This is a genomic window from Chitinophaga tropicalis, from assembly GCF_009758205.1.
GTDB lineage: Bacteria > Bacteroidota > Bacteroidia > Chitinophagales > Chitinophagaceae > Chitinophaga > Chitinophaga tropicalis.
The window spans coordinates 112,477-227,819 of sequence record NZ_WRXN01000013.1; the positions used below are offsets into that span (position 1 = coordinate 112,477).

A 115,343-nucleotide genomic window follows, 5' to 3' on the forward strand; every position below is an offset into this window, starting at 1 on the left:
TACCTGGGGCGCAAAGATGACCAGGTGAAGATCCGTGGTTACCGTATAGAGCTGGGAGAGATATCTGTGGCGCTGGAAAGCCATGATATGATCCGCGCTGCGGTAACGGTGGTAAGGACCAATCCTGCGGGCGACAAAGAGCTGATGGCATATTTTACCGGCGATCCCGGCGTAGAGGTGAGCGAGCTGCGCTCCTGGTTGGGTCGTTGTCTTCCGTCCTATATGCTTCCGCATCATTACATACGTCTGCATGCCATTCCGCTGACATCAAACGGTAAGGTGGACCGTAAACAACTGCCGGTTCCCGAAGAGCTTGCGCTCGCTGCCAGCACATCCTATGTGGCGCCGCGGAATGAAAAGGAACGTTGCCTGGTGGCAATGTATGAGGAAGTCCTCAAAAAACAGCCCATTGGTATAAAAGATGATTTCTTTGCATTGGGCGGAGATTCCATTAAATCCATACAGGTAGTATCCCGTTTAAGACAGAGAGGCTATGCCCTTACTATCGGGGATATTCTTCAATACCCGGTTGTGGAAGATCTTGTTGGTCATATGAGTGTGATCAGCAGAACTATTTCCCAGGCAACCGTAGAAGGTATAATTCCTTTGAGTCCTATTCAGAAACACTTCTTTGAAACGAGGACTACAGACAGGCATCACTACAATCAATCAGTATTGCTGTACAGCCGTACCCCGGTTTCAGAAGATGGTTTGCGTGCTGCCCTTGACAAGATCATGGCGCATCATGATGCGCTGAGGATGGTGTTCCGGGAAACCCCGGAGGGACTGGTGCAGGAGAACAAGGGACTGGAAGCAGGATGCACGCTGGAAGTGATAAATGCTACGGATAAGGAAAGCTTTAATGCACATTGTGACAGGATACAGTCCGGGATTGACCTTGCAACAGGTCCGTTGTTCAAGGCTGTATTGTTCCATGGTGCTGATGGCGACCGTATCCTGCTGGTAGCTCATCACCTGGTAATAGACGGTGTATCCTGGCGTATTATCTTTGAAGACCTTTCCAGCCTTTATCAGCAGTATATTTCCGGAACTCCTTTAACGCTGCCTGCAAAGACGGATTCTTTTGCTTACTGGCAGGAACAGCAGCTGGCTTATGCCGGTAGTGATGCTTTACAACAGGAAGAGCCTTACTGGAATTCCATTGCCTCTACCCCGGTACAATCGTTGCCTCTGGATAACCCGGATGGCAGCAATTTACTGAAGGATGTGGGAGCTGCTTCTTTCATGCTGGATGAAGCCACAACAGAAAAACTGCTGACCGGTTGTTACAAGGCTTATCGTACAGATGTGAACGATATCCTGCTGACAGCAATGGGGCTGGCACTGGAAGAGACATTTGGCCTGAAACAGGCTGTGATCAGCCTGGAAGGACATGGCCGTGAAGATATAGGTTCAGATACTGATGTGACCCGTACCGTTGGCTGGTTCGCTTCCCTGTACCCTGTTGTATTGAATATGCAATACAAGGATGATATGATCCGGCAGCTGATAGCTGTAAAAGAAAACCTGCACCGTTTGCCCAACAAGGGTATCGGCTATGGTATACTGCATTACCTGGCAGGTCGTGATTACAAAATCGCGCCGGAGATCATATTCAACTACCTGGGCGATTTTGGTTCCGGCGTAAAAACGGATGAAGGAGATGCGTTGTTCGCATTTTCCAGTGAGTTCCGTGGAAAGGAATACTCCGGCAACATCCGCCGCCACTGCATATTGAATATTTCCGGGATGATAGCGGATGGCCGTTTCCGTTTGCGGACAGAATACAGCACCGGGCAATATACCGCTTCTACGATCAATCAGCTGCTGACTGTTTACCAGCGTCACCTGGAGCAGTTGGTAGAGCGCCTGTCCCGTGAAGAAGAAGTTCACCTGACACCGGTGGACCTTACCTACAGATCACTGAACGTGGAGCAGGTGCTGGAGCTGGATACCAGGTACAGGATAGAAGATGTTTATCCTTTAAGCCCACTGCAGGAAGGGCTTTATTACCACTGGTCAGCCTCTCCTGACTCCCCCGTCTATTTTGAGGAGATGAGCTATCAGCTGAAAGGGAGCCTGGACCTGGCCCTGCTGGAAGAAAGCTACAACCGGCTTGTTGCCCGTCACGCAATATTAAGAACGTTCTTTACCCCGGATTACGGAGAAGAACTGCTGCAGGTAGTAAGACGCGAAGTACCGTCCACTTTCCGGGTGCTGGATATAACAGGGGATGATTCATTTTCAATTGAAGCTTACAAACAGCAGAACCGTTCAGCGGGCTTTGACCTTCACAAAGGGCCTATGATCCGTTTAGCGATACTGCATAATGCAGATACATATGAGTTCATCTGGAGCCATCATCACATATTAATGGATGGCTGGTGCAGGAGTATCCTGGTCAAGGAATTCTTCCAGATCTATCACGCTTTGCAGGCCGGCAGAACGCCGGAGCTGAACAAAGTGTATGCTTATTCAGATTACATAAAATGGCTGAATGGCATAGACAAGGCTAAAACGCTGGATTACTGGACAAAATACCTGCAGGGGTATGATACAGTGAGCAGTCTGCCACAGGAGAATAGCCCGGTGGCTGCCGGTTACAGGGCAGGCCAGAATATCTTTATACTGGATGGTGATATACGCCGCTCTATCCGGACTTTATGTGCGGAGATGGGCATTACAGAAAATACGTTTATCCAGGCGGTATGGGGCATATTGCTGAGCAAGTATAATAATACGGACGATGTGGTATTCGGAACGGTGGTATCAGCCCGTCCTCCTGAGCTGGAAGGCGTGGAAGAAATGATCGGCCTTTTCAGTAATGCGATACCGGTGCGTATCCCTGTAGAGGAAAATGTTCCGGTCAGGGAGTTGCTGAAAGATGTGCAGCAACGCTCTATAGAAGGTATTGATCATCATTATATGCAGCTGGCGGAGATCCAGTCACTGACAGCGCCTGGCAGGAACCTGTTTGATCATATACTGCTGTTTGAGAATTACCCTGTCCAGGAAATGGTAAAACAGAGCGTAGAGAGTACAGAAGAGAACAATAGTTTCTCGTTGCTGTCTACCAGCGGATTTGAGCGCTCCAGCTATGATTTTATGTTCACAGTAATGCCTGCTGAACGTTTCCTGGTTAAGTTCAGCTATAATGCCAACCTTTACAGCGAGGCTCAGGTAACTGCTTTATACGGACATCTTGTGCGTATTATAGAGAACATCCTGAAGGATCAGTCCGTGACAGTAGGGGAAACAGATTGCCTGACCCCGCAGGAAAGACATCAGCTGCTTACCAGCTTCAATGCCTCTGCCGTTGAATATCCTCAGCATAATACATTATTGGGCCTGTTTGAAGACCAGGTAAAGAAAACACCGGATAACACCGCGGTGTTTTTTGAGGGCGCGAGTCTTACCTACCGTAAGCTGGATGAAAAGGCAAACCAGTTAGCCAACTACCTGTTACAGGAATACCAGTTGCAGAAAGATGAGCTGGTAGCCATCATGCTGGACAGGTCAGAGAAAATGTTAATTGCCATACTGGGAACATTAAAAGCGGGAGCTGCTTATGTGCCGATCGATCCCGGTTATCCTGAAACAAGAAAGGAATTCATCCTGAAGGATACAGGCGCCAAAGCGCTGATCACACAGACAGATTACGTATTTGACCTGGATTATTACGAAGGCGCTGTGTTTGCGATAGACATTCAGCTGGACAGCATCGAAGCGCCGGCAGTGACTACCGGCGTGGTCGTACAACCCGGGGACCTGGCTTATGTGATCTATACATCCGGTTCTACCGGTAATCCTAAAGGCGTGATGATTGAACATCGTGCCATTGTAAATACTATTTATGCTCAGCAAACATTATTCAATGTACAGCAACATGAGAGAGGGTTACAGTTTGCCTCCCTGTCGTTCGACGCGTCTGTATGGGAAATATTCCTGATGCTGTCTTCCGGTGGCGCACTGTATATCGTCAGTGAAGAGGCTAAGAAAACGCCGCAGCTGCTGGAGCAATATATAGCAGAAAATGAGATCGATATTGCCACGCTTCCCCCTGCTTATGTAAAAGTACTGAGCATGGAAGGGATCAGCCGTATCAGGCAGTTGATCACTGCCGGAGAGGCGGCTATCGCAGATCAGGCAGTTGCCTTTACAAAGTATGGTACCTATTATAACGCGTACGGGCCTACTGAGTCCAGCATCTGCGCTACCATATTCCGGCTGAACGGAAAAGAAATGGATGCTGAGAAGGGCATTCCCGTTGGAATACCTATCCCCAATACGCAGATCTATATCGTCAATAATCATGGTAACCTATTACCTGCAGGAGTGGCAGGAGAGATCTGTATTGCAGGCGCCGGGCTTGCACGCGGATACCTGAATAACCGGGAATTAACGGCATTGAAGTTTGTACCCAATCCTTTCCGGGAAGACGAGCGGATGTACCGTACAGGCGATCTTGGAAAATGGCTGCCCGATGGTAATATAGCGTTCATTGGTCGCAAGGATAACCAGGTTAAAATACGTGGTTACAGGATAGAGCCCGGTGAGATTGAGAGCGCTCTTCAGGCCTTCAACGGCATTAGTGCAGTAGCTGTTGTGCCTTATACCAATGCAGCAGGAGAAAAGGAACTGGTTGCTTACCTGTCAGGCAATGATACGCTCAGTGCAGCAGATATCAGGGCTTACCTGGAGCAACAGCTGCCTTCCTATATGATCCCTGCTCATTATGTATTGCTGGAAGCGCTGCCCTTGAACACCAGCGGTAAAATAGACCGTAAGAACCTGCCTGCACCGGAAGGTCTGGGCATGTTGTCAGGTGTAGCATACGTACCGCCGGTAACGGAAACAGAACAACGGCTGGTTGCTATCTGGCAGGAAGTACTGGGTAAGGAGAGAATAGGTATAAAGGATGATTTCTTTGACCTGGGAGGGCATAGTCTGAAGGCTACCCGCCTGGCCAGCCAGATACATAAGGAGTTTGATGTAAAGATCACTTTAAAAGACCTGTTTGCATCCACTATACTGGAAGAACAGGCGGCATTCATAGAAAAAGAACGGAAGACCTCTTTCACAGAAATACCCGCCGCACCTGTACAGCCACATTATCCGCTGTCAGCATCCCAGCGCAGGTTATGGATATTGAGCCAGTTTGAAGAAGCCAGTGTGGCGTATAATATGTCCGGTGCGTATATGTTTGAAGGCGAGCTGCACCTGGAATCGCTGGAGCATGCCTTTAACATGTTACTGATACGTCATGAAGGCTTACGTACAATTTTCAGGGAGGATAGTATTGCCGGTGTAAGGCAATTCATCCTGTTGCCCGAAGAAACTGACGCCCGGCTGGTGTACCAGGACCTGAGAGGAGAGCAGGAGCAGGATAAAAAGCTGAGGCAGCTGATATTCCAGGTAACGGGTCGTCCCTTTAACCTGGCTGCCGGGCCGCTTTTACGTGCAGGAGTGTATCGTGTGGCGGATGACAAATGGATCTTCGCCTATGGTATGCACCATATCATCAGTGATGGCTGGTCATTGAATGTGCTGATCAATGAGCTGCTGGCGCTTTACCATGCGCATACTGCCGGAGCGCTTGATCCTTTAGCCCCGCTGCGTATCCAGTACAAAGACTACGCTGTATGGCAGCAGGAGCAGCTTTCAGGCGCATCACTGGAAGAGCACCGCCAATACTGGCTGCAACAGTTTGCAGGCGAGCTGCCTGTACTGGAGCTGTTCCCCGATAACCCCCGTCCTGCGGTTAAGACCTATAACGGAGGCGTCGTGCATAAAGCGCTGAGCAAAGAGCTGACCGGCGGCCTCAGGGCGCTGGTACAGGAGGAAGGCGCTACTCTTTTCATGGGACTGCTTGCAGCAGTGAAGGCATTGCTGTACCGCTATACCGGCCAGGAAGATATCATTGTAGGTAGTCCTGTTGCCGGCAGGGAACATATTGACCTGGAAGACCAGATCGGGTTTTATGTCAACACACTGGCATTAAGAACGCGTTTCCAGGGTACGGACAGTTACCGGGAGCTGCTGTCGCAGATCCGGGATGTTACGTTGGGCGCCTATGAGCACCAGGTATATCCTTTTGACGACCTGGTGGATGAACTGGGGCTTCAACGTAATATGAGCCGCAGCGCGCTGTTTGACGTAATGGTAATATTGCAGAATAATACCCGTCGTACAGTGGCTGGTCAGCGCTCAGACAGCCTGCGGATCAGTACTTATAAAGAGAACGAACTGCCTGTAAGTAAATTTGACCTGGCCTTTGACTTTGTAGAGTCAGGAGAAGAGATACAGGCCCGCATCAGCTATAACAGCGATATCTATTCAAGAAATACAATTGCCAGGCTGGCCGGGCACCTGGAAGGACTGATCAGGAGCCTGGTGAAACAGCCTGCTGCGCCTATCCACCAGCTGGATTACCTCAGCGAAGTGGAAAGACAGCAGTTGCTGGTAACATTCAACAGAACGGGCGCCAGTTACCCGGGAAATAAAACCTTGACTGACCTGTTTGAAGACCAGGTGGAAAGAACTCCCCATCTGCCGGCAGTTGTATATGACGGTATAACGCTCACCTACAGCGAGCTGAATGAAAAAGCCAATCAGCTGGCAGCGTACCTGAGAGACCATTATAGGGTAATGCCTGACAACCTGGTGGCCATAAAGCTGGATCGCAGCGAATGGCTCATCATTGCCATACTGGGAGTATTAAAGTCCGGTGCCGCTTACCTGCCTGTCGATCCTGCCTATCCGCAGGAGCGTATTGACTACATATTGCAGGACAGTAACTGTTGTTTACTGATCGATGAAGGAGAGCTGGCGAAGTTCAGGAGAGAGGAGGAACAGTACAGTACAGCTAATTTATCTCCTGCCGGCACAACTGGCAACCTGGCTTATGTGATCTATACATCCGGATCTACCGGTCGTCCAAAAGGTGTCATGATAGAACATGGCACTATCGTCAATACCATTCTCTCACAACGTGAAATTTTTGATATCCGCAAAGGAGAAAGAGGGCTTCAGTTTGCTTCTGCATCGTTCGACGCTTCCGTTTCCGAGATATTTATCATCATCACGGCGGGCGGAACGTTGTACATCATAAGTGATGAAGCTAAAAAAGCCCCGCTGCTGCTGGAAAAGTGCATTATTGAAAATGAGATTGATATTGCAACCATTCCACCTGCATATCTTAAACTGCTGAAAACAGAGAGGATACGGGGGCTCAGGAAGCTCATTACTGCCGGAGAACAGGCCGTATATGAGCAGGTAGCTGATTTCACTGAAAATGGCATCTGTTTCAACGCCTACGGGCCAACCGAATCCAGCATATGTGCCACCATATTCCGTATTGATAAAGGAGAGGCGCCGGATGCGCACAATATTCCCATTGGAACGCCTATTGCCAATACCAGCATTTACATTTTAGACAGTCATTCCAACCTGGTACCGATAGGTGCTGTGGGAGAACTGTGTATTGGTGGTGCCGGACTGGCCCGTGCATACCTGAACAAGCCGGAACTGACGGCAGAAAAATTTGTGCCTGATCCTTTCCGTGCAGGTGCGCGCATTTACAAAACGGGCGACCTGGCAAGATGGCTTCCTGACGGAAATATAGAATTCGTTGGCAGGAAAGATGAGCAGGTGAAGATCAGGGGTTTCAGGATCGAGACCGGGGAGATCGGGAATGTGCTGCAGCAGCATCCTGAAGTAGAAGCCGCTGTTGTAACCGTAAGGGTTAATGCAGACGGGGAGAAGGAACTGATTGCCTACCTGGTGGGCAGGCAATCACTGAATGCTTTGGATATGCGCTCACATCTGAGCCGCACACTTCCGGTATACATGCTGCCCGACCATTATCTGCAGCTGGAGGAACTGCCATTGAATGCCAGTGGTAAAGTAGATAAGAAACGGCTACCTTCTCCTGAAGGACTGGAGCTTTCTACCGGTGTTGAGTATGTGGCGCCCAGGAATGAAATAGAAGAGAAGCTGGTGCAGATCTGGCAGGAGCTGCTGGGCAGGGAGAAGATAGGCATTATTGACAATTTCTTTGAAGTGGGAGGTACTTCCATGAAGATCGTGAAGCTGTCAAAGCTGGCAAGTGTTGCACTGGACCGGGAGATAAGCGTAGCCCTGCTGTTCCAGTATGCCAATATCAGGGACCTGGCAGATTACCTGACCCAGAAGCCTGTCAGCTATGTTGAGGTGGATTTTGACCGCGACGAAGTAATCGGAGATCTTGACAAATTTAAATTTAACTAAATGACAACCGCGAAAGAATACAATGGTCTTGAGATTGCGATCATAGGCATATCGGGACAATTTCCTGCAAGCGCAAATCACAGGGAGTATTGGCAGAACCTGGCAGACGGCCGGGAACTGGTCAGACAATACACGGATGATGAGCTGAGAAGGACCGGCATGAAGGAAGAGGTACTGAGCAATGAACGGTATATCAAATCTTTTGGGGTACTTGAGAATAAAGATTGCTTTGATCCTTCGTTTTTCGGATATACAGCGGAAGAGGCCGCGCTGATGGACCCCCAGATAAGGGTATTTCATGAGCAGTGCTGGAATGCGCTGGAAGATGCCGGTTATACCTCACAGATAGATAAAAGGAAGATCGGTTTGTTTGCCGGGGCCTCAGGTAATGATACATGGAAGATATATGCTCACAGCAAGGCCGGAACGTCTGCTGTAGACCCTTTCTTCCTGAACATGATCACTGCCCAGAGCTTTATCAGCACGCTTGTGTCCTATAAGCTGAACCTGAGAGGCCCTTCATTCTATGTAGATACCGCCTGTTCAACCTCCCTGGCAGCAGTACACCTGGCCTGCAGGAGTCTCCTTACCAGGGAGTGCACCATCGCATTGGCAGGTGGCGTATGTGTAACCTCCAGGAAGGGCAAAGGATATTTTTATAAGGAAGGTATGATCTTTTCTGCCGATGGCCATTGCCGTACGTTTGATGCTGCGTCCAGCGGCACAATAGCTGGAGAAGGCGCCGGTGTGGTAGTGCTGAAGCGTTTAAGCGAAGCGATCAAAGACAGGGACCATATTTACGCTGTTATCCGGTCTACCTCTTCCAATAACGATGGGAACCATAAAGTAGGTTATACCGCGCCGGGCGTAAAAGGGCAGACGGAATGTATCATTGCCGCACATAAGCTGGCAGGTATTGATCCCCGTACTATCAGCTACGTTGAAGCGCATGGCACGGCTACGAAACTGGGTGACCAGATAGAGATAAGAGCGCTTAATGAGGCATTTGGTACAGGCGGTGGTAATAAGTTCTGCGCCATTGGCTCTGTAAAAACGAACCTGGGCCACCTGGATACGGCGGCCGGAGTGGCAGGCCTGATCAAAACGGCCCTCAGCCTGAAGCATAAAAAGATACCCGCCAGTCTTCACTTTACAGCGCCTAACCCGGAGATAGATTTTGACGGAGGGCCTTTTTATGTGAACGATCGTCTGCAGGAATGGAAACGGAATGATGCTGCTCCGCTCCGCGCCGGTATCAGCTCTTTCGGAATAGGCGGTACCAATGTACATGCCGTGCTGGAAGAAGCGCCGGCGCCGCAGGCCACAGATCCGGAACGCACCTATAAACTGCTGACCGTATCAGCGAAAACAGAAGGATCGCTGGGCCGTTACCTGGATAGCCTGCAGGACTTCCTGCTGAAGGAGCCGGGAACCAACCTGGGAGATCTGTCCTATACCTTACAGGCCGGGCGGAAACATTTCACGTGGCGGCAATCACTGGTATACCGCGACCGTGAAGACCTGTTAAGCCAGCTGGAGGACAGCCGTAACAAAGGCCTGTTTGTACGCAGCCAGGAACGTAACGGAGGGCTGGTATTTCTGTTCCCCGGCCAGGGCTCCCAGTACCGCGAAATGGGCAGGGACCTGTATGCCGGAGAGCCGGTGTTCCGCCAGGAAATGGACCGCGGTTTTTCGATCATAGAGAAGCTGACGGGAGAAGATTTCCGAGAAGTATTGTTCCCCTCATCACCGGAAGATACCCGTATCAATGATACACGTTATACCCAGGCGCTGATCTTCCTGGTTTCTTATTCGTTGTCCCGCGTATTGCAGGGCATGGGAATCAAACCCCGTTATATGCTTGGTCACAGCATAGGAGAATATGTAGCCGCCTGTATGAGCGGCGTGTTCAGCTTTGAAGATGGTTTACGGCTGGTGCTGAAAAGGGGAGCGCTGATGGGCAGTGTTGAAAAAGGCACCATGGTGAGCGTGGGCATGAGTGCCGGGCAGGCCTCATTGTACCTGGAGACAGGTATTTCACTGGCAGCAGTGAATGGTCCCGAGCAGGTAGTTTTTTCCGGCGAGCCATCACAGATGGCCTCATTGATGGATAAACTCTCTGCCGCAGATATACCCCATGTGAAGCTTCATACCTCCCATGCCTTTCATTCATCGATGCAGGACCCCATCCTGGAAGCGTTCCGTTCAGAGCTGGAACAGGTAACGTTCAATAAGCCTGAGCTTCCGTTCGTGTCTAACCTGACAGGAGGCCTGATCAGTGCGGAGCAGGCCTGCAGTGCTGATTACTGGGTACGTCACCTGCGTGAGACAGTGCAGTTCAGCCAGGGAGTGACTACGTTGCTTCAGCAGGGCAAAGGCCTGGTATTCCTTGAAGTGGGAGCCGGGGCTTCATTGTCCAAACTGGTTAAACAGCATTTACCCGGCGTAACGGATGTACCGGTAGTGAACCTTGTGCGTGGAGTGAAGGAGGGTGCCGATGATGTACGTTACCTGAACAATGGTCTTGGCCAGCTGTGGAGCGCGGGAGTAAGTTTAGACTGGGATGCTTTTTACGGAGAGGAGCGTCGTAACCGCATTTCGTTGCCTGGCTACAGTTTTGAACCGGTGAAGTTCCCTACAGAGGTAGATCCTTTTGAAAGTGGATTCCTGGCAGGCCTGACCCCGGCAAAAACTATTAACCGGGAACTGAAGGACTGGGTATATTATCCTTCCTGGAAACGTGCGGTGCTTCCATCGCCAGATGCGGCTACCGGCAGAAAGGTATACCTGCTGTTCTCTTTCAGCAGTGAGTTTTCCGGCAGCATAAAGGCCAGGCTGCTGGCACAGGGAAATGAAGTAGTGGAGGTATATGCCGGCAGTACTTTTGAAAAGCTTTCAGATACACAATACACCATTGATCCAGCTGATACCGGCAACTTTAACCGTTTGCTGAATGAAACGGAGAGTGATGGTATTGTCATCACAGATATTATTTATGCCTGGGCAGCAGCTGCAGACCCTTCGAAGCTGGAGCTGCAGGAAGGTAACAGGGATCTGGACCTGGTTTATTTCAATATCGTGAGGCTTGTACAGTCACTGTTACAACAGAACACTCTCAAAGGAAAGCATCTGTATATCCTAACTAACTCCCTGCATAAGGTGCTGGGAAATGAAGAAATAGCTTATGTGCAATCCCTCGCATTGGGACTGGTAAATGCACTGCCGCAGGAATACTCAGCTTCCTGTTCTAATATCGATATAGATCTGAAAGAGGATATGGAGCAGGTAACAAATCTTCTTGTCGGAGAGCTGAAGAATAGTGAGAGTAAAGACCGTATTGTGGCGATTCGTCATGGACAGCGCTGGATACAGGATTTCCAGAAACATGCCAGCCCTATACCTGAAACAAAAAGCAGCATCCGGAGCGGAGGCGTTTACCTGGTAACCGGTGGACTTGGCAATGTAGGTTTTGTACTGGCCAGACACCTGGCAGAGCAGCACAATGCAAAGCTGATCATCACCGGCAGAAAGGTGATCAGGGAAGAAGAGAGCTTCCTTCCCGGCAATGACAACGAAGCGTTTAACAGGCTTAATTACCTGAAAGGAGTAAGCCCGGGTGTGAGATATTATAGTGTGGATGTAGCGGATGAAGAAAATTTCAGTCGCGCTGTAAAGGACGGGGAAATAGCCCTGGGCCGGATAGACGGCGTCATTCACACCGCGGGGATCATCGATGACCGCTACTTTGAGCTGATCGAAGATATGACCGCTGAGAAGGTACTGACACTGTTCGGGCCTAAGGTACAGGGTATCCGCAATATCTATCACCTGTTCAGGCACCGCAGCCCGGATTTTGTATGGATCACTTCCAGCCTTGCAACCGTATTAGGTGGTCTTGGTTTTGGCGCTTATTCCGCAGCCAACCTGTTCATGGACCACTTCGTGTATGCCATATCAGGAGAATTGCCGGGCTGGAAATGTATTGATCTGGCGGGGATGGTGTTCACCAACGAAGCAAAGGAAAAGGAAGCCCATGCGCTGAACCCGTCGGAAATAGCGAGATTGTTTGAATGGAGCCTGACAGTGAAAGGCGTTCCTGTTATCCTGGAGAACAAGGCTGATCTGGCAGCAAGGATAGAGGAAGTGTATAATAAGAAGAAAGCATCCTACCTGGATGACGATACAGCAACAGCGCCAGCTGTAGTGAACAAGCTGCATCGTCCGGAACTGTCCACGATTTATGAAGAAGCCGAAACTGAAACAGAGATGAAGCTGAAAGTACTTTTTGAGCAATTCTTCGGCATTGAAAGCATAGGAGTGGAAGATAACTTCTTTGAGCTTGGCGGTGATTCGTTAAAAGGAATGATGCTGCTGAAGCGGATCAAAAAGGAATTCGACATCAGCCTGACGCTGAAAGATTTCTTCCATTGTCCCACTATCAGAGGCGCGGCGGCGAAGATCGATGAGATCGTCTGGTTTAATACCGATGTGGAAATGGAGAATGCGATCACCATTTAGTATACCATCTAACGGCTTTTTTAAAAAGTAAACTTAGGATTGATGGAAAATTTATTAAGGAGATTAAAGGAGAACAATATTTCCGTATCGCTGGATAAAAGTGACCTGAAAGTAAAGTTCAATGGCGCCGGTCTGTCTGACACATTGATCAGGGAGCTGAAGGATAATAAAGTACAGATCCTTGAATACCTGACAAAGCTCAGCAAGGATAAAAATACTGCCAGTATAGTTGTTGCCCCGGAAAGCGAGCATTATCCCCTGTCTTCCTCTCAAAAGAGGTTATGGGTGCTGAGCCAGCTGGAGGAAGGAAATATTGCTTACAATATGCCCGGTGTATATGTATTTGAAGGGAAGCTGGACCAGGCTGCATTGAACAGGGCCTTTAATACGCTGATAGCACGCCATGAAAGCCTGCGCACTGTGTTCAGGGAAGATAAGCATGGCAATGTGCGCCAGTTTATAAACCCTGTGCAGAAAAGCCCTTTCAGTATATCTTTCCAAGATCTGCGGCAGGAGAAAGAGCAGGGAACCAGGGTAGAAATCCTGGTGCGTGAAGAAGCGGTACGGCCATTTAATCTGTACGCCGGGCCTTTACTTCGCGCAGGCTTGCTGCAGGTGGCAGATGACAGGTGGATCTTCACTTATACCATGCATCATATTATCAGCGATGGCTGGTCTATGAATATCCTTATCAGGGAAGTATTACAGTTTTACAATGCTTATGTAAATAACGGGAAAAACCCATTGTCTCCCCTGCCTATCCATTACAAAGATTACGCGGTATGGCAACAGGAGCAGCTGAGCGGAGCGCAGCTGCAGCATCACAGGAACTACTGGCTGCAGCAGTTTGAAGGAGAGCTGCCGGTGCTGGAGTTAAGAACAGACAAACCCAGGCCATCAATAAAAACATATAGCGGTGGCGCTGTCAGTAAAATAATCAGCAGGCACACAACTGCCGCGCTGAAATTGCTGGTACAGGAGCAGGGCGCTACCTTGTTCATGGGATTGCTGGCGGGTGTGAATACCCTGCTGCACCGTTACACCGGGCAGGAAGACTTTATCATAGGAAGTCCTATTGCCGGTCGTGAACATATGGACCTGGATGACCAGATCGGGTTCTATCTGAATACGCTGGCATTAAGAGCGAGATTCAAAGGACAGGATAGTTACAGGGACCTGTTGAAACATATTAAGCAGGTAACATTGGGCGCTTACGAGCACCAGGTGTACCCTCTGGATGAGCTGATCGATGAAATGGATTTCAGGAGGGACAGAAGCCGCAACCCCCTGTTTGACGTGGTAATGGTGCTACAGAATAATGAAAGCGCCTACCTGAAAAAGAAGCAGCAGCTTGCCGGCCTGCAGATAAGCGAATATAACGGGGGCGGACACCAGATCAGCAAATTCGATCTCTCTTTTTATTTTGTTGAAGCAGGAGATGAGATCCATGCCAGGCTGGAATATAACACAGATCTGTATGCGAAGGAAACCGTGCTGCGGCTTGCAAACCACCTGGAACAACTACTGGCAGCCATAGCCGATCAACCTGCCGCTCCACTATGTACACTGGATTACCTGTCAGCTGCAGAAAAGGAACAACTGTTGGTTGAATTTAATGCTACCGGCTCTGAATACCCCAGGGAGAAAACCATTGTGGAGCTGTTTGAAGAGCAGGCAGCGCTTACTCCTGATAATATTGCGGTAGCATTTGAAGACACTACACTTACCTACCGTGAACTGAATGAACAGGCTAACCGCCTGGGGGACTACCTGTGCAGCAATTACTGGATCAGGCCGGACGACCTGGTAGGGATAAAGCTTGAACGGTCAGAGAAGATGATCATCGCTATACTGGCTATACTGAAATCCGGCGGGGCTTATGTGCCTGTTGACCCGGATTATCCGCAGGACCGTATAGACTTTATGCTGTTAGACAGCGGATGCAAGGTAGTGATAGACCCGGAAGAGTGGGCTAAGTTTGAGATGCATGCAGATGAGTGCCCGGTTGTTAATCCCACTCCCGTTAACCTGCCCGGGGATCTTGCTTATGTTATTTATACATCCGGTACCACCGGCAAGCCTAAGGGGACGTTGATAGAGCATAACAACGTAGTGCGTCTGCTCAGGACAGAGAAACAGTTGTACGATTTTAAGTCAACCGATGTATGGACAATGTTCCATTCCTACTGTTTTGATTTCTCTGTGTGGGAAATGTACGGCGCACTGCTGTATGGTGGTAAAATAGTGGTAGTACCTGCTATCACAGCCCGGGATCCGGATGCCTTTATAGACCTGTTATGCCGGGAAGGTGTGACAGTACTGAACCAGACACCTTCTGCATTTGATAACCTGGTGCGCCATGAGCTGGCAAGACCGGCTGCTGCATTGAACCTGCGTTATGTAATATTCGGGGGAGAGGCGCTTAATCCCGGTAACCTGAAGGGTTGGAGAAAAAGATACCCCGGTACCTGCCTTGTTAACATGTATGGTATCACGGAAACTACAGTGCATGTTACGTATAAGGAGATCACGGAGAAAGAGATAGAGAACGGCGCCAGCAATATAGGCGTGCCTATTCCCACACTGCGTTGCTATGTACTGGACCAGCATCAGCAACTCATGCCGGTAGGCGCCTGTGGAGAATTGTATGTAGGCGGTGAAGGTGTGGCAAGAGGTTATTTAAATCGTGAAGAGCTGACAGCCAGACGGTTTATTCCAAGTCCGTTCAATGCCGGTGAACGTTTGTACCGTTCCGGCGATAAAGTGAAGCTGCTGGAGAACGGGGAGATGGAATATCTTGGTCGTATAGATGACCAGGTGAAGATCCGTGGTTATCGTATAGAGCTGGGAGAGATAGAAAATGCACTCCGCCGTTATGAAAAGATAGACGATGTGGTGGTACTGGCCAGGAAGGACCAGCAGGGTGAAAGTAACTTAGTGGCTTACGTGGTGGGTAAAGTACCGCTGAATGCCACGGAGCTGAGAAGCTCCCTCGCCCGGCATTTACCTGCCTATATGTTACCAGCTCATTTTGTGCAGCTGGGGCGGCTGCCACTTACATCAAACGGAAAAGTAGACAAGAAGAACCTGCCAGCCCCGGAGGGAGCAATGCTGGCTGCCAATACTACCTATGTGGCGCCGCGGGATGAAAAAGAAAGTTGCCTGGTGGCGGTCTATGAGGACGTGCTGAGAAGAGAGGAGATTGGTGTAAAAGATGATTTTTTTGCACTGGGGGGAGACTCTATCAAATCCATACAGGTAGTATCCCGTTTAAGACAACGCAATTATACGCTGACCATCAGGGATATTTTACTGCATCCTGTTATAGAAGACCTGGCGGGCCATATGACCGTGAGCAACAGGACCATTTCACAGGATACGGCAACAGGTATCATACCATTAAGCCCTATACAAAGGTATTTCTTTGAGCACTATTCCACGGAGAACCATCACTACAATCAATCCGTACTGCTTTACAGCCGTACGCCCGTTTCCGAAGAAGGATTGCGGGCTGCCCTTGACAAGATCATGGCGCATCATGATGCGCTGAGAATGGTATACCGCGAAACGCCGGGAAGCTGGGTACAGGAAAATAAAGGACTGGAACTGAGCTGCACGCTGGAGGTGATAAGCGCCTACGATAAGGAAGGCTACGCCGCCCACTGTGACCGGATCCAGTCTGGTATAGACCTGGCAACCGGCCCGCTGTTCAAAGCTGCGCTGTTTCACGGTGCTGATGGGGACCGCATCCTGCTGGTGGCTCATCACCTGGTTATAGACGGTGTTTCCTGGCGTATTATTTTCGAGGACCTTTCCAGTCTTTACCAGCAATATATTTCCGGTAGCCCGCTAACGCTTCCGGCAAAAACAGATTCTTTTGCCTACTGGCAGGAACAGCAGCAGGCTTATGCCAGCAGCAAAACCCTGCAGCAGGAAGAACCTTACTGGGCATCCATTGCCTCCCTTCCTGTACAACCACTGCCTCTGGACAACCCGGAAGGAGATAACCTGATGAAGCATGCAATTGCCGCTTCGCTTACACTGGATGAAAGTACCACGGCGAAACTGCTGACAGGCTGTTATAAGGCTTACCGCACGGATGTGAACGATATCCTGCTTACAGCATTGGGACTGGCGCTGGAAGAAGTGTTTGGCCTGAGCCAGGTGGTGATCAACCTGGAAGGACATGGCCGTGAAGAAATAGGATCTGATACGGACGTGACCCGTACCATTGGCTGGTTTACCTCCCTGTATCCTGTTGCGCTGGACATGCAGCACAATGATGATATGATCCGTCAGCTGATCTCTGTAAAGGAAGGCCTGCACCGTTTGCCCAATAAAGGCATTGGTTATGGTATTCTGCGCTACCTGGCAGACCGTGATTATCATATAGATCCTGAGATCACATTCAACTACCTGGGCGATTTTGGCTCGGGAGTAAAAACGGATGAAGGGGATGCGCTGTTCGCATTTTCCGGTGAATTCCGCGGAAATGAATTTGCAGACAGTATTTCCCGTACCGCTGTACTGGATATTACAAGCAGGGTGGTGGATGGCCGTATGAGCCTGTCAATAGGATACAGTACCCAACAATACAATACATCCACTATCAATAAGCTGCTGACTAGCTATCAGCAACACCTGGAACAGCTGGTAGTACGTTTGTCCCGTGAAGAGGGCGTGCACCTGACACCCGTGGACCTCACGTACAAGTCGCTCAGCATAGAACAGGTGCTTGAACTGGATGCCAGGTACAGGATCGAAGATATTTATCCCATGAGCCCCCTGCAGGAGGGACTTTATTATCACTGGCTCACATCTCCCGATTCATCGGTTTACTTTGAAGAGATGAGTTACCAGCTGAAAGGGAACCTGGACCTGTCCCTGCTGGAAGAGAGCTATCACCGTCTGGTATCCCGCCATGCGGTATTAAGGACGTTCTTTACCCAGGATTATGGGGAAGAACTGCTGCAGGTGGTAAGACGTGAAGTGCCCTCCACTTTCCATGTACAGGATATTACGGAGGATGATTCCTTCTCTGTGGAAGCATATAAACAGCAGAACCGTTCAGCAGGTTTTGACCTTCACAAGGGGCCTATGATCCGGTTAACGGTGCTGCGTAAGGGAGATACCTATGATTTTATATGGAGCCATCATCACATATTAATGGATGGCTGGTGCAGCAGTATCCTGATCAGGGAATTTTTTGAGATCTACTATGCACTACTGGCAGGCAGGGAGCCCGTGCTGAACAAGGTGCATGCATATGCGGATTACATAAAGTGGCTGAGTGGAATAGACAGGGATGATACGCTGGCTTACTGGTCATCATACCTGCAGGGATATGATACAGTGAGTAGCCTGCCGCAGGAGAGTGGTGCTGCAGCTGCTGGTTATAAGGGGGCTGAACATATATTCCTGCTGGAAGGGGATGTACGTCATTCCATCCGGTCTTTGTGCGCAGAGCTGGGTATTACTGAAAACACGTTTATCCAGACGGTATGGGGAATACTGCTGAGCAAGTATAACAATACAGACGATGTAGTATTTGGCGCTGTCGTGTCAGGCCGCCCTCCGGAGCTGGAGGGCATTGAGGACATGATCGGTCTTTTCATCAATGCAATACCGGTACGCGTCCGTGCAGGCAAAGATGTTCCTGTCAGAGAGCTGCTGAAAGAAGTACAGCAAAGCTCCATAGAGGGTATGGACCATCACTATGCGCAGCTGGCGGAGATTCAGTCTGTAACTGAGCTGGGCAGGAACCTGTTTGACCACATACTGGTGTTTGAGAACTATCCTGTCCAGGAAGTGGTGAAGGAGAGTGTGGAAAGCAGTGGTAATGATGGTAAGCTGTCTATGTTATCTGCCGACAGCTTTGAGCAGTCCAACTATGACTTTACATTCATGGTGGTGCCCGGCGATGATATCACTGTTAAATTCAGCTATAACGGCAACAGGTATACGGAATCGCAGATAGCAGCATTGCAGGGACACTTTGTCCGCATTATAGAACAGGTACTGGATAACCCCCTTGTGCCTGTAAAGGGAATAGATTACCTGGCCGCAGCAGAGAAGGATCAGTTGCTGTTTGCCTTTAATAATACTACACATGATTACCCTTCAGATAAAACCCTGGTAGCCTTATTTGAAGAGCAGGTGGCACGTACGCCTAAGCAGGTGGCATTGGTGTTTAACGGTACTTCCTTTACTTACCGTGAACTGAATGAACGGGCTAACCAGCTGGGCGCTTACCTGCGTGAGCAGTACAATATCCGTCCGGATGATCTTGTAGGTGTGCAGTTACAGCGTAGCGAGCAGATGATCATCGCCCTGCTGGGCGTACTGAAATCAGGTGGTGCGTATGTACCTGTTGATCCCGGTCATCCGCAGGAGCGTATTGATTATATGCTGCAGGACAGTGGTTGTAAAACACTGCTGGATGCTGCTGCTATGGAGCGCTTTACGGCAGTAGCAGATAACTATGGCCGTGAGGACCTGCCTTTGGTGAATCAACCCACAGACCTGGTGTATGTGATCTATACTTCCGGCTCTACCGGTCGGCCTAAAGGCTGTATGCTGGAACATCGTGGTGTGATCAACCGTATAGAATGGATGTGGTCTCACTATGGCTTCCGTTCAGATGATATTATCCTGCAGAAAACGACGTTCACTTTTGACGTATCAGTCTGGGAGCTGTGGATGCCCTTATGCTGGGGCACCCGCATGGTGCTCTGTGAACAGGATGATATAGGTTCACCGGACCGTATCGTAGCACTGATCAACCGCGAGAGTGTTACCTGCCTTCACTTCGTACCAAGCATGTTACAGGCGTTCCTATCCTCCGTGGAAGACCGTTCAGATCTGGCAGAACAGTTGCAAAGCCTTCGCCGTGTAATTACGAGTGGAGAAGCCTTGCCGGTGGAGACGGTGAACAGTTGGTATGACAGGGTGGATGTACCCATCCATAACCTTTACGGCCCTACGGAAGCGTCAGTGGATGTGACCTACTACGGCACAGCCCGTGGAGATCGTCGTATCCCTATTGGCCGTCCTATCTGGAACACGTCTATGTATGTGCTGGGCAGTGATGATCAGCTGGTTCCTGTGGGCGTAGCAGGGGAGATCTGTATAGGAGGCACTGGTCTGGCGCGGGGTTACCTGAACAAACCGGAGCTGACAGCGGAGAAGTTTGTAGCAGATCCGTTCAGGGCCGGGGAGAGGATCTACCGTACGGGTGATCTTGGTCGCTGGTTGCCTGATGGAAATATAGAATACCTGGGCCGTAAAGATGACCAGGTGAAGATCCGCGGTTACCGTATAGAGCTGGGAGAAATAGAGTCTGCATTACAAGTCCATGAGTCAGTAACAGCGGCTGCTGTTATAGCCAGGGCAACAGACGGCAGTGAGAAAGAGCTGGTAGCATATGTGGTTGGAGGTGAAGCCCTGCAGGCATCGGTGCTGCGGGCTTACCTGGGCAAGACCTTACCTGCTTACATGGTACCGGGTTATTATGTACAGCTGGAAGCGCTGCCGTTGTCCCCCAACGGGAAACTGGACCGCAAACGGCTTCCATCGCCGGAAGGTATGGGGTTGTCCAGCGGCCGTGAATATGTAGCTCCGCGGAACGAGATAGAAGAACGGCTGGTGCAGATCTGGCGGGAACTATTAGGGAAGGAAAGAATAGGGGTAAGAGACAACTTCTTTGAAGTGGGAGGTAACTCTATCAGGATCATCAGGCTGGCAAAGCTGGTCAGCAAGGCCCTGGACAGGGAGATAACAGTCACATTGCTCTTCCAGTACGCCAACATAGAAGACCTTGTAAGTTACATTACGCAGGATGCTGCCGCTTATGAAGAAGATGAGTTTGACAGTGATGGCCTGGCTGATGACCTTGACAAATTCAACCTTGCCTGAACCGGTAAAAAACAAAAAACATGTATCATGAAAAACAGCAATAATGAATTTATGTCTGTAGAAAGGATCTCCAGTCCTTCGAAAGCAGTATTTAACAAGCAATACGGATTTGCATCCAGACCGGTACTCATAACAGGTATGACAGACAACTGGAATGCAATGACGCGGTGGACAACAGAATTTTTTGAGAGCCGTATGGGACAATATGAAGCGCTGGCGTCAAGATCGCGTGACAGGAAAGACAAGAAACAGATGAAGGTCCGCGAATACTTCAGCTATATGAGGAACAGTACAGATAATGACCCTTACTATCTTTCAAACTGCCAGTTCCACCTGAAAACGGATATGACGGCAGACTATACTGTTCCCGATTACTTCATCAGCTGCCTGCAGCTGATGGAAGATAAGCTTCCCCTGCAATTCAGACTGTCCTGGATGTTCATAGGAGCTGCCAATACCTATTCGGCCCTTCACCTGGATATATTCAATACCAGTGCATGGAATGCCGTGATCACAGGGAGGAAGCTATGGTTGTTCTATCCGTCTGAACAGGCCAGGTACCTGTATAATGGCAATGTTAATCCATTCAGCCCTGACCTGGAAAAATACCCCGAGTTCAGCAAAGCAAAACCCCTGGTATGTGTACAGCATCCCGGTGAGGTTGTTTTCACACCCAGTGGGTGGTGGCACGCGGTGCTGAACGAAGAAGGCGGTATCTCGATCACGGAGAATTTCATCAATGAGACCAACTATGATATAGTCAGGGCAACACTGGCGCACTACCAGAAAACCGAAGAAGCCAGGATCGTTGATGAATGTATGACCCGTTACCTGGTAGAAGAAAACAATGCCTCATTGCTGATATAGCCAACTCCCGAAGCATTAACCCAAAGTGGATCATTCTTTCAAATAAACCCATAGATAATAATGGAAGAGTTATTAAGGACCCTGAAGCGGAATAATATTGCTGTTTCCCTGGATAAAAGCGACCTGAAAGTGAAGTTCAATGGTACAGCGCTTCCTGCAGACCTGGTCAGACAATTGAAAGACAATAAAGCCTCACTGATCAAATACCTGTCCGGATTAAATAAAGAAGCTGCCACCGGTCATATCGGGAAGGCTGCAACTGCGGATCATTACCCATTATCTTCTTCACAGCGTAGGGTGTGGATGGTGAGTCAGCTGGAAGATGGCAACAGGGCCTATAATATGCCGGGTGTATTCCTTTTCGAGGGCAACTTTGATCTGTCTGCATTTTCCCGTGCGCTGGATGCGCTGATTGCCCGCCATGAAAGCCTGCGTACAGTATTCCGGGAAGTGGAGGATGAGGCCAGGCAGTTTATCCTTCTGCCGCATGAGGCGGGGTTCAGGGTAGATTACCGGGACCTCCGGGAAGAAGGGGACAGGGACAGCAAGGCAAAGGAACTGATACAGGCTGCGCTGGTAGCCCCTTTTAACCTGTCCACCGGACCTTTGCTGAGAGTGGGTCTATACCGGATAGCAGATGACAGGCATGTGTTTGTATACGTAATGCACCATATTATCAGTGATGGATGGTCCCTGAATATCATGATCAGGGAGCTGTTCTCACTCTATAACGCTTATACCGGCAATGCAGGAGAAGAGTTATTACCGCTGCGTATTCAATATAAGGATTATGCAGTCTGGCAGCAGGAACAGCTGAGTGACGAAAAGCTGTCAGCCCATCAATCGTATTGGCTTAAACAATTTGAAGGCACGCTGCCGGTCATAGATTTTCCGACCGACTATGAACGTCCGGCAATGAAGACCTATAACGGGCGGTTACAAAGCTGGTATATTGCGCCTGCATTGAGCAAAGGCATAAAAGCACTTAGCCAGGAACAGGGAGGGACCTTGTTTATGGGGTTGCTGGCGGCCATCAATGTGCTGATGTACCGTTATACAGGCCAGGAAGACCAGATCATAGGTACTCCTGTTGCGGGCAGGGAACATGCTGACCTGGAAGACCAGATCGGTTTTTACCTGAATACACTGGCGCTGAGAGCAAAGTTCAGCGGCAGTCATACCTTCCGTGAACTGCTGGAAAATGTCCGGCAGGTTACGCTGGCAGCATATGAGCACCAGGTATACCCGTTTGATAAACTGGTAGATGAGCTGCACCTTAAAAGAGACCTGAGCAGGGGGGTATTGTTCGATGTGATGATCCTGCTGCAGAATACCCAACAGGCAGAGGCGATAGGCAGAGAAGCTGAGCAGACGCTCGGCGATATCCGGATAAAAGGATATGGAGGTGGAGAGTCTGTAGTGAGTAAGTATGATCTTACTTTTTATTTTACCGAAGTACAGGACACAATAAGGCTGGATATAGAATACAATAACGATCTCTTCAATGCTGCTACCATTGAGCGGCTGGAGGCATATTTTGAGCAGCTGCTGGCAGCTGCAACAGCAGCTCCGGAGAGGACCATCGATGAGCTGGTTTTCATGAACACAGGTTCACAGCTTATAGAAGGCGGGCATGATACTATAACAGAGTTTGCCTGCACTCACCATCAGGAACGTTTATGGTTTATTGATCAGTTTGAGAAGAACTACCTGTACCAGGGCAGTCCTGTATATCATAACCTGCCATTGATAGTGCGGTTCAATGAAAAGCCGGATATCGGGCTGCTCAATGACAGTATCAGGAAATGTATTGACAGGTATGCTATCCTGCGTACGACGGTTGTGAACAGGAACAGTGTGCCTTTCCAGGTAACCGGCCCCGGTACCTTTGATGGACTGAAGGTGCAGCACGTGGCTGGCAGCGCCCGGGACAGGGCTTGTGTGATCAGGCATTGCCTGACAGCAATAGAACAGCCCATGGAGATTGACAGCGAATCGCTGGTGCGTTTTAACCTGCTGGAGTTTGAAGATGGTGGTTGGGTATTTGTAATAACAGCTCATCATCTCATAGCAGACCGGCAGTCGCTACGCCTGCTCTTCAATGAGATCACGGCTCATTACTGTGGTACTCCCGTTACGAATGAGGGACAACTACAATACGCTGATCTTGCGGTATGGCAGAAAGGCCTGCCGGCAGATGCACTGGCTCCCTTGTCTGTTTACTGGAAAAAGAAGCTGAAAGACGCTCCTGTGTTATACCTTGATACAGATAACGAGCGCGAGCATATACATATTTACAGTGCAGCGGAACAACAAAAGATCTTAACACCCGAGTTGTCAGCCCGGGTCCATGCTTTTTGCAATGACCGTAATATAACTCCCTTTACCTTTCTGCTGACGGCCTTCAATACATTGTTATACCGCTATACAGGCAGTGATGAGATAGTGATCGGAACACTTTACCCCAACAGGGACAATGAAGCAGTAAAGGCTGTTATAGGCCCTGTTGCCAACCTGCTTACCCTGAAAAGCGAGGTGAAACCTGGCGTTAGCTTCAGAGAGCTCCTGCAGCAGGTTGCATCGGATTATCAGCGCGCTGTGGAATGCGCAGCCGTTCCGTTTGAAAAAGTGGTGCTGGATGTTAACCCCGGCAAGGATATGAGCCGCACAGCGCTTTTCGACATAATGATACATTATGAAAAGGAAGAGCATGCATTTGACATAGTAGAGCTGAACTACGGGTTAGGCAAATATGACTTTAACCTGCTGATAAAGGATGGCAGCCACCTGGAATTTTTCCTCACTTACAATGAAAGATATTTTGGCAGTGCGCGTATAGAGCGACTGCTGGAGCATTACACAGGTATTATCGAAGCAGCGCTGAATGGATATGAAAGCGCTGTAAGCGGTTTTCCTTACCTGGCGCCGGCGGAAACAGCGCAGCTGCTGCATGGTTTTAATGAAACAGGTACAGCTTATCCACGGGAGAAAACCATTGTACACCTGTTTGAAGAGCAGGTAGCGCTTACTCCAGACAACATTGCGGTAGTATTTGAAGACACTACACTTACCTACCGCGAGCTGAATGAACAGGCTAACCGCCTGGGTAAATACCTGCGTACCGTTTATGGCATCAGGCCGGATGACCTGGTAGGGATAAAGCTGGACCGGTCAGAAAAGATGATCATCGCTATACTGGGTATACTGAAATCCGGCGGGGCTTATGTGCCTGTTGAACCGGATTACCCGCAGGACCGTATAGACTTTATGCTGTCAGACAGCGGATGCAGGGTATTGATAGACCCGGTGGAATGGGCAAAGTTTGAGGCGCAGGCAGATAAATATGCCGCTGTGAATCCGCCGGTGGTAAACCTGCCTGGTGATCTTGCCTATGTCATTTATACCTCAGGTACTACAGGTAAACCTAAGGGCACATTGATAGAACATAACAATGTTGTTCGCCTCTTTAAGACAGAGAAACAGCTGTATGATTTTAAACCCACCGATGTATGGACCGTGTTCCATTCCTACTGTTTTGATTTCTCTGTATGGGAGATGTATGGCGCGCTGCTTTATGGCGGTAAAGTAGTGGTAGTACCTGCTATCACAGCCAAAGATCCGGATGCTTTTATAGACCTGTTATGCCGGGAAGGCGTGACAGTACTTAACCAGACACCTTCTGCATTTGATAACCTGGTGCGCCACGAGTTGGCAAGACCTTCTGCCGCATTGAAGCTGCGTTATGTGATATTCGGAGGGGAGGCACTTAATCCCGGGAACCTGAAAGAATGGAGAAAGAGATATCCCGGTACCTGTCTTGTTAACATGTATGGTATCACGGAAACGACCGTGCATGTCACGTTTAAAGAAATTACAGAAAAAGAAATAGAGAGAGGCAGCAGTAATATAGGAATGCCTATACCCACACTGCGTTGCTATGTACTGGACCAACACCAGCAATTGCTGCCGGTGGGCACCTCCGGCGAATTGTATGTAGGCGGTGAAGGGGTATCAAGAGGTTACCTGAACCGGGAGGAGCTGACAGCCAGACGGTTTATTGAAAGCCCGTTTAATCGCGGTGAGCGTTTGTACCGTTCTGGCGACAAAGTGAAGCTGCTGGAGAACGGGGAGATGGAATATATTGGCCGTATAGACAACCAGGTAAAGATCCGTGGTTATCGTATAGAGCTGGGAGAGGTAGAGAATGTACTTCGCCGTTATGAAAAGATAGATGATGTGGTAGTGCTTGCCAGGAAGGATGATCGTGGAGAAACTTCACTGGTAGCTTATGTGGTGAGCAGGGAGCAGCTGAATGTTACAGCGCTTCGTCTGGCCCTGGCACAATATTTACCTGCCTATATGCTGCCTGGTTATTTTGTACAGCTGGAGCGGCTGCCACTTACTTCAAACGGAAAAATAGACAAGAAGAACCTTCCAGATCCGGCGGGCATGGACCTGTCAGCAGGCACTACTTACGTAGCGCCAAGGAACGCAACTGAAGCGAAGCTGGCTGCCATCTGGCAGGAGGTGCTGGATAGGGAGAGCGTAAGCATAACGGATAATTTCTTCGAATTGGGAGGACATAGTCTGAAGGCTACCCGTCTGACCAACCTGATACATAAGGAATTTGATATCAGGATAGCGTTGAGGGACATATTTACCAAGCCGGTACTGGAAGAACAGGCGCTCCTGGTGGCTAATGCAGGCAAAAGCGCATTTACGGCCATATCTCCGGCGCCCGTGCAGCCGCATTATCCATTATCTTCTTCACAGCGCAGGATATGGATGCTATGCCAGCTGGAAGGCAGCAGCACAGCATATAACATGCCTGGGGCCTTTGTGTTTGAGGGGGCGCTTGACCGTACAGCGCTTAGTTATGCGCTCAGTACGCTGGTAGCCCGCCATGAAAGTCTGCGTACTGTATTCAGGGAAACTGAAGCAGGGGAGATCAGGCAATTTATACTGCAGCCGGAAATGGCTGGTATCAGCCTGGCCTACAATGATCTCAGGGATGCAGCAGATACTGAAAGGCAGGCAGAAAGACAGGTGCAGAAGATGCTGGCGGCTCCCTTTGACCTGGCGCAAGGCCCATTGCTGAGGGCTGGTTTGTACAGGGTAGCCGGCAACAAATGGTTTTTCGGTTACGTGATGCACCATATCATCAGCGACGGATGGTCAATGAATATATTGATGAATGAGCTGTTGCAATGTTATAATGCTGCCTGCAAAGAGCAGGAAGCAGCCTTACCCCATCTGAACATCCAATATAAAGACTATGCCGTATGGCAGCAGGAACAGCTTGCAGGAGACATCCTTAACGGGCACAGGGCCTGGTGGCTGGAACAGTTCAAAGGAGAGCTGCCGGTGCTGGAATTACCGGCAGACAGGCCCCGCCCTGTAATAAAGACATATCATGGCGGTACTGTGCATAAAGAGATAGGTAAAGAACCTACCCGGCAGCTCAGGCGTATTGTGCAGGAAGAAAGCAGCACCCTGTTCATGGGAATACTGGCAGCCGTTAATGTATTGTTGCACAGGTATTCAGGTCAGGATGACATTATTATTGGTAGTCCTATAGCCGGCAGAACACATGATGATCTCAAAGACCAGATCGGTTTTTATGTAAATACGTTAGCACTCAGGACCCGGTTCAGCAAAGAAGACAGTTATCTTGGATTGCTGTCGGCCGTTAAACAGGCAACCCTGGGAGCATATGAGCACCAGGTATATCCTTTTGATGAACTTGTAGACGAACTTCGTCTTCAACGTGATACCAGTCGCAGTCCGCTGTTTGACGTCATGGTAATGCTGCAGAATAATGAAGCCGGAAACAGTGGCGCAGAGCAGGGTATGGAGCATGTTATTGTCAGGCAATATGGAAATACGGAAGAGATAGTCAGCAAATTTGACCTGACCTTCAATTTCGTGGAAGCCGGCGATACCCTGCAGATAGACATAGAGTACAACCGTGATATTTATGAAGCAGACACGGTAGCGCGCATGGCAAATCACCTGGAGCAGTTGTTTACCGCTGTTACAGCCAATCCACATCAGCCGGTAAGTCAGCTGAACTACCTGGACCACGCAGAGCAGGAACAGCTTTTAATTACATTCAACCAGGCGGCATCTGTTTATCCTGCTGACAAAACGGTGATAGACCTGTTTGAAGAGCAGGTTTATAAAACGCCCGATGACACGGCGGTTATATTCGGCGAAACATCCCTTAGCTACAGGAAGCTGAATGAACAGGCTAACCGGCTGGCCAGCTATCTAAGATCTGTATACCGGCTGGAGCCCAACGATCTTGTTGCTATAAAGCAGGACCGTAGTGAATGGATGATCATATCCATACTGGGAGTGTTGAAGTCAGGTGCCGCTTATGTGCCCGTAGATCCTGCATATCCTGCAGACCGTATTGAGTACCTGCTCTCCGATAGTGGCTGTAAAGTGCTGATAGATGAGGCAGAGCTCAACCGCTTCAGGGCAGAGGCAGACGGGTATTCTCCCAGGGATATGAAAATGATACAGCACGCAGACCACCTGGCATATGTGATCTATACATCCGGCTCTACCGGGTTGCCCAAGGGATGTACTGTTACATGCAGCAACCTGTCCGGTTATATCCAGTGGGCCAACAGCTATTATTTCAACGAAACCGGACCGGCCAGTTTCGGGCTATATACATCTCTTTCCTTTGACCTTACGGTAACGAGTATCTTCTGTCCGCTTACACAGGGAGGCAGGCTATTCGTTTACAGGCAGGATGAGGAGCTGCCTTCCATACTGGAGCACAGCTTTAGCCCGGAGAGCGGTATAAACTGTATCAAGCTCACGCCTTCCCATATTCATATACTGAAGCAGCTGGACATCCACGCAACGTCTGTTCAATGCGCCATAGTAGGTGGAGAAGATGTAACTCCTGAACAGGTGAACATCCTGAAATCCATCAGCCAGGGCATCAGGATATATAACGAATACGGGCCAACGGAAGCCACTGTTGGCTGTATAGTGAAAGAGCTGGAACCCGATACCCGTATCCTGATCGGTAAACCAATTTCCGGTACCGGCATATATATCCTGGATGATGAACTGGCGCTTTGCCCGGTGGGTATTCCCGGTGAGATATTTATCCGTGGTACGGGCGTAGCAAAAGGCTACCTGAACAAACCGGAGCTGACCAGGCAGAAGTTCTTACCGGACCCTTTCGCAGGGAAGAGCGCTATGTATAGAACGGGCGACCTGGCAAGATGGCTGCCCGACGGAGATATTGAGTTCTTTGGCCGGAAGGACGACCAGGTAAAGATCCGCGGTCACCGGATAGAATTGGGTGAGATAGAAAGTGCGCTGCAGGATTACCCTGGTATCAATGCCGCCGCTGTTATTGCAAGGGCTGGTAAAGACGGGCAGAAAGAGCTGGTAGCATATATAACAGGAGTGCACACACTGAGCACATCAGAAATACGCGCTTTCCTGGTACGGTCGCTGCCGGTATACATGCTGCCTGACCATTATGTGCAGCTGGAAACACTGCCGTTGACACAGAATGGTAAAGTGGACCGGAAAAGGTTGCCTGATCCCGGAGATGCAAGACTTACCACCGGCCAGGCATATGAGGCCCCACGGAATGAAAAGGAAGCATGCCTGGTAGCTGTATGGCAGGAAGTGCTGGGAGATATGCCGATAGGGATCAATGATAACTTTTTTGACCTCGGTGGTAATTCCATGAAGCTGATGAAAATGGTAGGGCTGTTAAACAAGACATTGGGTTGCAGGATATCTGTGGTGTCAGCATTCCGGTTTCCCAGTATTGCGGCCCTGGCAGCGTACCTGGGGGCGGCAGAACAGCAGGATATGCAGGCCGGGGCAGAAGAAGACCAGCGCTCTGTAGATATCATGGAAGAGACTTTTTCCCTGTTAAACGAGTAACAAGATGACGAATAATCAGAAATATACCGGATTAGAGATAGCAATAGTCGGGATGGCATGCCGCTTTCCCGGCGCCCGTAACTGGCGGGAATTCTGGGATAACCTGTCCGCCGGTGAAGAATCCATCCGCTTCCTGTCTGAAGAAGAGCTGGCAGCACTTGGCGTGGACAGGAGCACCTTTGAAGACGGGCGGTTTGTGAACGCTGTTGCCCGGCTGCAGGACAAGGATGTATTTGATCATTCTTTCTTTGGCTACAGACCGGACGATGCCAGTATCATGAATCCCGTACACAGGATCTTTCATGAATGTGTGTGGGAGGCGCTGGAAGATGCAGGATATGATCCGCAGCAGCAAAAAGGAGGAATTGGCTTATATGTTGGTGCAGGAGATGATTCCAACTGGAAGCTCTATGCGGGTATCCGGAACAGGGACCGCAAGCTGGACGAGATCACTTTCAATAACCTGGTCAGCAAGGACTTTCTTGCCTCCCTGCTGGCATATAAACTGAACCTGAAAGGCCCTGTTTTTTCTGTTAATACAACCTGTTCAACGTCGCTGGTAGCTGTCAGCCTGGCCTGTAAAAGCCTTCTGCTGGGAGAGGCAAAGATGGCGCTGGCAGGCGGAATTACGATCAGGACCAGCAAGGAGCGCGGGTACTTCTATAAAGAAGGAATGATCCTCTCCCGCGATGGCCACTGTAAAGCTTTTGACAAAGAGGCCAGTGGTACGGTTTCCGGTGAAGGCGCCGGTGTAGTGGTACTGAAAAGACTGGCGGATGCTATTGCTGACCGGGACCATATTTACTGTGTGATCAAAGGCAGCGCCATCAATAACGATGGCAGCAGGAAGGTGGGATTTACCGCCTCCAGCGTGGAAGGACAGGCGGAATGTATTGCCAGGGCGCATAAGTTTGCCAGGGTAGAGCCGCATACCATCAGCTACGTTGAAGCGCATGGAACAGGTACCCTGCTGGGAGATCCCATAGAAATAGAGGCTTTGAATATCGCCTTCGGTAAAGACAAGACATCACCTATTGCCATCGGCTCTGTAAAAACAAACATAGGCCACCTGGATACGGCGGCCGGCGTGGCAGGCCTGATCAAAACGGCCCTCAGCCTGAAACATAAAAAGATACCTGCCAGTCTTCACTTTACAGCGCCTAACCCGGAGATAGATTTTGACGGAGGCCCTTTTTATGTGAACGACCATCTGCAGGAATGGAAACGGAATGATGCTGCACCACTCCGCGCCGGTATCAGCTCTTTCGGAATAGGCGGTACCAATGTACATGCCGTGCTGGAAGAAGCGCCGGCGCCGCAGGCCACAGATCCGGAACGCACCTATAAACTGCTGACCGTATCAGCGAAAACAGAAGGATCGCTGGGCCGTTACCTGGATAGCCTGCAGGACTTCCTGCTGAAGGAGCCGGGAACCAACCTGGGAGATCTGTCCTATACCTTACAGGCCGGGCGGAAACATTTCACGTGGCGGCAATCACTGGTGTACCGCGACCGTGAAGACCTGTTAAGCCAGCTGCAGGACAGCCGTAACAAAGGCCTGTTTGTACGCAGCCAGGAACGTAACGGAGGGCTGGTATTCCTGTTCCCCGGCCAGGGCTCCCAGTACCGTGAAATGGGCAGGGACCTGTATGCCGGAGAGCCGGTGTTCCGCCAGGAAATGGACCGCGGTTTTTCGATCATAGAGAAGCTGACGGGAGAAGATTTCCGAGAAGTATTGTTCCCCTCATCACCGGAAGATACCCGTATCAATGATACGCGTTATACCCAGGCGCTGATCTTCCTGGTTTCCTATTCGCTGTCCCGCGTATTGCAGGGCATGGGAATCAAACCCCGTTATATGCTTGGTCACAGCATAGGAGAATATGTAGCCGCCTGTATGAGCGGCGTGTTCAGCTTTGAAGATGGTTTACGGCTGGTACTGAAGAGAGGAGCGCTGATGGGCAGTGTTGAGAAAGGAATCATGGTAAGCGTGGGCATGAGTGCCGGGCAGGCCACATCGTACCTGGAGACAGGTATTTCACTGGCAGCAGTGAATGGCCCTGAGCAGGTAGTTTTTTCCGGCGAGCCATCACAGATGGCCTCATTGATGGATAAACTCTCTGCCGCAGATATACCCCATGTGAAGCTTCATACCTCCCATGCCTTTCATTCATCGATGCAGGACCCCATCCTGGAAGCGTTCCGTTCAGAGCTGGAACAGGTAACGTTCAATAAGCCTGAGCTTCCGTTCGTGTCTAACCTGACAGGAGGCCTGATCAGTGCGGAGCAGGCCTGCAGTGCTGATTACTGGGTACGTCACCTGCGTGAGACAGTGCAGTTCAGCCAGGGAGTGACTACGTTACTTCAGCAGGGCAAAGGCCTGGTATTCCTTGAAGTGGGAGCCGGGGCTTCATTGTCCAAACTGGTTAAACAGCATTTACCCGGCGTAACGGATGTACCGGTAGTGAACCTTGTGCGTGGAGTGAAGGAGGGTGCCGATGATGTACGTTACCTGAACAATGGTCTTGGCCAGCTGTGGAGCGCGGGAGTAAGTTTAGACTGGGATGCTTTTTACGGAGAGGAGCGTCGTAACCGCATTTCGTTGCCTGGCTACAGTTTTGAACCGGTGAAGTTCCCTACAGAGGTAGATCCTTTCGAAAGTGGATTCTTTTCGGCTGACGCAGTGGCAGTCACACTACAGGAAGAAGATACGCAGCGTGAATATGTGTTTGTCAAACAGGAACGGAATGGCCTTTCAACTGTTTACACAGCTCCTGCAACAGAAACAGAAGAAACGCTGACGGCACTGTTCGAAGATTTTTTTGGAATGGAAGGAATAGGAGTGGAGGACAATTTCTTTGAACTGGGAGGAGATTCATTGAAGGGAATGCTGTTATTGAGGAGAATAAAAAAGGAATGTGAGATCAACCTGGCGGTGAAAGACTTTTTTGACAGGCAGACCATACGCCAGATCGCACTTTATATAGATGACATCAAATTGTTGCTGGAAGAGAAAAGCAATGCTTCAAACAAATCGTTTATTATATGAACATCATACATCTGATCAGGGATTTTAAGGATAGCGGTATTGACATTTCCTTATATGGAGAAGATCTGAAGATAAGCGTTGAGGGTGATATGCCGGCGGAAGATGTGCTGCAAAAGCTCAGGGCCAGCAAGGCTGCCATTATTGATTTTTTGAAGAAGGTGCAGTCCGGCACCAGCACTGATATCCCTGTAACCCCAAAGCAGGAATCCTATCCTTTATCTTCTTCTCAGCGCAGGTTGTGGATACTGAGCCAGTTTGAGGAAAGCAGTATGGCTTACAATATGCCAGGCGTTTACATATTTGAGGGTGAGCTGAATGTGGCTGCGTTATCACATGGTTTTGAAAAGCTGGTTGCCCGCCATGAGAGCCTGCGTACGGTATTCAGGCAGGATGAAGAAGGAGAGCTGCGTCAGCTGATCCTCCATCCGGGAGAAACCGGATTTGAAGTATTATCTGCAGACCTCCGGCAGGAGGAAGACCGCGATGGAATTGTCCGCCGGTGTGTGCAGGCAGAGATCACCACACCGTTTGATCTGTCTGATGGCCCGCTGCTGCGTGCCGCCTTATACCAGGTAGCAGATAACAAATGGGTATTTACCTATACCATGCATCATATTATCAGCGATGGCTGGTCCATGCGGATACTGATGAAAGAGCTTTTACTTTATTATAACGCATATGTTAAGGGCGAAGAGGTGGCTATTGCGCCTTTGCGTATCCACTATAAAGACTATACAATATGGCAGCAGCAACAGCTGAGCGGCCAACAGCTGCAATACCACAGGAATTACTGGTTAGAGCAGTTCAAAGGGGAATTGCCCATACTGGCATTACCGGGGGACAGGCCCCGTCCGGCTGTTAAAACGCATAATGGCGGGTTGGTGCATGTTTCTGTGGACAGAAATGTAGCGCGGAACTTCAAAGGGATGGTACGCGAACAGGGGGGCAGCCTGTTCATGGGACTGCTGGCAGCTGTGAACACTTTACTGTACCGTTATACCGGCCAGGAAGATATTATTATAGGTAGTCCTGTTGCAGGGCGCGAGCATACAGACCTTGAAGACCAGATCGGTTTCTATGTAAACACACTGGCGCTCAGGGCACAGTTTAAAGGAAATAAGAGTTTCCGGGATCTGCTGGACCATATCAGGGAGGTGACATTAGGTGCGTATGAACACCAGGTATATCCTTTTGATGACCTGGTAGACCAGCTGAACCTGCAGCGTGATATGAGCCGTAATGCGCTGTTCGATGTAATGGTTGCATTACAGAACACGAAGATCAGCAGTCGCGATGAACAACGCTCCCTGGCCGGAATAAATGTAGCCGGGTACCAGAGTAGCGGAGAAGTGATCAGCAAGTTTGATCTGACCTTCAATTTTGCAGAGCAGGGAGAGTCCCTGCTGCTTGACATTGAGTACAACAGTGATATCTATGAAAAATCTACGATGGAGCGGCTGGGCACACACCTGGGGCAATTGCTGGCAGCTATAGCTGCAGCGCCGTCCATCCCGCTGAACCGGCTGGATTATGTGAGTGCAGCGGAGAAGGAACAGTTACTGTTTGCCTTTAATGATACTACACATGATTACCCTTCTGATAAAACGCTGGTAGCCTTATTTGAAGAACAGGTGGCACGTACGCCAGAGCAGGTGGCATTGGTGTTTAACGGTACTTCCTTTACTTACCGTGAACTGAATGAACGGGCCAACCAGTTAGGCGCTTACCTGCGTGAGCAGTATCATATCCGTCCTGATGATCTTGTGGGTGTTCAGTTACAGCGTAGCGAGCAGATGATCATTGCCCTGCTGGGCGTACTGAAATCAGGCGGCGCGTATGTGCCTGTTGATCCCGGTCATCCGCAGGAGCGTATTGATTATATGCTGCAGGACAGTGGTTGTAAAACACTGCTGGATGCAGGCGCTATGGAGCGCTTTACGGCAGTAGCAGATAACTATAGCCGTGAGGACCTGCCTTTGGTGAATCAACCCACAGACCTGGTGTATGTGATCTATACTTCCGGCTCTACCGGTCGTCCTAAAGGCTGTATGCTGGAACATCGTGGTGTGATCAACCGTATAGAATGGATGTGGTCTCACTATGGTTTCCGTTCAGATGATATCATCCTGCAGAAAACGACGTTCACTTTTGACGTATCAGTCTGGGAGCTGTGGATGCCCTTATGCTGGGGCACCCGCATGGTGCTCTGTGAACAGGATGATATAGGTTCACCGGACCGTATCGTAGCACTGATCAACCGCGAGGGTGTTACCTGCCTTCACTTTGTACCAAGCATGTTACAGGCGTTCCTATCCTCCGTGGAAGACCGTTCAGATCTGGCAGAACAGTTGCAAAGCCTCCGCCGTGTTATTACGAGTGGAGAGGCCTTACCGGTGGAAACGGTGAACAGCTGGTATGACAGGGTGGATGTACCCATCCATAACCTTTACGGCCCTACGGAAGCATCTGTGGATGTAACCTACTATGCCACCAAGCGTGGAGATCGTCGTATCCCTATTGGCCGTCCTATCTGGAACACGTCTATGTATGTGCTGGGCAGTGATGATCAGCTGGTTCCTGTGGGCGTAGCAGGGGAGATCTGTATAGGAGGCACTGGTCTGGCGCGGGGTTACCTGAACAAACCGGAGCTGACAGCGGAGAAGTTTGTAGCAGATCCGTTCAGGGCCGGGGAGAGGATCTACCGTACAGGAGATCTTGGTCGCTGGCTGGCAGATGGGAATATAGAATACCTGGGCCGTAAAGATGACCAGGTGAAGATCCGTGGTTACCGCATAGAGCTGGGAGAGATAGAGTCTGCATTACAGGGCCATGAGTCAGTAACAGCAGCAGCAGTTATAGCCAGGGTTGTTGGCAGTGGAGAGAAAGAGCTGGTAGCATATGTAGTAGGAGGTGAAGCCCTGCAGGCATCGGTGTTGCGGGCTTACCTGGGCAAGACCTTACCTGCTTACATGGTGCCGGGTTATTATGTACAGCTGGAAGCGCTGCCTTTATCACCCAACGGGAAGCTGGACCGCAAGCGGTTACCATCGCCGGAAGGTATGGGATTGCCTGGCGGACATGAATATGTAGCTCCCCGGAGTGCAACTGAAAAACAACTGGCAGAGATCTGGGAATCTATACTGGGTAAACAACAGATCGGCATAAAAGATAATTTCTTTGAGCTGGGTGGTCATAGCTTGAAAGCTACGCGGCTGGCCAGCCAGGTATATAAAACATTTGAAGCAAAGATCAGCTTAAAGGACCTCTTTGCTGTTCCGGTGCTGGAAGAGCAGGCGGCTTTTATACAGCGTGCTAAAAAGACAGCATTTGTGGAGATCAGCACTGTACCTGTACAGGAGCATTATCCGCTGTCATCTTCCCAGTACAGGTTATGGGTGTTATGCAGGATGGAAGAGGCTAACATCTCTTATAACATGAGCGGAAGTTATTTTTTTGAAGGTCAGCTGGACTTTGAAGCACTGGCAGCCGCCTTCAATACCATGATTGCCCGCCATGAAGTGCTCCGCACTGTTTTCAGGGAGCTGGAGAATGGGGAAGTACGTCAGTATGTGCTGCCTGTAGAGGAGTCCGGCTTCAGTATCAAATACCTGGACCTGCGGGAGGAAGCAGACAATGAAGCAGTGATCCGCAGACTGGTAAAAGAGGATATGACCACTGCCTTTGATCTTGCAAACGGACCATTGCTGCGGGTTGGGCTGTATCAGCCTGCTGATAACAAGTGGGTATTTTCTCACGTAATCCATCATATTATCAGTGATGCATGGTCTATGGATATACTGGTGGGCGAACTGTTGTTGTTCTATCATATGCACAGGAACAGGAGAGAGAACCCGCTGTCTCCCCTGCGCATTCAATACAAGGATTACGCATCCTGGCAGCAGGAGCAGGTGAATGGTAATACATTGGATGATCAGAAGGCTTACTGGCTGAAGCAATTTGAGGGAGAGCTGCCGGTGCTGCAGCTGCCTGCTGACAAGATACGTCCTGCATTGAAAACGTATAATGCCGGTAGTATAAAGAGACGTATCAATACAAAACTTACCGGTGAACTGAAGTCTCTTTGCCAGGAAACAGGCAGTACGCTCTTTATGGGACTGCTGGCCACTATCAATACCCTGTTATACCGTTATACCGGGCAGGATGATATTATTGTTGGCAGTCCTGTGGCCGGCAGGGCGCATGCAAACCTGGAAGACCAGATAGGCTTTTATGTAAATACGCTGGCATTGAGGACCCGTTTTGAGGGTACTGGTACTTACCGGCAGTTGCTTGAGAATGTAAAGCAGGTAACGCTGGATGCCTATGATAACCAGCTGTATCCCTTCGATAAGCTGGTCGATGCCCTCAACCTGAAGAGGGATATCAGCCGCAGTCCCTTATTTGACGTAATGCTTGTACTGAAACAACCGAATAATATTGAGGAAAGCGCCAGCCAGGACGACATGAGAATAGGGGCTTATGAAGGAGAAGAGCATTTAACAGTAAAAGTAGATCTCACCTTTGATGTATTTGATACAGGGAATGAACTGTATATCCGTGTCGGATACAACAATGACATATATGCCAGGAACAGCATGGAACGCCTGGCAGACCACCTGGAACAGCTGTTAGCCGTTGCCGCAGCCAGCCCGGATATGCCGTTAAACAGGCTGGATTACCTGAGCCCGGCAGAGAAGGAACAGCTGCTGCTGACATTTAATAACACTGTGTATGATCGTCCTGCAGATAAAACGTTGATGACATTGTTTGAAGAGCAGGTAGTACGTACCCCTGACCAGGTTGCATTGATGTTTAATGGTAATTCTTTCACCTACAGGGAACTAAATGAAAGGGCCAACCAGCTGGGGCGTTACCTGCGTCAGCAGTATCGTGTAGGTCCCAATGACCTGGTAGGCGTCAGAATGCGCCGTAGTGAGCAAATGATCATCTCCCTGCTGGGTGTGCTGAAATCAGGGGCTGCTTATTTGCCGGTTGATCCGGATTATCCGCAGGAGCGGATCGACTATATGCTGGAAGACAGTAACTGTAAGATGCTGCTGGATGCAGCCAGCTTAAAACATTTTTCGACAGTAGCAGATAACTATAGCCGTGAAAACCTGGCAATGGTGAATCAACCTGCTGACCTGGTGTATGTGATCTATACCTCCGGTTCTACCGGTTCTCCTAAAGGAGTGATGATTGAGAACGGAAACCTGGTGAATTACCTTATTGCGATCAATGATGTTTATCGTTTAAAAGGAGATGAGCGTATCCTGCAGACCTCTAATTTTTCATTTGATGCTTCCGTTGAACAGATATTCCTTTCTCTTGTATCTGGTGCTACGCTATATGTGATCACCGCAGATCTGCTGATAGACGACGTTGCATTGAATGCCTTCATACAGGAGAATGCTATTACACATCTGCATGCGGTACCGGCCATATTGGATAAGATAGCTGTTGAGTATAGCGCTTCTCTCAGAAGAATTATTTCTGCGGGGGAGGATTGTCCTTCTTCATTGCTAAACAGATGGCATTCCCGTGTTAACTTCTACAATAAATATGGCCCTACAGAAGCTACAATTTCTTCCGTCATTTTCCAGGCAGACAGGCAGATGCCCATGCTTTCAAAAGTGCCGATAGGACGCCCGGTGAGTAACAAAATATACATTGTTGATGAATTGGGCGCGTTGGTGCCTGCAGGTGTAACCGGAGAACTTTGCATAAGCGGAGCAGGTGTTGCGCGAGGGTACCTGAACAAGCCGGAGCTGACAGCAGAAAAGTTCGTTTTGAACCCTTATAAAGCAGGGGAGAGAATATACCGTACCGGCGATCTTGCCCGTTGGCTGGCAGATGGCAGTATAGAATATCTTGGTCGCAAAGATGACCAGGTGAAGACCCGCGGTTATCGTATAGAACTGGGCGAAATCAAGAACGCGTTGATGGCCTGTAATGGGGTGAGATCTGCTGTAGTTGCTGCCAAAACAAATGCTTACGGAGAGAAGGAGCTGATCGCGTACCTGGTGGGTAGTGGCGGACTGAATGTTGCAGGTATCAGGTCGCAACTTAGCAAGACCTTGCCGGTATTCATGGTACCTGCGTATTATGTACAACTGGAATCACTGCCGTTATCGCCGAACGGGAAGCTGGATATGAAGAAGCTGCCTGTCAGGGAAGGATTGGCAATGACCACAGATACGACGTATGAGGCGCCCCGTAACGAAACGGAGCACGTTCTTGTGAAGATATGGGAAGAGGTGCTGGGCCGGGAAGGAATTGGTATCAGGGATAATGTCTTTGAGCTGGGAGGTAACTCTATTAACCTGATCAGGCTGAATATGGGAATAAATAAGGCTTTTGGAAGAAACGAGCCGCTGAAGACCATGTTCCATCTTCCTACTGTTGCGGAAATGGCTGAATATCTGGAATCAGGCGCTACCACTGAAACAACATCCATAGTAAACGTCAATACAATCCCTGCTCTGGCAGCGGATTCACCTGCCGGAATATCATATAATATGGCTGGTTATTTCTCAGGGTGGTCTTCACTGGAAGATCCGATGGTATTGTATGTAGAGTACCCGGAGATAAACATAGATGCTCTCAGGCTGGCTGTGAACCGGCTGGTGCAACGGCATGAAATATTAAGGACTGTTTTTGTTGCGGATAATGACAGCATTTTCATGCAGGTATTGTCTGCAGCAGAATGGCAGGTAGATGTGAGCGAGCATCCTGTGAAAATGACGGCGGAGATGTGTGCAGAATTCATTGCAGAAGAACACCGGAGGGAGTTTGACCTGTATAAAGGGCCGTTACTTTTCGTAAATGTTTTGAGACTGGAGAAAGGCATGTCACTTGTGGTACTGAATATGCATCATGCCATTTCAGATGGTTTTTCCTCAGGAATACTGAAGCAGGAACTTATGCAGCTGTATGCAGGAGCAACCGGTAGGAACGAAGCTGATATATTGCCATTGCCGTTCCAGTACCGCGATTTTGCAAGGTGGCAGCAAAGCTTTGTGCAGTCCGCAGAAGGGGAAAAACATAAGCAATACTGGCAGCAAAGACTGAATGAATGTCTACCTGAAGTAAGATTTTCTGCCAGGGAAAAGATCGTGCATACAAAACAGAATGGCATTTGCAGCAACCTGTTAATTGAAGGCTTCCTGCTGGAAGACCTGGATGCGTTCGCGAAGGAGAACAAAGTTACGCGCACCGTTTTTCTGCTGGGAGTATTGAACATAGTATTGAACAGATTGACGAACCAGGCTGATATTACTATCCTGACACGCCTTTCCGGGCGGCATCACAAGTACTATGGAGATATGGATGTAACAGGGTTGATCGGCTTCTTTGTAAATACCCTGCTTATCAGGAGCAGGATTGACAGTAATACTCCTGTACCGGCATATTTCCGCGAGCTGCAGGAAGATTTCCTGGATGACCTGGGCTTTAGCGCCTATCCGTTCGGAAAGCTGATCAACGAGCTTCCCGGTATATCGCCGGCTGCTTTCCTGGGTTCAACAGTTGTATATAACTACCATAACTATGACTATCTCCGGGACGTAACATACAGAGAAGAGCCGGGGTTGGCGGAGAACCATCATAGGCCAACTATACAGACAGCACTGGTGCTACACGTAAAGGAATTCGGGAACTGTCTGCTGCTGGAATTCATAGGTAGTGAAAATGTATTCAGTGAAAACGATCTCCTGCATATCACCTCGCTTTACCACTCACTACTGGAGCAGGTGCTGTATGAAAGAAGATCATTGTATAACGTCAGTAAAGAAAATTTACCATGCGCAGAATATTAAAGATTGTGTTACCCCTGATCGGGAAAATGGGATTCTTCAGGTACACGCTGCTGGGAATTCTTTCAGGGCTGTTCAGCTTCCTGTTCATCAACCTGGTCACCAAAGTGGTAGGCCTTATCATTGCCGGCAATTTTACCGGCATCAGCAGGGAATACATCGTCATCTTTGCATCCGTGATATTATTGTTTATATGGATCAGGAGAACTTTATCGCTCGCCATTATCAACCTTGCCCAGACGCTCTTCTGGCAACTACGGTTGCAGATACTGTCGTATGTGCTGAAAGCAGGATACCAGCAACTGTCAGGGAGGAAGGAGCGTATATATTCAGCGATATTCAATGATGTATATATCCTGACAGATGCTTCAATGAGCATCATCAGCTTTGCCACTTCGCTCATACTGGCGCTGGCCAGCCTTGGATATCTTGCCTCCATTTCCTTTACGCTGTTCCTTATTACTTTAGGGGTAGCGCTGCTGGGAGTGACAGTGTACCATATCGGTACTAAAAAGAATAACCGCAGCCTGCAGAAAACGAGGGTACTTGAAAATAAGTTTGTGGCAAAGGCAAATGCTTTACTGGACGGTTTTAAGGAGATATACATTGAACCCCGGAAGGGAAAGGACATTTATGAAAACAGTATCGATCCTATTGCAAAGGAGGCATACCGGAGCAATACACTCGCCTTTACGGGTTTTCTCAACAACCAGATCACAGGACAGGTGCTTTTCTATATCCTTATTTCTTCTGTCCTGCTTTTTTTCAGCATCACGCTTAACATTAAACCCAAAGATACTGTCAGCTTCGTATTTACCCTTCTTTACCTCTTAGGCGCTATTGAGACCATTATGGTAATACTACCGGGACTTATGAGGGCAAGAGTAGCTGCCAATCACCTGGTGGATCTGAAGAATGAGCTGGAAGAGGCCGGCTTCAGCAATCCTCTCCCCGAAAAATATATCAACCGGGAGGAATTCGAAAGTATATCTGTCAGGGGACTGGAATTCAGGTATGATGATAACGAAAGCGCTTTTGGTGTAGGACCGGTGAACTTCGACATCAGGCAAGGAGAGGTGGCCTTTATATATGGAGGTAACGGAAGCGGCAAAACCACCTTTGTCTACATGACGCTTGGGCTATGGCTGCCGTCAGCCGGTGAGATCAGGTTGAACGGCGTACGTGTCAGCCATGATAATTATCCTGCATACCGGGCTGCGTTCGCTGTTGTTTACAGTAATTTTTACCTGTTTGAAGAGTTGCTTGGACTGGAGACATTCAACCGGGAAAAATGGAACTATTATATCCGGCTATTTGAACTTGAAGGAAAGGTAACACTGGAAGGGACAAAGTTTTCCACTACAGAGCTTTCTACCGGTCAACGGAAGCGCCTGGCGCTTATTGCTGCGCTCATGGAAGAAAAACCAGTACTGGTCATTGATGAATGGGCTGCTGACCAGGACCCCTATTTCAGACGGAAGTTCTATACAGAGATCATACCCCTGCTGAAGAAAGAAGGCATTGCCATTATTGCCATAACCCATGATGACAGATACTATAACTGCGCCGATAAGCTATACAGGATGGACTATGGTAAGCTTGTCAGGGAATCGGTTCCTGATCCTATGGCGTCAATGCTCAACTGATATGTAACATAAAAAAGTAATCATATGAAAAGGCCTCAATTATTTCTTCTGCATTTTGCGGGAGGGAACTGCTATTCCTTTCAGTTCCTTACCTCCCGTCTGAAAGACTTTGATGTTGTACCCCTTGAGCTGCCTGGTCGCGGACGCAGGTTGAAAGAGAATCTGCTGAAAGAATTTGACCAGGCTGCCGGAGATATTTTCAACCAGGTTATGGAAAAGCTCACCTCAGATAACTTCCTTATATATGGTCATAGTATGGGGGCCTACCTGGCATTGCGGATCACCAATATGCTGGCGGAAAAAGAAAAGTTTCCCATCTGCCTCTTTGTTAGCGGGAACGCAGGCCCGGATGTGAGAGAAAATAAGAACAGGTATCTGCTGGCGCACGACGATTTTATTGCGGAGCTGAAAAAACTGGGCGGGGTGCCACCGGAATTTACTGAGAACAAAGAGCTGTTTGATTTTTTTGAACCTATCCTGAGAGCTGATTTTGAGATCGCGGAACGGAACAATATGAAAGATGAGCAGCCGGTGAGTGTTCCGTTGTATGCCATGATGGGCAGTGAAGAGCTGCATGTTGACAAAATAGCCAACTGGGCAAGGTTCACCCTGCTGGAATTTGATTATGAAGTGTTGCCCGGGGATCATTTTTTCATTTATGATCATCCTGAAAAACTGGCTGGTATTATAAAACAGAATTATAAAAGGATGGTGATGGTGCCGCAACTATAAAGAGCTTAAAAAAAACTGAGATGAAAAAGATAAAAGCGGATTTTCTGTTCCCACTCATCGCATTGGCTATCCTGATCTTTGCATTGTCGACCCAGATATTCAATGTACCGCCATTGGGCAAACTGCTGAATCCATTTACCGGTGTTATTCAGAACGATAAAGAGACAGCGCTTTCGGCAGCCCGCATAACAATTGATGATGCTGGCCTGTCAGATACGGTACAGGTATTCTTTGATGACAGGAAGGTACCGCATATTTATGCCAGGAATACGGAAGACCTCTATTTTGCCCAGGGCTATGTAAGTGCCAGCCTGCGTCTCTGGCAGATGGACTTCCTGAGTTATGTATCTGCCGGTAGATTATCAGAGATACTTACGGGAAGCCGTTTTCTGGATTATGACCGCAATCAGCGGCGTATAGGGATACCCGAAGCGGCCCGCAGGTCCCTGGCCATGATAGAACAGGACTCCATAACAAACCAGGCGCTTACTGCCTACACAAAGGGAGTGAATGCTTATATCAGTCGCTTGGGGTACGGAGACTTCCCATTAGAATATAAGCTTCTGAACTATAGTCCTGAGCCATGGACCAAACTTAAAAGCGTGCTGTTGCTAAAACAGCTGGGCAACACGCTGGCGGGATATGAAGAGGATATGATCATGTCGGAACTGGTCCTTGTTCTGGGAGAGGAAACTTTTAATAACCTCTATCCCGATTTTCAGCCTCATATGACGCCTGTAATGAACAGGGCTGGGCAGGAACTAAGTGCAGCTTTTGGCCCTGTAAAAAAGCCCGCATATCTCGATTATTCCTTCCTGAATGCCAGTACCACTATCGCTCAGAATCAGTATAACCCTCACCTGGGAAGCAATAGCTGGGCCGTATCCGGGAAGAGGACGAAATCGGGGTTTCCTATTCTTGCCAGCGATCCGCATCTGAACCTTTCTTTTCCCTGTGTATGGCTGGAGATGCAGTTATCCTCCCCGGGGATGAATGTATATGGAGTAACAATTCCGGGTACGCCTGCCATCATTATTGGTTTTAACGAACATATTGCCTGGGGAATTACCAACGGGGCTGACGATGTTAAGGACTGGTATAAGCTGCGGGTAACGGAAGACTACAGGCAATATGAGCTTGACGGCAAATGGATACCGTTGTCTTACAGGGTAGAGAAGATTGGAAGGCGCGGCGGAAAGCCGTTTTATGATACAATTTATAACACTGTTCAGGGACCGGTGGTAACTACCGCCGGTTTCTCAGAGAAGCGGCCGGAACTGATGAACTATGCGTTAAGATGGACCTTGCATAATCCATCCAACGAATTTCGTTCTTTCCTGGACCTGAACCGTGCAACGAACTATAAAGAATATGCTGCAGCTATAAGGTATTATGCCTGCCCGGTGATGAACTTCACATTTGCCTGCAAGGACAACACTATTGCGGTGAACCACCAGGGCAACCTGCCGTTGAAGGCGCCGGGGCAGGGAAGGTTCATACAGGATGGTACCAACAGTACGCAGGTTTATACAGGATTGATACCAGCAGACAGCCTGCCTCACGAGCTGAACCCTGCTGATGGCTATGTGATATCAGCCAACCAGCATCCTACGGGCGCAGGATACCGGTATTACTACAACGGTTACTATGCTGAAACAAGAGCCAACAGGATAAAGGAACTTCTTGACAAAGAGACCAGCCTTGATATCCCGAAAATGGAAAAGATACAGCTGGATAATACAAACTCATTTGCCGTGGAGGCGCTGCCTGTATTTCTTAATAATATTGACAGCAGGCGGTTGAGCAAGCCGGTTCTGCAGGCGCTGACTGCTTTAAGCGCCTGGAAAGGGAACTACGATGCAAAAGAAAAAAGTGCCAGGTTGTTTGAGCTATGGTTGAAGAATATAAAGGAATATACCTGGGACGAGCTGAAGAATTATCCGTTTCCCCTGAAGCAGCCGGCTGACTATACCTTACTCTCACTGATCCGGAATGATCCATTCAACAGGTTTTTTGACCGGGTGGGAACTTCTGAAAAGGAACATGCGGCTGATATTATCACAACAGCATTTGAAGCGGCTTTCTTCACATATGAAGATGAGAAAAAGAATGGCAGTGTAGAATGGAGCCAGGAGAATAAAGTAAATATTATGCACATGATGGAGATCTCTGCATTCAGTATAATGAACCTGCCATCTGCCGGGCATCCGCAGGCTATCAATGCTACTTCCCGCAGCTGGGGCCCTTCCTGGCGTATGATCGTTGAACTGGGAGACAGGCCAAGGGCTTATGGAGTTTATCCCGGTGGACAGTCAGGGAATGCCGGCAGCAGGTACTATGATAGTTTCGTGACCACCTGGAACCAGGGTAAATATTATCCCCTGCAGTTCTTCCTGTCTGCCGCAGAAGCAGAAAAACATACGTACACCAGATGGGTGATGAACCAGGTATCTGCAAGGAAAATCACTTTATAAAACAACTGATCATGAAAGCAAAAAAAACAGATAACGCAAAGGCAGCAGCTATTGTAGTTGTACTGACAATTCTTACAGGGATGATAAACTATCTGCCATGGTGGAGCTTCGTTGTACCGGTGCTGATTTTCGGGATAACAGCCACTTCACTGCAATGGAAGATCTCCGGGTTTCCTATTGGTTTTTTGTCTGGGTTCATAGTATGGTTCAGCATCAACCTTTATCTGCATATGATCAGCAATGGCCTTGTTTTTAACAGGATGGGCCGGCTTTTTTCGATACCCGGCATATTGGTGATACTCGTTTCGGGCATTATAGCTGGTCTGCTGAACGGGGTGGCCTTGTATACAGGTGTACGCGTCATAAAAATTAACATTATTAAATAAAAATAATTGCCATGAAGAGCGAAAAGTTATATCTTAAGCCTAATGTAATTATCGAGCCTTTAATCGAAAGATGGTATGCCTGGACGCATCTGGTTTCTCCGGCTACAGCAGCCATGAATATAGCAGGCCGTCATCTGAAGATCATGAATTCCTATATACAGGCCCCGCAGATACATGCGGCCGCCGTATTGAATCCGAAGATGCTGGGTGGCCCGTTCATGGATTATGGTGGCAAACGGGTAGATGAGGTCAGAAAGCTCAGGAGTAAAACACTGGAAAGACAGGCGAAGTCAATAGAACTGGCGGATGCCATTAAAGAGCTCGATAGAATGTTGAAAACCCATGCAAAAGGATACTCGTTGGAAACACTGTATGAAAAAGTGCCGGAGATACTGAAGGGATATGTTGAGTTAACCTATGACCTCAATAACCATCCATCCTTCAGGATTTTTGAATCTCTGCTGTATAAGAGCGAATTCTATAACAAGTCATCACAGAGCATCGCATTATGGATAACAGATAATGACGAACGCCCTTTTTGTCTGAGCACGCCCAGGCTGGACGAACCGCATGTACTGCATCTTGATATTCCATTTGATCATCCCGGTATTGATACGCTGAGCAAAATGAAAAGAGAAGCGGGATCTGTGGATGAAATAGCAGAGATACTTGGTGTAAAGGAAGAAGACAGGGCACTCTTTAATACCTTCTTTACTACTCAGAAATACCCGGTTTACAGGAAGTATAAGGGCGACTTTGTAAGAATGCGTTATTTCGGGCATGCCTGTATCCTCATCGAGACTAAAGATGTAAGCATTCTTGTAGACCCGCTCATCAGCTACTATGGGTATGAGTCCAGTGTAGCACATTTTTCTGATGTAGACCTTCCGGATGTGATAGATTATGTGCTCATCACCCATAACCACCAGGACCATATCCTGTTTGAAACATTGCTGCCACTAAGGCACAAGATAAAGAACATCATTGTGCCGAGAACCACTACGGGGGCATTGCAGGACCCTAATCTCAAACTGGTCTTCAATCAGCTTGGCTTCCGTAATGTTACGGAGATCGATGTAATGGAGGAAGTAAAATTTGATAACTGTACCATCACGGGCGTACCATTCACAGGTGAACATAGTGATCTTAATATACAGGCGAAAACCTGTTACCACATTGCTATCGATAAATTTACATTCCTTTTTGTGGCAGATTCCAGGATTGTAGAGGCAAAGCTTTATGAACATGTACATAACAGCATTGGCGATGTGGATGTGATCTTCCTTGGAATGGAATGTGATGGTGCTCCACTGTCATGGCTGTACGGTCCGTTGCTCACAGAAGAGCTCCCAAGGGATAAGGACCAGTCCAGGAGACTATCAGGATCAAATTATGAAAAAGGAATGCACCTTGTCAATATTTTTAACCCGAAGGAGACCTACGTTTATGCCATGGGACAGGAGCCCTGGCTTGAATTTATCAGCACCGTAAGGTATACAGATGAATCTAACCCCATCATTCAGTCAAACAGGCTTGTACAGGAATGTACAGAGCGCGGTATCATAGCAGAAAGACTGTTTGGTGAAAAGGAGCTGTTATACGGATATAGTGAAGTGCTGGCGGAAGTGGCTTCCTAGGCCATCAAATAAAATAAATATTATAGTTAGCAATTTAAATTGTATGAAGAAACCCGTAAATGTAATCTCAATGAGAGCGTTGGCTATTATGTACAGCCTGATATTTGTGTTGTGCTTTCAGCAGGTGGTAAATGCCCAGGAAACAGCCTCTGGCAACAGGATCAGCGGCATGGTAACGGATGGTGCAGGGAAACCTATGGAGTTCGCAACTGTTGTGCTTTTCAAGGCGGCGGATTCTGTACTTGTTAAAACGGCACTGACGGAGCCGAATGGAAAGTTTCAATTCAGTGTGGCTGAGGATGGCGAGTATTATGTGCTGACAACTTTTGTGGGATACACGAAGGTGAAGAGCAAGGTATTCCATGTGGAGGGAACTACTCCTGATATAGACCTGGGCCGCCTGGAGCTGCGGGCTACTTCAAAAAATCTGAAGGAAATAAACGTGGTAGCTGCCAGACCTTTATTTGAGCGTAAGATAGATAAGCTGGTGATGAACGTTTCAAACAGCAGTATTGCTACGGGATCTACCGCATTGGAGGTCTTGCAGCGGGCGCCCGGTGTAGCAGTAGACCAGAACGATAATATTTCAATGAAAGGTAAGCAGGGAGTGCTGATCATGCTGGATGGCAAACCTACCTATATGAGCAGTACTGATGTGGCTAACCTGCTCCGCAATATGCAGAGTACCCAGATAGAATCCATTGAGCTGATCACGAATCCTTCAGCCCGTTATGATGCATCCGGCAATTCGGGGATCATCAATATTAAAACTATTAAAAGCCAGAAGGATGGTACGAACGGCACTATCTCCCTGGGGGCCAACTACTGGCAGCGCTGGAGAGAATACGGGAGTATCAGCCTGAACCATCGCAGTGGAAGGTTCAATATATTCGGTAACTATGATTATGGCGGAGGGAAAAGGAATAATCATATTGAGATCAACCGCCTGGCCAAAGGCAATCCCAATACATATTTTTCCCAGAACACCAACATAGTGCCCAGTTTCAGCAATAATAACATGAAAGCCGGTATTGACTTCGCCATTAATGACCGCAATACCCTGGGTGTGATGGTAACGGGATATTTTAACGCTGCGAAAGAAGATGGCAATGTAGAAACACTCATCGGGGCAAAAAACGGCTCTTATGACTCAAGCCTGGTGGCAAAGAACAAGTCGAAAGACCATTTCAACAACCTTACCTACAATATTAACTATAAATCCGTGCTGGACAGCAACGGTCAGGAGCTGTCTGTAGACCTGGATTATTCCCGTATGGATGGAAAAGAGATAGCTAACTACAATAACTGGTATTATTATGCAAATGGTGATCCTATCCGTTCGCCGGTATTGAACCGGAATACCACACCTACAAATGTTGACATAAAGGTGTTTAAAGTTGACTACACATTACCTCTGGCAAATAAGCTGAAGTTGGAGGCTGGTGTTAAAGGCAGCTGGGTCAGAACGGATAATAATTTGCTGGCAGAACGGCAGTCGGGTGGCGAATGGGTGAACAGGGAGGAGCTGAGCAATCATTTTATTTATGATGAGAACGTGATGGCAGGGTACCTGAATTTCTACAAAGAGTTTAAGTCCACATCTGTTCAGGCAGGGCTGAGGGCAGAGAATACCAGTTCCAGGGGAAATTCTGTAACAGCAAATTCCATTGTAGAACGCAACTATCTCAATTTCTTTCCGAGTGTGTTTGTTACACAGGACCTGGGAAAAGATCATACCCTGGGTATATCATACAGTCGTCGTATAGACCGGCCGGACTATGGCTCACTCAATCCTTTTGTGTATTACCTGGACCAGTACACTTATCAGAAAGGTAATCCATACCTGAAACCTCAATATGCCAATAGTGTTGAGCTAAGTTATACGTTTCAGAAGAAATATAGCCTGACGCTTAACTACAACAAACTGACAGATGTAATATCAGAGGCAATACTGCCGGATTCTGCATCCAAGGGCTTCTACCAGGTTTTTGAGAACCTTGCAAAGCAGTATTATTACGGAGCCAGCATCAGCGTGCCGGTAAAACCATTCAAATGGTGGGATATGTATAATAACCTTGACGTTTTTAACCTGCAGTTCAAGTCTCCCAACCTGGCCGGTCAGGCGGTAAATACGAACAAGACTACGATGATGTTTAAATCAAACAACAGTTTTTCATTGTATAAAGGTTTGAATGGCGAGGTCAGTTTCAGCTATCGTTCTGCCGCCAACTACGGTGTTATAAAGATAGAAGAGCAGCATTATGTGGATGTTGGCCTCAGCAAATCTTTACTTAACAATAAACTTAATATCAAGTTTGCCATCAGCGATCTGTTCAATACTTACGAAACTCATTTAAGCAGCGCATATACGGGTTTCAATTACAGGCTTTACCAGAAGATGGATAGCCGGAGAGCTAAGCTGACAATAACCTATAAGTTTGGAAGCAAGGATGTTAAGGCCCAGAGAAGACGGTCAACCGGAACGGAAAATGAAGTACAGAGATTGAAAAACTAAAATATTTCTAACAATCATTTCATACAATGTAATAAAATGAATACTACAGAAATAAATGTTCACCAGGTGCTTATTGAAAACCTGGAAACTGTCAGGAATGAATATCTCCGGTTGGAAGATAAACGGGAGCGTGAGGCATTGTTATTGCGGACGCTGAAAAATGCTACCGGCGATATGAATGAAATGGTAGGCAGCAATCTCCTGAATATTATCACCCATTATACAACTGCAAATAACCTGAACCTGGACCAGCTGGTTCACTTTCTGAGTGCAATTATGGATAACCCGGTTGATAATATTGTGCAGTTGCGGGAGTTGCAGGATGATTTTGACAGTAAGTTCAATACTTCTACCAGCATGGTAATGTATCAGTATGAACTCCCTGAGAAAGTGTCGGCGGAAAGACATAAAAATGCCACCCGATATGTACCCAGCCCGGTGGAAGCTGTGCATATCGCAATGAAGGCATTGCCGGAATATAACGTCCGTTACGAGGATTTTGTCTTCGTCGATATAGGCTCCGGAATGGGGCGGAACCTGCTGCTGGCGTCTCATTATCCGTTCAGGAAGATCATGGGGGTTGAAATATCATCACATCTTCACAACATTGCTGAACAAAATATTGCCCGGTATAAAATGCCGGAACAACAATGTGATCAGTTTGAGTTGCAATGCGTGAATGCGCTGGATTTCTCTTTCCCGGAAAATGATATGGTACTATACTTTTATGAGCCTTTCAGTACCGTAATAGCTGATAGTTTTTTCCGGAAGCTGGAGCATTTCCTGGAAAACAGGAAGCATAAAGTGGTACTGATCTTCCTGCCAATTGTTTATGCAGTTGTGAAACAATCATCCGTATTCTCGTTCAGAAGTAATCTTGCTACACCTGAAATGGCGGGTACCAGTAAAGGTTATTTTACCTACAGCGTTTATACAAACTTCTGAATAACTCTATCTAATCATATCGAAACAAATACTTTAATCTTAAAAAAATAAAAAAATGAACATAGAAAACTTACAGGTCAGAAAGGATGTTATTGATGGACATCCTGTATATATCGTTGACAATTGCCTTGACGGAGCGCATATAGATGCTTATTACAAAGAGTCAATGAAGGTGAGTTTCAGGAAAGGTGAGACTGATTTTAAAGGAGACCAGTTTCCTGTATTCAGTTATGATTTTGACCCTATCAGTTTTTCATCAAAGTATTCAATTGGCAAGACAGCTGATATGCTGCTGGCAAAGTTATTCCCGGAATCTGACTGTACCTTGTTCCGTTCCTACATTAATATGATCCATTATGGTGATATGGAATACCCTCACAGGGACTGCGAGATAGGAAAAGGGAATATTACTTTCCTTTATTATGTCAACAATAACTGGGATTATACCTGGGGGGGAGAGACTAAATTCTATGAAGATGGAGAGCCCCGGATGGCAATTCTTCCCAAACCCGGAAGGTGCGTTATTTTCCTGGGAGAAGTAGAGCATTCTGCAGGAGTACCAACGCGGATCTGTTCTTCATCAAGGCTGACGCTGGCATTAAAATATGCAGTGGATAAAAAGAATGATCCGTGTTTGATCCTTTAGGGACTCAAACCTGGCAAATCAAAGTGATAAAATAAACCTTAAGAGGGTGTTTTTCAATATAGAAAGGCACCCTCTTTTTTTGTAGTGAAATTATCCTGATGGAGCGGGGAAAATATTTTTACGGATATAAGATGTTGCAGGAACAGGTGTTTGTAGTTTAAGTGATAATTTAGTTATATATTAAAATGATTGATTGTTATTGTAATAGGTTGTGAGGCCAACTGTTCTTCAGAATTTCTTCAGAATTGTCCCCCATGTTTGTACTGGCTTTAAACACATAGTATGACTACAAGGATCTTTAGCAACAGGCTTTCAATTATCGGGTTGATATTCGTAATTATAGTAATAATTTCAGGATTTACGCGCATAGCTCTCCTGGCAGGCACTCCGTCTTCCGGTGTTGCACTCGGTCAGGTTACGGGATCGTTTCTTATCGGGCTTCTTTACGATCTTTCGGTTGGTATTTTTATTATCATCCCTTTTGTTTTACACTTATGGCTTCAGAATGATCTTATTTATAAGAGGAAGATATTTCCTTTTGTTTGCCTGTTCTTTGTGGTAGCATTAGGGGGATTGTTATTTACAAGTATTATCCCAAAGGATTTCAGCCCGGAATTATACCGGGCAGTCATTTATTATATAGGTTTCCGCTTCCTGGTTTACCTGTTCCTTTTCTCACGGACACCCGCTTTTCGTTTAAAATGGCGGACAGGGGTATTGTATATAGGAATGACGATTGTCACTTTCCTGTTGTTGTTTAACGCTGTTGCTGAGTGGTTCTTCTGGCAGGAGTTCTCTACGCGTTACAATTTCATAGCGGTAGATTACCTGGTGTATACTACTGAAGTGATCGGCAACATTACTGAATCCTATCCGCTGATGCCTATCCTGACAGGCCTGTTCATTCTTGCGGTGTTGCTGGTAGTAGTATTAAGGCGGTTGATCCGTAACAGCGCGGTTTTACCGTTGTCTTTTGCAAAGCGGTCTGTAATTTCAGTGGGTATGCTGCTATTGCCGTTGCTGGTTTATTTTACTGTCCCGGAGAAATGGCGGCATTTTAGCCGGAATGAATATGCAAATTCATTAGCAGGTAATGGCCTTTTTGAGTTTGCAAATGCGTTTACACAGAATGAGCTGGATTTTTACAGTTTTTATACTATACTACCGGATGATGAAGCATTCCGGATAGTTCACAATCAACTGCAAACTCCCAATAGCCGGTTTGTTAAGAACGATCTTTATTCCATTGAAAGAGATATCAGTTATAATGAACCGGAAAGAAAGCTGAATGTAGTACTGATCAGTGTAGAAAGCTTCAGTGCTGATTTTATGCAGGCTTTTGGCAGCACAAAGAATATTACTCCTTACCTGGATTCTCTTGCCGCCCACAGTCTGCTTTTTACCAATTTATACGCCTCCGGTACCCGGACTGTCAGAGGACTGGAAGCATTATCACTCTCCATTCCGCCTACCCCCGGGCAGAGCATTGTAAAAAGGCCGGATAATGGTCATCTGTTTTCGCTGGGCAGCGTGTTACGTAGTCATGGGTATACTACCCAGTACCTTTATGGTGGGTATAGTTACTTTGATAACATGAAAACATTCTTTAGCGGAAATGGCTATACGGTAATCGACAGGTCTGCTATACCGGCAGCACAGGTGCATTACCAGAACATCTGGGGAGTGGCTGATGAAGATCTGTTTACACTGGCGCTCCGGGTACTTGATTCCAATAGCTTGTTCCGGAAACCTTTTTTTGCTCATATCATGACGGTAAGCAATCACCGTCCGTTCACTTATCCGGAGGGGAGAATTGATATCTCACCTGAAAAGCAGATAAGGGAAGGAGCGGTGAAATACACAGATTATGCCATTAACAGGTTTTTAAAAGAGGCTAGCGCCAGGAGATGGTTTGATAGTACTGTGTTTGTGATCGTGGCAGATCATTGTGCCGGCAGTGCTGGCAGTGTGGAATTGCCGGTTACCGGGTATCATATTCCAATGCTGATCTTTGCTCCCAAAATATTACAGCCGCAACAGGTAAATACGTTAACCGCGCAAATTGATATTGCTCCCACTATACTTGGTCTTTTAAAACTCCGGTACCGGTCTAAATTCTTTGGGTATGATGTGCTGAATATGCCGGCAGACAGGCAGCGTGCATTCATCAGCACTTACCAGGGGCTTGGTTATCTGCGGAACGGAAAGTTAGTTATTCAGTCGCCCGTTAAAAACATAAAAGAATACCAGCCTGACTTTATTACCGGTAATGCGAAGCAGATCACGTTGAATGATTCCCTGGCACGTGAAGCTATTGCAGACTATCAATGTACCAGCTGGCTGTTGAGGCATGGACGGCAATCTGAATAGAACAACAGGTTACTCACTTAAGCAGTATTTTCCTCATTTAAAATTAACATACCGCTAAACTTCCCATAACATTCGCTTTAGACATTTGCACACTGAATCGCCAACGTAAATCCATATCGATTATGCACACTTGTCTAAAGCGAATGTTCTTAAGCTCGCTGCTTTTCCTTATTTCATTGTACTCAGTAGCCCAGACCAACCTTGCAGGTATATCCGGTAAGGTGAGTAGTAGCAATGGAGAGCCCTTGCCAGGCGCAAGGATACTGGTAAGGAATGAATCTACCGGTTTCCAGACCAGGGCTGTCTCTAATGAGAAGGGAGAGTTCCTGTTAAAGGAATTACCATTAGGTACTCCTTATTCTGTTACTGTTGAATCTATGGGAATGGTTACCCGGAAACAGACTGGCTATGCACTTAACCAGGGAGACCTGTTACAGGTGTCTTTTCAGATGGCTGAGAAGATGACAGACCTCCAGGCAGTTGTTGTAACTTCCGGTTCTGTAAAGAACAAAGTAGAAAATATCGGCGCTGTAACAGCTGTAACAGCCAGGGATATAGCGAAGCTGCCGGTTAACGGACGTAACTTCACTTCGCTGATGGACCTTTCTCCTCTAAGCAGTGGAACGAACTTATCAGGACAACTGGCATCTGCTACCAACTTTACAATTGATGGTATGGCTGCAAGAGGTACTATTTCCGGCGGACAACCAACCGGCGCATATTCCATCACTATGGAAGCCGTACGTGAGTTCCAGGTAGTAACCAACCAGTATGACGTTACTTACGGCAATGCCGGTGGCGGTACTGTTAGCACTGTAACTAAATCAGGTACCAACACACTGACAGGCAGCGCCTTTACTTTCATCCGCACCAACTGGCTGTCCAGTAAATATGGCCTTAACGGACAAAAACGTAATCAGCCATTCTCTACTTATCAGTATGGATTCTCACTCGGCGGACCTATCATCAAAGATAAAGCGCATTTCTTCTTTGCATGGGACCACCAGGATGACTCACGTCCGTTATATATAGCCAATATACAATCGCCCGCAGACGAGAAGAGGTACAATGTTACCCAGGCTACGCTGGATCAATACCTGACTATCGCAAGAAGCAAATATGGTGTGGCCGGCTCTCCTCAATTCGGACAGTTCGATAAGAAGAAGAACACACATGCCTTATTCGGAAGGATTGACTGGCAGCTGAATTCCAGGAACCTGTTCACTATCAGGGATAATTTTATCTATGATATGGATAACCAGTCTGACGGAGATAACACTGCTATCAATATTTATGAAGTATACAGCAGCAGGAAGAGCATCAACAACAGCCTGATAGCCTCACTGCGTACTTCTATCAACTCAAATGTGACAAACGAACTGAAGCTGCAGCACTACTGGGAGTATAATAAATTGTTTGCCAACTCCCAGCTGCCTGCAGCTAATATACCCAGGGCCATTGTACAGAATATCCAGTCTGTAGCGAGCGACAGCTCAACAGTAACTACTGCTATACAGCTGGGCGGACAGCGCTATGGCGGTGATTACTTCAATAATAACCTGGTACAGTTAATAGATAACCTCTACTGGAATACTGGTAAGTCACACTTTACTTTTGGTGGTGGTGTTACCTTTACTCACCAGAATTCCATCTATGGTAGCGAAACCAACGGTCGTTTCTACTTTACCGGGATGGACAACTTCAACAACCTTACTCCTTACCGTTACGCAAGAGACATCTATCTGACTGACGATCATAATATCAAATTCAATATCCTGGTGCCTAATGTATATGCTCAGATGCAGACAACGTTATTCCCCGGATTTGATATCACCGCCGGTGTGCGCGTAGATTACACGGCATACCTGAACAAAGCTAATTTCAACCAGACTGTTAACAGTACCCTGGGATTAAATACCTCTAATAAGCTCAGGACTTTACAGGTACAGCCCCGTTTTCAGGCTACCTGGGACCTCGGGCAGAACAAACGTGATATTATCCGTGTAGGAGCCGGTATTCTGGGATCTGCTCTGAACCCTTATTCTATGATCAATAATATGCTGTTTGACGGATCGCATATAGTAGGAGTGGACCTGACAGGCAGCCTGGTGCCAACGCCCAATTTCCCTGGCTACAGGGCTGATCCGGCTACAGCTCCGGGTATGGACCTTCTCAGAAATGAAGCTATTCCCAAACTGGCTACTATCAACATGAATGGTAAAGATGCAAAAGTGCCTACTGTTTATAAGATGAATGCTTCCTATTCCCACTTCTTTACAGAGGCGTTCCGGATGAGTATTAACGGGTACCTGACCTATGGCCGTAATAACTATACTTATATAGATCGTAACATGGTAGATCAGCCATACTTTACCATTGCAGCGGAAGCTAACCGTGGCGTGTATGTACCCGCATCAACCATTAATGCAGCCAATGGTGCGGCCGACTGGACAAAGAGCCGTAAAACCACAGAGGTTGGCCGTGTACTGGAACTGCAGAGCATCGGAAAGGTGAACCAGATGGCTTTTGTGATAGATGGAGCCTATCGTTATTACAAGGATGGAGAGATCGCGTTCTCTTATACCTGGAACCAGTCTAAGGATAATACTTCCTATAATGGCAACGTTGCCAACACTGCAACGCTGGTACAATATGTAAAGGATGATCCGCGTAACCTGGGTAAGATGACCTATTCAGATAACCAGTTCCGGAATAAAGTGGTTGTATATGGTACAGCCCCTACTTTCTGGGGAATAAGCGCAGGCGTACGTTTCTCCGGTATCGGCGGTACACGCTACACCCTGTATGTAAACGGGAATATGAACGGGGACTTTGTAGCTACCAACGACCTGGCATATGTATATGATCCTAAGGACAGCAATACGCCTCAATATCTGAAAGATGGTATCAACGCTATTCTCAGTAACCCGAATGTGGAGGAAAGTACAAAGACTTATATCAGAAACAGTTTCGGAAAGATGGCAGAGCGTAATGGAGGGGTAAATCCATTCTACGGTGTATTTGACCTGAGATTGACCAAGAAGATAAAAACGTTTAAAAAACAATATGTGGAAATCTCTGCAGATATGTTCAATGTAGCTAATTTCTTCAATAAATCATGGGGTGTTAACCATAACGTAGGGGCAACCAGCTTGTATACTATCAAGAGCTTTGACCCGGCTACAAATACATTTAAATACGCTGTCAACACTAATGCAGGAGTATCTTCCCTGAGCGGAAACCCTTACCAGGTGCAGATAGGAGTGAGGTACGGTTTCTGATTGCCGGTTGCAGGTCATGAAAAAGGCGCAATTAAATTGTGCCTTTTTTTATGAATTTATTCATTCTCCACGATTTCTTTCTATGTCAGATATCGTCAGCACTCGGAATAATCTGATGAAAAAGTACCATTAACTGCATATAATTTATCTATCCTGATCTCTGTCTGATCATCCAGCTTCAGCCATTGTTTGCCTTCGCGTTCAAAAACGCTTTCAATGAATCCGTTGGCACGGGTAACGCCATTGTCGTCATACAGAATGGCAGCTTTCTGCTTTTTCTGAAAGAGGTCCATGACCAGGGGATAAAAAGACCCGCCGGTTGGAATAGTTTCTCTGGTATCCATAATGTTGAATATTGAGTGATTATGCAAATGTACAATGATCGTGGGTTTTCCTTTTATTTTTTAGGGAGGACAGAGTAATTGGTTGTTATTGAGGTAGATATTACCAGATATAAAATATCTTTTTTTATCAGAACAAAGAAAATTTTTTTTTGAGTATTTAGGATAAATTGCCAGCAGATTATAACCCTCAAATTAACCCGGATTCAAATGGACCCAACTGTAAATTGCATTGTAGCACTATAAGAACCCCAGGAAGAGCAAAAGACACAAGGACAGAAACCATCAGTTTTAATGTTGAGTGTGCAATTTCCTGATTCACCTGATATTATTCGAAGAGGTATTCCTTAATGTTGCGGCCTGTAGTTATGCCACATAAACCTGCTTTTGTTTTATAACCTGTAATGATTGTTTAATGAGAAACAGAAACCCTCAAAATAATATTCGCTATTGGAAGGCCGGCTAAGTGTATAGCCTGTGTATTCTTCTGAATGCTCATCTTTTTACCGGTAAACGCAAAATGAGCCGATGCAAGTGGCCATCAGCAGAGGAGCGTTTTGTGCCTGCGCATCCATGCTGCGCTTTTCCCCGCATGGCGTTCAATACTGGTATAATAACGTGAAACTTTTACCAATTTTTCCCCAATTCAAATTGTTAATCAAATGAAACACTCTAATGTAGACGTAATCCGCGCATGGAAAGATGCAGAATACAGAAATCAGTTATCTGCAGAACAACTGGCTACCCTGCCTGCTAACCCTATCGAATCAGCTGATATCGATGGTTCCCTGCTGAAAGGTGGTATTGCCCGCGAAATTGAAGCACCAGCAGTTTCTGGTGGCTGGGTTTGCACCATCAGCGGAGAGTGCAATGGTGGCTCCTGCTGCAATCCGTTTACTTCCCGCTAAGAAGGAAGAGTATTCCTGATATTCAATGAGCCGGCAGGAATTCTGCCGGCTCATTCCCCAACAATAACCACCATCAGCTAATTTATGTCCAACGCTACGCTCATACGTCCGGCCCTGCTGTTACGCGCACTGAGGCAGGACGAAAGACAGGAACTGCTAAACACGCATGCTGTACTGCGTGATAAATTGAATGGGACAGCGCTATCTTCCCCTGCTTTTTTTGATGCAGTTATAGAAACTGATATACCATTACCCAAATGGCTCTGTGACCTGGCAGACTGGTATGAAGAAGAACCTCAGTCAGCCCCCCGGTTCTCTGCCCGTTTCATTACAGATGTACCCCTGGCAGCATTTTTTGATGTAGCAGAACCCATTATCAGCCGCACTACTGTCAGCTTTCGCCAATGGCTGGAAACGTATAGTGCTGAAGTACCCCAATTCCCATTTAATATAGATGAACTGGAACAGCAACTGCTGTTTGACATGGCCTTTTCCATATTCGACATGCTTGACCGCACAATGGTGCTGGAACTGAATGTAGCCAGGCTTAGCAGTGAACTGACTGGAGATACCTCTGAAGACCGTTTTAACAGCTTTATCCATCTGCTTTCTGACCCCGTTAAACGTATTGCGCTTCTCGAAGAATACCCCGTACTTTTCAGGAGCATCTATGAATTTTCCGGCAGATGGCTGGACAATAGTATGCTTTTTGTACAACGCCTGACCGGCGACTGGCAAAAGCTTAAAGAACATTTCAATATCACTTCAGACGGTGGTATACGGAAGTTGCATATCAATGCGGGAGACCGTCACAATAACGGCAAAACCGTTATCCTCATTACTTTCAATACCGGCGAAAAGATTGTTTATAAACCCCGGGGCCTTGACCTTGATCTGTATTTTCAGCAGATATTACAATGGTTCAATGACAAAGGCGTACAACCTGCTCATAAACTGCTGAACATATTAAACAGGCAGGACTATGGATGGATGGAATTTGTAACATACCAGCAATGCTCCTCTCCTGGAGAAATAGAACGCTTTTACAGCCGCATAGGCAGCCTGCTGGCCATTCTCTATGCCATTAATGCAACTGATTTTCATTATGAGAATATTATAGCGGCCGGAGAATACCCGGTGCTGATAGACCTGGAAAGCCTGTTCCATAACAACGGCGCCGCGGAAATAAAAGATATTGACAGCTTCCTGGTTGCCAGGATGAAGCAGTCTGTACTGCAGATACATATCCTTCCTTTCAAACTATATATGGATGAAGGTGTGGTGGATATCAGCGGTGTCTCTGATGTGGAAGGAACAGACCATCCTAAAATGATACCTATATGGGAAGGGAAGGCTACAGATGAAATGAAGCTGACCAGGATGAGGGGTAAGTTCACAGAAAGTAAGAATAGCCCCCGTCTACAGGAGAAGAAAGTGAACGTGCTGGATTATGCGCAATACATTGATGCTGCTTTTAAGTCATGCTATGATCTCATCATGCATAACAAAGAGGCTATGCTTAACCATCCTTCCCTGTTAGGAGGACTTTCCCGGCAGGTACAGGTACGTATACTTGTACGGGCCACAGCTGCATATACACAGCTTATCCGTGCAGGTTTCCATCCGGATTACCTGCGGGACGCCCTGAAGCGCGACCAGCTCTTTGAGATGCTGTGGACCAGTGAGCCTTCAGGCGGCGTGTACCTGAATATAGTTCCATCTGAGATCGCATCTTTAAACAGGATGGATGTACCTTTCTTTGTAACTACACCTGACTCGCTTGACATATATCCCGGCAGTCTTTCTGAAGGGAAACCCTTTTTCAGCCAGACAGGGTACGAACAGGTAAGACAGAAGATCGCAGACTTCTCAGAAGCAGATCGTGAGCTGCAATGCTGGTACATTAAAGCAGCACTTTCATCTTCTACTTCTGCTCATGGTGGTGGTGGCGTTGATAAGTACATATCTGACCGGTACCTTTTAACAGGAGAGAGGTCAGTTACGCAGGAAGAACTGGTAGACGCAGCAAAAAGTATTGCCAGCCGTATTGCTACGCTGGCCATACGTTATAATGATCATGCACAGTGGGTAAGCCTTATTCAGCTGGATGATGATAACTGTGATGTAAAACCCCTGATGATAGATATTTACAGTGGTATCTCAGGTGTAGTGCTTTTTCTCGGGGCGCTTACACATACCACTGAAGATAAAAGCTGCAATGACCTTTTCAATCAGAGTCTGAATAAACTTCTGCAAATGACCCGCATCTTCATGGACAGGAAGTATACCCACAAAATGGGTGCTTTCGACGGGTGGGGCGGTGTATTGTACACGCTTCAGCTGCTGGAAGGCTGGTCTGACAGGGAAGATATCAGATCTATGAAAGAAGAGATCAGGGATTATATCATTGCCAATCATCATCACATTACAGAACATGACATCCTGGGAGGAACGGCAGGGTTGATACTTTGCCTCATGAAAGTGTACGATGATACCGGTGATGAAGAACTTTTACAAACGATGACCTCCCTGTCCGGAAAACTACTTGAAGCGGCGGTAAAGATGGAAGAAGGAATAGGCTGGCAGAACACCATCACCGGTAATATACTTGGAGGACTGGGCCATGGTGGAGGCGGCATTGCTATCGCCCTGATGGAAATGTATGCGCTGACAGGAAAGGAGGAGTATCAGCTGGGAGCAGAACAGGCGCTTGCATATGAAAGAAGCCTGTTTATTCCGCAAAGCGGTAACTGGATGGATAAAAGGGCTTTCCGCAGCCAGGAGCTGGAAGACCAGATAGCTCATGAAATGATTGCCTGGTGCCACGGGGCTACTGGTATAGGACTTAGCAGATTGAAGATCTATCGTCATATGCCGGCCGAAGTCATAAAGAATGAGACAATGACAGCTATTTCAACTGTACTGGAACGCGGAATGGGAAAGAACCAGTCTGTCTGTCACGGAGATTTCGGCAATATGGAGCTGCTGATGATGGCTGCACATGAAATGAATATCAGCACACTGCAGGAACAGGTAAACCGTATCGCTGCATCGCTGGTAGAATATATACGTGAAAATGGAAGTATTTGCGGAGTGGCGCTGGGAGTAGAGAACCCCGGTTTCATGCTGGGATTGTCAGGGATAGGTTACCAGTTGTTAAGGCTGGCGTATCCGGATGTTTATCCCTCCGTAGCGTTGCTGGACTGATCTTTTAATTTGTTGAATATGGATAGCGTGATTCGCATACAGCATCTTCATTTCAGTTATCAGCAAAAAGATGTGCTGAGAGATCTGAACATCACTGTTCCGGAGGGTGCTATCTATGGCTTCCTTGGGAAGAATGGCGCCGGTAAAACAACCACTATCAAGATCCTGCTGGGACTTATCAGAGTACAAAGCGGGAAGGTGTTTGTATTTGACCGGGATATGAATGATGAGAGAAGCCGTATGGAGATATTGCGTAGAACCGGCAGCTTTGTAGAGTCGCACGCTTTATATCCCAATATGAAAGCAAGGGAATATCTTAAAGTAAAACAGGTATTGCTTGGTTTGCCGGAAAGGAACATTGATGAGACGCTTGAAATGGTAGAGCTGCGTCCGGGAAAGCTGCGGATACGCGAGTTTTCCCTGGGTATGAAACAACGTCTCTGCCTGGCATATGCACTGCTCAACAAACCCTCCCTGTTGGTGCTGGACGAACCTGCCAATGGATTGGACCCTGCCGGTATTATTGCAATGCGTGAGCTGCTGATGAGGCTGAACCGGGAGTATGGCATTACTATTTTTGTTTCCAGTCACCTGCTGACAGAGATAGAAAAAACAGTAACCCACCTGGGGGTGATCAGTAATAACAGGATCGTGTTCCAGGGTACTACAGAGGAATTGCAGCAGAATGCAGGCGGGATATTGAGAGTGGGTACAGGAGATATTCCACGGGCCATGCTGTTGCTGGAGAAGGCCGGTTACCGGCCCCTGCTAACATCAGATAATAAATTACAGCTGGCTATTGCCTCCATGCAGGACATTCATGAGGTTAATAAACTGCTGGTAGATAATAATGTGCCGGTATTTTATCTCAATGCAGAAGAGCAGTTGGAACAATTCTTTATGCAGCTGACCAATAACTAAATCATGAAGAGTGTTTTATTAAGAAGTCTTTATGCAGAACATCTGAGGGTAAAGTCGACCGTGGCTTTCAAAATAGCCTTGCTGGCGCCTGTTATGCAGGTGGCCATGAACTTCCTTATTTATATGTTCAATTATACCTATTTCGTTGAAAAGAATGACCGCCAGATATGGAGCACTTTTACTGCCAGCACCTGGGGGTTCTGGTGTACGCTGACATTGCCTATGCTGATAGCTATACAGACGGCGCTGGTGAACGGGCTGGAACACAACAACAACGGCTGGCGTAACCTTTTTGCACTACCGGTACCCAGGAGCAGTATTTATGCTGCCAAACTTATTTACGCCTGTCTGCTCATTTTCCTGAGCCAGCTGCTGTTATGCGGGGCAGAAGTAGTGGCTGGTTATACTTTGTCGGTGATCCGTCCGCAGCTGGGCTTTCAGCACCAGGCTATTCCCCTGGTATTATTACTGACGCCGCTGGCAGCCATGTGCGGCTCTATGCTGATCATAGTAGTGCATAACCTGGTAAGCAGTTTCTCAGCCAATTTCTTTGTAAGCACAGGCGCTGCCGTGGTATTTACTTTATTTAATCTTATCCTGGTGAACAAGGATGAGCTGGCGGTTTATTATCCGTGGACATATCCGCAGCTGGCGGCCAGGTTCGTGATATATCCAGCAGAGAGCGGAACCCTTATACGTGCTGTAGTGGCCATGAACATCAGTCTTATAGGGGCATGGCTACTGGGTATACTGGGTATTATGAAGCTGTCAGCACAAAAGCAGATCGCATAAAAAATATGTATGAACCTCTTTTTCCCCTTTTATAAGCAGTATGATGTCATGGATTGTGGTCCGACCTGTCTCCGCATGATTGCGAAGCATTATGGAAAAGACTATTCTCCGGCATACCTGCGTGAGATCTCCTATATCACAAAACAAGGGGTCAGTTTCCGGAATATCAGCCTGGCGGCAGAGAGGATAGGTTTCCGTACTATGATAGGAGGAACAACAGTAGAGAAACTGGCAGATCAGACACCATTACCGTGTATACTGCACTGGGATCAGGACCACTTTGTTGTACTATACAAGATCAGCCGGCAGAAAGATAAATTCTACATTGCAGACCCGGCCAGGGGAAGAGTAAGCATATCTGCGTCTGACTTCAGGGCCAGGTGGGCGCAGGGGCAGGATGGTAAAGGATTTTTGCTGATGCTGTCACCTTCCTCTTCTTTCTATGAACAGACTGAAGCCATGAAAGGAGGTAAGGGCTGGCTGTTCCTGTACCGGTATATCAAACCTTATTCAAAGCTGCTGGTGCAGCTGCTGGTCACTTTCATTGCTGCCACCCTGATCTCCCTGGTACTGCCATTCCTGACGCAAAGCCTGGTAGATAATGGTATACAGCACCGCAATATTAACTTCGTATATCTTGTACTTATTTCCCAGCTGGTGCTCTTTGCCGGGAATATGGCTATAGATGTGATACGCAGCTGGATACTGATTCATATCAATGCCCGGGTCAATATATCTATACTTTCTGACTTCCTCATCAAGCTGATGAAACTGCCCGTACGTCTTTTTGATTCCAAACATACGGGAGACATTATACAGCGTGTCAATGATCACCGCAGAATAGAGTCTTTTCTTACCGGTACCACACTTAATTCAATGTTCTCCCTATTGAATATTCTTGTGTTTTCCATTGTGCTGGGCGTCTATAGCGGAAAGATCTTCCTGACCTTTTTCCTCGGTTCTGTTTCTGCTATTGGCTGGATACTGTTGTTCATGCGTAAACGTAAAAGCATTGATTATACGAAGTTCCGTTATATGTCAGACAACCAGGACAGCCTGTATGAGATGATCACAGGTATGCAGGAGATACGCCTGAATAATAATGAAGTATACCGCCGCTGGAAATGGGAGCAGATACAGGGAAAGCTGTTTGCTGTTAACCTTAAAGGCCTTTCGCTGGAACAATGGCAGCAGGTAGGCACTGCCTTCTGTAACCAGCTGAAAAATATCCTGATATCTTACTTCTCTGCTACAGAGGTGCTTTCAGGCAATATCAGCCTGGGTATGATGCTGAGTATTTCCTATATAGTAGGGCAGATGAACAGCCCTGTTGATCAGCTGCTGGCTATGGTCAGGTCTGCCCAGGATGCGAAGATCAGCCTGGACCGCCTGCGTGAGATCCACGAGCAGGAAAATGAAGATGAAGGCAAAGAAGCCACAGGGTCTTCATACATCATACGGCCTCAGTTCACCGGTAATGGAAGCGCGCATTCACATGAAGGCGGCATAGTACTGGAGAATGTATCTTTTCAATATGAAGGTCCCGAATCGCCTTATGTTCTGAAAGATATTAACCTCACTATTCCTTATGGGAAAACTACTGCCATTGTGGGTACCAGCGGCAGTGGTAAGACCACGCTGATGAAGATGCTGCTTAAATTCTATGCACCGGCCAGCGGTATTATCAGGATAGAAGGCGAGGAACTGGATAAGATACCTGCATATGACTGGCGCAGCCGTTGCGGAGTAGTTATGCAGGACGGATTTATTTTCTCTGACACTATTGCCCGCAACATAGCAATGAATGATGAGTATATCAATGCAGGAGAACTGGACTATGCGGTGGAAATTGCCAATATACAGGACCTGATACGGCGGGCGCCCAAAGGGTTTGATATGAAGATAGGCAATACAGGCGCAGGACTGAGCGCGGGTCAGAAGCAACGGATACTGATTGCCAGAGCCGTTTACAAGAACCCTGCCTACCTGTTCTTTGACGAAGCTACCAGTGCACTGGATGCAAGGAATGAAAAGAAGATCATAGAGAACCTCAGACATTTTTTCAAAGGTAGAACAGTGCTGGTCATTGCTCACAGGTTAAGTACCGTGAAGGAGGCAGACCAGATCGTTGTACTGGAGAACGGATGTATCGTTGAAACCGGCGATCATCAGACCCTTACAGAAAAGAAAGGAAAATATTTTGAGCTGGTGAAGAACCAGCTGGAACTTGGAAATTAGTTATTTATGCCGGTACAGACTTATGACCTGGAGACAGAAGGTATACAGGAGATCATGAATCATCCTCCCGGCTGGATAGTGCGTTGGGGAGCTACCGTTATTACGCTGGTTCTCTTTGCATTCCTGTTGGGTGCCTGGTTTATCCGTTATCCTGATATTGTCAGCGCAAAGGTGGTGATCTCTTATTCCAATCCGCCGGTAAAGATAGTAAGCCGTAATAACGGTATTATTTCTTCTATCCTGGCTGCCGACGGTAGCAGGGTAGAGGCGGGACAACCTTTACTTGTATTACAGAGCAATGCTGCTTTTAAGGATCTGCAGCAGGTAATGGACGGGGTCGGGAAAATAGATACCGCAAGAGACCTTGCCAGGAGTATAAGCAATATCAATTTTCCCCGTAAGGTACAGCTGGGAGACCTGCAGGCAGAATATTCCACCTTGCTGAAAGCAGTGGCAGACTACCAGTTCTTTATTGATAACCGCTTTTATGTACGGAAGATAGAACACCTGAAAAAACAGATCAGTCAATATGGGGACCTGAACTTTTCCCTCGATGAACAGGCAGCTCTGCAAAACCAGAAATATAATGCAGGTATTGCCAACTTTACGATAGACTCAATGTTGTTTGAAAGTAAGACCATTGCTGCGGTAGAATTTAACAATTCCCGGCAGCGTATACTGGACCAGCGTATAGAAGGAAAGAACACACGTTCTGTAATGATACAGAATACACTGCAGCAGGAAGAATACCGGAAGAATATCACCGATATCCTGCAGCAACAGTTACAGGACGATAATACATTACAGCTGCGTATAAAAGAGAGCATCAGGCGCTTGCAGGGGCAATATGATACCTGGAAAGAGAATTACCTCATTAAAAGCCCCATAAGCGGTAAAGCGGAGTTTTTCCAGGTATGGAATGAATTCCAGTATATCAACTCAGGGCAGGGCATTATGATGATCACTCCTTCTTCTGTACAATACATCGCCAAAGGATATGTTCCGCTGGTGGGAGCAGGCAAGATAATGAAAGGACAGAAGGTACTGATCAAACTGTACGCATTTCCATTTGAGGAATTTGGCATGATAGAAAGTCATGTGGATAATATCTCTTCAGTGGCGATGGACAGTTTGTTTGCAGTGAATATGAAATTACCTTCCCCACTCATTACAGGTGCGAACAGGCGAATACCGGAACAGCCCCAGATGCTCGGAGTGGGAGAGATCCTTACGGAAGATAAAAGCCTGTTGCAAAGACTGTTTGAGAACATCTATAAGAAATGGAAAGAATGATAACCATTATTGCTTTAGCTCCTGCAGGAACTGCGTAGGCGTTTTCCCGAATTCCTTTTTAAATGCTTTGGTAAAATAGGATTGCGTTTGTATGCCTATCCGCAGTATCACTTCAGACAATGGTACGTCTTCATGTGACATAATATGAGCGGCCTTCTTCAGCCGGATGGTGCGTACAAAATCGCCCGTTGACTGTCCTGTCAGCTGTTTGATTTTCTGGTACAGGTTTGTTTTACTCATCCCCATTTCACTGCACAATACGCTGATATCAAAATCAGGGTCCATCAGATTTTCCTCTATCCGGTTAAGCAGGTTATCCATAAACTCTTTATCCTTCGTGGAGTTAACCAGTTCTTTTGCTTCGTAGTAATAATCTTTTAAAAACCGCTCCCTTGATTTTCTTCGTTGTTCCAGTGTATTCTTTATAGTGATAAGAAGCAACTCTATGCTCAGCGGTTTACCGAAGTAAAAATCTGCACCTGATGCGGCGCCTTCTATGTTGGAAGATAATGCTGTTTTTGCGGTGAGCATCATGAAGGGAATATGGCTGGTTTCCAGGTTCTCTTTTGCCAGCTTGCAGAAGGCAATGCCATCCATTACAGGCATCATCACGTCACTGATAATGATATCCGGCATTTCAGCTTTTGCTTTCTCGAATCCCATTTGTCCGTCAGAGGCTTCAATGATGCGGTATTCCGGTAACAGGGCTCCTTTCAGGAACTCCCTCAGTTCACTGTTATCGTCTACCACCAGGATGGTAGCTGCTTCTGCAGATGCTTCTTTTTCCGGTGCGGTAGCGGGTGTTGTTAATGTATAACGCTGATTGGATACTAGGCTTTCCAGTTGTTTCACTGTCTTTGAAGGATCGCCCATCCATCTTTCCTGCTCCGTGTAGTCTGACTTTTGAAAGGGCAGGGAGATAATGATCTCTGTGCCTTTGTTACGTTCACTGTATACGCGGATACTGCCTTTATGCAGAAATGTGAGGCTTTTCACAAAGGCCAGTCCTATACCTGAGCCAAGGTGGTTCTCATTCACCCTGAAATAGCGCTCAAATAGGTGTTCTATAGATTCTTTTGAAATGCCTATACCATTATCTGTGACCCTGATATGGAGGTATTCATTTGTTTTATAGTCGTTTTGTAAAACCAGTTCATGCGGATAGGAAGGTTTAACGTCCTGGATAGAACTGCGCATCTCCAGGGTTATCTGTCCTCCGGAGGGAGTGTATTTAAACGCATTGCTCAACAGGTTATAAATGATCTTCTCCAGTACCTGGTTATCAAACCAGGCCTCTGCCGGCGGATCGACCGTATTTACCGTGAACCTTATCTGCTTTTCTGCCGCCCATTCACGGAACTCTTCTGATATTTCTTCCAGGAACAGCGAAGGATTGGCCGGCATTACTTTCAACTGCAATACGCCGGATTCTGCTTTCCTGAAATCCATTACTTCATTCACCAGGTCCAGCAGCCTGTAGGCATTTTTCTGCATCAGTCTGTAGTAGTGCAGTTGCGCACTGTCTTTTACTTCTTTGATCATCTTTTCCAGCGGACCCAGTATTAAAGTAAGCGGGGTGCGGAATTCATGTGAGATATTAGTGAAGAACTGCAGTTTCAGCTGGTGCACTTCTTCCCGTTTCTTTTCACTGATCTTTTTCAGCTCAGCTGCCCTTCTGAATGCCAGTATGCGGTATACTGCAAATATGATAGCTGCTGATAGTAGTAACAGGAACCACCAGCTTCTCCAGAAAGGAGGATATATAACAACTGTGATAGCTGTTCCTTTCTCATTCCATACACCATCACTGTTTGAGGCTTTTACCCTGAATACATAGGTGCCGGGGTTCAGGTTGGTATAAGCCGCTTTCCGTTCATTACCTACATAGTTCCAGTCTTTATCCCATCCTTCCAGTTTATAGGCATACTGGTTATTTTCAGGAGCGGTATAATCCAGTGCAGCGAAGCTGAAAGAGAAAGAGGACTGTTTGTAGTTAAATGCTATTTTATCTGTCAGGCTGATCTCCTGTTGTAACGGTGAGCCTTTCACACCGGGCAGCATGCGCTGGTTTGATACCTGGAGGTCGGTGACATAAACCGGGGGCAGGAATGAATTGGTCTTTATTTCCCCGGGATAGAAGGCATTGAAACCATTAACGCCCCCGAAGTACATCTGGCCGTTGCGGGTTTTTATATATGCGTTGGCCTCAAATTCAAGTCCCTGTAATCCATCGCCTGTATTATAGGTCTTATATTGATGAGTGTCCGGGTGAAAGCGTACAATGCCATTGGCTGTAGATATCCAGAAATTGCCAGCGGTATCTTCCGTTATCCCTTTAATGAAAGCGGATGCCAGGCCGGCTTCTGAGGTGTAAAGGGAAAAGCTTTTACTGGTCTCATTGAAGAGGTAAAGTCCTGATTGTCCCACCCACAAACGTCCTTTGCTGTCAGTAAACAGTATACGGAGGTCGGGCTTTTTCTCGCCCCCGGTAAAGAAGTGAGTGATCTGTTCAGAATAAGGGTCATAGCAGTTCAGGCCACCATCATCCGTTCCTATCCAGATTCGTCCTTTACTGTCTTCTGTCATAGAAATGGCGTTCTTCCCGGAGAGGTTGCTGGGGAAACGCCTGAATTGCCTGGTAGTGCGGTCGTAAATGTTGACGCCTCCGTAATAAGTGGCTATCCAGAGATTGCCCCGGCTGTCTTCCATTACTTTCTGCACATAGTTGGAACTGATGCTGTGCGGATCGGCAGGATTGTTCAGAAAGCGGGTGAAGCCTTCATCTGCCGGGTTATAGAGATTTAATCCCCCGCCCCAGGTGCCTACCCAGATGTTGCCCTGCCGGTCTTCCGTAATACAGAGCACCTCGTTGGAGCCCAGCGTTCTTTTATTGAAGGGATTGTACTGGTAATGACGGAAACTTTGCCTGGCAGGGTCGAATAGGTTTAGTCCCCCACCATCTGTTCCTATCCATATCCCCCCATGACGATCTTCACAAAAAGCTTTCACATCATTGTAACTCAGGCTGTTCTGTTTTAACTGCTGTTGGTACAGCCAGAATTTTTCAGCTCCGGGTACATATATATTAATACCACCACGGTGGGTGCCTATCCATAAAATACCCTGTTTATCTTCAAAAAGGGCGGAAACAGTTCTTTGGGACAGGCTTCTTTGGTTCTCCGGTTCATTCTGATAATGGAAGAAGGTTCCCTTTTCAGGGTTGAAGAGGTCCAGTCCCCCGTTCACGCCGCCGGTCCACAGGTTACCCCTGCTATCCGGCAGGACGGCCCTGACCTGGTTAGTGGAAAGGCTGGAGGGTTCTTTTTCCTGGTGCTCATACCTGATATAGCTGTTGTTTGCCGGGTCGAACAGGAATAGTCCCCTGTCCTCGGTTCCCAGCCAGAGATTTCCATGACCATCATCTTTAATGGTCCTGATTTCCTGCTGACTTTCGCCTGGAGCTGGGGCAATGGTGCGAAAGTTCTTATTATCTCTGTCAAACAGGGCCAGTCCGTTTTCAGTAGCTACCCAGAAGCGGCCCTTGATATCCTCATGGAGGTAGTTCACCCGGTTGTCGGGAAGGCCCTGCCGGTTATTGAAACGGGTAAATGTGCCGGTTGCCCGGTCAAAGAGGTTTAATCCGCCTCCATAAGTGCTGACCCAGCATCGTCCCTGCCGGTCTTCATAGATGCAGGTCACCTGGTTATGGCTCAGGCTTGTGCTGCTGGATGGCTGATGGGGAAAGCGGGTAAAGTTGTTTTTGCCGGCGTTGAACCGGTTCAATCCGTTTTGGGTACCTATCCACAGGGTATGTTGCCTGTCTTCATAGACATATTTAATATAGTTGTCGCTGATGCTGTTACTGTCTGCTGCGTTGTAACGGTAAACAACCATCTGGTAGCCGTCGTATTTATTCAGTCCGTCCCGGGTGCCAAACCACATGAAACCCCTGCTGTCCTGGAAGATAGTTTCCACTGTACTGTTAGACAATCCCTGTTCATTGGTCAGATGCCTGAAGTGTAATACCGGCGCCTGGGAAAAAAGGCGTGCGCTGAAAAGGAATTGCAGAGATAAAAGGAAATACCATTTTAACATGACATCACATTGTTCGTAAAAGCGTAAAAAGGCCCGGGACAAGGCGTGGAATACAAGCACTGTGGCAAAATTAGATCAATAGAACAAAAAAAATGAACAATCGGATAACAACCTGAAGCCAGGCTATTTTACATTGCGGGCCTAAAATACGACCTAAAACAAAATATGCCACGATGAAAATTAGAAAACGGTTGCTCCACGTTGTACTGTGTTTTATCCTTACAATGTTCGCTGGGTTATCTGCGTTTGCCCAGCAGCAGGTAAAGGGAACACTGAAGTCTTCCTCCGGCGAGCCGGTTCCCGGCGCCACCATAACAGTGAAACGGGCAGGTAATGTAGCTATTGCTGATACAGCAGGTAACTTTACGATCAAGGCGCAGGCAGGGGATACCCTGGTTGTTTCCTTTATTGGTTTTGAAAGGCAGCAGATCCGGGTCCCTGCCTCACAGTTCGTTAATATAATATTAAAGGAGACCGTCTCCACCCTGAATGATGTGGTGGTGATCGGTTACGGTACCCGTGCCCAGAAAGACCTGACAGGGTCGGTAGCTACGGTGACCGCCAAAGATTTCCAGCAGGGGGCGGTTACTACGCCCGATCAGCTGGTGACCGGTAAAGTGGCCGGGGTGGTCATTACCTCCAACGGGGGCGCTCCCGGGGCCGGTGGCACCATCAGGATCAGGGGAGGTACCTCCCTGAATGCCAGTAATAATCCGCTGATAGTGGTGGATGGGGTGCCGCTTACCAGTGAAGGTGTTTCCGGTGTGTCCAACCCTCTCAGCCTGGTGAACCCGAGCGATATTGAGTCTTTCAACATCCTCAAGGATGCTTCTGCTACCGCTATCTATGGTAACCGTGCCTCCAACGGGGTGATCATCATTACCACAAAGAGCGGTTCCGCAGGTAAACTGAAGGTCACCTTCAACTCAGTGCTTTCCCAATCTGTCAGGAGAAATGAAATAGATGTCCTGGATGGGGTGCAGTATCGCCGTTTGATCGCTGAAAAAGGGAATGACGAGGAAAAGTCACTGGTAGGTACCGCAAATACAGACTGGCAGGACCAGATCTTCCAGAAAGCTTTTGGGGGAGACTATAACCTTGGGCTTTCCGGAGGTATAAAGAAACTGCCTTACCGTCTCTCAATGGGTTATACCTACCAGGACGGTATCCTGAAAACCAGTAATATAAAAAGGACTTCCGGGGCACTGAATCTGACGCCGGCCTTCTTTAATAATACCTTGAAGGTGAACATCAACCTGAAGGGAGTGTACCAGAAAACAAGGTTTGCCAATGAAGGGGCCATCGGCGCTGCTATCGGGTTTGATCCTACCCAGCCGGTTTATTCCAGCAATAAGTATGGCAACTTCTTTGAATGGCTGAACCCGGCCACAGGTATTCCTATTGAGCTGGCCACCAAGAACCCTCTTGGACAGCTGATGCTTAATTCCAGTCTCAGTGATGTGTACAGGAGCATAGGCAGCATCAAGGTAGATTATAAACTGCCGTTCTTCCCTGCGCTGACCGCTACCGCTAATGCCGGTTATGATATCTCCAAAACGGAAGGTAATGGCTTTGTACCTGCCTACGCTGCGCTTTCTTATCAGAGAGGCGGTTCCAGGACGCAATATTCCCAGAGAAGAAAGGATAAGTTGCTGGACCTTTACCTGACCTATGCAAAGAACTTGGACGCTATCAGGAGTAAGCTGGATGTAACTGCCGGTTATTCCTACCAGGATTTCTTCAGAGGCAGCCCTGCCTACCCGGTAAGGAATGCGAATGGGGATATCATCAATACCCCGGTAGCCGATTCCAGCCGCAATACACTGATCTCTTTCTTTGCCCGCGCTAACTATACGTTGATGGACAGGTACCTGCTGACAGCTTCCTTCCGACGTGACGGTTCTTCCCGTTTTGCCGCCAGCAACCACTGGGGTAATTTCTCCTCCCTGGCATTGGCCTGGAGAATAAAGGAAGAAGGTTTCCTCAAAGATGTCAATGTACTTTCCGATCTTAAACTGCGTGTAGGGTATGGCGTAACAGGTAACCAGGATATAGGTCTTGCCTATCCCTTCCTGCCCATTTATACACAGGGGGCCAGCAACGTACAATACCCGTTTGCCAACGGCTCTTATCTGACTTACCGTGCAGAGGCATATGATCCCAATATCAAGTGGGAACAGACGGCAGCCTGGAATGCCGGTCTTGATTATGGTTTTGTGAACAACAGGATCAGCGGTACACTGGATTTCTATTATAAGAAAACCAAAGACCTCCTGGCAGATATTCCTACTGCCGCCGGCGCTAACTTAAGCAACCATGTGCTGACCAATGTAGGCAATATAGAAAGCAAAGGGGGGGAACTGGCCATTAACGCTGTGATCATTGAGAAGAAAGATTTTAACTGGAAGACAGGGTTCAATATCAGCTATAACCAGAACAAGATCCTGAAGCTGTCCAATGTATCTGATTCAAGCTCTGAAGGTATACTGACCGGCGCTATTGCAGGCGGTACTGGCAATACTATCCAGATCAATACCGTTGGATATGCGCCCCAGACATTTTATGTATACAGGCAGGTATATGGTCCTGATGGCAGGCCCGTTGAAGGAGTATATGAGAAACCTGTGAGCGGTAGCAATATGTTCTACAGGTACAAATCTCCCAATCCAAAGCTGACAATGGGTTTCACTTCACAGATGAACTACCGTAACTGGGACCTTTCTTTTGTGCTGCGCAGTAATATAGGCAACTATGTATATAATAATATCAGGTCAGCCGGAGGCGCTTATAACAGCATCAGGACATCAATGGGATATATAGGAAATGTAAATGCTGATTACCTGAATACAGGGTTCAGCAACAGCCAGTATTCTTCTGATTACTATGTGGAGAACGCTTCTTTCCTTCGGATGGACAACCTTTCACTGGGATATAACTTTGGTAAGATACTTCGCAATTCTGCTACGCTACGTTTGAATGCCATTGTGCAGAATGTTTTCGTGATCACCAAATACAGTGGTCTCGACCCGGAGATCTTCAGTGGTATTGATAACAATCCATATCCCAAACCACGTATCTATTCCCTGGGTATCAACCTTGCTTACTAACTGATCAAAAAGAAGGACCATGACAATTAAATCTCTATCTATAATATCTGCCTGTGTTGCCCTTGCTATGGCAACCGGCTCCTGCACCAAAGACCTGAACCGTCTGCCTTATGTGCAGGAAACCTCTGAGACCGTGTATAAAGATCCGGTGAAGATAAAAGGCGTGCTTGCCAAGTTGTACGGAAGCCTTTGCCTCAGCGGACAGCATTATGAAGATAACAGCCTGTCAGATATAATAACAGATAATACAGGCACTAACGTATTTCTGCGTAACTACTGGGCTTTGCAGGAGCTTACTACTGATGAAGCTGTGATTGGCTGGAACGATGGTGACCTGCTCAGTTTCCATAACCTGAACTTTACGCCGGATGGCAAATATGTAAAGGTGATGTATGATCGTATCTTCTTTGGTGTGGCTGCCTGTAATGAATTTCTGCGTCAGACCACGGACAATAAAATGAGCGGTTTTTCTGCTGATATACAGGCCAGCATACAGGAATACCGCTATGAGGCCCGCTTCCTGCGTGCATTCTATTACTGGATAGCTATAGATATGTATGGTAAAGTGCCTTTTGTAACGGAGAAAGATCCTGTTGGTGCTTTTCAGCCTGAGCAGATATCCCGTGCAGACCTGTTCACTTACCTTGAAACAGAGCTGAAAGAGCTGGAAACCCTGTTGCCTGAACCACGTACAGGCGAGTATGGCAGGGCAGACAGAGGGGCGGCATGGATACTACTGGCTAAACTGTATCTTAACGCTAAGATATATACCGGTACAGATAAGAATACAGAGACCATTACTTACTGCAATAAGCTGATCAGCTCTGCTGCTTATACACTGGAGGCAGACTATTCCCGTTTGTTTAAAACAGATAACAACCTCACTACAGAGATCATCTTCCCTATTATGGCAGATGGTGTAACGTCCCAGTCTTATGGTAATACTACCTACATCCTGCTGGGCTCTTTAGGAGGGACCATGAACCCGGCAGATTACGGTGTTTCCACCACCTGGGGCGGTATGAGAACTACCAGAAATGTGGTGAACAGGTTCCCGGATCCCTTTGGTACTGCAGACAAGCGCGCTATATTCTATACCAGCGGTCAGAACCTGGATATCAGCGATCTGTCCAGCTTTAATGATGGTTATGCGGTGCCTAAATTTAAGAATATCAGCTCTACCGGCCAGCCCGGATCTGATCCTACCAAAAGGTTCACCGATACTGACTTTCCTATGTTCCGCTTTGCAGATGTTTACCTGATGTATGCAGAGGCAGTAGTGAGGGGAGGAGCAGGCGGCTCTGTTGCAGAAGCGGTGAATTATGTGAACCTGTTACGCCGTCGTGCATATGGTAATAACAGCGGAGATATCAGTGCCGGTCAGCTGACGCTGGATTTCTTACTGGATGAGAGAGGAAGGGAATTATACTGGGAAGCCACCAGGAGAACAGACCTGGTACGTTTCGGTAAGCTGACCAGCGGTAGTTACCTGTGGCCTTTCAAGGGTGGTGTTGCGGCAGGTACTGCTGTACAGGAGAAGTATAATGTATTCCCGATACCTAACACAGACAGGATTGCCAATCCTAACCTTGTTCAAAACGATGGCTATTAAAAAAGATCATATGAAACGCATCATAAATTATTTTCTGTTCATACTGTTATTTGCTTCCTGTAAAAAGGATGAGACAAGAGTGGTATACAGCCTGCCTGCAGGCACACCTTCTTTCAGCAGCAGCATTAGCTCAATTGTACTGGATAGTACGCATAAAGAAGATGTGGCTGTGTCATTTGCCTGGTCTTCCCTGAGCTACAGTATCAATGCTGCGGTGACCTACTCGCTCGAGTTTGACACAGCCAATGCCATGTCAAATCCAGTAGCCTTCATCATGAATGCAGATACCACTAAGTCATATACTGTGGCACAGCTGAATGCTATTGCTTTACAGGCAGGCCTTGAAGGGGCTAAGGCTGGTAAGCTGAATGTACGTATGAAAGCAGAAGTCCGCATGAATGGCACTTCTACCAATCCATCCACTATTCCTGCTACCTATTCAGCAGTGCTTCCTGTCACCATCACAGCTTATGCTCCTGCCACTGTTTCCCGTTTATGGGTGCCAGGTGAATACCAGGGCTGGAATGCAGCTACAGCGCCTACACTGGCTGACGTAGCAGGCAAAGGCGCTTATGAAGGATATATCTATTTTCCCAATAATGCCAGCGGCAACTATACTTTCAAGATCACCACCGCGCCTAACTGGAATGATCCTTCATGGGGATATGAAAGCGCTACCAAAATGGTGAAAGGCGGAGGAAATCTTTATACACCAGGAGAAGGGTACTTCCTGGTGAGGGCTAATACTACATCGCGCGACTGGAGCACAACGCCCACCACCTGGTCCATAGTGGGCGATGCGGTGACTGACTGGGATACAGATGTACCGATGACCTACGATACTGAATCCGGTACATGGGTGATCAGTTCTGTCAACATCAAAGCCAGCGGCGGTTTCAAATTCAGGGCCAATAGCGCCTGGACAATCAACTATGGTCCTGCCGATGGCAAACTGGTACAGGATGGCGGTAATATCTTCGCTCCCGGCGGAGTGGCCGGCAACTATAAAGTTGTACTCAACCTGAGCGATGCGGGCAATTATACTTATACGCTCACCAAACTCTGACAGGGTACACCATTATGCAAACAAAGAATGAGAACACAATGAAGAAACTCTTTATAGCAACAGGTATATTGTTCCTCGCAATGACCAGCTGCAAAAAATATGATATGCCTGGTAACACACCGGCTACAAACCCCATCCTGGCTAATATGGTGCGTGGCGCTGATGTAAGCTGGATCACAGAGATGGAGGATGACGGTCTTAAATTCTACGATACCACCGGCAAACAGACAGATGGTATACAGCTGATGAAAGACCTGAACATGAATGCCATCCGTCTGCGTGTATGGGTAAACCCGGCAAACGGGTACAATAACCTGGCAGATGTAACTGCCAAGGCCGTACGTGCTAATAACGTGGGTCTGAAGTTGCTGATAGACTTTCATTACAGCGATTCCTGGGCAGACCCCGGTCAGCAGACCGTACCAGCAGCATGGAGCGGGCTGGATATAACAGCCCTGCAAACATCTGTCTATAATCATACGCATGAAGTACTGGCAGCGCTGAAAGCTAAAGGTATTATACCTGCCTGGGTGCAGGTGGGCAATGAGACCAACAATGGCATGTTATGGCCATTGGGTAAGGCATCTGATCATATGGACAATTTTGCTTTGCTCATTAATGCAGGTTATAAGGCGGTGAAAGAGATAGACAGCAACATTAAGGTGATAGTACATCTTTCCAACGGGTTCAATAATGAATTGTACAGGTGGATGTTTGATGGTCTTACAGCAAACAAAGCCAGCTTTGATGTAATAGGTATGTCATTATACCCGGCTACGAGTGAGTGGCAAACACCTAACCAGCAATGTGAAGCGAATATGAAAGATATGATTTCCCGTTATAACAAAGAGATTATGATCTGTGAGGTAGGTATGCCGGCTACGGCGCCTGTAGCAACCAATTACTTTATCAGGGACCTTTACACAAGAATCAATAACTTGCCCGGAGGAAAAGGCCTTGGCCTGTTCTACTGGGAACCGCAGGCATATAACAGATGGCAGAATTATCCTCTGGGCGCATTTGATGCTTCCGGCAAACCTACTTTCGCAATGGATGCTTTCAGGTAAAAGATCACTGGTATTGTAATGAGAAGAACAGCTTTATTTTTAATTATCCTCCTGGCCGCTAAATGCAGCTTTGCCCAGCGGCCTGTATATGTTGACAAGGCAGGTGTGCTCCGGTACACCGCCAATAAGGAAGAAGCTACTTTCTTTGGTGTCAACTACACCATTCCGTTTGCATATGGTTACCGCTCTCACAAGACGCTTGGCGCAGATCTGAAAAAGGCTATTGACAGCGACGTATATCACCTGTCAAGGCTGGGCATAGATGCTTTCCGTGTGCACGTATGGGATACAGAGATCAGTGATGCGGCAGGCAACCTGCTGGTAAATGAACACCTTGATCTTTTTGATTACCTGCTGAGCAAACTGAAGGAGAGAAAGATCAGGATACTGATCACTCCCATTGCTTTCTGGGGAAATGGTTATCCTGAAAAGGATGAGAACACAGGCAGCTTTTCCTTTATCTATGGAAAGGAAAAAGCATTGGTGAACGATACCGCTATCCGTGCACAGGAGAACTATCTGAAACAATTCTATGTGCATGTGAACCCATACACCGGTCTTAGTTATAAGAATGATCCGGATATCATTGCCACAGAGATCAATAATGAACCTCATCATTCCGGTACGCTGGCAGGGGCTGCCAGTTATGTGAACAGGATGGCGGCAGCTATACGTAGTACAGGATGGAATAAACCTGTTTTCTACAATATCAGTGAATCACCTTCATTTGCCAGTGCTATTGCAGGCGCGCGGATTGACGGTGTCAGCTTTCAATGGTATCCTACAGGGCTTGTTGCCAACCGTACCTTACAGGGTAATTTACTGCCTAATGTAGACCGTTATGCCATTCCTTTCGATACTATCCCGGCTTTCAGGAACAAGGCCCGCATGGTGTATGAATTTGATGCAGGAGATGTATTGCAGCCTGTCATGTATCCTGCTATGGCCCGCAGTTTTCGCACCGCCGGCTTCCAGTGGGCAACACAGTTTGCATACGACCCTATGCATACTGCCTATGCCAATACAGAGTACCAGACACATTACCTGAACCTGGCATATACACCGGAGAAGGCTCTCAGCCTGCTTATTGCCGGTAAGGTATTTCATCAGCTGCCACGGAATAAAAGTTACGGCATTTATCCTGCTGACACCCTGTTTGGTGCAGCCAGGGTAAGTTATGAACAACAGCTGAGCGAGTGGAATACACCGGCTGAATTTTATTATACCGGCAATACAACCACAAAGCCAGTTGATCTGCAACAGCTGAAGCACCTGGCAGGCACCGGCGCTTCTCCCGTAGTGCAGTACCAGGGAACAGGCGCTTATTTTCTTGACAGGATAGAAGATGGGGTGTGGAGACTGGAACTGATGCCAGACGTACTGTCGTTGATGGACCCGTTTGATAGAGCCTTTCTTTCAAAAGAAGTAAGGCGTGTACAGTGGAATAACCAACCGATGGCTATTCAGCTGCCTGATCTCGGAGAGGATTTCACAGTAATAGCGGTAAATAAAGACAACAATACTATTCCGGCAGTATCCGGACATACATGCACAATATGGCCGGGAGCTTACCTGCTGGTACGTAAAGGGAAACAGGCTGATGCTGTAAAGAGCCGGGCTGGCATCGCTGAATTTGTGGCGCCACAACCTGTCAGCACTGCGCTTACGGTAAGTCATACTCCTTTTACTGAGCTGACAGCTGGCGTACCTGTTACAGCAGAGGCAATAGTTGGCGGAGTGGATACTTCTGCACGCGTATGGCTGGAAGGGAATATGCGTGGTGGAAAGTGGTTCAGGGCTGACATGCACCCGGTTGCCCCATCCCGCTATATAACAGAATTACCGGCAAACCTTCTGCAGCCCGGGGAGCTACAGTACCGGTTGATTGTACAGCAGGGCAGAGAATTTACAGCTTTCCCCGGAGGCCGGAAGGGAATTCCTTATGCCTGGGATTACTATCATAAGGATACCTGGAAGTCTTTCGTTGCAGTGCCAAACAGCATGTTATCATTGCTGGATGTAGCAACAAATAATGACCTGATCATGTTGCCTGCTTATACTGCAGATGCCTATACGGCGGCAGACAGGTCTGGTCAGCTGGCTATACGCATTAGCGGGAATGGAACTGGATCCGATCCTGTTACCGGCGTAAGCAGGGCTGTAGGTACGCAGCTGAAGGGACGGAGAGAAGAATTGCCTGCCTTTAATACAATAGTTATCCGTGCCAGGGTGACAGGCGTGGCCAATGCCAATGCAAGGATAGCATTGATCACAACCGGCGCTGTTGCTTTTGCCACACAATTCCCTCTTACAGGAGAATTCAGGGAAATTGAAATACCTGTAGGCAGCCTGCAGCCGGACCAGGCATTGTTGCTGCCGAGACCATATCCGGGCTTTATGCCGCTCTGGCTGAAGGAGAGCAGCAATGCTCCGTTCAACCTGAAGTTGCTCGATAAAATTGAAATAACCAATATAACCGGCGTTGGTGTTAGCGTACCATATGCGATTGAAATAGCATCCGTCTGGTTAAAAGTTAAATAAGCTTATGAAAAAAAATAAATGGTCATTGCTGCTGGCAATGATGATAGTGAGCGTACAGGGCATGGCCCAGGTGCGGCAGGAATACCTGCTGGAAAAGGACTGGAAATTTGCTAAAGGAGACCACCCGCAGGCAGAACAAACCGTATTTGATGATGCGCAATGGCAAACAGTTACAGTGCCGCATGACTGGGCTATTACCGGTCCGTTTGATGGCAATAATGACCTCCAGAAAGTGGCTATTGTACAGAATGGGGAAACAGAAGCCGGTATGAAAGCCGGTCGTACAGGCGGACTGCCTTTCATTGGCGCCGGCTGGTACCGTTTATCTTTCGGTGTTCCGGGCTTCCGCCCGGGTAAAAGGGTAGTGCTGTTGTTTGACGGAGCAATGAGCAATGCCGTTGTTTATGTAAATGGTAAGAAAGCAGGTAACTGGCCTTATGGTTATAACTCTTTCTCTTTTGATATTACAGACTATATTCATGCAGAAGGAAAGAATACACTGGCCGTAAGACTGGAAAACTTTGCACAATCCTCCCGCTGGTATCCCGGTGCAGGTTTATACCGGAATGTACATCTGATAGTTACTAACGATACTTATGTTCCCGTATGGGGCACTTATATTACCACACCTGTTGTCAGTGCTGATAAAGCTGCTGTTCAGCTGCGCACTGCTGTTAACAGGAAGGGTACAAAACAGTTGGTGGAGATAAGGACAAGATTGTTGAATGCCGCAGGTAAGGTCATAGCTACTGTTGTAGACCAGGTATCGCCGGATAGTACAGCTATAACACAACGGTTCACTATAGAACATCCTGTTCTCTGGAGTCCGGAAACACCGGTATTATATAAAGCTGTAACGCAGCTGTATGAGGGTAAGCAGCTGAAGGACGAGTATGAAACGCCTTTTGGCATCCGTACTATTGAATATAAAGCCGGCAAAGGTTTCCTGCTGAACGGACAGGCGCGGAAATTCAAAGGTGTCTGTAACCATCATGATCTTGGTCCGCTGGGGGCTGCAATCAACACTGCAGCATTGCGCAGGCAGATCCGGCTGCTGAAAGATATGGGTTGTGATGCTATCCGCACATCGCACAACATGCCTGCACCTGAACTGGTAAAGCTATGTGATGAAATGGGAATACTATTGATGGTGGAGTCTTTTGATGAGTGGAAGGCGCCGAAAGTGAAGAACGGGTATAGCCGGTATTTTGATGAGTGGGTAGAGAAAGACCTGGTGAATATGGTGCATCATTACCGTAATAATCCTTCCAATATAATGTGGAGCATAGGGAACGAGGTGCCTGATCAGAGTACAAAGGATGGTAAGGATATTGCCAGAAGGCTGCAGGATATTTGTCACCGGGAAGATCCGACCCGTCCTGTAACAGTTGGTATGGACCGTATCGATGATGCTATTAAAATGGGTTTTGCAGCTGTACTTGATATTCCCGGGTTTAACTATAAGCCTCACCGTTATCCGGAGGCACACAGTAAGTTACCACAGGGTTTCCTGATGGGTACTGAAACTGCTTCTACGGTAAGTTCGAGAGGGGTATATAAATTCCCGCTGGCTTTTTATAAGAACAAGGCATATGATGATAACCAGTGTTCTTCCTATGATTTTGAAGCCTGTTCATGGTCGCAGGTGCCTGACGATGAATTTGTGCAGCAGGATGATCTTGATTATGTGATAGGAGAATTTGTATGGACGGGGTTTGATTACCTGGGAGAGCCTACGCCTTATGATGCGAAGTGGCCTTCACACAGTTCTTACTTTGGTATTTTTGATCTGGCGGGATTACCGAAAGACCGGTTCTATCTCTACAGGAGCAAATGGAACCCTGGTCAGCCTACTATGCATATACTTCCTCACTGGACATGGCCTGGCCGCGAAGGCGAGGTAACACCGGTGTTTTGCTACACCAACTATCCATCGGCGGAGCTTTTTGTTAATGGGAAGAGCATGGGAAGGATATCTAAAGATAGTTCAAGTCGCCAGAGCCGTTACAGGCTGATGTGGAAAGATGTGGTGTATCAGCCCGGTGTTATTAAAGTAGTGGCTTATGATGTGAATGGGAAGGCAGTAGGGTTGGATAGTGTGAAAACTGCCGGGAAGCCTCACCATATTGTGCTGGAAGCAGATCGTAAACAATTGACTGCCGATGGTAAGGACCTGGTATATATTACTGCCAGTGTAGTAGATAAAGACGGTAATCTTTGTCCGTCTGCCGATAATCTGCTTCGTTTTAATGTAACGGGCGCTGGAAGTTTTAAAGCGGTGGCTAATGGTGACGCTACCAGCCTGGAATCTTTTCAGTTGCCGCAGATGAAGGTGTTTAGCGGTAAGCTGGTGTTCATTGTACGGGCAGGGGAGAAGAAGGGAAGTATTAAAGCTGTTGCGCAATCAGGTGGTTTACAGGATGCGTCCTGTACTGTGAAAGTGCAATAATTGGTAATAACAGGATCAGATCGCCTTCCAAATTTCCATCATTAAAAGAAATCAGCAGCGCGCAGCGCAAAAAAGTCCCCTCTCAAAAAAAGGGTTTTGCCGAAACCCTTTTTTTTGAGCAGTTTTTCTCGCTGTACATCGAAAAGAAATTCAAACTGGTGCACTACTAACAAAAGAGGTTTGACCGGCAGGAATTTGTTTGTTTCTTATCATGTCGGAAAACAGAATTTACCCGGATTGGCCGAAAAACGGCCAATTTTTTTTATATTTATTAAGTACTCGAGGTAGCTATTCACTCACCCAATATCATAAAGATGCATCAACCAAGTCTAAATCTAACCAGGGCTTTATTATGCTTATCCATCACGCTTTTCTCTTTAACAAATGCCCGGGCACAGGTTACTACAGCAACCCTTAGCGGGGTAGTTAAAACCGAAGCCGGGCAGCCGCTTCCGGGTGCTACTATTAAAGTAACCTATGAGGATGCCGGGATCAACAAGGGGCTTGTAGCCAAATCAGATGGCAGCTTCCTTGTACCCAACCTCCGTGTGGGTGGCCCGTATACCGTTACAGTCACCTACACCGGCTATGCCACAAAAACAGCTACAGACGTTTTCCTCAACCTGGGGCAGAATACTGCACTGGACCTAAGATTATCAGAAGCGGCCGGCAAACTGAACGAGGTGGTTATCAGCGGCCGTTCTACTATTTTTAATGATCAGCGTACCGGCGCCTCCACCAATATCGGCGCCACGCAGATCAGGCAACTACCTACCATTTCCCGGTCGGCAGATGATTACCTGCGGCTAACACCTTCAGCCTCACCTACGTACAACGGGATATCCTTTGCCGGCAGGAACGGGCAATATAATAACTTCTCACTGGACGGGGCGGTGTTCAATAACCCGTTTGGACTGGACGCACCTACTCCCGGCGGACAAACAAACGCACAGCCTATCTCTCTGGACGCTATTGATCAGATACAGATCAATATTGCTCCTTACGATGTTACGCAGTCCGGTTTTACCGGCGCGGGTGTAAATACCGTTACCAAAAGCGGGAGTAACAAATTTGCCGGTACGGTATACGCCTTTTTCCGTAATGATGCCCTTACCGGCAGTAAGGTAGACGGACAGAAGCTGACCGTACCTACACTGAACCAGTTCCAGGCAGGCTTCTCGCTGGGCGGCGCCATTAAAAAGAACAAGCTGTATTACTTCATCAACTTCGAATCAGAACAGCGTAAAGATGAAGTCAGCGCTTATGTAGCCCGGAACAACGACAATGCCGGTGGTATTACCACTTCCCGCGTGCTGGAATCAGACCTCGTAGCAGTAAGCAACCTGCTGAACCAGCGGTACGGTTATATTACCGGTCCTTACCAGCATTACGACCTTTCCCGCAGCAATTATAAGTGGCTGGCAAAACTGGACTGGGTGATCAACAGTAAACATACCCTTTCATTCACCTATAACGGGCTGAATGCCTCCCAGGAAAAACCGGCGCATCCCAATGCTATCAATCGCCGCGGACCAGATGCCATCACCCTGCAATTCCGTAATTCAGGTTATAAGATGATCAATAAACTGCACTCCTTCGGCCTGGAGCTTAAATCGGATTTCAATGATACATATGCGAACAAGTTTCGTGCTGTATTTACGACCTTCAGGGATAAGCGGGACCCTTTCTCAGCGCCCTTCCCTGTGCTCAATATCACCAAATATAATGTACCTTATATTGTTGCCGGGTATGAACCTTTTTCTATCAACAACCGCCTGAACCAGGACGCCCTTCAGCTGACGGACAATTTCAATATTATCCTGCCCAAACATACACTGACCATAGGAGCCTCCTATGAACAGTTCAAGTTTGGTAACTCCTTCAACCTGACCGGCTTTGGCTTCACTGTATTCTCAGGTGTGGATATCAATACTTTCCTGACCACAGCTGCAGCAGGCGCGTATGATAATAATGTGACCTATGCAAGGAACCGTGCTGCGGCCGACAAATGGACCTGGTACTACCTTACAGTAGGACAGCTTTCTGCCTATCTGCAGGATGAATGGCATGCAGCACCCAACTTTAAAGTAACCTATGGGGTACGCTTTGATAAAGCGCTGTATTTCCCGTCCAAAGCCAGCTATAACAGTCCTAATGTCAATGCTGACGGTACTTATGCAGGTACCAATACCACCGGTTCCCCAACTGTTCCTAACAGGGACAACCTCACATTGTACGATCCTAACGGTAACCCCGTAAGCAATGGCGCCGGCCAGGAGATAGATAACACTCGTATGCCTACCGGCAAAATACTGGTATCTCCCCGCCTGGGCTTTAACTGGGATATTAAAGGAGATAAGACAGTACAGTTGCGTGGTGGTACCGGCCTGTTTACCGGCCGTTTCCCCTTTGTATGGCTGGGTAACGCCATTGGTAACCCCTTCACCGGTTATTACAACGTAACGGCCCGCAACTTCAAATGGCCGCAGATCTGGCGTTCCAATATAGGACTGGATTATAGACTGCCCACAGGTACTATCCTTACAGGCGATGTGGCTTACTCTAAAGACGTGAACGCCATGATGGTGCGTGACTATGGGCTGGGTATACCTACAGGCGTCCTGAACTCAGGCACTGCCGATACCCGTAGTGTTTATACTGCCGCCAACAAAGGCAATACCGGTACTTATGTGTTTACCAACGCCAAAGTGGGTTATTCGTTCAATACTTCCTTCCAGGCCCAGCAAACTTTCAAAAAAGGATATTTCCTGATGTTGGGTTACAACTATCTTATTGCTAAAGATGCCAGCTCTATCTCTGCTGAGATATCCGGAGACGCTTTTGACCGTAACCCTGTATTGGGCAACGCCAATAAAGCCATAGAGTCCACTTCGCTGTACGGCAATACACACCGCTTTACCCTGGCTGGTATAAAGAAATTTGAATACGGTAAAGGTAAGTATGCTACTACCGTTTCATTCTTCAGCAGCTGGACAAGCGGCAACCGCTTCTCCTATGTATACGGAGGCGATGTGAATAATGATGGCTCATTTGCGAATGACCTGCTGTATGTACCTACACAGTCGGAGATCTCCAAAATGAACTTTGCAACACTGACAGACGCAGAAGGTAATCAACAGAATGCTGCCGCGCAGGGAGCTGCACTGGAAGCATTCATACAACAGGACAAATACCTGCGTTCCCACCGTGGTCAGTATACGGGTAAATATGCAGGTGCAACACCCTGGTTCAGTCAGCTGGACATGCGTATCCTGCAGGATTTCAACTTCCATTCCAAAGAGCGTGTCAGCACCATTCAGATCAGCATGGATGTTGTGAACCTGGGCAACCTGATCAACAGTAAATGGGGCGTACGTAAATATGCCAGTGCTTCCGGTTATTATCAGCCGTTGACATATACCGGTGTGGATGGACAGGGAAAAGCCATTTACCAGTTTGATCCTTCACAGAAAAGTACATTCATTGCCAGCCCTGACCTGCCTTCAAGATGGCAGATCCAGTTTGGTGCACGTTATATTTTCTGATCCGTTTGTTTTGCCACATAGAAAAAAACGCCACATGGTCTTACTGTGTGGCGTTCCTTTTTATAACAGAAATAAACGGCATCTCCTATGTTTTTACGGGGCCTCTAAATTATTTTCACAGTATTGCTTTTACCTTTAGTCAGCGCCTGTAATTCTTATACTACTCCATATGCTTCGCGTTACCTTGTTTGTTATAATATTCTGCCTGACAGCCTGCTTTGGCCGGAAGCCTGCAAGCACCGGGCTGGAAGGTAAATCTATGCCAACTTTCAATCTCTTACTTATTGACAGCGTTACTTATCTGAACACCGGGAATATTCCCGGTGGAAAGGAAACTGTAATTTTTGGATTCACTCCGTTCTGCCCCCATTGCCGCGCACAGCTGGAAGAAATGCTGGGAGATATGGATAGTCTGCAGCATTTGCAGTTTTACATGGTGTCAGGTTTTCCCATGCCGGAAATTCAGCGGTTCATGAAGAAATATGAATTGGAGAAATATGGGAATGTAAAGGTAGGGAGAGATACTGCCGACGTTATAGCGAGGTATTTCAAAGCGCCCGGAGCTCCTTATACAGCTATTTATGATAAGGATAAAAAGTTGATCAGGTATTTCCTGGGAAGAATAAAGAGTAAAGACATCCTGGCTGCAGCGCAACTCAGGCCTTGAAAATTGTGGTTAATCTTGCCGGGCAATGATTAACAGCAAAGGTTACCGCTTCTGAACAACGGTAACCTTTGTCGTTTAAAAAAGAAAAGCCGCCCTTAAAAGAGCAGCTGTCTGATATCCCTATACCTATGAAATATTGGCCCCGAAAATACAAATCGGGTTTCTCTTATTAGTTAATGGGATGTTAACAGAATTAAAAAAGTCTGTCAGTTTTATAAAAGTCTATTGATTTTGTAGAGTAACTACAACGCCTTACCTTTGCCGGCAAACTTTACCTGTGATAAAAAAGTCAATCGAGAGCCTGCAGCTGGAAGCGGCGCAGAGCGGCAGCAATACATTAAGACGTAGCCTTGGAGGCATTAACCTGATAGCCATAGGGATAGGTGTGATCATCGGGGCAGGGTTGTTTTCACTGACAGGCCTTGCAGCCGCCAATAACGCAGGTCCGGCCGTTATATTATCTTTCGTACTGGCGGCGGTAGGTTGTGCCTTCAGCGCCCTCTGTTACGCAGAAATGGCCAGTATGGTGCCAGTGGCAGGAAGCGCCTATACCTACGCCTATGCTACTCTCGGAGAACTTTTTGCCTGGATAATAGGATGGGACCTGGTGCTGGAATACTCCGTAGGCGCTGCCACGGTAGGCATCAGCTGGTCTCAGTACCTGGTCTCTTTCCTCGATAAATTTAATATACACCTGCCTGCCCAGCTGGTAGCTTCTCCTTTTGAGCTGATCACGCTGGCTGACGGCACCCGGATACACGGGTATATTAACCTGCCGGCAGTACTCATTATAGTATTCATTACTTCCATTATCATTTTCGGTACCAAAGGCTCTGCTTTCTTCAATGCCATTGTGGTGGCATTAAAGGTAGGCGTGGTACTGGTATTCATAGCCCTGGGCTGGCATTATATCAACCCGGAAAATTACAAGCCATTCATTCCAAGGAACACGGGAGAATTTGGCAGCTTCGGATGGAGCGGCATCCTGCGTGGGGCAGGAGTAGTGTTCTTTGTCTTCATAGGCTTTGACATTGTAGCCACTATGGCCCAGGAAACGAGGAATCCCAAACGGAATATGCCTATAGGCATCCTCGGGTCCCTGATCATATGTACTATACTGTTTGTACTTTTCGGTTATGTGATGACCGGTCTGGCCCACTATACGGCCTTTAAAGGCAGCGCCGCACCTGTGGCGGTGGCTATAAAGAATACTCCCTACGAATGGCTCTTCATAGCCGTTATTGCTGCTATACTGATAGGCTATACTTCTGTGATCCTGGTAGACTTGCTGGGACAATCCAGGGTATTTTACTCTATGAGTAAGGATGGTCTGCTGCCGCAGATCTTCTCCCAGCTGCATCCCCGTTTTGCCACTCCTTACAAGTCCAATATAGTGCTGTGCATTTTTATCAGCCTTTTTGCCGGCCTTGTACCCTTAAAGGTAGTAGGAGAGATGACCAGCATTGGCACCCTGCTGGCCTTTGTAATGGTCTGCCTGGGAGTATTGATACTCCGTTATAAACAGCCGGACCTGCCCAGGGCATTCAGAACGCCTTTTGTACCGGTAGTACCCATACTGGGCATACTTACCTGCCTGCTCATGATGGTTTCCCTGCCGCTGGATACCTGGATCCGCCTTATTGTCTGGCTGGTGCTGGGTTTCATTATCTACTTCGGCTATGGAATTAAAAACAGTAAGCTGCGCAGACAACTGCAGTAACCCCGGGCATTTCACCTTTACTGGAGCAGAACAGCCACTTGTCATTTTATAAAATGATACGGGGCTGCGTTTCTTATATTTACCGGCCTTACAACAAGATCCAGTTCATTCATCAGCTTATGAAAAGATTACTACTTGCACTTTCAGTGTGCCTGGCAGCCACCGCCCAGGCCCAGGATAATGCTCTCTGGCTGCGCTATCCCGCTATATCGCCTGACGGGAAGACCATTGCCTTTGGTTATAAAGGGGATATATACAGGGTAGATGCAAACGGGGGAGTGGCCGTGCCCATTACCATCCATGAAGCACATGATATGATGCCTGTATGGAGCCATGACGGAAAACAGATCGCCTTTGCGAGCGACCGCTATGGCAACTTTGACGTATTTGTAATGCCGGCCGCAGGCGGAACGCCCGTCCGGCTTACCTATAACAGTGCAGGAGATTATCCTTATGATTTCTCGGCAGACAATAAACAGGTGCTCTTCGGCAGCGGCCGTAACGCTCCTGCTGCCAGTATACGCTTCAGCGCTCCCCGCTTCTTCAACAACCTGTATACTGTACCGGTTACCGGCGGAAGGTCTGTACTGGTAAGCGCTGCCGGAGCAGAAAATGCGCATTATAACAGCAAAGGCAACCAGATCATTTTCCAGGACCGTAAAGGTTACGAAGATCCCTGGCGTAAGCACCACGCATCTTCCGTAACCCGCGATATCTGGATATTTGACATTGGCAGCGGCACTTACAAACAGGTGTCCGGCTATGAAGGAGAAGACAGGGAGCCTCTTTTTGCGTCAGACAACCAGGTCTATTACCTGAGCGAAAAAGGAGGCATTTCACAGAATATTTTCAAAGGGCCCGCTTCCGGTAGCGGAGAATTACAGCAGCTTACCCGCTTTGATAAACACCCGGTACGCCATCTCTCAAAATCTAACGATAACACCCTCTGTTTTACTTATAACGGAGAAATATATACGCTGAAAGAAGGACAGCAGCCTAAAAAAATAGCTGTACAGGTTTTCAATGACGGCCGTACTGCCGTAGCCCGCCCATTACCGGTAAACGGTAATGTTACCGAGTTTGCCATGAGACCGGATGGTAAGGAAATGGCCTTTATAGCCCGTGGGGAAGTATTTGTGACCAGTGTGGACAATAACATGACCAAACGCATCACCAATACCCCGCAACAGGAAAGGTCCGTTGAATGGTCGCCGGACGGCAAGCGTCTTGTTTATGCGGCTGAACGTAATGGTAACTGGGATATTTTCCAGAGCAGCATTGTCCGTCCACAGGAAACCTATTTCTCTTCCGCTACGCTGCTGAAGGAAGAACCGCTTATTGCCACTGAAGCAGAAGAGTTTCAGCCTGTATTTTCTCCTGATGGTAAGGAGCTGGCGTTTGTAGAAGATCGTAACGTACTGAGGGTATATAACCTGGCGTCAAAGAAGTCCCGCACCCTGCTGCCTAAGGGCCGCAACCACTCTTATTCTGACGGTGACTGGGAATTTGCCTGGAGCCCTGACAGTAAATGGCTGGTAACAGAAGATCACCAGGGATATTTTAATGTTACCAATGCAGCTATCCTGAGTGCTGACGGTAAGGGTGAAACTATCTATCCTGTATTGAGCGGCTTCGGTGAAACAGCCAGTAAATGGTCGGCAGATGGAAAGGTAATGACCTGGAAGAGTGAACGTGAAGGCCGCCGTGGACTGGCCCGTCAGGGTAGTAAAGAATTTGATATCTATGGTGTATTCTTTGACCAGGAAGCATATGACAGATTTAAGCTGTCTAAAGATGAGTTCAGCCTGCTGAAAGAAAAAGAAGATAAGGCTGTAAAAGATTCTTCCGCAAAGAAAGATTCAGCTGCAAAGAAGACATTCGTACCTGATTTTAACAACCTCGATAACAGGACAGTACGTTTTACCATCAACAGCGCTTCCATCAGTGATTATGTGCTGAGTAAAGATGCCGGCAAATTATATTACATGGCCTCTTTCGAAAAGGGATACGATCTGTGGGTAACAGAGCCCCGTACTGGTGAAACAAAGATACTGGCCAAACTGGGAGGTAGCCCGGGAAGTATTGTGCTGAGTAAGGATGGCAACAACCTGTTTGTAAGTAACAAGGGCAGTGTGGTAAAAGTAGATGCCGCCTCCGGCAAGATCACGCCGGTAAGCATCAATACAGAGTTTATATTAGACCAGGAAGCAGAGCGCCGCTATATCTATGAACATGCCTGGAAGCAGGTAGAGGACAAGTTCTATGCACCTGAACAGCTCAAAGCCAACTGGGAGTTCTATGCAAAGAACTATGAGCGTTTCCTGCCATATATCAGTAATAACTACGACTTCCAGGAGCTGCTGAGCGAACTGCTGGGTGAGCTGAATGCTTCCCACACAGGCGGCCGTTACAGTCCTGTGCGTACTGATGGAGATAATACAGCTTCCCTGGGCCTGTTGTACGATGAGGCCTTTACAGGTAAAGGGCTGAAAGTGGATGAAGTAATAGCCGGCGGACCGTTTGACAAAGCCGCCAGCAAACTGAAAAAAGGAGATATCATAGAGAAGATAGACGGAGAAGAGATCACTACGCAGACAGACTGGGCAGCATTCCTCAACCGCAAATCAGGGCATAATACCCTGGTGAGTATTTACAGTCCTGCCACACAACAACGTTGGGATGAAACCGTTATACCTGTGGGGAATGATGTTGAAAGCACCCTTATGTACAAACGTTGGGTCAACACCATGCGAAACTTGGTAGATAAGCTCAGCGGTGGAAAAATAGGATATGTGCATGTACAGAGTATGAATGATGCCAGCTACCGTTCTGTTTATGATGAAGTGATGGGAAAGAACAGGGAGAAAAAAGCCCTGATAGTAGATACCCGCTTCAATGGTGGCGGATGGCTGCATGACGACCTGTATAATTTCCTGCAGGCTAAACAGTATGTAAGCTTCGCTCCGCAGGGAGAAAAGGTGAAAGGCGGAGAGCCGCAAACCCGGTGGACTGCCCCCAGCTGTGTGCTGATGTCTGAAGGCAATTACAGTGATGCCTACATCTTCCCTTATATCTATAAACAGGACCATCTGGGTAAGGTGATAGGTATGCCTGTGCCTGGTACAGGTACGGCGGTATGGTGGGAAAAGCAGATAGATCCGACACTGGTATTTGGTATTCCGATGATTGGGGTGATAGGTAAGAGTAATGACCGCCCTGTAGAGAACCAGCAACTGGAACCGGATATACGTGTACCGCTGCGTTATGAAGATGCGCTCAGCGGGAAGGATACCCAGCTGGAAGCCGCAGTAACAGAGATGTTGAAAGAGATCCGATAAATATAAAAGGCTGCCCGTAAGGCAGCCTTTTATATAACTGTCAGAACAGGTTATAGAATGGCGTTTGTTTAATCAAATATACTCTCTCTGAACTATTCATGTGGGGGTGAAAAAAGCCAGCAGCAGGGGGTATTCAGGACAAATGTTGTAAATTACAGCACTTGTTAAACACCTGTAATAATGACGAACTTAGCATTGCTGCTAACCTACAACCACCGGCTGATCAGCACAGCTGCCATTATAGACGTATTCGATACGGTAAACAGTTTTTACGAAGCCTCACAACAGCCCCGTTTTTTCAACCTGCAACTGATATCAGCTAATGAACAGGCGTCACAGGTACCCTTCTACGGAAAATATACACCGGTTAGGCTTACCGATGCTATGCCGGCTGATGTGGTACTGATCCCTGCTTTTTCTGCAGGCGATATTCAATCTGCTCTTACCGTTAACCAGGCTTTTATTCCATGGATAAAGCAACAGCACCAGAGAGGCGCTGAGATTGCCAGCTTCTGTACCGGCGCTTTCCTGTTGGGCGCCACCGGCCTGCTCAACGGTAAGCCTGCTACAACGCACCTGAATGCATGTGATGCCTTTGCCGGGCATTTCCCGGATGTGCTGTTACAGCCGGACAGGGTGCTTACTGCAGATGCCGGTATTTATACCAGTGGCGGTGCCACCAGTACTTTTCATCTGTTGCTCTATCTCGTAGAGAAATACTGTGGCAGACAAAAAGCTGTACAGGCTGCCAAACTGTTTGCTATTGATATGGACCGTGAGACACAGGCCTATTTCAGTATGTTCCTGCCGGAGAAGAAACACACAGACCCTCTGATCTCGGAGGTACAGCAAAGAATGGAGAAAGGTTTTCAAAAGCCGGGTACAGTAGAATCTTTTGTGGAAGACATTCCTGCCAGCAGGCGGAATTTTGTGCGGCGTTTTAAACAGGCTACGGGTATTACGCCTATAGAGTACCTGCAAAAGACACGTATGGAGGCAGCCAAGCGTTTTCTCGAACAGACCGATAACAGCATACTGGCAGTGATGCTGGATTGTGGGTATAATGATATTAAGGCTTTCCGGAAGGTGTTCAGGAAAGAAGTGGGGCTGACGCCTACAGAATACAGGTTGAAGTTTGCTGTGAATGCGCGTAAACCGGCTTCACTGGGTAGTGCAACCGTTTAAATTCTAAGCCTGCCGCAGGCCAGAAAATCGCTCTCAAAGAATAACGAATTTTAATTCTAAGCTTGCCGCAGGCCAGAAAAGCGCCCTCAGAAAATCGCTTTTACCGAAGGTAAACGCGATTTTCTGAGCAATTTCTTCCCATTAAGTATAATATAAAACTTCAAACCAGTGCATCTGCACGCATAAAAGAAATTAAAGGAAATAATGTATCTTGACAGGCAGGGAATAAATAATACTTCAGGAAGGCAACAGGGATGATCTCATTACCTAATCCCGTAATCATGTCATCACAGCAAACACTAAAAAAAGTTATAAAGCCGGTACATCTCTGGGCTATTGGCGTCGGACTGGTAATATCAGGCGAATATTTCGGATGGAATTATGGCTGGGGAGCTGCCGGTACACTGGGCTTTCTTGCCTCTACACTCATTATCACCCTGCTATACCTCACCTTTATTTTCAGCTTCACAGAACTAACCACTTCCATACCACAGGCAGGCGGCCCATTCACTTATACACACAAAGCTATGGGCCCTCTCGGCGGACTAATAGCCGGGTATGCCACAGCAGTAGAGTTCCTGCTCGCTACACCAGCTATTGCCGCCGCATTAGGTAATTATCTGCACTTCCTGCATCCATCGCTACCTGTGCTGGGATGTGGTGTTGCGTTTTATGTCCTGCTTACCTGCATCAATCTCCTGGGAATTAAAGAATCTGCTCTTTTCTCACTGATCATTACATTGCTGGCTGTCGCTGAGCTGCTGATCTACATGGGAATAATAGGGCCTTCCTTTAAAATATCCAACTTCACACATAACGCCATGCCTGCAGGATGGTATGGTGTATTTGCCGGACTGCCTTTTGCCATATGGTTGTATGTATGTATTGAGGGCATTGCGATGGTGGCAGAAGAAGTGAAAGACCCTTCACGCAATATTCCCAAAGGATATATTTCTGCTATGCTTACCCCCACCCTGCTGGCTATAGGAGTAATGGTGCTGACGGGTGGCATTACAGACTGGCAGCAGCTGTCTGCTATCGATTATCCGCTGCCGGAGGCCATTGGGATTGTACTGGGCAAACAGAACGGCATCACGAAGATCTTTGCAGGTATAGGCTTGTTTGGTCTCATTGCGTCTTTCAACGGTATTATTATCAGCTATTCCCGCCAGCTTTTTGCCCTGGCCCGAAGCGGTTACCTGCCGCCTTTCCTGGCAGAAGTAAGCCCTAAGCGCCAGGTACCTTACTGGTCGCTTATCGTTGGCGGATTGCTGGGGATGGTGGCCCTGTGTATCGGGAAAACAGACCAGCTGGTTATCCTTTCTGTGATGGGAGCCGTGGTTATGTATATTTTCAGCATGATCAGCCTTTTTATCTTACGCAGGAAGGAGCCTGAGTTGGAACGTCCGTACAAAGCGCCTTTCTACCCCTGGTTTCCGGGCATTGCGCTGGCGCTTTCAGTATTGTCTCTTTTTGCCATGATATGGTATAATCCCTTACTCAGCCTGCTTTTCTTTGCAGGTATGGGACTGGCGCTGATTATCTTTTTTGCGCAGGGAAAACACAGAAGTACAACGGTAGATATGCCTGTTGCGGTGCCGGATACGACCTTTATTAAAGAATGATCACTACATGAGCTATCAGCATACCATACAACACAGAACATACCGCTTTGACAACCTGCGCATGCTGCTGGCCAGGGCGACGCCTTTCCGTTCAGGAGATGCCCTGGCAGGACTGGCGGCAGATAGCTATGAAGAACGTGTAGCTGCACAACTGGCACTGGCAGATGTACCTCTGAAAATATTCCTGGAAGAAACAGTGATACCGTATGAGAAAGATGAAGTGACCCGTCTTATACTGGACACACATAACAAAACAGCATTTGCACCCATAAGCCATTTTACGGTGGGAGAGCTGCGCGACTGGCTGCTTAGTGATGCTGCAGATACCGCTGCTTTACAGGCGTTATCTCCGGGGCTGACACCTGAAATGGTGGCGGCTGTATCAAAGCTGATGCGTAACCAGGACCTGATCAGCGTAGCCGATAAATGTGAGGTGGTGACCCGCTTCCGCAACACCATCGGTCTGAAAGGACATCTTTCTGTACGGCTGCAGCCCAATCATAATACGGACGATCCCCGTGGAATAGCGGCCAGTATTATAGACGGTCTGCTTTATGGCAGCGGGGATGCCGTGATAGGTATCAATCCGGCAACTGACAGCCCGCAGGCCGTAGTAACCCTGTTGCAGATGCTGGACAATCTGCGTCTGCAATTCGATATCCCTACCCAGTCCTGTGTATTGTGTCATGTTACCACAGCTATGCAGATCATGCATCATGCGCCGGTCGACCTGGTATTTCAGTCCATTGCCGGTACAGAACAGGCTAACCGTAGTTTTGGTATAGATCTGGCCCTGCTGAAAGAGGCGCATGAAGGTGCGCTTTCGCTCAGACGGGGTACAGTGGGACAGAACGTGATGTATTTTGAAACCGGTCAGGGAAGTGCTTTATCTGCCAACGCACACAGCGGTATAGATCAGCAGACCTGCGAGGTGAGGGCCTATGCTGTAGCCAGGCAGTTTGCACCTTTGCTGGTGAACACTGTTGTGGGATTTATAGGGCCTGAATATCTGTTTGACGGCAAACAGATCATCAGAGCCGCGCTGGAAGACCACTGCTGCGGAAAATTGCTGGGATTGCCAATGGGAGTGGATATCTGTTATACCAATCACGCAGAGGCCGACCAGGACGATATGGATAACCTGCTGACCCTCCTGGGCGTAGCCGGCTGCAATTTCATTATGGGAGTACCGGGAGCGGACGATATCATGCTGAATTATCAATCCACTTCCTTTCATGACGCCCTGTATGTAAGAAAGGTGCTGGGTCTGCATGCGGCGCCTGAGTTTGAGCAATGGTTGCAACAGCAGGGTATTATGGACCATACAGGAGCAATATTACCGGTCAGCAACGCGCACCGGTTATTAGGCTACTCCGCAACAGCCAACAGATAAAAGGAAACATGGAATTACGTCACAACAATCATATACAGGAAGATCCCTGGGCTTCCTTACGTGCTTTTACCACTGCCCGTATTGCATTGGGCAGGACAGGCGCTGCTATCCCCCTGAAGGAAGTGCTGGCTTTCAGGCTGGCTCATGCCCATGCCCGTGATGCTGTTTACTCTCATCTTGATACCAACGGTTTGCAGGAAAAATTGCAGGCAATATTTGCCGGGCCGGTGTTGCAGTTACACAGTAGTGTGGCAGACCGTTATGAATACCTCCAGCGGCCCGATAAAGGCCGCCGGCTGGATACGGAAAGCAGCGGCAGATTATCTGCGCTTAAAGATGAATATAAACAGCAGGATATTGCCATTATCCTTGCCGATGGATTATCTGCTACAGCACTTAACATACATGCAATACCATTGCTGGAACTGTTACTGCCTATGCTGAAAGCTGCCGGCAGGTCTGTAGCTCCGCTTTGCCTGGCAGAACAGGGACGGGTGGCTATCGGAGATGAGATAGGAGCATTGCTGCAGGCAAAGTGTACGCTTGTGTTGATAGGAGAGCGGCCTGGCCTCAGTTCTGCAGACAGTATGGGCGCATATCTTACTTATTCTCCCAGACCGGGTAATACTGATGAAACCCGTAATTGTATTTCTAATATAAGGGAAGAAGGGTTGGACTATTCACATGCTGCAGGCAAGATATCTTACCTGGTATCAGAGGCTTTCAGACTGTGTCTTTCAGGGGTGGATTTAAAAGATAATTATGGGTTATTTCTTGAAAAATAATGATATTTTGTGGTGACCTTCTTAACCCGGGATGCCAACAGACGGATACCATATCTCAGCTGAACAAGCTACAGAAGCCCTTTTAACCCACAATGTGCTAGTCTTTCAGCAGATCTACCTGGCCTACAGTGAAGAGCTATACCTGCTGGCATATCGTTGCCTGAAAGATCAAAGCCTTGCCAAAGACCTGGTACAGAATCTCTTTGCTCATCTCTGGGAAAACGGCGCCACTATAAGTGGAAATGTACGGCATTACCTTTACCGCGCTATCACCAACAGGGCTATTAATGAGCTGAAACGGCGATCACGTTTTGTGAGTGAAGACGTATTGCAATGGGAAACTGAAAAGGAAGGTCTGCAGGAAATGACAGATTATCTGCTGCTGCAGAAAGAGATGATGAGACAGGTACAGGCCCTTACGCCCCGTTGCCGGGAAATTTTCCTGCTTAGCAGGGTAGAAGGGATGGAGCCTGCAGAAATAGCTGCAAAGCTGGACATAACGCTCAATACCGTTTATTTTCAGCTGACGATGGCCCTCAAACATTTGCGCACCCGTCTCCTGGACGGGAAAAGACTGAAGTAATAGGATCTTACATGGTCTCCGCCTCTTCCGGATGCCTGGGCTTATACCAGAGGTAATAATAGGCCAGTATCAACACGCCTGTTACAAAAGGAATGACGGCCAGGTGCTTGTAAGTGATATTGCCGGTGACGATATCAGCGTCAAAATGCAGGAACTCACTGATCATCCAGTAAGAGTTGGCAGTGATCCAGACAGCGATAGCCAGGTTATGACAGAGCTCCGACATGAACTGCCGTGTACGGTAAGCTATTATAAGCGCAATGATAAGAGTAGGAAAGATCATGACTATACCCAATGGTTTCCAGATCATACACCAGCTGATGTCTTTTACAAGCCAGAAAACAATGTGGAGGTTTTCCATTTTCCGGTATTTTAACGGGATACTGTAAACAGGCTCTTTTTCCTGTAGTGATGTAGTCTCGGACATATCAGATCTTGATTGTGGACGCAAAAATATAAAATGCCGGCGTCAATTGGTATAACTCTTGTGATATATCTGACGGACCAAAAAATCTGACCATGAAAAAAGCTATGATCGCCGCCTCCATAGTAGGCGCTGCAGCGGCAGGAGCAATTTTATACTTTGTCAGGAGGAACCGTGTTATGATGGACGATACATCTGATACTGCTGAAAAGGCCAGCCGTACCGCACGCCGTCACCTGCGTAAAAACCCGCAGAAAGTAAATGATATGGCACATAATGCAATGGAATAATTCCCCGCTTTCCACCTGCAAAAAATAATGAGAAGATCGCTTGCATTTCAGGTGTAAGCGATCTTTGTGTTTATATGAATGTCCTTACGCCAGATAAACTTTCCCTGAAACTTTTAGGCGTACAACCCTTCTTCTTCTTGAAGATCCTGTTGAAATTGGAAATATTATTGAAACCGCATTTATAGGATATCTCCGCAATTGCATAAGATGTATTCACCAGCATTCTGCATGCATGTCCCAGCCTGATCTCATTCAGGCTGTCTATAAAAGTATTACCTGTACACTTCTTGATAAACCGGCTGAAAGAGACCTCGGTCATATTCACCAGTTTCGCTACATCGGTAAGGCTTACCTGCTTGTCATAATTATTGTTCATATACTCAAATGCCTTTTCTATACGCCGGCTGCTGTAATTGAATAACCCCTTGTGAAAAGTGGTATCAGACAATAACCGCATGTTACGGGATATAGACAGGTCGTGAAGTATGGACATCAGTTCCAGCACGGAATCAAAACCGCTTTGCTGGTTGAGTGACAGCAGGCGGGGCGCCAGTGTTCTGATCGTTTCCTGCGAGAACAATATGCCGTTGGCCGCATTCTCAAACATGCTGCGCATAAAACGCAACTGATTTTTCCGGAGCAGTTTATCATCAAACAGGTCTTTGTGGAACTGTATGGTCACCTCAGTGATCTCGGGGCTTGTACATTCATGTGTAAACCAGCCATGGTTAAGGTTAGGGCCTACCAGTACCAGTTCATGTTCATCTATTGAATCGATATGGTCACCCACGATCCGTTGTGCGCCTTTCGCATTCAGTATCAGGTTTAATTCAAACTCTTCGTGGTAATGCAGGGGGAAATCAAACTTGTTTTTAGTACGGGAAAAGATCATAAAGCAATCACTCTGGGTAAGTGGCGTGATCTCGCGGAGAATATTTGTATCGGTCATAACGTGCTTTTTGAATACTCATGTGGATAATTACTCTAAGTTAAGGGATAAAATAATATTATCTAGTATCTCAACCTGTTAAAATCTATAAATTCAATATGGCATTATGTTTCGGAGGAAAGTTTTTCTGTATGGAGTACATGTCGTCATTATTTGTCAATTAACGGATAAAAAAGTATTATGTATGAGTAGGGAATAAAATTAGCTTTGGAGTAAATTCTTCGTTATGAAATTGACATTTAGAAAATTGTCCGTTATGGGGCTATTGTGGCTCTTATATGGATTGTCCCTGTCAGCACAGAACAGAACTGTTACTGGTACAGTTACAGATGATAAGAACAGCCCGCTTCCCGGAGCTACTATCCGGTTAAAGAATTCCAGCATTGCAGCCGTATCAGACAACAAAGGCAATTTCACAATGTCCGTTCCTGACGGCAACGGAGTATTGATCTTCTCTTTTACAGGTATGGAAACAAAGGAAGTTTCCCTGCAGAACCGTTCCAACGTCAATCTCGCCTTGCAATATGCCAATACCAATCTTTCTGACGTAGTAGTAATAGGTTATGGTACTGTAAAGAAAAGGGACCTTACAGGTACTGTTTCTACAGTGAAAGGGGCAGAGCTGACCAAGTCAGCCGTAAGCTCTCTTGAACAGGGCCTTCAGGGACGCATGTCCGGCGTGGCGGTAACGCAGAATGATGCTGCTCCCGGCGGTGGCCTCAGCGTACAGGTACGCGGCGTCAGCACATTGCTGGGCAGCTCAGAGCCCTTATATGTAATAGATGGAGTTCCTGTTGCCAATGCCCGTGCTTCACTTCAGCAGGCAGGTCCGCAGGAACAGAACCATATTATCATGACCAACACCAACCCCCTTTCCTCCATTGCTCCGGCAGATATTGAATCTATCGAAGTACTGAAAGATGCTTCTGCAACCGCGATCTACGGTTCCCGTGGCGCTAATGGCGTGGTGCTGGTAACCACTAAAAAAGGTAAAGCCGGTAAGGGAAGGATATCCTTTAATACCTCTCAGGGCATAGCTACTGTCAGCAAAAAGCTGGACATGCTCAATGCCTATGAATATGCGCAGTATGTGAACGAAGCCTATAAGAATGCAGGTTTCAGTGATAGCGACCTCCCTTACAGCGGTACTAACGGTAAACTTTCTCCTGACCAGATCCGTGAGCATTTTGGCGAAGGTATCAACTGGCAGGATGTAATCTATCGCAGTGCGCGTATACAGAACTATGAGCTGGGCATTTCCGGTGGTACAGACAGAAGCACTTATTCCATTATGGGTAATTACCTGGTGCAGGAAGGTGTGATCAAAGGCTCCGAATTTAAACGTGGAGGCCTTCGCCTTAACCTGGACAACCAGGTGAATGACTGGCTGAAAACATCCACTAACCTGTCTTTCAGCCGCTCAGGCAATGCCCTGGTAAGAACAGCAGCTACCACTTCTGGTCTGGAAGGCGGTATAGTAAGAGGAGCGCTCAACTATCAGCCTATCCCTTACTATACTGTAGATAGCAACAACCAGGTACATGTGATAGACTATACAAAAGACCGTACGGTTTCACAGGATATCTTCAACCGTTTTGGCGCCAGTCCGCTGCGATATACAGATGAAGTAAAGAGCAGGCAAACCATTAACAGCGGGTTTGGCGGCTTCAACGCATACATCACCCTGCCTAAAGGATTTATGTTCCAGACAAGACTGGGAGCCAACTACTTTGATCAGCTCAATGAAACATATTATCCGCGTACAGTTTCTGAAGGCCGCGCCACCAATGGTAAGGCTATTGTGAGCAGCAGCGTATATACCAGCCTGCTTACAGAGAACCTGCTCACGTACAAACGTGAAACCGGCAAGCATCGTTTTGATGCGATGGGCGGTTTCTCTTACGAAACAAGTATGAGCCGTTTCCGTACTTCCGAAACAAGGAACTTTGCGGACGATAAACTGGGTTATTACAGTCTGAAAGATGGTCTTTCCGTAGCGCCTACTGTTACCGGTACTACTGCATGGCAACTGGCTTCTTTCATTGCGCGCGCCAACTATGCGTACGCTGATAAATATCTCTTCACCTATACTTTCCGCGCAGACGGTTCTTCCCGCCTGGCTAAGAAATGGGATTCCTTCAACTCTGTAGCACTTGCCTGGAGAATGAGTGAAGAGCCTTTCATTAAAGAACTGAATGTTTTCTCCGACCTGAAACTGCGTGCCGGGTACGGTGAATCCGGCAACCAGGCGGTATCTCCCTATAGCTCAAAAGGTATCCTGTCCGGTATTGTGGCTAGTATAGGCAACCAGCTGGTGTCCGGCGTGGACCAGACAAGCCTGCCTAATACAGGCCTGAAATGGGAGCATAGCGGACAGTATAACATTGGCCTGGATGCAGCATTTGCAGACAGGTTCAACTTCACACTGAACGTTTATCAGCGTAAGACCCGCGACCTCCTGCAGCAGATCACTATCCCGGCCTCTACCGGTTTTACTGTAGCTACTGTAAATGCAGGCAGCATGCGTAACAACGGTATTGAACTGGAAGTAGGAGCTACTGTAGTGAAAAGCACCTTTAACTGGAATATCTCCGCAAACATTTCACGCAACAGGAATGAGATAACAGACCTGGGCCCGGTGGAAGAACAGTTTGCCAACAGGCTTGGCGCCGGTTATGGTCTTGACGCCAAACCCTTCATCCAGAAAAAAGGATATTCTGTAGGTACTGTATGGGGCTTTGTGGAAGACGGTATCTTCCAGAACCAGAAAGATGTGGACGACTATAAATCAGTACAGCAGAACGCCAAAATAGGACAGATGCGCTATAAGGACCTGAACGGAGATGGTGCGTTGAACGATCTTGACAGGCAGAAAATAGGTGATATCAATCCTGACTTCACATGGGGCTTTACCAACAACTTCAGCTATAAGAATTTTGACCTGAGCATACTGATAACAGGTGTACAGGGTAATGATGTACTCAATGCCAACCTGCTGAACTTCTATACATTGAATGGTTCCGGCAATATTCCCAGATACATCTACGAAAGTACCTGGAAAGGAGAGAACAGCACCAACAAGGTGATACAGGCAAACCAGGGTAATACCACTTCTGCCAATTTCTCCCGTTCTTTCCTGGAAGATGGTTCCTTTATCCGCATCAAGAACGTACAGCTGGGATATAACCTGCCTAAGATCAGGGGTATTTACAGCGCACGTGTGTTCCTGAACGCCATCAACCTTGCTACATTCACGAAGTACAAAGGATATGATCCGGAAGTGAGCGCCTTTGAAAATGCCAATATGCGTGGCGTGGACCTGGGTAGCTATCCGCAGTCCCGCACTGTAAGTATAGGCGCAAATGTTACATTTTAATCGCTTCACCACATTCAATTATCAACAATGAAAAAGTTACTCAACATATTTATTGCCGCACTGGTGCTGGGATCTGCCGCATCCTGCAAGAAAGCGCTGGAAGAGGATGTTTACGATTTCAGGGACCCGGACAATTTCTATTCAACAGATGCAGAGCTGTTACAGGGCATTAACGGGGTGTATAAGAACCTGATGACATGGAACCTTTACATTTCCCCGGCCTGGAGCTCTGTATTAGGTGAAGATGATGACCTGCTCCTGGAAAACTGGATAGGTGGTGGTTATTCAGGCAATCAGAACGGACAGTGGTATATACAGCGACCATGGAATGGTTACTATTATGTAGTACAACGCGCCAACCTGGTGCTGAAATATGCTGAAACAGTGACTGGCGATACAGCCATGATCAACCGGATAAAAGGAGAGGCATATTTCCTGCGTGGCTTCTGCTATTCTGAAATAGGCATGCGTTTTGGCGCGGCCCCTATACGTACGGCAGCTTACGATCCTACACAATCGAAAGATATTGCACGCAGTCCGCTGGAAGATGTTTATAAACAATCCATATCCGACCTGCAGATGGCAGCTGCATTATTACCTGCCAATTTCACCACAGGGGAGTATGGCGATGCAGATCGTGGCCGTCCCACAAAGGCGGCCGCCCTTGGACTGATGGCCCGCGTATACCTGCATATGGCCGGCAATGAGCTGAAACAGACGCAATATTTCCAGGATGCGGCCAATGCTGCAAAAGCTGTGAAAGATATGGCAGATGGTTCCGGCTTCCCTGCACTGGAATCCAACTATATGGCTGTATTTGATCAGGCTACACAGGACAGGAGCAATGAAATGCTTTTCTCTGTTCCAGCTACCAATTCCCCTAACCAGGGACCGGAACTGCCGGGATATTTTTCTCCTTCCGGCCTTTACGCGGGCGGTGGCAGCAATGGTTTTGTGAGCATCCGCAAGGACTTCTATGAAACATTCAATCCTGCTGATAAACGCATTGCCTTTGGTACCGCTTTATGGGATACCTGGACAGATGCCGGTGGTAACGAATTGTATAATATTGCCACCGTACCTGCCGGCGCTACCCTTGTTGGACAGGGCACCTGGGGCGGCGAATACGATGGCGGCGGAGGATATGGCCAGAACACTTACAGGCTGGGCAGCAAAACTATTTACGCTACTCCCCGTTATTATTCAAAGAAATATGTAGACGCTGGTGCACAGGCAAAAGATGAGAATGGTAATAACCCGATCATCATACGTTACGCCGATGTACTGCTGATGCTGGCAGAAGCGCAGAATGAAGTAGCAGGTCCTGACGCGGTAGCCTATGCGGCTGTGAATGCCATAAGACAACGTGCAGGAATAGGCGACCTGGTAAGTGGTCTTTCAAAAGATGCCTTCCGTGATTCCGTAAGAGTGGAAAGAAGGCACGAGCTGTACGGAGAATTCCAGCGCCGTTTTGACCTGGTACGCTGGGGCACATGGCTGGAGGTGATGAATGCTGCCGGTCGCCCGCGTTTGGCATACCAGCTGTTATATCCTCTTTCACAGGAAGAGATTGCAGGTAATAAACTGATCACTATCAACAACCCCGGATATTAATGAGATATCTTTTTCTGACCACGTGGCTATTGTTTGCAGGCTTTGGCCTTTTACAGGCCCAACAGCCTGCCGATCCGAAAGCTACTCCGGCAACAGTGAAATTATATGACCAATTGCATGCTCTTCTCGGGAAGGGCGTGCTTTTTGGTCACCAGGACGATCTGGCCTATGGCGTGCACTGGAAATACCAACATAACCGCTCCGATGTAAAAGATGTTTGTGGCGATTATCCCGCTGTATACGGCTGGGACCTGGGCCATCTGGAGATGGATAGTCCGCATGACCTTGACAGTGTACCGTTTGACAGCCTCCGTAATTACATCCGCTATGTCTACGACAGAGGAGGGGTGAACACTATCGGCTGGCATCTCAACAATCCCGGCAACGGTGGCTCTGCCTGGGATACCTTTCATGTAGTGAAAGATATTCTGCCCGGTGGAAAAAAACACCAGGTATATACTGCCTGGCTGGATAAAGTAGCAGCTTTCCTGCTTAGCCTTAAAGGCTCTGATGGTACCGCTGCGCCGGTTATATTCCGGCCCTTCCATGAACATACCGGCAGCTGGTTCTGGTGGGGACAAAGACATTGCTCCACCAAAGAATTCATTGATCTCTGGCAGTTCACTATCCGTTACCTGCAAGAGAAGAACGTACATAACCTGCTGTATGCCTATTCAGCAGCTGATTACAGGGATGCAGCCCATTACCTGGAACGTTATCCCGGTGATAAATTTGTCGATATCATAGGTACTGACGCTTACCAGTATGGCAGCAGTGCGGCGTATACTGCACAGGTGAAACAGCGGCTGGACATACTGGAGAAAATAGCAGTTCAGCATAACAAGATCCCGGCGCTGACAGAAACAGGATATGAACGTATTCCGGACACCCGCTGGTGGACGGAAACACTGTTGCCCATCCTGAAATCTTACCGGCTTGCTTATGTGCTGATGTGGAGAAATGGCCGGCCTGACCATTTCTATGCACCTTATTCCGGGCACAGCAGTGCTCCTGATTTTATACAGTTCTATAAAGACCCGGCCACCTGGTTTGAGAGCGACTGGAAACATTAACCGTATAGCGAATGAAATTAGCAACAATAGACCTGATCATTATTTTCCTGTACCTGCTGGCCACTATTGTTATTGGCATAGCATTGAAGAAAAAGGCCAAGGCTAATAAGGACGCTTATATGCTGGGGGGAAAGACATTGCCCTGGTATATGCTGGGCCTCTCCAATGCCTCAGATATGTTCGATATCTCCGGCACCATGTGGATGGTAACGCTGGCTTTTGTTTACGGACTGAAAAGCATCTGGATACCCTGGTTATGGCCTTCCTTCAACCAGGTGTTCATGATGGTATATCTCTCTGCATGGCTGCGCCGCTCCAATGTTACTACCGGTGCTGAATGGATCAATACACGTTTCGGAAGAGGAAAAGGCACTGCATTGTCTCATACCATCGTAGTGATCTTTGCATTGATCAGCTGCCTTGGTTTTCTTGCTTATGGCTTTATTGGCCTGGGTAAGTTCGTGGAGATCTTTGTGCCGTGGAATGTAGTACAACCGTATTTACCTTTTACTATCGACGCACCTTATGTGCCTCATTTCTATGGAATCCTGTTCACCCTGTTTGCCGTGTTCTATGCGGTAATGGGTGGTATGACCAGTGTGGTATGGGCAGATGTACTGAAATACATAATAATGACCGTTGCGGCAGTCACTATTGCGGTGATTGCCTATACCAGCCTGGCCGGCCGTCAGCTGGAAGTACCTGCCGGATGGACCAATCCTTTCTTTGGCTGGAAGCTGGAAGATCTTGACTGGAGCAGCCGGATCAGGGAAGTGAACGAGAAGATCAAAAGCGATGGGTTTACGCTCTTTGGCGCTTTCTTTATGATGATGGTGTTTAAAGGCATTCTGGCCAGTCTTGCCGGTCCTGCTCCCAACTATGACATGCAGAAAGTGCTTAGCACCCGTTCTCCCAAAGAAGCCGCCATGATGAGCGGTATTGTGTCTGTAGTACTTATTCCTGTGCGTTATGCCATGATCATCGGGTTTGCTGTGCTGGCCCTGTTGTATTATGATCAGCTGAACCTCAGCACGGCAACAGGAATAGACTTTGAAAAGATACTGCCTTCTGCTATCAATAATTTTGTACCGGTAGGGTTAACCGGGCTCCTGCTGGCCGGCCTGCTCGCCGCTTTTATGGGCACTTTTGCTGGTACCCTGAATGCTGCCCAGGCCTATATCGTTAATGATATTTACCTGCGTTACCTGCAGCCGCAGGCTTCCAACCGCAGCATTGCCCGTATGAACTACCTGTCCGGTATACTGGTTACACTGGTCAGTATTATACTGGGCCTCTTTGCTAAAGATGTGAACAGCATATTACAGTGGATCGTATCTGCCCTGTATGGTGGTTATGTGGCTGCCAATGTGCTTAAATGGCACTGGTGGCGGTTTAACGGCAATGGTTTCTTCTGGGGTATGCTGGCTGGTATTGTGCCGGCCCTCATCTTCCCCCATATATTACCTGACATGCTGGAGCTTTATTATTTCCCGCTGATCTTCATCATGTCCCTTGCCGGTTGTGTCATAGGCACATATGCTTCTCCGGCGGCAGACATGGATACATTGAAACATTTTTATCGTACTGTACGGCCCTGGGGCTGGTGGAAGCCGGTGCATGAACAGGTTATGGCAGAGACGCCCGATTTTGTACCGAACAAAAAGTTTGGCCTGGATATGTTCAATGTAGTGATAGGAATTGTGGCGCAGGTCACGCTGACGTTGCTGCCCATCTATGCCGTACTTGCTATGAAAACTCCCTTGATAATAACCGTTGTCATCCTTGCGCTGGCTCTTTTGATACTGCGTAAAACATGGTGGAAACGACTTGATGAACAGAATTAAAATTAAAATCTTAACCGGATTATATGATGCATTTTAGAGAGCGTTTGACAGAACTGGAAAAGCAACACCAGGTGCTTGTTAACAGACGTAACGAGGCCCTCACACCCGGTAACGGTGTATACAGCAGGTACAAATATCCTGTGCTCACAGCTGCGCATGCGCCACTGGAGTGGCGTTATGACCTGAACCCTGCTTCCAATCCCCATCTTATGGAACGTTATGGCATAAACGGAGTGTTCAATGCAGGGGCCATAAAATGGAAAGGAAAATACCTGATGATGGCGCGCGTGGAAAGCATAGACCGCAAATCGTTCTTTGCTGTTGCAGAAAGTGATAATGGTATAGACAATTTCCGTTTCTGGGAATATCCTTCCATTATCCCTGAAACAGAAGATCCTGATACCAACATCTATGATATTCGCCTGGTGCAGCACGAGGACGGATATATTTACGGGCTGTTCTGTTCAGAACGTAAAGATCCTTCTGCGCCACCGTACGATCAGTCGGCCGCTATTGCCGAATGTGGTATTGTGCGCACAAAAGACATGAAGGATTGGGAGCGCCTGCCTGATCTTAAAACGCCTTCTCCACAGCAACGTAATGTAGTGCTGCACCCTGAATTTGTAAATGGCAAATATGCATTCTATACACGTCCGCAGGACGGGTTTATCAATGCCGGCACCGGTGGTGGTATTGGCTTTGGCCTGAGTGACAGTATGGAGAACCCTGTTATAACAGAAGAGAAGATACTGGACCCGAAGATATATCATACTGTCTATGAACTGAAGAACGGTCTTGGCCCTGCACCTGTCAAAACGGCAAAGGGATGGTTGCACCTGGCGCATGGTGTACGTAATACGGCCGCGGGATTACGCTATGTGCTTTATATGTTCATGACAGACCTGCATGATCTTTCCCGTGTTACGTATAAGCCAGCCGGTTACTTTATGGCGCCAGAGGGAGAGGAGAGAGTGGGGGATGTTTCCAATGTGCTGTTCTGTAACGGGTGGATAGCAGACGATGACGGCACCGTTTACATTTACTATGCCTCTTCCGATACACGTATGCATGTAGCCACCTCTACTATAGACAAACTGGTGGATTATGTTACTAACAGCCCGGCAGATGGCTTCAGGTCTGCCGTTACTGTCAATACCATCTGCAGGATCATTGACAGGAATAAAACAGTTGTTTCAGATACGAATCATCATTGATGGATAACAGGTTAGCGGTATATCGTAAAGAGCTTACAGAAGAACTGTACAACATCCTTCGCTACTGGCAGCAACACACTGTGGATGAGCATGACGGCGGGTTTTACGGTGGATTGAATAATGAGAATGAAGTACTGCCTGACAGCCCGAAAGGCGGTGTGCTCAATGCCCGTATTCTGTGGACCTTTGCCGCGGCTTATAAGTGTGATGGCGACAGTCGCTGGCTGCAGCTGGCAGACAGGGCGTACAATTACCTGTCTGATCATTTCCGTGACAGGGAATATGGCGGTATCTACTGGTCTGTTTCTGCGAAAGGACGGCCTTTGGAAACCCGCAAGCAGGTATATGGACAGGCATTTGCCATCTATGCACTAAGCGAGTATTACAGGTGTAACGGCAATAAAGAAGTGCTGGACTGGGCTGTCAATATTTATCAGCTGCTGGAAGATCATAGCTTTGATCCGGTGTTTAAGGGATATCATGACGCTTTTTCCCGCGAATGGCGGCATATTGACGACACACGGTTGAGTGAAAAGGATGACAATGCGGCTAAGACAATGAACACTCATCTGCATGTACTGGAAGCCTATACGAACCTGTACCGCGTATGGCCGGATGCCCGTCTGCGTAACCAGTTGCATCAGCTTGTAAAGATATTCATTGAAAAGATCATTGATAAACAGACCCATCACCAGGTATTGTTCTTTGACAACACCTGGAGACCGCAATCTACCGTAGTATCCTACGGACATGACATAGAAGCGGCCTGGTTATTACTGGAAGCGGCAGAACAGCTGGGCATCAGTGAACTGGTGCAACAGGTAAGGGAGATAGCACTTGCATTGGCCAATGCTACACTGCCCGGATTAGAAAGTAACGGGGGATTACGGTATGAATACGAGCCCGGTACAAAACATGTCAATGCTGAAAAGCATTGGTGGGTACAGGCAGAGGCAATGGTAGGTTTTTTCAACGCCTGGGAGATCAGTGGTAAAGAAGAATTTCTCGATCGTTCCCTGCAAAACTGGGACTTCGTAAAGCAACATATTCTTGACAGGAGTAAGGGAGAGTGGTTCTGGGGAGTGACGGATACGTTAAAGGTTATGCCGGGACAGGATAAGGCGGGTTTCTGGAAATGCCCTTATCATAACAGTCGCGCTTGCCTGGAGCTTATTCACCGCACCGGTAAATTTAAATGATTGATGATTACGCATAGTGTTTAGCACGTAATGAACAAAGGAGGGTCTTTGCAGGCCCTCCTTCTTATTTTACCATTTCTTTATTCTTTTGATACATGCTGTCAGTTCATCAGCTATCTGCTGGTGTTCTGCCAGATCAGGATGATCGCCACATCCGTTGTGATAACGTTTACTGAAGAAGTAACGGTATACATTTCTGTCTCCTTTGCTATTCACAGCATTTACAACTCCCATCAGGTAACGCTGTAATACTTTTGTCAGCTCAGCATCTGCCATAGGGCTGGTCAGGCAGATGATGGTGGCAGAAGGATAGTGCTTTCTCAAGGTGTCTATAAATTGAACATACGCTCCGCAGAAAGCAACAGAATCCTGTTTACCATCATTCTGTCCCAGGCATACTGTTACCACATCCGGCTGATATCTGCTGAAATCCCATTTAATACTGTCTTCCCGCATATTCACTTTATCAAATACCCTGGGCATGGTGATCTTCATGTCACAGCAACTGTGTATCAATCCTATACCTGATACCGAGCTGAGCTGCCATTGTGCATCTAAACGCCTGGCGGTGAGGGGGCCATAAGCCATATAGGCGTTGTTCTGATCATACCACTGGCCCTTACCACATGGTACAACAGAAAGGTCGCTACCCATACCACAGGTAATGGAATTGCCGATAAGCTCTATCTTCCTTGATGGTGGCGCAGGAAGAGGAAGCAGTGCCTTACATTGTAAACCAAGGAATTGAAGATAACCAATGCCAGCCTCCGTATTCTTGCAGATAGTGATGGTATGTTCTTCATCAGAAAGCCCCGTAGCAGCAGTAATAACATTGTGTTTTCCAGTTGTTTGTAAACGCTGTACAGGCAGGCTGTCTACTTGTATGGCAATATAATTATGTGAAGTGCCATATAATATTTCATCGTTTATCACCACATTGCAATAACTGCCTTTGAATTTTGCCCTGATATAAACTCCTGGTTGCCAGAACTTAGGAGCAGAAGCATCGGCCATGTCTATACGTCCTGTATATTGTATAAGCGGATTATTGGCTTTAAAAAAGGTAGTGTCTGCAGCTTTGGATTGTAAAAAAGAGGTGAGCAACAACAGCAAAAAGTATTTTTTCATTGCGGAATTTTATAAGCGAAAAGTATAAAATAAAGCTGATTTAACAGCATTTTCTCCAATCATTAAAAAATATCTGGCAGCTGATAACCAGTATATTAACGGGCCTAACGTCAAATGGTAATAAAATATTATGTTTATAGATAAATATATTCTTTATATTTATAACATGAAATAGTTTAAAAGGGACTATACAGTTGACCTATGAACAACCACAACCCTGTACCTGTATTTTACAGAATAGTACTTACACTGTTATTGTTTTTTCTGCCCCCGGTTTTTGCCCATTCAGCCGCCCGAGGCCCTGAGCAACCTGCAGAAGTGGACACATCGATCATCAAGGACGCAGAGAGCTATGCGCTGGGAGTTTTCGAGAAGATCAAAGCAAAAGGCGCTTTCGTAGAAGCGCTAAACCTGGAAAATATCGGCACCCTTCCCGTGGGACTGGTTAGGGAGATTAATGGCAAAGTATATGTCATTGCGATAGACAGTGTCCGGATGACGCCGAAAGGGGCGTATTTCAGCGCTTATTTCCGTTTTACCTTCCCAGGTACCAATAGTGAGCTGATCTTCGGCGGAAAGAACATCTTCTTCACGCCGGGAGGTATTGGTGCGGGCACCTCTACTAAACTTGTGCTGCTGAATAATAAGAATGTTCACATCAACGAACATCTTGATCTCCTTTTCCCGGGAGATGGCTCTAACTATATAGAGTGGGACTGTAACGGTTTCAAAGCTGCCAATCTGAGCGGCGTTTTTGAATTTGATAAAGGCTGGATAGAACCGGAAGATCCCAATGCCGATAAACTGCGCGCTTCCCTGAAGGTCAACGTACATGACCTGAATAATATCCTTGCTACAATAGATCTGCCGGCGTTTCATATCACCAGGCTGAAAGACTTCAGCTTTAAGGTGAAGAACGCTACCATAGATATGAGTGATATCGCCAATCCTGCTTCACTCAATGTAACCGGCGATATGGTGGACGACCCGGGCAACCCCTTGCTCTGGCGCGGCTTCTACCTGCAGCAGGTAGAAGTGGGATTACCATCGCAGATGGCATCTGCAGACGGGCGCCCTAAAGTAAGTGTTGATAATTTTTATATAGATGACCAGGGCGTTAGCGGTACCATCTCTGCCGAGAATATTGTAAAACTTGGCGGGGCCAGCGCCAGCGGATGGCCGCTCTCCATAGATAAAGTAGGGCTTAGTTTCAGTAAGAATAAACTGAATGGCGGTGTGCTGGGCGGGCAGCTTAAGGTTGCCTTCCTGGGTGAAGATCCCCTGGATTATGATGCTGCCATCAGCATGCGCAACGGAGATACTTATTACTCCTTTGCCCTGGCTACAACAGCCGAAAAGAAATTTGGCTTCTTTGCAGGAAACATCATCCTCAACAAAGGTTGCCGTATAGAAGTTACCAAAACCGATAAGGACTTCATTCCCAAAGCCACACTGGCCGGTAAGGTCGAGCTGAATAAGAGCGTGCTCAATATAAAAGGCGTAGCCTTCGAAGACCTGGTGCTCTCTACCCAGAAACCTTACGTGCACAGCGGTACTTTCGATATTGCCACTGCCGCCAGCGATTCAAAGATGGGCGGTTTCCCCGTAGGGTTTGATAAACTGCATATCGGCATATCAGAAGGTAAAGTGGCTATAGGAGCTACTGTGCGCCTGAACTTCATGAACTCGAGCGATAAAGGCTTTGGTGGCAGCACATCCTTCATAATCACTGCCCTGCAGGAAGAGAAGAAGGAAACAGTGATGGTGAACAACGCTCCGGTAGAAAAGACCTCCACAAAATGGAAACTGGATAAGGTAACCATCAATGAGATCAAACTGTCTGTAAAAGTGACGGCCTTCCAGCTGGATGGCTCGCTTACGATATTTGATGATCATCCTGTATACGGCAACGGCTTCAGAGGTTCCCTTGACCTCACTATTCCCGGGCCTGTACCGAGAGCAAAAGCTACCGCTTACTTCGGTTCCAAAGACGATTACAAATACTGGCACGTAGATGCATATATAGGTGTTACCATTCCATTACCACCCATGTTACAGATCACAGGGTTGATGGGAGGTATGTCCTATCATATGGAAAGACCTTCCGACTTTGATCCTTATGATACACGTAACTCACTGGACCAGAAAGGAGGCATGAAAGATCTCAGCGAGATCTTCCAGTACGTACCATCTAAAGATGCCGGTCTGGGCTTTATGGGAGGTGTATCACTGGCCTTCCTGTACGAAACGGTCGTGAATGCGAACGTAGCACTGGAAGTACAGTTTGGTACAGACGGAGGTTTCCGCTATGCACAGTTTGACGGCGCCGGTTATGTACTGCACGAAGCCGTGATGGCCAACAGCCAGGATGAAGCCAAAGAAGATGCTTCAGCACCAGCCTGGGTACAGTTCAGAATGCGCTTTGACAATGTCAATAAAAGCTTTGATGCCAACATGAAGACCTACATCAATATTGCTGGTGTAATTAAAGGTATTCATGAACGGGGCCTGGTAGGTGAAGCGGCATTCCACCTGGGCCAGGGCGACTGGTGGTTCTACATTGGCCGTCCGTCCAGCATGTTCGGACTGTCAATCCTCGGACTGGCAGAAACCAAAAGCTACTTCATGATGGGTACGAAAGTAGAAGATATGCCTCCGCTGCCAACAGAAGTGTCTGAAGTGTTTGACGATATCAATACTGATTTCATGGCCACCGAGAATGCCTTCAGCACTGGCCGTGGATTCGGTTTCGGTAACCACTTCAGGGCAGGGTTCAAGTTTGATTACGGCGTATATGGTGAATTTGCCATCGGAGCCGGTGCAGACATCCTGTTACGTAATTATGGTGAAGCAAGATGTAAAGGCAGTGGTAGTCCTTTAGGCTTTGACGGATGGTATGCTTCCGGTCAGGCATATGCCTTCCTGAAAGGTGATGTAGGTATCCGCGTAAAAGTATTTGGCCGTAAGCGCGGTTTCTCCATCGCAAAACTTTCTGCCGCTGTGCTCTTACAGGCAAAACTGCCTAACCCAAGCTGGTTCCGCGGTATGGTTGGCGTGAAATACAGGATACTGGGCGGTATGATCAAAGGTTCTGCCAGCATAAAGGTTGAACTGGGCTCACAGTGTGAGATTGTAGGAGCTAAAGAGCTGGATATACAGGTGATCAGCGAGATCAGACCGGAAAATGCAGTGGAAGACGTAAGTGTATTTGCACCTACCCAGGTTGCATTTAATATGGCGATAGGCCAGCCTTTTGAAATGCTCAACAACTTTGATATAGTATCTACTTACCGTATTAAACTGGATGAAATAAAACTGAAGAAAGGTGATACAGAGATCAGAGGCGAGATCACAGTAGAGCCGGATGGTAAATCCGCTACCCTGACTCAGCACGATATCCTGCCTCCGTTAAGCAAACTGGACGCCTCTGCAATGGTACATATTGAAAAACAGAGCGGCAGCAGCTGGGAGCCACTGAAAACGAACGATAAGGTAGAATATGAGACGAAAGCAGTGAGCTTCACTACCGGCGAAGCACCTAATTATGTTCCATGGGAGAATATCGCTTACGCATATCCCATCAGGAATCAATATAACTTCCTGCCAAAGGAATACCGCAAAGGTTACATGAAACTGAAGATCGGCCAGCCTTACCTTTTCACTCCTGTTGATGATGCAGGTAAGAAATGGAAACTAACAGCATCCTTCAACCCGCCACAGGGCGCACCGGTAGAAGGTACTGTTTCCTACGATCAGGGTGTGGCACAGATCAATTTTGATATTCCGGCAACCCTCTCCCGGGAGACGATCTATACTTACAGCATCATGCGCTCTTCAGCTGATGGTGAATCTGCTGCCAACAACGTGAATGTAAATGTAAATACAACAGTGGGCACAGACGGAGATACTACCTCCGTAGCACAGACCACACTGAAAGGCGATGCCAACTCCGGCATCAGCAAAGAAGTGATAGCCTGCACCTTCCGTACCAGCAGGTACACCACATTTGCTGAGAAGATGAGCGCAGTAACAGATCCGAGAGACCTGTTCGATGTGGCTACCGGTTATGTTGGTGTAGTAGGCCTGCGTTTTACAACGGACGAAACATTTGACAAGTTCGAGATAGAAGGAGACGGTTCATTCTCCACCAAACCGCTCATCCTGCTCAAAGCGGGACTGAACAACAGCTGGCTGCAAACGAAGATACTGCCCCTGTTGTACAACGGTTATCCGTTTGCACCATCACTTACCTTCTCCAGGGACCTTGCTACCACAGGTGGCATACCTCCGCTGGAAGCAGTAAGGCTGTATAATAATGATGACGCCACCATGTACAAACTGGAGGAAAGCGCTATAAAAGATGGTATTGCACTGAGCAAGCCCGGTCGCTGCCGCTTTATGTATTACCTGTCTTATGTAGCTCACGAGGATTACATGGAAGTACTTAACAAAGCAAGCCGCCTGTATGTGAATGGCGCAGGAGCATCCAATACGCGTATCGCTAACCTGCTGCAATCCATCTACCCGGACCTCCAGGGCAACATCTATTACCCGGTTGAGCTCCAGTACCGTTTACCTGGTTCCAACTATGTATCATCAACAATCACCAAGAGCATTTACTATAAATTATAAGAGTAATGTACCGTTCACTATTAGTCTGTTTGTTTTCAGTGCTGTTTGTATTGACAGGCCGCAGCCTGTCCTATGCCCAGGAGCAGTCTAAACATAGAATTGTTGGCGTTGCAGACCCGAAGCCGGACAAGATC

The 115,343-nt window shown here is 47.5% G+C and carries 52 protein-coding genes (2 of these 52 only partly in view); 47 read left to right on the top strand and 5 right to left on the bottom strand.

All coding sequences use genetic code 11. From position 1 onward, the window contains the following. The 17 genes from GO493_RS24355 to GO493_RS24435 form a co-directional block, all read left to right on the top strand. Positions 1 to 8,268 carry the 3' portion of a non-ribosomal peptide synthetase gene (locus tag GO493_RS24355; RefSeq protein ID WP_157308845.1) on the top strand. Its footprint begins 2,754 nt before the window's first position, so only the last 8,268 of its 11,022 coding nucleotides appear in the window; the start codon falls outside the window, past its left edge; the stop codon is at positions 8,266 to 8,268. Then, positions 8,269 to 12,786: a type I polyketide synthase gene (locus tag GO493_RS24360; RefSeq protein ID WP_157308846.1), complete on the top strand. Its 4,518-nt coding sequence runs from the start codon at positions 8,269 to 8,271 to the stop codon at positions 12,784 to 12,786. Positions 12,787 to 12,828: 42 nt separating this feature from the next. Continuing rightward, on the top strand, positions 12,829 to 20,700 hold the full coding sequence (locus GO493_RS24365; RefSeq protein WP_157308847.1) for a non-ribosomal peptide synthetase: 7,872 nt from the start codon (positions 12,829 to 12,831) through the stop codon (positions 20,698 to 20,700). A gap of 27 nt (positions 20,701 to 20,727) precedes the next feature. After that, positions 20,728 to 21,567, top strand: coding sequence for a cupin-like domain-containing protein (locus GO493_RS24370; protein WP_157308848.1), 840 nt, complete (start codon positions 20,728 to 20,730; stop codon positions 21,565 to 21,567). A 60-nt stretch (positions 21,568 to 21,627) separates the two neighbouring features. Beyond that, complete coding sequence (locus GO493_RS24375) at positions 21,628 to 29,493, top strand: non-ribosomal peptide synthetase (RefSeq protein WP_157308849.1); 7,866 nt, start codon at positions 21,628 to 21,630, stop codon at positions 29,491 to 29,493. A gap of 4 nt (positions 29,494 to 29,497) precedes the next feature. Beyond that, a complete protein-coding gene (locus GO493_RS24380; RefSeq protein ID WP_157308850.1) occupies positions 29,498 to 32,542 on the top strand; it encodes a type I polyketide synthase in 3,045 nt (1,014 codons plus the stop codon). Beyond that, positions 32,539 to 40,359 (top strand): non-ribosomal peptide synthetase, encoded by a 7,821-nt coding sequence (locus GO493_RS24385; protein ID WP_157308851.1) that lies wholly within the window; start codon positions 32,539 to 32,541, stop codon positions 40,357 to 40,359. The genes GO493_RS24380 and GO493_RS24385 overlap by 4 nt, the downstream gene beginning before the upstream one ends. Continuing rightward, positions 40,344 to 42,002 carry a cyclic peptide export ABC transporter gene (locus GO493_RS24390; RefSeq protein ID WP_157308852.1) on the top strand — a complete coding sequence of 553 codons (1,659 nt, stop codon included), beginning with the start codon at positions 40,344 to 40,346 and terminating at the stop codon, positions 42,000 to 42,002. The genes GO493_RS24385 and GO493_RS24390 overlap by 16 nt, the downstream gene beginning before the upstream one ends. 24 nt (positions 42,003 to 42,026) lie before the next feature. Further along, positions 42,027 to 42,734: a thioesterase II family protein gene (locus tag GO493_RS24395; protein ID WP_157308853.1), complete on the top strand. Its 708-nt coding sequence runs from the start codon at positions 42,027 to 42,029 to the stop codon at positions 42,732 to 42,734. Between the two features lie 20 nt (positions 42,735 to 42,754). Next, positions 42,755 to 45,208: a penicillin acylase family protein gene (locus tag GO493_RS24400; protein ID WP_157308854.1), complete on the top strand. Its 2,454-nt coding sequence runs from the start codon at positions 42,755 to 42,757 to the stop codon at positions 45,206 to 45,208. A gap of 11 nt (positions 45,209 to 45,219) precedes the next feature. Next, positions 45,220 to 45,594, top strand: coding sequence for a hypothetical protein (locus GO493_RS24405; protein WP_157308855.1), 375 nt, complete (start codon positions 45,220 to 45,222; stop codon positions 45,592 to 45,594). 11 nt (positions 45,595 to 45,605) lie between these two features. Beyond that, the gene (locus GO493_RS24410) at positions 45,606 to 47,231 is read left to right on the top strand and encodes an MBL fold metallo-hydrolase (protein ID WP_157308856.1); all 1,626 of its coding nucleotides are present in this window, start codon (positions 45,606 to 45,608) and stop codon (positions 47,229 to 47,231) included. A 43-nt stretch (positions 47,232 to 47,274) separates the two neighbouring features. After that, positions 47,275 to 49,746 carry an outer membrane beta-barrel family protein gene (locus tag GO493_RS24415; RefSeq protein ID WP_157308857.1) on the top strand — a complete coding sequence of 824 codons (2,472 nt, stop codon included), beginning with the start codon at positions 47,275 to 47,277 and terminating at the stop codon, positions 49,744 to 49,746. Between the two features lie 36 nt (positions 49,747 to 49,782). Continuing rightward, on the top strand, positions 49,783 to 50,691 hold the full coding sequence (locus GO493_RS24420) for a class I SAM-dependent methyltransferase (RefSeq protein WP_157308858.1): 909 nt from the start codon (positions 49,783 to 49,785) through the stop codon (positions 50,689 to 50,691). Positions 50,692 to 50,746: 55 nt separating this feature from the next. Beyond that, the gene (locus GO493_RS24425) at positions 50,747 to 51,337 is read left to right on the top strand and encodes a FlmC family 2OG-Fe(II) oxygenase (protein WP_157308859.1); all 591 of its coding nucleotides are present in this window, start codon (positions 50,747 to 50,749) and stop codon (positions 51,335 to 51,337) included. Positions 51,338 to 51,619: 282 nt separating this feature from the next. Then, entirely contained in the window at positions 51,620 to 53,707 is a 2,088-nt protein-coding gene (locus GO493_RS24430) for an LTA synthase family protein (RefSeq protein ID WP_157308860.1), read from the top strand. 122 nt (positions 53,708 to 53,829) lie between these two features. Further along, positions 53,830 to 56,988: a TonB-dependent receptor gene (locus GO493_RS24435; RefSeq protein ID WP_157308861.1), complete on the top strand. Its 3,159-nt coding sequence runs from the start codon at positions 53,830 to 53,832 to the stop codon at positions 56,986 to 56,988. A gap of 95 nt (positions 56,989 to 57,083) precedes the next feature. On the opposite strand, the gene GO493_RS24440 is transcribed toward GO493_RS24435, so the two are convergent. Further along, a complete protein-coding gene (locus tag GO493_RS24440) occupies positions 57,084 to 57,332 on the bottom strand; it encodes a hypothetical protein (RefSeq protein ID WP_157308862.1) in 249 nt (82 codons plus the stop codon). Between the two features lie 659 nt (positions 57,333 to 57,991). Here GO493_RS24440 and GO493_RS24445 point away from each other — a divergent pair. The 6 genes from GO493_RS24445 (at position 57,992) to GO493_RS24470 (ending at position 66,688) form a co-directional block, all read left to right on the top strand. After that, on the top strand, positions 57,992 to 58,237 hold the full coding sequence (locus tag GO493_RS24445) for a mersacidin/lichenicidin family type 2 lantibiotic (RefSeq protein ID WP_157308863.1): 246 nt from the start codon (positions 57,992 to 57,994) through the stop codon (positions 58,235 to 58,237). An 84-nt stretch (positions 58,238 to 58,321) separates the two neighbouring features. Beyond that, positions 58,322 to 61,444, top strand: a complete 3,123-nt coding sequence (locus GO493_RS24450) for a type 2 lanthipeptide synthetase LanM family protein (RefSeq protein ID WP_157308864.1) — start codon at positions 58,322 to 58,324, stop codon at positions 61,442 to 61,444. An 18-nt stretch (positions 61,445 to 61,462) separates the two neighbouring features. Next, positions 61,463 to 62,365 (top strand): ATP-binding cassette domain-containing protein, encoded by a 903-nt coding sequence (locus GO493_RS24455; protein WP_157308865.1) that lies wholly within the window; start codon positions 61,463 to 61,465, stop codon positions 62,363 to 62,365. A gap of 3 nt (positions 62,366 to 62,368) precedes the next feature. Further along, positions 62,369 to 63,157, top strand: coding sequence for an ABC transporter permease (locus GO493_RS24460; protein WP_157308866.1), 789 nt, complete (start codon positions 62,369 to 62,371; stop codon positions 63,155 to 63,157). Between the two features lie 9 nt (positions 63,158 to 63,166). Next, a complete protein-coding gene (locus tag GO493_RS24465; protein ID WP_157308867.1) occupies positions 63,167 to 65,395 on the top strand; it encodes a peptidase domain-containing ABC transporter in 2,229 nt (742 codons plus the stop codon). A 6-nt stretch (positions 65,396 to 65,401) separates the two neighbouring features. Next, positions 65,402 to 66,688, top strand: a complete 1,287-nt coding sequence (locus GO493_RS24470) for an HlyD family efflux transporter periplasmic adaptor subunit (RefSeq protein WP_157308868.1) — start codon at positions 65,402 to 65,404, stop codon at positions 66,686 to 66,688. A 6-nt stretch (positions 66,689 to 66,694) separates the two neighbouring features. On the opposite strand, the gene GO493_RS24475 is transcribed toward GO493_RS24470, so the two are convergent. Continuing rightward, on the bottom strand, positions 66,695 to 70,783 hold the full coding sequence (locus tag GO493_RS24475) for a two-component regulator propeller domain-containing protein (protein ID WP_157308869.1): 4,089 nt from the start codon (positions 70,781 to 70,783) through the stop codon (positions 66,695 to 66,697). Positions 70,784 to 70,956: 173 nt separating this feature from the next. Here GO493_RS24475 and GO493_RS24480 point away from each other — a divergent pair, with 173 nt between their 5' ends. From GO493_RS24480 to GO493_RS24550, 15 genes are all read left to right on the top strand, one after another. After that, positions 70,957 to 73,890 carry a SusC/RagA family TonB-linked outer membrane protein gene (locus tag GO493_RS24480; RefSeq protein ID WP_157308870.1) on the top strand — a complete coding sequence of 978 codons (2,934 nt, stop codon included), beginning with the start codon at positions 70,957 to 70,959 and terminating at the stop codon, positions 73,888 to 73,890. 19 nt (positions 73,891 to 73,909) lie between these two features. Then, on the top strand, positions 73,910 to 75,502 hold the full coding sequence (locus tag GO493_RS24485) for a RagB/SusD family nutrient uptake outer membrane protein (protein ID WP_157308871.1): 1,593 nt from the start codon (positions 73,910 to 73,912) through the stop codon (positions 75,500 to 75,502). A gap of 10 nt (positions 75,503 to 75,512) precedes the next feature. Beyond that, positions 75,513 to 76,568, top strand: coding sequence for a SusE domain-containing protein (locus tag GO493_RS24490; RefSeq protein WP_157308872.1), 1,056 nt, complete (start codon positions 75,513 to 75,515; stop codon positions 76,566 to 76,568). 38 nt (positions 76,569 to 76,606) lie between these two features. Next, positions 76,607 to 77,635, top strand: coding sequence for a glycoside hydrolase family 53 protein (locus GO493_RS24495; RefSeq protein WP_157308873.1), 1,029 nt, complete (start codon positions 76,607 to 76,609; stop codon positions 77,633 to 77,635). 18 nt (positions 77,636 to 77,653) lie between these two features. Next, a complete protein-coding gene (locus GO493_RS24500) occupies positions 77,654 to 80,176 on the top strand; it encodes a membrane or secreted protein (protein ID WP_157308874.1) in 2,523 nt (840 codons plus the stop codon). Between the two features lie 4 nt (positions 80,177 to 80,180). Then, positions 80,181 to 82,625, top strand: coding sequence for a beta-galactosidase GalB (gene galB / locus GO493_RS24505; RefSeq protein ID WP_157308875.1), 2,445 nt, complete (start codon positions 80,181 to 80,183; stop codon positions 82,623 to 82,625). A 314-nt stretch (positions 82,626 to 82,939) separates the two neighbouring features. Continuing rightward, entirely contained in the window at positions 82,940 to 86,170 is a 3,231-nt protein-coding gene (locus GO493_RS24510) for a TonB-dependent receptor (protein ID WP_157308876.1), read from the top strand. A 169-nt stretch (positions 86,171 to 86,339) separates the two neighbouring features. Then, positions 86,340 to 86,837: a TlpA family protein disulfide reductase gene (locus GO493_RS24515; protein WP_157308877.1), complete on the top strand. Its 498-nt coding sequence runs from the start codon at positions 86,340 to 86,342 to the stop codon at positions 86,835 to 86,837. A gap of 277 nt (positions 86,838 to 87,114) precedes the next feature. After that, a complete protein-coding gene (locus GO493_RS24520) occupies positions 87,115 to 88,557 on the top strand; it encodes an amino acid permease (protein WP_317165465.1) in 1,443 nt (480 codons plus the stop codon). 119 nt (positions 88,558 to 88,676) lie between these two features. After that, positions 88,677 to 91,895: a S41 family peptidase gene (locus tag GO493_RS24525; RefSeq protein WP_157308878.1), complete on the top strand. Its 3,219-nt coding sequence runs from the start codon at positions 88,677 to 88,679 to the stop codon at positions 91,893 to 91,895. Positions 91,896 to 92,075: 180 nt separating this feature from the next. Then, on the top strand, positions 92,076 to 93,080 hold the full coding sequence (locus GO493_RS24530) for a GlxA family transcriptional regulator (RefSeq protein WP_157308879.1): 1,005 nt from the start codon (positions 92,076 to 92,078) through the stop codon (positions 93,078 to 93,080). Positions 93,081 to 93,361: 281 nt separating this feature from the next. Next, complete coding sequence (gene eat / locus GO493_RS24535) at positions 93,362 to 94,705, top strand: ethanolamine permease (RefSeq protein ID WP_157308880.1); 1,344 nt, start codon at positions 93,362 to 93,364, stop codon at positions 94,703 to 94,705. A 7-nt stretch (positions 94,706 to 94,712) separates the two neighbouring features. Then, complete coding sequence (locus tag GO493_RS24540) at positions 94,713 to 96,098, top strand: ethanolamine ammonia-lyase subunit EutB (RefSeq protein WP_157308881.1); 1,386 nt, start codon at positions 94,713 to 94,715, stop codon at positions 96,096 to 96,098. Positions 96,099 to 96,106: 8 nt separating this feature from the next. Then, positions 96,107 to 96,883, top strand: a complete 777-nt coding sequence (eutC, locus tag GO493_RS24545) for an ethanolamine ammonia-lyase subunit EutC (protein ID WP_157308882.1) — start codon at positions 96,107 to 96,109, stop codon at positions 96,881 to 96,883. A 94-nt stretch (positions 96,884 to 96,977) separates the two neighbouring features. Then, positions 96,978 to 97,466: a sigma-70 family RNA polymerase sigma factor gene (locus tag GO493_RS24550; protein WP_157308883.1), complete on the top strand. Its 489-nt coding sequence runs from the start codon at positions 96,978 to 96,980 to the stop codon at positions 97,464 to 97,466. A 7-nt stretch (positions 97,467 to 97,473) separates the two neighbouring features. On the opposite strand, the gene GO493_RS24555 is transcribed toward GO493_RS24550, so the two are convergent. Further along, a complete protein-coding gene (locus GO493_RS24555; protein ID WP_232539028.1) occupies positions 97,474 to 97,893 on the bottom strand; it encodes a hypothetical protein in 420 nt (139 codons plus the stop codon). Positions 97,894 to 97,985: 92 nt separating this feature from the next. Here GO493_RS24555 and GO493_RS24560 point away from each other — a divergent pair, with 92 nt between their 5' ends. After that, positions 97,986 to 98,180 carry a hypothetical protein gene (locus GO493_RS24560; protein WP_157308884.1) on the top strand — a complete coding sequence of 65 codons (195 nt, stop codon included), beginning with the start codon at positions 97,986 to 97,988 and terminating at the stop codon, positions 98,178 to 98,180. 70 nt (positions 98,181 to 98,250) lie between these two features. Here GO493_RS24560 and GO493_RS24565 read toward each other — a convergent pair whose 3' ends face one another. Beyond that, positions 98,251 to 99,129: an AraC family transcriptional regulator gene (locus GO493_RS24565; RefSeq protein WP_157308885.1), complete on the bottom strand. Its 879-nt coding sequence runs from the start codon at positions 99,127 to 99,129 to the stop codon at positions 98,251 to 98,253. 226 nt (positions 99,130 to 99,355) lie between these two features. On the opposite strand from GO493_RS24565, the gene GO493_RS24570 reads away from it, so the two are divergent. The 6 genes from GO493_RS24570 to GO493_RS24595 are packed head-to-tail and all read left to right on the top strand — an operon-like array spanning position 99,356 to position 109,449. Next, a complete protein-coding gene (locus GO493_RS24570; protein WP_157308886.1) occupies positions 99,356 to 102,505 on the top strand; it encodes a SusC/RagA family TonB-linked outer membrane protein in 3,150 nt (1,049 codons plus the stop codon). 27 nt (positions 102,506 to 102,532) lie between these two features. Next, positions 102,533 to 104,119 (top strand): RagB/SusD family nutrient uptake outer membrane protein, encoded by a 1,587-nt coding sequence (locus tag GO493_RS24575; protein WP_157308887.1) that lies wholly within the window; start codon positions 102,533 to 102,535, stop codon positions 104,117 to 104,119. Continuing rightward, entirely contained in the window at positions 104,119 to 105,192 is a 1,074-nt protein-coding gene (locus GO493_RS24580) for a glycoside hydrolase family 26 protein (RefSeq protein WP_157308888.1), read from the top strand. Before GO493_RS24575 ends, GO493_RS24580 begins: the two co-directional genes overlap by 1 nt. An 11-nt stretch (positions 105,193 to 105,203) precedes the next feature. Next, positions 105,204 to 107,036 carry a sodium:solute symporter family protein gene (locus tag GO493_RS24585; RefSeq protein ID WP_157308889.1) on the top strand — a complete coding sequence of 611 codons (1,833 nt, stop codon included), beginning with the start codon at positions 105,204 to 105,206 and terminating at the stop codon, positions 107,034 to 107,036. 23 nt (positions 107,037 to 107,059) lie between these two features. After that, positions 107,060 to 108,250: a glycoside hydrolase family 130 protein gene (locus tag GO493_RS24590; RefSeq protein ID WP_157308890.1), complete on the top strand. Its 1,191-nt coding sequence runs from the start codon at positions 107,060 to 107,062 to the stop codon at positions 108,248 to 108,250. Next, positions 108,250 to 109,449, top strand: a complete 1,200-nt coding sequence (locus tag GO493_RS24595; RefSeq protein ID WP_157308891.1) for an AGE family epimerase/isomerase — start codon at positions 108,250 to 108,252, stop codon at positions 109,447 to 109,449. Before GO493_RS24590 ends, GO493_RS24595 begins: the two co-directional genes overlap by 1 nt. A gap of 69 nt (positions 109,450 to 109,518) precedes the next feature. Here the strand turns inward: GO493_RS24595 and GO493_RS24600 are convergent, their stop codons facing one another. Next, the gene (locus GO493_RS24600; RefSeq protein ID WP_157308892.1) at positions 109,519 to 110,577 is read right to left on the bottom strand and encodes an SGNH/GDSL hydrolase family protein; all 1,059 of its coding nucleotides are present in this window, start codon (positions 110,575 to 110,577) and stop codon (positions 109,519 to 109,521) included. Positions 110,578 to 110,778: 201 nt separating this feature from the next. Between GO493_RS24600 and GO493_RS24605 the strand changes: the two genes are divergently transcribed. Together GO493_RS24605 and GO493_RS24610 are read left to right on the top strand one after the other, a co-directional pair. Next, complete coding sequence (locus GO493_RS24605) at positions 110,779 to 115,209, top strand: hypothetical protein (RefSeq protein ID WP_157308893.1); 4,431 nt, start codon at positions 110,779 to 110,781, stop codon at positions 115,207 to 115,209. A 5-nt stretch (positions 115,210 to 115,214) separates the two neighbouring features. Beyond that, positions 115,215 to 115,343: the start of a fibronectin type III domain-containing protein gene (locus GO493_RS24610; RefSeq protein WP_157308894.1), read on the top strand. Its footprint extends 1,956 nt past the window's final position; only the first 129 of its 2,085 coding nucleotides appear in the window; it begins with the start codon at positions 115,215 to 115,217; its stop codon lies beyond the right edge, outside the window.

Excerpts from the sequence above, each read along its gene's own strand:
- GO493_RS24460 (WP_157308866.1), top strand. The coding sequence starts at position 62,369 with ATGAAGAGTGTTTTATTAAGAAGTCTTTATGCAGAACATCTGAGGGTA.
- GO493_RS24470 (WP_157308868.1), top strand. The coding sequence starts at position 65,402 with ATGCCGGTACAGACTTATGACCTGGAGACAGAAGGTATACAGGAGATC.
- GO493_RS24490 (WP_157308872.1), top strand. The coding sequence starts at position 75,513 with ATGAAACGCATCATAAATTATTTTCTGTTCATACTGTTATTTGCTTCC.
- GO493_RS24515 (WP_157308877.1), top strand. The coding sequence starts at position 86,340 with ATGCTTCGCGTTACCTTGTTTGTTATAATATTCTGCCTGACAGCCTGC.
- GO493_RS24500 (WP_157308874.1), top strand. The coding sequence starts at position 77,654 with ATGAGAAGAACAGCTTTATTTTTAATTATCCTCCTGGCCGCTAAATGC.
- GO493_RS24570 (WP_157308886.1), top strand. The coding sequence starts at position 99,356 with ATGAAATTGACATTTAGAAAATTGTCCGTTATGGGGCTATTGTGGCTC.
- eutC (WP_157308882.1), top strand. The coding sequence starts at position 96,107 with ATGGAATTACGTCACAACAATCATATACAGGAAGATCCCTGGGCTTCC.
- GO493_RS24585 (WP_157308889.1), top strand. The coding sequence starts at position 105,204 with ATGAAATTAGCAACAATAGACCTGATCATTATTTTCCTGTACCTGCTG.
- galB (WP_157308875.1), top strand. The coding sequence starts at position 80,181 with ATGAAAAAAAATAAATGGTCATTGCTGCTGGCAATGATGATAGTGAGC.
- GO493_RS24590 (WP_157308890.1), top strand. The coding sequence starts at position 107,060 with ATGATGCATTTTAGAGAGCGTTTGACAGAACTGGAAAAGCAACACCAG.
- GO493_RS24425 (WP_157308859.1), top strand. The coding sequence starts at position 50,747 with ATGAACATAGAAAACTTACAGGTCAGAAAGGATGTTATTGATGGACAT.
- GO493_RS24605 (WP_157308893.1), top strand. The coding sequence starts at position 110,779 with ATGAACAACCACAACCCTGTACCTGTATTTTACAGAATAGTACTTACA.
- GO493_RS24600 (WP_157308892.1), bottom strand. The coding sequence starts at position 110,577 with ATGAAAAAATACTTTTTGCTGTTGTTGCTCACCTCTTTTTTACAATCC.
- GO493_RS24530 (WP_157308879.1), top strand. The coding sequence starts at position 92,076 with ATGACGAACTTAGCATTGCTGCTAACCTACAACCACCGGCTGATCAGC.
- GO493_RS24510 (WP_157308876.1), top strand. The coding sequence starts at position 82,940 with ATGCATCAACCAAGTCTAAATCTAACCAGGGCTTTATTATGCTTATCC.
- GO493_RS24595 (WP_157308891.1), top strand. The coding sequence starts at position 108,250 with ATGGATAACAGGTTAGCGGTATATCGTAAAGAGCTTACAGAAGAACTG.
- GO493_RS24380 (WP_157308850.1), top strand. The coding sequence starts at position 29,498 with ATGACGAATAATCAGAAATATACCGGATTAGAGATAGCAATAGTCGGG.
- GO493_RS24455 (WP_157308865.1), top strand. The coding sequence starts at position 61,463 with ATGGATAGCGTGATTCGCATACAGCATCTTCATTTCAGTTATCAGCAA.
- GO493_RS24360 (WP_157308846.1), top strand. The coding sequence starts at position 8,269 with ATGACAACCGCGAAAGAATACAATGGTCTTGAGATTGCGATCATAGGC.
- eat (WP_157308880.1), top strand. The coding sequence starts at position 93,362 with ATGTCATCACAGCAAACACTAAAAAAAGTTATAAAGCCGGTACATCTC.
- GO493_RS24465 (WP_157308867.1), top strand. The coding sequence starts at position 63,167 with ATGAACCTCTTTTTCCCCTTTTATAAGCAGTATGATGTCATGGATTGT.
- GO493_RS24415 (WP_157308857.1), top strand. The coding sequence starts at position 47,275 with ATGAAGAAACCCGTAAATGTAATCTCAATGAGAGCGTTGGCTATTATG.
- GO493_RS24370 (WP_157308848.1), top strand. The coding sequence starts at position 20,728 with ATGAAAAACAGCAATAATGAATTTATGTCTGTAGAAAGGATCTCCAGT.
- GO493_RS24440 (WP_157308862.1), bottom strand. The coding sequence starts at position 57,332 with ATGGATACCAGAGAAACTATTCCAACCGGCGGGTCTTTTTATCCCCTG.
- GO493_RS24480 (WP_157308870.1), top strand. The coding sequence starts at position 70,957 with ATGAAAATTAGAAAACGGTTGCTCCACGTTGTACTGTGTTTTATCCTT.
- GO493_RS24565 (WP_157308885.1), bottom strand. The coding sequence starts at position 99,129 with ATGACCGATACAAATATTCTCCGCGAGATCACGCCACTTACCCAGAGT.
- GO493_RS24445 (WP_157308863.1), top strand. The coding sequence starts at position 57,992 with ATGAAACACTCTAATGTAGACGTAATCCGCGCATGGAAAGATGCAGAA.
- GO493_RS24410 (WP_157308856.1), top strand. The coding sequence starts at position 45,606 with ATGAAGAGCGAAAAGTTATATCTTAAGCCTAATGTAATTATCGAGCCT.
- GO493_RS24555 (WP_232539028.1), bottom strand. The coding sequence starts at position 97,893 with ATGTCCGAGACTACATCACTACAGGAAAAAGAGCCTGTTTACAGTATC.
- GO493_RS24560 (WP_157308884.1), top strand. The coding sequence starts at position 97,986 with ATGAAAAAAGCTATGATCGCCGCCTCCATAGTAGGCGCTGCAGCGGCA.
- GO493_RS24400 (WP_157308854.1), top strand. The coding sequence starts at position 42,755 with ATGAAAAAGATAAAAGCGGATTTTCTGTTCCCACTCATCGCATTGGCT.
- GO493_RS24540 (WP_157308881.1), top strand. The coding sequence starts at position 94,713 with ATGAGCTATCAGCATACCATACAACACAGAACATACCGCTTTGACAAC.
- GO493_RS24365 (WP_157308847.1), top strand. The coding sequence starts at position 12,829 with ATGGAAAATTTATTAAGGAGATTAAAGGAGAACAATATTTCCGTATCG.
- GO493_RS24495 (WP_157308873.1), top strand. The coding sequence starts at position 76,607 with ATGAAGAAACTCTTTATAGCAACAGGTATATTGTTCCTCGCAATGACC.
- GO493_RS24525 (WP_157308878.1), top strand. The coding sequence starts at position 88,677 with ATGAAAAGATTACTACTTGCACTTTCAGTGTGCCTGGCAGCCACCGCC.
- GO493_RS24475 (WP_157308869.1), bottom strand. The coding sequence starts at position 70,783 with ATGTTAAAATGGTATTTCCTTTTATCTCTGCAATTCCTTTTCAGCGCA.
- GO493_RS24430 (WP_157308860.1), top strand. The coding sequence starts at position 51,620 with ATGACTACAAGGATCTTTAGCAACAGGCTTTCAATTATCGGGTTGATA.
- GO493_RS24375 (WP_157308849.1), top strand. The coding sequence starts at position 21,628 with ATGGAAGAGTTATTAAGGACCCTGAAGCGGAATAATATTGCTGTTTCC.
- GO493_RS24485 (WP_157308871.1), top strand. The coding sequence starts at position 73,910 with ATGACAATTAAATCTCTATCTATAATATCTGCCTGTGTTGCCCTTGCT.
- GO493_RS24450 (WP_157308864.1), top strand. The coding sequence starts at position 58,322 with ATGTCCAACGCTACGCTCATACGTCCGGCCCTGCTGTTACGCGCACTG.
- GO493_RS24385 (WP_157308851.1), top strand. The coding sequence starts at position 32,539 with ATGAACATCATACATCTGATCAGGGATTTTAAGGATAGCGGTATTGAC.
- GO493_RS24575 (WP_157308887.1), top strand. The coding sequence starts at position 102,533 with ATGAAAAAGTTACTCAACATATTTATTGCCGCACTGGTGCTGGGATCT.
- GO493_RS24390 (WP_157308852.1), top strand. The coding sequence starts at position 40,344 with ATGCGCAGAATATTAAAGATTGTGTTACCCCTGATCGGGAAAATGGGA.
- GO493_RS24435 (WP_157308861.1), top strand. The coding sequence starts at position 53,830 with ATGCACACTTGTCTAAAGCGAATGTTCTTAAGCTCGCTGCTTTTCCTT.
- GO493_RS24580 (WP_157308888.1), top strand. The coding sequence starts at position 104,119 with ATGAGATATCTTTTTCTGACCACGTGGCTATTGTTTGCAGGCTTTGGC.
- GO493_RS24405 (WP_157308855.1), top strand. The coding sequence starts at position 45,220 with ATGAAAGCAAAAAAAACAGATAACGCAAAGGCAGCAGCTATTGTAGTT.
- GO493_RS24395 (WP_157308853.1), top strand. The coding sequence starts at position 42,027 with ATGAAAAGGCCTCAATTATTTCTTCTGCATTTTGCGGGAGGGAACTGC.
- GO493_RS24420 (WP_157308858.1), top strand. The coding sequence starts at position 49,783 with ATGAATACTACAGAAATAAATGTTCACCAGGTGCTTATTGAAAACCTG.